Annotated in this window: 76 protein-coding genes, 1 tRNA gene and 1 pseudogene (1 of these 78 running past the window's edge); 47 read left to right on the plus strand and 31 right to left on the minus strand. The window is 40.9% G+C overall.

Annotation, left to right across the window (positions count from 1 at the left end):
* From I6E69_RS11995 to I6E69_RS12010, 4 genes are all read left to right on the plus strand, one after another.
* Nucleotides 1–589: the 3' portion of an OmpA family protein gene (locus I6E69_RS11995; protein ID WP_039488619.1), read on the plus strand. Its footprint begins 467 nt before the window's first position; the window shows 589 of its 1,056 coding nt (coding positions 468–1,056); its start codon lies off the left edge, out of view; it ends in the stop codon at nt 587–589.
* 291 nt (nt 590–880) lie between these two features.
* On the plus strand, nt 881–3,478 hold the full coding sequence (acnB, locus tag I6E69_RS12000; RefSeq protein ID WP_039488618.1) for a bifunctional aconitate hydratase 2/2-methylisocitrate dehydratase: 2,598 nt from the start codon (nt 881–883) through the stop codon (nt 3,476–3,478).
* A gap of 200 nt (nt 3,479–3,678) precedes the next feature.
* A complete protein-coding gene (locus tag I6E69_RS12005) occupies nt 3,679–4,311 on the plus strand; it encodes a 2OG-Fe dioxygenase family protein (protein WP_039488617.1) in 633 nt (210 codons plus the stop codon).
* Between the two features lie 11 nt (nt 4,312–4,322).
* Nucleotides 4,323–5,558 carry a cysteine desulfurase-like protein gene (locus tag I6E69_RS12010; RefSeq protein ID WP_024606516.1) on the plus strand — a complete coding sequence of 412 codons (1,236 nt, stop codon included), beginning with the start codon at nt 4,323–4,325 and terminating at the stop codon, nt 5,556–5,558.
* A 20-nt stretch (nt 5,559–5,578) separates the two neighbouring features.
* Here I6E69_RS12010 and I6E69_RS12015 read toward each other — a convergent pair whose 3' ends face one another.
* Nucleotides 5,579–6,283, minus strand: coding sequence for a 2OG-Fe(II) oxygenase (locus I6E69_RS12015; protein ID WP_197121328.1), 705 nt, complete (start codon nt 6,281–6,283; stop codon nt 5,579–5,581).
* Between the two features lie 33 nt (nt 6,284–6,316).
* Between I6E69_RS12015 and I6E69_RS12020 the strand changes: the two genes are divergently transcribed.
* The 7 genes from I6E69_RS12020 to I6E69_RS12050 all read left to right on the plus strand — a co-directional run bounded on the left by I6E69_RS12020 (nt 6,317) and on the right by I6E69_RS12050 (nt 17,304).
* On the plus strand, nt 6,317–6,715 hold the full coding sequence (locus tag I6E69_RS12020; RefSeq protein ID WP_197121329.1) for a thioesterase family protein: 399 nt from the start codon (nt 6,317–6,319) through the stop codon (nt 6,713–6,715).
* Nucleotides 6,716–6,915: 200 nt separating this feature from the next.
* Complete coding sequence (locus tag I6E69_RS12025) at nt 6,916–7,890, plus strand: aldose epimerase family protein (protein WP_002958812.1); 975 nt, start codon at nt 6,916–6,918, stop codon at nt 7,888–7,890.
* Nucleotides 7,891–8,077: 187 nt separating this feature from the next.
* Nucleotides 8,078–10,825 (plus strand): TonB-dependent receptor, encoded by a 2,748-nt coding sequence (locus I6E69_RS12030; RefSeq protein WP_002958813.1) that lies wholly within the window; start codon nt 8,078–8,080, stop codon nt 10,823–10,825.
* Nucleotides 10,826–11,017: 192 nt separating this feature from the next.
* On the plus strand, nt 11,018–12,544 hold the full coding sequence (locus tag I6E69_RS12035) for a tryptophan halogenase family protein (protein ID WP_197121330.1): 1,527 nt from the start codon (nt 11,018–11,020) through the stop codon (nt 12,542–12,544).
* 12 nt (nt 12,545–12,556) lie between these two features.
* Nucleotides 12,557–13,318 carry a SapC family protein gene (locus I6E69_RS12040; protein ID WP_197121331.1) on the plus strand — a complete coding sequence of 254 codons (762 nt, stop codon included), beginning with the start codon at nt 12,557–12,559 and terminating at the stop codon, nt 13,316–13,318.
* A 53-nt stretch (nt 13,319–13,371) separates the two neighbouring features.
* On the plus strand, nt 13,372–14,850 hold the full coding sequence (locus I6E69_RS12045) for an SLC5 family protein (RefSeq protein ID WP_197121332.1): 1,479 nt from the start codon (nt 13,372–13,374) through the stop codon (nt 14,848–14,850).
* A 321-nt stretch (nt 14,851–15,171) separates the two neighbouring features.
* A complete protein-coding gene (locus tag I6E69_RS12050; RefSeq protein ID WP_197121333.1) occupies nt 15,172–17,304 on the plus strand; it encodes an alpha-galactosidase in 2,133 nt (710 codons plus the stop codon).
* A 159-nt stretch (nt 17,305–17,463) separates the two neighbouring features.
* On the opposite strand, the gene recG is transcribed toward I6E69_RS12050, so the two are convergent.
* The 3 genes from recG to asnC are packed head-to-tail and all read right to left on the minus strand — an operon-like array spanning nt 17,464 to nt 20,790.
* On the minus strand, nt 17,464–19,545 hold the full coding sequence (gene recG / locus I6E69_RS12055; RefSeq protein ID WP_024606511.1) for an ATP-dependent DNA helicase RecG: 2,082 nt from the start codon (nt 19,543–19,545) through the stop codon (nt 17,464–17,466).
* Nucleotides 19,546–19,603: 58 nt separating this feature from the next.
* On the minus strand, nt 19,604–20,290 hold the full coding sequence (gene trmH, locus I6E69_RS12060; protein ID WP_007580009.1) for a tRNA (guanosine(18)-2'-O)-methyltransferase TrmH: 687 nt from the start codon (nt 20,288–20,290) through the stop codon (nt 19,604–19,606).
* Nucleotides 20,291–20,331: 41 nt separating this feature from the next.
* Complete coding sequence (gene asnC / locus I6E69_RS12065) at nt 20,332–20,790, minus strand: transcriptional regulator AsnC (RefSeq protein WP_002958822.1); 459 nt, start codon at nt 20,788–20,790, stop codon at nt 20,332–20,334.
* A gap of 197 nt (nt 20,791–20,987) precedes the next feature.
* Between asnC and asnA the strand changes: the two genes are divergently transcribed.
* Entirely contained in the window at nt 20,988–21,983 is a 996-nt protein-coding gene (asnA, locus tag I6E69_RS12070; protein ID WP_002958823.1) for an aspartate--ammonia ligase, read from the plus strand.
* Between the two features lie 39 nt (nt 21,984–22,022).
* On the opposite strand, the gene I6E69_RS12075 is transcribed toward asnA, so the two are convergent.
* The 5 genes from I6E69_RS12075 to gmk all read right to left on the minus strand — a co-directional run bounded on the left by I6E69_RS12075 (nt 22,023) and on the right by gmk (nt 27,708).
* Nucleotides 22,023–23,630 (minus strand): DUF342 domain-containing protein, encoded by a 1,608-nt coding sequence (locus I6E69_RS12075; RefSeq protein ID WP_197121334.1) that lies wholly within the window; start codon nt 23,628–23,630, stop codon nt 22,023–22,025.
* Between the two features lie 159 nt (nt 23,631–23,789).
* Nucleotides 23,790–24,182 (minus strand): RidA family protein, encoded by a 393-nt coding sequence (locus I6E69_RS12080; protein WP_039488601.1) that lies wholly within the window; start codon nt 24,180–24,182, stop codon nt 23,790–23,792.
* 12 nt (nt 24,183–24,194) lie between these two features.
* Nucleotides 24,195–26,300, minus strand: a complete 2,106-nt coding sequence (gene spoT / locus I6E69_RS12085) for a bifunctional GTP diphosphokinase/guanosine-3',5'-bis pyrophosphate 3'-pyrophosphohydrolase (protein WP_039488599.1) — start codon at nt 26,298–26,300, stop codon at nt 24,195–24,197.
* A gap of 387 nt (nt 26,301–26,687) precedes the next feature.
* The gene (gene rpoZ / locus I6E69_RS12090) at nt 26,688–26,963 is read right to left on the minus strand and encodes a DNA-directed RNA polymerase subunit omega (protein ID WP_002958829.1); all 276 of its coding nucleotides are present in this window, start codon (nt 26,961–26,963) and stop codon (nt 26,688–26,690) included.
* Between the two features lie 124 nt (nt 26,964–27,087).
* Nucleotides 27,088–27,708, minus strand: coding sequence for a guanylate kinase (gene gmk / locus I6E69_RS12095; protein WP_002958830.1), 621 nt, complete (start codon nt 27,706–27,708; stop codon nt 27,088–27,090).
* A 249-nt stretch (nt 27,709–27,957) separates the two neighbouring features.
* Between gmk and I6E69_RS12100 the strand changes: the two genes are divergently transcribed.
* Entirely contained in the window at nt 27,958–29,433 is a 1,476-nt protein-coding gene (locus I6E69_RS12100) for an NAD(P)H-hydrate dehydratase (RefSeq protein ID WP_197121335.1), read from the plus strand.
* A gap of 22 nt (nt 29,434–29,455) precedes the next feature.
* Here the strand turns inward: I6E69_RS12100 and I6E69_RS12105 are convergent, their stop codons facing one another.
* From I6E69_RS12105 to I6E69_RS12125, 5 genes are all read right to left on the minus strand, one after another.
* Entirely contained in the window at nt 29,456–29,872 is a 417-nt protein-coding gene (locus tag I6E69_RS12105) for a VOC family protein (RefSeq protein WP_197121336.1), read from the minus strand.
* Nucleotides 29,873–29,965: 93 nt separating this feature from the next.
* Nucleotides 29,966–30,130: a hypothetical protein gene (locus tag I6E69_RS12110; protein ID WP_007375928.1), complete on the minus strand. Its 165-nt coding sequence runs from the start codon at nt 30,128–30,130 to the stop codon at nt 29,966–29,968.
* A 253-nt stretch (nt 30,131–30,383) separates the two neighbouring features.
* Nucleotides 30,384–32,033, minus strand: coding sequence for a chaperonin GroEL (groL, locus tag I6E69_RS12115; RefSeq protein WP_002958835.1), 1,650 nt, complete (start codon nt 32,031–32,033; stop codon nt 30,384–30,386).
* A gap of 48 nt (nt 32,034–32,081) precedes the next feature.
* Nucleotides 32,082–32,369: a co-chaperone GroES gene (locus I6E69_RS12120; protein WP_002958836.1), complete on the minus strand. Its 288-nt coding sequence runs from the start codon at nt 32,367–32,369 to the stop codon at nt 32,082–32,084.
* A 110-nt stretch (nt 32,370–32,479) separates the two neighbouring features.
* Nucleotides 32,480–32,956 (minus strand): FxsA family protein, encoded by a 477-nt coding sequence (locus tag I6E69_RS12125; RefSeq protein ID WP_002958838.1) that lies wholly within the window; start codon nt 32,954–32,956, stop codon nt 32,480–32,482.
* A gap of 178 nt (nt 32,957–33,134) precedes the next feature.
* Here I6E69_RS12125 and cutA point away from each other — a divergent pair, with 178 nt between their 5' ends.
* The 5 genes from cutA (at nt 33,135) to accC (ending at nt 37,835) form a co-directional block, all read left to right on the plus strand.
* The gene (cutA, locus tag I6E69_RS12130; RefSeq protein WP_002958839.1) at nt 33,135–33,455 is read left to right on the plus strand and encodes a divalent-cation tolerance protein CutA; all 321 of its coding nucleotides are present in this window, start codon (nt 33,135–33,137) and stop codon (nt 33,453–33,455) included.
* Nucleotides 33,455–35,284 (plus strand): protein-disulfide reductase DsbD, encoded by a 1,830-nt coding sequence (locus tag I6E69_RS12135; protein ID WP_197121337.1) that lies wholly within the window; start codon nt 33,455–33,457, stop codon nt 35,282–35,284. Before cutA ends, I6E69_RS12135 begins: the two co-directional genes overlap by 1 nt.
* A 228-nt stretch (nt 35,285–35,512) precedes the next feature.
* Nucleotides 35,513–35,965 (plus strand): type II 3-dehydroquinate dehydratase, encoded by a 453-nt coding sequence (gene aroQ / locus I6E69_RS12140; protein WP_002958841.1) that lies wholly within the window; start codon nt 35,513–35,515, stop codon nt 35,963–35,965.
* A gap of 38 nt (nt 35,966–36,003) precedes the next feature.
* On the plus strand, nt 36,004–36,468 hold the full coding sequence (gene accB / locus I6E69_RS12145) for an acetyl-CoA carboxylase biotin carboxyl carrier protein (protein WP_002958842.1): 465 nt from the start codon (nt 36,004–36,006) through the stop codon (nt 36,466–36,468).
* A gap of 26 nt (nt 36,469–36,494) precedes the next feature.
* A complete protein-coding gene (gene accC / locus I6E69_RS12150) occupies nt 36,495–37,835 on the plus strand; it encodes an acetyl-CoA carboxylase biotin carboxylase subunit (protein ID WP_002958843.1) in 1,341 nt (446 codons plus the stop codon).
* A gap of 208 nt (nt 37,836–38,043) precedes the next feature.
* Here accC and I6E69_RS12155 read toward each other — a convergent pair whose 3' ends face one another.
* A complete protein-coding gene (locus tag I6E69_RS12155; RefSeq protein WP_024596672.1) occupies nt 38,044–38,745 on the minus strand; it encodes a FadR/GntR family transcriptional regulator in 702 nt (233 codons plus the stop codon).
* Between the two features lie 199 nt (nt 38,746–38,944).
* Here I6E69_RS12155 and I6E69_RS12160 point away from each other — a divergent pair, with 199 nt between their 5' ends.
* Together I6E69_RS12160 and I6E69_RS12165 are read left to right on the plus strand one after the other, a co-directional pair.
* A complete protein-coding gene (locus I6E69_RS12160) occupies nt 38,945–39,703 on the plus strand; it encodes an SDR family NAD(P)-dependent oxidoreductase (RefSeq protein WP_197121338.1) in 759 nt (252 codons plus the stop codon).
* A gap of 3 nt (nt 39,704–39,706) precedes the next feature.
* The gene (locus I6E69_RS12165; RefSeq protein WP_149601990.1) at nt 39,707–40,657 is read left to right on the plus strand and encodes a 2-dehydro-3-deoxygalactonokinase; all 951 of its coding nucleotides are present in this window, start codon (nt 39,707–39,709) and stop codon (nt 40,655–40,657) included.
* Between the two features lie 59 nt (nt 40,658–40,716).
* Here the strand turns inward: I6E69_RS12165 and glpD are convergent, their stop codons facing one another.
* From glpD to galE, 7 genes are all read right to left on the minus strand, one after another.
* Nucleotides 40,717–42,222, minus strand: a complete 1,506-nt coding sequence (glpD, locus tag I6E69_RS12170; RefSeq protein ID WP_002958847.1) for a glycerol-3-phosphate dehydrogenase — start codon at nt 42,220–42,222, stop codon at nt 40,717–40,719.
* A 211-nt stretch (nt 42,223–42,433) separates the two neighbouring features.
* Nucleotides 42,434–43,933 (minus strand): glycerol kinase GlpK, encoded by a 1,500-nt coding sequence (gene glpK / locus I6E69_RS12175; RefSeq protein WP_197121339.1) that lies wholly within the window; start codon nt 43,931–43,933, stop codon nt 42,434–42,436.
* 207 nt (nt 43,934–44,140) lie between these two features.
* The gene (locus I6E69_RS12180) at nt 44,141–45,463 is read right to left on the minus strand and encodes a dienelactone hydrolase family protein (protein WP_197121340.1); all 1,323 of its coding nucleotides are present in this window, start codon (nt 45,461–45,463) and stop codon (nt 44,141–44,143) included.
* Nucleotides 45,464–45,492: 29 nt separating this feature from the next.
* Nucleotides 45,493–46,497 carry a Gfo/Idh/MocA family protein gene (locus tag I6E69_RS12185; RefSeq protein ID WP_197121341.1) on the minus strand — a complete coding sequence of 335 codons (1,005 nt, stop codon included), beginning with the start codon at nt 46,495–46,497 and terminating at the stop codon, nt 45,493–45,495.
* Between the two features lie 19 nt (nt 46,498–46,516).
* Entirely contained in the window at nt 46,517–47,665 is a 1,149-nt protein-coding gene (galK, locus tag I6E69_RS12190; RefSeq protein ID WP_197121342.1) for a galactokinase, read from the minus strand.
* Nucleotides 47,655–48,719: a UDP-glucose--hexose-1-phosphate uridylyltransferase gene (locus I6E69_RS12195; protein ID WP_197121343.1), complete on the minus strand. Its 1,065-nt coding sequence runs from the start codon at nt 48,717–48,719 to the stop codon at nt 47,655–47,657. Before I6E69_RS12195 ends, galK begins: the two co-directional genes overlap by 11 nt.
* A 1-nt stretch (nt 48,720) precedes the next feature.
* Entirely contained in the window at nt 48,721–49,734 is a 1,014-nt protein-coding gene (gene galE, locus I6E69_RS12200; RefSeq protein WP_197121344.1) for a UDP-glucose 4-epimerase GalE, read from the minus strand.
* Nucleotides 49,735–50,001: 267 nt separating this feature from the next.
* On the opposite strand from galE, the gene I6E69_RS12205 reads away from it, so the two are divergent.
* Both I6E69_RS12205 and I6E69_RS12210 read left to right on the plus strand, forming a co-directional pair.
* Complete coding sequence (locus tag I6E69_RS12205) at nt 50,002–50,832, plus strand: SDR family NAD(P)-dependent oxidoreductase (RefSeq protein ID WP_197121345.1); 831 nt, start codon at nt 50,002–50,004, stop codon at nt 50,830–50,832.
* Nucleotides 50,832–51,188: a putative quinol monooxygenase gene (locus tag I6E69_RS12210; protein WP_138489976.1), complete on the plus strand. Its 357-nt coding sequence runs from the start codon at nt 50,832–50,834 to the stop codon at nt 51,186–51,188. Before I6E69_RS12205 ends, I6E69_RS12210 begins: the two co-directional genes overlap by 1 nt.
* A gap of 62 nt (nt 51,189–51,250) precedes the next feature.
* Here I6E69_RS12210 and I6E69_RS12215 read toward each other — a convergent pair whose 3' ends face one another.
* A complete protein-coding gene (locus I6E69_RS12215) occupies nt 51,251–51,493 on the minus strand; it encodes a YdcH family protein (RefSeq protein ID WP_002958856.1) in 243 nt (80 codons plus the stop codon).
* Nucleotides 51,494–52,061: 568 nt separating this feature from the next.
* On the opposite strand from I6E69_RS12215, the gene I6E69_RS12220 reads away from it, so the two are divergent.
* The 8 genes from I6E69_RS12220 to speD all read left to right on the plus strand — a co-directional run bounded on the left by I6E69_RS12220 (nt 52,062) and on the right by speD (nt 59,900).
* Complete coding sequence (locus I6E69_RS12220) at nt 52,062–52,643, plus strand: aminodeoxychorismate/anthranilate synthase component II (protein ID WP_024596662.1); 582 nt, start codon at nt 52,062–52,064, stop codon at nt 52,641–52,643.
* 43 nt (nt 52,644–52,686) lie between these two features.
* The gene (locus I6E69_RS12225) at nt 52,687–53,847 is read left to right on the plus strand and encodes an HDOD domain-containing protein (RefSeq protein WP_002958858.1); all 1,161 of its coding nucleotides are present in this window, start codon (nt 52,687–52,689) and stop codon (nt 53,845–53,847) included.
* A gap of 379 nt (nt 53,848–54,226) precedes the next feature.
* Complete coding sequence (locus tag I6E69_RS12230) at nt 54,227–55,432, plus strand: aspartate aminotransferase family protein (protein WP_002958859.1); 1,206 nt, start codon at nt 54,227–54,229, stop codon at nt 55,430–55,432.
* An 85-nt stretch (nt 55,433–55,517) separates the two neighbouring features.
* Nucleotides 55,518–56,534 (plus strand): arginine N-succinyltransferase, encoded by a 1,017-nt coding sequence (gene astA / locus I6E69_RS12235; protein WP_002958860.1) that lies wholly within the window; start codon nt 55,518–55,520, stop codon nt 56,532–56,534.
* A gap of 15 nt (nt 56,535–56,549) precedes the next feature.
* Entirely contained in the window at nt 56,550–58,019 is a 1,470-nt protein-coding gene (gene astD / locus I6E69_RS12240; protein WP_138489979.1) for a succinylglutamate-semialdehyde dehydrogenase, read from the plus strand.
* 132 nt (nt 58,020–58,151) lie between these two features.
* Nucleotides 58,152–58,499 (plus strand): DUF3802 family protein, encoded by a 348-nt coding sequence (locus tag I6E69_RS12245; protein ID WP_002958862.1) that lies wholly within the window; start codon nt 58,152–58,154, stop codon nt 58,497–58,499.
* Nucleotides 58,500–58,585: 86 nt separating this feature from the next.
* Nucleotides 58,586–58,999 carry an OsmC family protein gene (locus tag I6E69_RS12250; RefSeq protein ID WP_002958863.1) on the plus strand — a complete coding sequence of 138 codons (414 nt, stop codon included), beginning with the start codon at nt 58,586–58,588 and terminating at the stop codon, nt 58,997–58,999.
* A gap of 88 nt (nt 59,000–59,087) precedes the next feature.
* Nucleotides 59,088–59,900, plus strand: a complete 813-nt coding sequence (gene speD / locus I6E69_RS12255; RefSeq protein ID WP_024597058.1) for an adenosylmethionine decarboxylase — start codon at nt 59,088–59,090, stop codon at nt 59,898–59,900.
* Nucleotides 59,901–59,951: 51 nt separating this feature from the next.
* On the opposite strand, the gene I6E69_RS12260 is transcribed toward speD, so the two are convergent.
* Both I6E69_RS12260 and I6E69_RS12265 read right to left on the minus strand, forming a co-directional pair.
* A complete protein-coding gene (locus I6E69_RS12260; protein WP_197121346.1) occupies nt 59,952–61,295 on the minus strand; it encodes a M24 family metallopeptidase in 1,344 nt (447 codons plus the stop codon).
* A gap of 133 nt (nt 61,296–61,428) precedes the next feature.
* Complete coding sequence (locus I6E69_RS12265) at nt 61,429–62,712, minus strand: aromatic amino acid transport family protein (RefSeq protein WP_197121347.1); 1,284 nt, start codon at nt 62,710–62,712, stop codon at nt 61,429–61,431.
* Between the two features lie 445 nt (nt 62,713–63,157).
* On the opposite strand from I6E69_RS12265, the gene I6E69_RS12270 reads away from it, so the two are divergent.
* From I6E69_RS12270 to I6E69_RS12280, 3 genes are all read left to right on the plus strand, one after another.
* Nucleotides 63,158–63,955: an alpha/beta fold hydrolase gene (locus I6E69_RS12270; RefSeq protein WP_024597059.1), complete on the plus strand. Its 798-nt coding sequence runs from the start codon at nt 63,158–63,160 to the stop codon at nt 63,953–63,955.
* Between the two features lie 251 nt (nt 63,956–64,206).
* On the plus strand, nt 64,207–66,921 hold the full coding sequence (locus I6E69_RS12275; protein ID WP_197121348.1) for a P-loop NTPase fold protein: 2,715 nt from the start codon (nt 64,207–64,209) through the stop codon (nt 66,919–66,921).
* Nucleotides 66,922–67,075: 154 nt separating this feature from the next.
* Nucleotides 67,076–67,372, plus strand: a complete 297-nt coding sequence (locus tag I6E69_RS12280; RefSeq protein WP_002958868.1) for a hypothetical protein — start codon at nt 67,076–67,078, stop codon at nt 67,370–67,372.
* A 113-nt stretch (nt 67,373–67,485) separates the two neighbouring features.
* On the opposite strand, the gene cysQ is transcribed toward I6E69_RS12280, so the two are convergent.
* Genes cysQ through cysG form a run of 6 tightly spaced genes read right to left on the minus strand, consistent with a single transcriptional unit; the run spans nt 67,486 to nt 74,448 of the window.
* Nucleotides 67,486–68,256, minus strand: a complete 771-nt coding sequence (gene cysQ, locus I6E69_RS12285) for a 3'(2'),5'-bisphosphate nucleotidase CysQ (protein WP_197121349.1) — start codon at nt 68,254–68,256, stop codon at nt 67,486–67,488.
* 9 nt (nt 68,257–68,265) lie between these two features.
* On the minus strand, nt 68,266–68,859 hold the full coding sequence (cysC, locus tag I6E69_RS12290; RefSeq protein WP_007378439.1) for an adenylyl-sulfate kinase: 594 nt from the start codon (nt 68,857–68,859) through the stop codon (nt 68,266–68,268).
* 32 nt (nt 68,860–68,891) lie between these two features.
* Nucleotides 68,892–70,616, minus strand: a complete 1,725-nt coding sequence (locus tag I6E69_RS12295) for an SLC13 family permease (protein ID WP_197121350.1) — start codon at nt 70,614–70,616, stop codon at nt 68,892–68,894.
* Between the two features lie 31 nt (nt 70,617–70,647).
* On the minus strand, nt 70,648–72,072 hold the full coding sequence (gene cysN, locus I6E69_RS12300; protein WP_197121351.1) for a sulfate adenylyltransferase subunit CysN: 1,425 nt from the start codon (nt 72,070–72,072) through the stop codon (nt 70,648–70,650).
* A complete protein-coding gene (gene cysD, locus I6E69_RS12305; protein WP_002958873.1) occupies nt 72,072–72,971 on the minus strand; it encodes a sulfate adenylyltransferase subunit CysD in 900 nt (299 codons plus the stop codon). Before cysD ends, cysN begins: the two co-directional genes overlap by 1 nt.
* A 49-nt stretch (nt 72,972–73,020) precedes the next feature.
* Nucleotides 73,021–74,448 (minus strand): siroheme synthase CysG, encoded by a 1,428-nt coding sequence (cysG, locus tag I6E69_RS12310; protein ID WP_002958874.1) that lies wholly within the window; start codon nt 74,446–74,448, stop codon nt 73,021–73,023.
* A 450-nt stretch (nt 74,449–74,898) separates the two neighbouring features.
* Between cysG and deoC the strand changes: the two genes are divergently transcribed.
* The 14 genes and pseudogenes from deoC to I6E69_RS12380 all read left to right on the plus strand — a co-directional run.
* Nucleotides 74,899–75,642, plus strand: a complete 744-nt coding sequence (gene deoC, locus I6E69_RS12315; protein WP_197121352.1) for a deoxyribose-phosphate aldolase — start codon at nt 74,899–74,901, stop codon at nt 75,640–75,642.
* Nucleotides 75,643–75,790: 148 nt separating this feature from the next.
* Nucleotides 75,791–75,867 (plus strand) — tRNA-Trp (locus I6E69_RS12320).
* A gap of 132 nt (nt 75,868–75,999) precedes the next feature.
* Entirely contained in the window at nt 76,000–76,377 is a 378-nt protein-coding gene (gene secE / locus I6E69_RS12325; RefSeq protein ID WP_002958877.1) for a preprotein translocase subunit SecE, read from the plus strand.
* Between the two features lie 4 nt (nt 76,378–76,381).
* Entirely contained in the window at nt 76,382–76,945 is a 564-nt protein-coding gene (gene nusG, locus I6E69_RS12330) for a transcription termination/antitermination protein NusG (protein WP_002958878.1), read from the plus strand.
* A 214-nt stretch (nt 76,946–77,159) separates the two neighbouring features.
* Complete coding sequence (rplK, locus tag I6E69_RS12335; protein ID WP_002958879.1) at nt 77,160–77,588, plus strand: 50S ribosomal protein L11; 429 nt, start codon at nt 77,160–77,162, stop codon at nt 77,586–77,588.
* Nucleotides 77,589–77,591: 3 nt separating this feature from the next.
* Complete coding sequence (gene rplA, locus I6E69_RS12340) at nt 77,592–78,296, plus strand: 50S ribosomal protein L1 (protein WP_002958880.1); 705 nt, start codon at nt 77,592–77,594, stop codon at nt 78,294–78,296.
* A gap of 323 nt (nt 78,297–78,619) precedes the next feature.
* Nucleotides 78,620–79,114: a 50S ribosomal protein L10 gene (gene rplJ / locus I6E69_RS12345; RefSeq protein WP_002958881.1), complete on the plus strand. Its 495-nt coding sequence runs from the start codon at nt 78,620–78,622 to the stop codon at nt 79,112–79,114.
* Nucleotides 79,115–79,190: 76 nt separating this feature from the next.
* Entirely contained in the window at nt 79,191–79,553 is a 363-nt protein-coding gene (gene rplL / locus I6E69_RS12350) for a 50S ribosomal protein L7/L12 (RefSeq protein ID WP_002958882.1), read from the plus strand.
* Between the two features lie 271 nt (nt 79,554–79,824).
* Complete coding sequence (rpoB, locus tag I6E69_RS12355; RefSeq protein WP_138488388.1) at nt 79,825–83,850, plus strand: DNA-directed RNA polymerase subunit beta; 4,026 nt, start codon at nt 79,825–79,827, stop codon at nt 83,848–83,850.
* A gap of 104 nt (nt 83,851–83,954) precedes the next feature.
* Nucleotides 83,955–88,130 (plus strand): DNA-directed RNA polymerase subunit beta', encoded by a 4,176-nt coding sequence (gene rpoC, locus I6E69_RS12360; protein WP_002958884.1) that lies wholly within the window; start codon nt 83,955–83,957, stop codon nt 88,128–88,130.
* Between the two features lie 195 nt (nt 88,131–88,325).
* Entirely contained in the window at nt 88,326–88,700 is a 375-nt protein-coding gene (rpsL, locus tag I6E69_RS12365) for a 30S ribosomal protein S12 (protein ID WP_002958885.1), read from the plus strand.
* 97 nt (nt 88,701–88,797) lie between these two features.
* Nucleotides 88,798–89,268: a 30S ribosomal protein S7 gene (gene rpsG, locus I6E69_RS12370; protein WP_010555004.1), complete on the plus strand. Its 471-nt coding sequence runs from the start codon at nt 88,798–88,800 to the stop codon at nt 89,266–89,268.
* A gap of 27 nt (nt 89,269–89,295) precedes the next feature.
* Nucleotides 89,296–91,410 carry an elongation factor G gene (fusA, locus tag I6E69_RS12375; protein WP_002958887.1) on the plus strand — a complete coding sequence of 705 codons (2,115 nt, stop codon included), beginning with the start codon at nt 89,296–89,298 and terminating at the stop codon, nt 91,408–91,410.
* A 62-nt stretch (nt 91,411–91,472) separates the two neighbouring features.
* Nucleotides 91,473–91,549: pseudogene (locus I6E69_RS12380) on the plus strand (elongation factor Tu); the annotation flags it as partial.

The raw sequence follows: 91,549 nt of genomic DNA on the forward strand, positions 1-91,549 counted from the left end.
TGACCGTGGTTATACAGATGTTGGCGCTAAAATTGGTATTAACTACTTATTTGGCCAAAACTCTGCACCGGTTGAGCAAGTTAAACCTGCTCCTGAAGTTGTTGAAGTAGCTGTAGCCCCTGCAGACAGCGATAACGATAATATTGCTGATACAGATGATAAGTGTCCTAACACACCTATGACTGATGCTGTAGATGGTACTGGTTGTACTTTATATGAAGATAAAGAAGTAACAGTAAGCTTATTAGTGACTTTCCCTAACAATGCTTCTGCAGTATCTACTCAATACTTAAATGATATTGAAAAAGTATCTGCATTCTTAAAAGAGTACCCAGATACAACAGTACTATTAGAAGGTCACACTTCTGCTGTAGGTAAAGCAACTTACAACAAATGGTTATCTAAAAAACGTGCTGATGCTGTAGCTAAGCAACTTGTTGCTGATGGTATTGCTGAAGATCGTATTACTACAGTTGGTTTAGGTGAAGAGCGTCTTAAAAATGATGCAAACACTAAAGCTGCAAACGCAGAAAACCGTCGTGTAGAAGCGCATATCAAAACTATCAAAAACGTTAAAGTTTTACGTTAATTAAATAGTTTGTAATAAAAACCCAGCCAAGTGCTGGGTTTTTTATGCCTGTAATAAATTAATACTAGTTAATGGTAATGATTCTTACTTAACAAGTATTCATGAAAATAGTTTTTACCACAACCACTATTCATAGTATTTATAATCGGTATAATCAGTTGCGCAACTGGATGGATTTTCATCTATCCATAAAAGCTTTATAATTACGCGTTAGAATACTATAAGTATTGGGTAACTTATTTGCGCCCAAAGCGCTACCGGATACTTTCACGTCACCAAGAGGGCAATATTGTGCTACAAGAATATCGTAAACACGTAGAAGAACGTGCCGCGTTAGGTATCGTACCAGCGCCATTAGATGCTCAGCAAACTGCTGATCTTATTGAATTAATAAAAAACCCACCTGCAGGTGAAGAAGAATTCATTTTAGATTTGTTCATTCAGCGTATACCAGCTGGTGTTGATGATGCTGCTTATATTAAAGCGGGATTTTTAGCAGCTGTAGCTAAAGGTGAAGCTAATTCTCCACTTGTTTCTAAAGAAAAAGCGGCAGAATTATTAGGTACAATGCTGGGCGGTTACAATATCGCGCCAATGATTGACCTACTTGATGACGAAACACTTGCACCAATCGTAGTTAAAGGCCTTTCAAATACATTACTTATGTTTGATGCGTTCTACGATGTTGAAGAAAAAGCAAAAGCGGGTAATACATTCGCTAAGCAAATTATTGAGTCTTGGGCAAATGCAGAATGGTTTACTAATAAGCCAGCTGTTGCTGAAAAGATCTCAGTTACTGTATTTAAAGTGACTGGCGAGACAAATACTGATGACTTATCACCAGCACCAGATGCATGGTCTCGTCCAGATATCCCACTTCATGCTTTAGCAATGCTAAAAATTGAACGTGATGGAATTACACCAGACAAGCCAGGCGAAGTAGGTCCAATCTCTCAGCTTGAAGAATTAAAAACTAAAGGCTTACCACTTGCATATGTAGGTGATGTTGTTGGTACTGGTTCTTCTCGTAAGTCTGCAACTAACTCTGTACTTTGGTTCATGGGCGATGATATCCCATTCGTACCAAACAAGCGTGTTGGCGGTGTATGTCTAGGTAATAAAATTGCTCCAATCTTCTTCAATACAATGGAAGATTCAGGTGCATTACCAATCGAATTAAATGTTGATGAGCTTAACATGGGTGAGCAAATCGATATTTACCCGTACGAAGGTGTTGTTAAGAGCCACGGTACTGACAAAGTAATCTCAACTTTTGAACTTAAATCTGATGTAATTTTAGATGAAGTTCGTGCTGGTGGTCGTATACCACTTATCATTGGTCGTGGTTTAACTGACAAAGCACGTACATCACTTGGCCTAGGTCCAACTGATGTATTTAAAGTACCAACAGTGACAGAAGTTTCTGAAAAAGGCTTCACACTAGCGCAAAAAATGGTTGGTAAAGCGTGTAACGTTCCAGGTATTCGCCCAGGCCAATACTGTGAACCTAAAATGACAACTGTTGGCTCGCAAGATACAACAGGTCCTATGACACGTGACGAACTTAAAGACTTAGCATGTTTAGGTTTTTCTGCAGATTTAACAATGCAGTCTTTCTGTCATACGTCGGCTTACCCTAAACCAATCGATGTAAACACTCACCATACGCTTCCTGATTTCATCATGAACCGTGGCGGTGTGTCACTTCGCCCAGGTGATGGTGTAATTCACTCATGGTTAAACCGTATGTTATTACCAGATACTGTAGGTACTGGTGGTGATTCACATACACGTTTCCCATTAGGTATTTCATTCCCAGCAGGTTCGGGTGCAGTAGCATTCGCAGCAGCTACAGGTGTTATGCCTCTTGATATGCCTGAGTCAATTTTGGTTCGCTTTAAAGGTGAAATGCAACCAGGTATCACTTTACGTGACCTTGTACATGCAATCCCTTACTTCGGTATTAAAGAAGGTTTATTAACAGTTGAGAAAAAAGGTAAAATTAACGAATTCTCTGGTCGTGTACTAGAAATTGAAGGCGTTGAACACCTAACTGTTGAGCAAGCGTTCGAACTATCAGATGCATCTGCAGAGCGTTCTGCAGCAGGTTGTGCGGTTAAACTTTCTAAAGAGTCTATCGCAGAATACCTAGAATCAAACATTGTTATGCTTAAATGGATGATCTCTGAAGGTTACGGCGATGTACGTACTATTGAGCGTCGTATTACTGCAATGCAAGATTGGTTAGCTAACCCAGAACTAATGGAAGCTGACGCTGATGCAGAGTACAAACATGTACTTGAAATCGATTTAGCAGATATTAAAGAGCCAATCCTTTGTGCTCCAAATGACCCTGATGATGCACGTTTATTATCTGATGTTACTGGCGAGAAAATCGACGAAGTATTCATCGGTTCTTGTATGACTAACATCGGTCACTTCCGTGCAGCAGGTAAGTTACTAGATGGCTTTAAAGGTCGTATCCCAACTCAGCTTTGGGTTGCCCCGCCAACTAAGATGGATAAAGATCAGCTTACAGACGAAGGTTACTACGGTATCTTTGGTCGTGTAGGTGCACGTATCGAAACTCCAGGTTGTTCACTATGTATGGGTAACCAAGCACGCGTTGCAGACAAAGCAACGGTTGTGTCTACCTCTACACGTAACTTCCCTAACCGTTTAGGTAATGGCGCGAACGTATTCTTAGCTTCAGCAGAACTTGCTGCAGTAGCGGCTATTTTAGGTAAACTACCTACTCCAGCTGAGTACCAAGAATACGCAGCGAAGATTAATGCAACGGCTGCAGATACTTACCGTTACTTAAACTTCCACCGTATGCCTGCTTACACTAAAAAAGCAGACAACGTGATTATTCAACAAGCTGTATAACTTTTAGAGTTTGTTTAAAAACCCGCTTCGGCGGGTTTTTTATTGGCTAAAACAAATATTAGATAGTTCATGCTTCTTTTTTTGTATTATTGTATTAACTCTAGTCTTAAATTGCTTTTAAAGTAATTAATCGCGCAAAAATTCCTATCAAAATGCATTAAAATCCTTATCAATATTCTCATTATTTTAGGCGAGATTTTATGACAGCATTAAACAACCAGAATTTATTGCAACTACGTTTTGTTAACCAAGCAAATATTGATTTGGTTAAACCTTCTTTTGATAACCTTCCTGCAAACCTTTATGCAGATGGTGCCTTTCGTAAACGTCGTTATTCAGTAGTAAAAATGCAAAATGGTGAAATAAAGCTACAGCAAGCCAAAGCATTTGTTCAAGATGATTCAATTAATACTTTTCAAGGTAATGTAGAGCGTACTTACGAAAATTTAGAGCAAAGTTTACTTGAGTCAGAGGGCATGAAAAGCATTGTAAATGAGTTTCGCCAACTTACCGGTATTGATGAGCAGCGTAATATTGAAATTCATCAGTTCCGTATGCTTGCCATCGATAGCGATACACCTGCAGCGCCAGAAGGCGTGCATCAAGATGGTTTTGACCATGTATGTATATGCGGTGTTTCTCACGAGAACTTAGAAGGTGGCGAACTGCTTGTATACGAAAACAAGCAAGCTGAGCCTTGTTTTAAAATGGAAATAAAAGACGGCATGTTTGCATTAATAAACGACCGTCAAGTGTGGCATAACGCAACACCTATGAACAAAATTGATGCTAGCAAACCAGGTTACCTGGATTGTTTTGTATTAACGTCTTAAGGAAGTTAGGCATGAACATAACGCAATTACGTGAGCAGTTTCCAGCATTAATGCAGAACGTTGATGGTAAATCGCCAATATTTTTAGACGGACCAGGTGGCTCGCAGGTACCAACATCGGTGCTTACTGCGATGACAGCTTATTTAGGTCATTATAATTCGAACTTAGGTGGCGCGTTTTTTTCAAGTGATAAAACGGTTGAGTTGATGGCGAATGCGCGCCAAGCCGCCGCTGACTTACTTAATGCACCTAGCTCACAACAAATTGTGTTTGGTCCAAACATGACCAGCCTTACGTTTAGTTTTAGCCGTGCAATTTCACGCGACTGGCAGGCTGGCGATGAAATAATTGTAACCAATGCCGATCACTTCTCGAATGTATCGTCGTGGCAACAAGCTGCAGAAGATAAAGGCGTTAAAGTCAATACGGCTTTAATTAATGAAGCTGATTGCAGCTTAGATATGGTGCAATTTGAAAGCTTATTAAACAGCAACACTAAGCTTGTAGCGGTAACGTATGCGTCAAATACCACAGGTTCAATTAACAATATCAAACGTATTGTAGAGCTTGCTCACGCTGTAGGTGCACTTGTTTATGTTGATGCCGTACACTATGCACCGCATGAACTTGTTGACGTACAAGCACTTGATTGCGACTTTTTAGCGTGCTCTGCGTATAAGTTTTTTGGCCCGCATTTAGGTATGGTTTATGGTAAAAAAGAACATTTAGACGGGTTTACGCCTTACAAGGTTGAGCCAGCTAAAGACGTAGCACCAGGTCGCTGGGAAACCGGCACGCAAAGCTTTGAAGCAATGGCTGGTTTTATCGCAGCTGTTGATTACATTGCGGCGATTAGCGAACTTGACGATAGCCACTCACGTCGCGAAAAGTTAAGCGTTGCTTTTGCTAAAACTAAGCAGCACGAAATGGCGCTTAGCGAACACTTTTTAACGCGCTTAGTTAATTATCCACGTATTAAGTTATTTGGTATTGATGATTTTGATCGCCTTAATGAGCGTACACCTACTTTTGCTTTAATTTTTGAAGGGCTTGAGCCACGCGCCGTTTCAGAATTTCTAGGTAAGCAGCATATTTGCGTGTGGGATGGTAATTTTTACGCGCAAGGGTTGTGCAAGCAATTAGATGTGCTTGATAAAGGCGGCGTAGTGCGCATTGGTTGTATGCACTACAACACCATTGAAGAGCTAGATCAGTTGTTTAATTTATTTGATGAACTGCTCGGTTAAATAATACTGATTTTGGTGCGCTAACTCTTAGGCGCACCATATATTTGTTCTGCACGGTTAAACAATACCCACGAGGTTAAAATATACTTATCGTTTGATACTGGCTTATTGCCTCTATGAGTATGTGTAAAGTAGCCAGGTGCTATTACCATAGTGCCTTTTTTAGGGGCGATTTTACGGTTTTGATAATAAAACTCTGTTTCACCACCTTCTTCTACATCGTTTAAGTAAAACATAAATAACAACACGCGATGCAAAGCTTCATTGTGCTGTAGCTGCGGATAAACTTCACTGTGCCAGTAAGGGTAGCCACCTTTGTTTACTTCGTATTTTTGCGCTTGAATGTTACCGAGTCTAAAAATTTGCTGAACTAAAACGGGTAATTGCGGTTTACCCACTTCTTCAAAATTCTCTTGGGTTAAATCGACTACCTCACCTGTTTTTGGATGATAAACCTTTAAGCCAAATGCCCCAATCATCATAAAAATATGCTCTTCAACATACTTAAAAACATGCTGTGCAGTCGTTTGTTGTATATGTTTTAATTGTTGTGCATATTCGGGGTGATTATTTAAGTGCAGGTCGTGGCTGTCTTTTTTCTTTAAGTCGACACCGCCCGATGTTACCCCTTGTCTTACATGCGGGCTTTGCGCGAATGTGGAAATAAATTCATCGCAAAACTCATCGCTTAATGCGTTATCAATAACGCGTATAAAGTCCGTCATGGTTTACCTTTATATAATTATTATTGGATTTTTATGTTTATTGAAAAAGTGATGCCGCGCTTTAGCGAAACAGATGCACTCGGACACATCAACAATACCGTACTCCCTGTATGGTTTGAAGTCGCGCGTGGACCTATTTTTAAGTTTTTTACACCGGACTTAAATCCACATGATTGGAAATTGATTATCGCCAAAGTTGAGGTGTCGTTTGTAGGCGAATTATTTTATGGCCACGAAGTGACCGTAAAAACCTCTGTAGAGCATATAGGGACTAGTTCTTTTACGCTTAGGCAAGAAGCATGGCAACACGATAAATGCTGCGCAATAGGCAAAGCTGTGATGGTGAGGTACGACTTTATTGCTAAATCAAAGCAAGCGCTTAGCATTGACGAAAAAGCAGCGCTTAACGAGCATTTTTACCAAGGCAGTTAACCTTACAAAGCTTATATTTTATATAAGCTCATGCTGAGCTGGATTAGTGTAAATAAATAATGGCAGCTGTAAATTTTTGTCGTGATTTTTTAACGCATTTAGATTGAGTTGCAGGCTTCAATTATATACTATTTATATTATATATTGTTGCGCCGTTATAACACAAAATGTTAATTCGGTAATTTGATTGGAGTATGCGTGTGACATCTATTGCCAGTAACCAGCCTTTACAAGTTATTCAGCTCAGTGATGGTGAGAATTTAGCAGCTGAAATTTTGCCGTTTGGCGCAATAATAAAAAGCATTAAATTTAAAAAACAAGAAATGACGCTTAGCGTCGATGATCCTCAATACTATCTTGAAAACCCATTTTACTTAGGCGCTACAGTAGGTCGATACGCTAATCGTATTGCAAAGGGGCGTTTTAGCTTATCTGGTACGCAGTATCAACTAGAGGCAAATAACGGTCCTAATAGCCTACATGGCGGTGTTAAAGGTTTTAATAAAGTACTTTGGCAAGTAACTAAACAAACTGAAAGTGAAGTTGAGCTTTATTATTGCTCGCCCGACGGAGAACAAGGTTTCCCCGGTGAGTTGCAGGTTTGGCAAACTATTAGCGCTAAAAACGGCGAGCTTACTCTGCACTTTAAAGCGATAACCAATAAAGAAACGCTCGTTAACTTTACCAACCATTGCTACTTTAATCTTGATGGCAGTGAATCAATTAATGAGCATCTTGTTCAAATTAATACCGATCGTTACCTTCCTATTGATACAACTAGTATTCCACTTAATGAAGCCGCTTTAGTTTGCGGTACCTGCTTTGACTTTACTAAGCCAGCTCAAGTTGGTGAGGCCTTAAGCGCCGTTCATCCTCAGCTAGAAGCTGGAAATGGCTTTGATCACTGCTATATTTTTAATGATGACAGCAGTTTAAAGACGATGGCTACATTAACTTCGCCACACACGAACGTTAGTTTAACCCTTAAAAGTACGCAGCCAGGCATGCAGTTTTATACCGCAAACTTTGTTGGTTCGCCTTTTAAAGCACGGCAAGCTTTGTGTTTTGAAGCGCAAAATTGGCCAGATGCGCCAAATCGTGAAAATTTTCCAAAGGCTAATTTATTGCCAGCAGAGAAATACGAACAGGTTATTATTTACGCTTTTTCTGAGTGAATACAGCTCTTTAATGTTAATTAAAAGAAAATCAAAAGAAAATATACGGTAATTAAATGCTATCCATAATTAAGGAAAAGGTTGCACTTTTTGCCGGTTTAAAGTATTTATAATATAAATAGTATTTGAAACTATACGCACTACCACAACGACACAACGACTACACACAATCAGGAGTTTTTAAAAAATGATAATTAACAATAAGTTATCGTTCAACAAGAAAACCGCGCTCAGTATTGCTATCACTGGTATATTGGCAAGCGGAAGCGTTGCAGCTCAAGGCGCTGAAGGCAATACGCCTACAGTAGTAAATGAAGATGTTGAAGTTATCGCAGTAACGGGTATCCGCAGCAGCTTACGTTCATCAATGTTAGATAAAAAAGCATCTAATGTTGTTACAGACGGGATTAAAGCAGAAGATCTTGGTAAATTTCCTGATTTAAACGTAGCAGAGTCTCTGCAACGTATTACAGGTGTGGCAATTGACCGCAGTGGTGGTGAAGGCCAAGCGGTAACTATTCGTGGTTTTGGTCCACAATTTAATACTGTACTTGTTAATGGTCGTCAAATTGCGACAGACAGTGCAGGTCGTGAATTTAATTTTGATGTATTAGCGGCAGATCAAATCACCGGTGCTGATATTTATAAAAGTAATACAGCAACGCTTCAAGAAGGCGGCATTGGTGGTACGGTTAACGTAACTACAGCACGCCCTTTTGATTTTGGTGGGTTACATATTTTAGGTTCAGTTAAAGGTATGTACGAAAGCCTTTCTGAAGAAGTATCTCCATCAACATCATTTTTAATAAGTAATACGTTTAACGATGACAAGCTAGGTGTGCTTTTTGCCATAACTAATCAACAACGTAAACTTCAAAACAACCAAATTTTAACGGCAGGTTGGCGCGGTGGCCAAACAATATCTAACCCAACTGATGGTGTATTGTTTGAAAATGCCTACATTCCACGTAACTGGGACCAAGTAGTTGATGAGCAAGACCGTGAACGTACAAACGCAAGTTTAGTACTTCAATATGCGCCATCTGACGATGTTACGATTACGGTTGATGGAATGATTTCAAAATTTGAAGTTGATTCGTCAGTGCGTGATTTAGCATCTTGGTTTGAACCAGACCGTGTAGGCAGCGCAACAATTGATGCTGAAACGGGTACGCTTTTAACTTTCTCTCAAGAAGTTGGCTTAGGCGCGCCAAGTGGCGACCCTGCAAGTGATTTTGTATCACATACACGTAACTCACGTGATGTAACTAATAAAGCATTTGGTATTAATGTTGACTGGCAAGTAAACGAGTCACTAAAAGCAAAATTTGATGTATCTCGCTCAACAGCTGAAAACGACCGTGCAGGTAATGATCGTTTTAACGTAGTGGGTATTATTAACAGCTATACTTTTGATGGTACAGGCAGCATTCCTACCGTACAGCATGATGGCTTTGAAAATGGTTCATTGCCAGATCCTAGCCTAGCGCGTCTTCACTACAACGAAATTGGTAACCAATTTACTGATGAAGATGAAATCACTGAAGTAAAAGCCGATTTTGAATACGTGCCAGATAAAGGCCCGGTAGAGCGTATTAACTTTGGTGCTTATCGCCAAGAGCGTGAAAAATCTAGCTTCCAAATTTTTGGTAGCCAATGTCAATTTTGTGGTTACGGTACACAAGCACCGCTTGATGAAATTGATTTTGAAGCATACACAGCGAGTAATTACTTCCCTGGTTTAATCGATACATTTTATAGCTACGATGGCGATAAAATGCTTGATTACTTAGCCGATCAAGGTTTTCCAGTAGAGCCAACGCTACAAAATAACCGTTACACAATTAACGAAGACATCACCAGCCTATACATGGACTTTACGCTTGGTTTTGACTTAGCTGATATGCCAGTAACCGTTAATATGGGTGCTCGTTACTCTGAAACCGATATTGAAGTTGCTGCAATACAAAGCTTTATTAGCGATGTTATACCAACGTCAGATGCGACATTGTTTGCTAACGTATTTGGCCCTGCGACTAATATTGAACAAGGTACTAGCTACTCAAACTTACTACCGTCTTTCAACGTTAAGCTTGAGCTACAAGATAATATGATTTTACGTTTTGCCGCGTACGATAGTATTACTCGTCCAACTATGTCTCAGTTATCTCCAGCAACAAACTTTAACGAGCCACGTCGTCAAAACTTAACGGCAAGTGGTGGTAATCCAGCACTTAAACCATTCCAATCAGAAAACTGGGATATCTCTTACGAGTGGTACTACAACGATGCTAACTTATTTAGCTTTGCGGTATTTAGTAAAGAAGTTGACGACTTTATTGTTACGTTAACGGGTGCAGAAACATACGAAATGTCTGACCGTTCGGGCCCTGATTTTGCGTGTACTACATGTACAGACCAAACAGATGACGAACTTATTGGTAGCTCAGAAGTTTACACTGTAAGCCGTCCTCAAAATGGTGAGTCTGCAACTGTAACCGGCTTCGAAGTGGGTGTTACTCACATGTTTGAAAATGGCTTTGGTTTTATCGCTAATGCGACTGTTGTGAATAGCGACATTAGTGTAGGTGATGATACAACTCAAACATTTGCACTTGAAGGTTTGGGCGATTCACAAAACTTAGTATTGTTTTATGAGCAAGACAACTGGCAAGCACGTGTTGCATTTAACAACCGTGAAGGCTTTTTACGCTTAGTTGATAACGGCTTCAATGGTGAACCAGTGAACGTAGAAACTTACGGCCAGTGGGATATTAGTGCAAGCTACGATATTAACGAAAACTTCACTATTTTTGCAGAAGGCATCAATATCACTGAGGAAGAGTTAGTACAAACAGGTCGTTTTGCTAACCAAATTTATTCAGTGGAAGATAATGGCTCACGTTACGCGTTTGGTATTCGCGGATCGTTTTAATTAATGTTTGAGGCGAACTTCTCGCCTCTTGTTTCATTGCAGCACATTAGTGCTAATACCAATTAGGTTAATTTAACAGTAATGTATATTAGTTAACCTAATTGGCTAAAATGAAGCCACATTAAATCCAAATGCCCTACCGGGCATTTGTTGTATAAAACGTTATCAAAGATACTCAAAGAGTAGTCCATTATGAATAAAACAATAAAAACAATCGCAGTAATTGGTGGCGGCACAGCAGGATGGTTGAGCGCTGCAATTATAGCTTCGTATCACCAAGGTAAAAATGGTGATGGCTTAAAAGTGATGTTGGTTGAATCGTCAGATATTCCAACAATTGGTGTAGGTGAAGGTACCTGGCCCACTATGAAAAACACACTTCAGCAAATAGGTTTGCGTGAAGTTGATGTATTTAAAGCCTGTAACGCTACCTTTAAGCAAGGTGGTAAATTTGTAAATTGGACGCACGGCAACAACGACTTTTACTACCATCCATTTACTGTACCGTTAGGCTACGGCCGCATAGATTTAGCCCCTTATTTAGATAATGTTGAAGACTTTGCACAGCAAACTAATTTTCAACATGATATTTGCGAAGCAAGCTTAGCCCCAAGAGGTATAGCGCAAGGTGAATATCAAGGTAACTGTAATTACGCTTATCACTTAGATGCCGGCGCTTTTGCAGAAATGCTTAAACAGCATTGTAAAAGTAAGCTTGGCGTAGAGCATATTATTGGTACTGTTGATCAGGTAAAACTTGATGACGATGGTGCAATAAATGGGCTTACTCTAAAAGATCAAACCCGCATTATAAGCGCCGATTTATTTATAGACTGTACTGGTTTTTCATCATTGTTATTAGGCCAAGCGCTCAACGTACCGTTTAAAAAAATGGACCACGTGCTATTTAACGACAGCGCACTGGCGATGCAAGTCCCTTACGATGAAAACGATGACTCCTTAGCCAGCCATACCATAGCAACAGCGCAAAATGCTGGATGGATTTGGGATATAGGTTTAACGCATCGCCGTGGTGTAGGGCATGTTTATTCAAGCAAATTTTTATCAGACGACGAAGCAGAGCAAAACTTACGCAACTATTTAGGCGATGCAGCAAACGGTTTAACTGCCCGTAAAATTAGCTTTGAGTCGGGCTACCGTGAGAAGTTTTGGCATAAAAACTGTGTTGCAGTGGGTATGTCAGCAGGGTTTGTAGAGCCGCTTGAAGCAACCGCTATTATGCTTGTTGAAATTTCAGCACGCTTTGTAGCAGAGCATATGCCAGCAGATACACAAGTAATGCCTATTGTAGCTAAACGCTTTAACGAGCAAATGGACTACCGCTGGCAGCGCATTATCGACTTTTTAAAGCTCCATTACATGCTAACCAAGCGCCCAGAACCTTACTGGCAAGCACATGTACATCCGGACACTATTCCACAAACCCTGCAAGAAGATTTACTGCTTTGGGGAAGCCGTGGCCCGCTTATTCAAGATTTTCATGGCGCATTAGAGTTATTCCCAGCCGCCAGCTACCAGTACGTTTTATATGGTATGGGCTTCAAACCAGACTTTACTAAACAGGCTTATTTGTATTCACAAGACGCGCAAGCCAAACAAATAATTGAACGTAACAGCCAGCTTACACAGCAGATGTTGCAAACTTTGCCGCCACACCGCGCTTATATTGAGCAGTGGTTAGCGGCTAACCCAGTTTAAGGATGTGTAACTATGGCTATTAGTGAACTAGTAAACACCAAACACCAAACATTAAAAATTAACCCTAATGCAGGTGTTGAATATGCAAAAACGCAGCATTTAGTTAATTTAAGAGCTAACGAAGTGGCAAAAGCTGCATGCGACTTACCTATATTTTTAGCGCGAAATGCGCAAAACGGCAGTTATACCGTATCGGGTTTAACAAGCTTTAGTGTTGGGCAAAGTTTATTGGTTAATAACAACCAGTGGCAGGCGCTTTACACACCGGTATGTATACAAACTCACCCTTTTTATTTAATGACCCGTGAAGCAAATAGCAGCGACTACTTTATTGCGATTGATGATCAAAGCTCAGCCGTAAATACGCAGCAAGGCGAGGCACTATTTGATGCTAAAGGTAACCCAAGCTTATTTTTAAATTCACAGCAAAAGCTACTTGAGAGCGATTTAAAAAATGATTATCAAACGTATCAATTTACCCAAGAAGTAGCGCGCTTAGGGCTTATTAAAAACATAGATATTGTATTGCAGTTTGAACAAGGCGAAACCCAAACTATTCAAGGTTTGAGCACCGTTGATGAAGACAAACTGCAAACTTTAGATAGCGATACCGTTGCAAACTTACACAAGCAAGGTTACCTAAGTGTGCTTAACAGTATGCTTATTTCACTGTTTCAGTTAAATGCATTGGTAAAGCTGCACAACCAACGTCCCGAACTTATGCCTTTAAAGCAAATTAAGTTAGAACTAAGTCGAGATGCGCACGCGCTGTAGCGTGCACTTTTTTATTACACAGACATTGCGCGTAACGCGTAGGAGACACACACATGTCAGATAACATTTTACAGCTGGTGGTTTTTGTTTTTGTCACCGCTTTAATTGGTGGCCTTACTTATTGGAAATGCCGAGGCCAAAATCGTAATAACGGACAAAGCCAAACTAAAGAGTATTTTTTAGCGGGCGGTGGTCTTACTTGGATGTTTGTTGCAGGTTCAATAACACTTACTAACTTAAGCACCGACCAACTAGTAGGTATGAATGGTAACCAAATGGCTTTGCTTGTTTGGTGGGAGCTTGCGGCGATTATTGGCTTAATTATTTTAGCTAAAGTCTTCATTCCTGTTTATTACAAATACAACTGTACAACGACCACAGAGCTTTTAGAAAAGCGCTATAACAACAAACATATTCGCGCTGTTATTGGGGGATTATTCTTTTTAGGTAATGCACTTATTTACATGCCAGCGGTAATTTACTCAGGTGCGCTGTTTATGCAAACCATGTTTAAGGTTGATATTCCGCTAATGTATATTGCCACCGCATTTGCCATTGTAGGTGCTATTTATGCGTTTTTTGGTGGTCTACGTGCAGTTGCAGTGTCTGATACTTACAACGGTTTACTGGTACTGGGTATGGCTGTTTTAGTGGTGTTTTTAGCACTAAATGCGATTAATTATGACTTTACGGGTATTCCTGAGGAGCGCTTAACACTCATCGGCGATGCTGATTCACCTATTCCATGGCCAACACTTTTAACCGGTATGATCTTTATTCAAATGTACTACTGGGGTACTAACCAAACAATTACGCAACGAGCCATGGCAGCACCTAATGTTAAAGAAGCGCAAAAAGGTATATTTGCCGCAGCGGGAATTCGTTTTTTAATCGTCCCTGCAATTGTGGTATTACCGGGTATTATTTCATTTAAACTTTACGGCGATATTGGCGACGCTGCTTATGGTCGAATTGTAGGTGATGTAATGCCAGCATGGTTAACCGGTGTGTTTGCAGCGGCAATGGCAGCGGCAGTGCTGTCTACTTACAACAGCTTATTAAATTCAGCTACAGCACTATACGTGTGTGACATTCACGAAGCTTACTTTAATAAAGAGCCAAGTGTTGTAAAGCTAAGTGGTTACGTAACATTGCTACTAACAAGCTTAACACTGGTACTTGTACCAATTTACCAGCAAGCAGACAGTATTATTAACTTGCTACAGCAATTAAATGGCTTATTAAGTATGCCTATATTCTCAATTTTTGTAGTGGGCTTATTATTTAAAAATGTTGATGCACGTGCAGGTATTGCAGCAGTAATTTTAGGTGTTGTAATGTACGGCATGCTTACGTTTGCAAACTCACCACTACATACTGACATTCATTACATTCACTTAATGCCAATTACACTGATTGTATGTGTAGCTTTTGCATTGATAGTAAATAAAGTGGTATTTGGTTTGAATGCGCAGTGGGCTGGTAAAACACCGGCACTTGATGGCGCAGGACAAGTACAAGTACAAAAATAGATTATAAATAGTTTAAGCTGACAAAATCGGTCATGGGGCAACTCTGGCCGATTTTTTATATATATTAAAAGCAATAACAGAGCTTTAAAGTAAAGGTTAGTTTAATACCTTTTATTACAGTGGTACTTCCAGTGAGTTTATCTGACTATTTGCGATGTAAAGACTATCAAAACCTAATTTGTATGATATATACTATTATTATTGAGTGTCACCATCTGATAGATTGTGGCTCAAGCAAAGAGATACATTTAGTAAATAGTGTAGCTTACTAATTTTCGTTATATTTATAACTCACACAATGAACAAGAGGATAGGAAAATCATGGCCGACACTAAATCATTTTATCGATTAGACAGTGTAAACAGCACCGTTATTTTCGACTGCCAGAGCAAAACACCGGCGTTACTGTACTTTGGTAAACGCCTATCTGAGCAAACAACAGAAACAATGCTTACTCAGCTTGCTACCCGTCAAGAAGTAAAATGTGCCGTGGTTGAAGAAGCGCCTATTTCTCTATCTCCTTTATTAGGCGAAGGCTTTACTGGCGCGCCAGGGCTTGAGCTAGTAAATGATTCAATCGCATGGTCAGTTGGGCCAGAGCTTCAAGAAGTGCGTCAGCCTTCAAGTACGACTGTTGAGTTTGTAAGTGTAGATAAGCTTCGTGGTATTGAAGTCGTGCACAGCATTACGCTTGACAATAACAGTGACGTACTAAGTGCACATACTGTATTAACTAATTTAGGTGACTCACCACTGGGCGTTAATTTTTGCGCCGCGCCAACATTTCAATTGCCAGATAGCGTAAGCAAAATAGTGAGCTTTGAAGGTCGTTGGTCAAACGAATTCCAGCGTCAATCGGTTGATTTAGTGCTTGGTAGCTTTGTACGTGAAAACCGTAAAGGCAAAACATCACACGATGTGTTTCCTGGTTTATTAGTGCATAACGAAAATGCAGGCGAGCAACACGGCGAATGTTACGGCTTTCATTTAGGTTGGAGCGGCAACAATAAACTACGCGCAGAGCTTCTAGCTGAAGGTCGTCGTTATGTACAAATGGGTGAGCTATTACTTCCTGGTGAGCTTACGCTTGCTAAAGGTCAAACGTATCAAAGCCCGAGCATTTATGGCTCGTTTTCAAGTGAAGGTTTTAGCGCGCTTTCTCGTAATTTCCATCGTTTTGTTAAAGCTAATTTACTTAGCCAAGCGCAACGTGAAAAAGCGCGCCCTGTGCATTACAACACGTGGGAAGGTATTTACTTTGATCACGACGTAGACACGCTTAAGCAACTAGCCGACAAAGTAGCGCCGTTAGGTATTGAGCGTTTTGTACTTGATGATGGCTGGTTTAAAGGTCGCCGTGGCGACAATGCAGGCTTAGGTGATTGGACTGTAGATTACAAAATTTACCCAGATGGCTTATCGCCAGTCATTGATCATGTTAATAGCTTAGGTATGGAGTTTGGTATTTGGTTTGAACCAGAAATGGTCAACCCTGATAGCGATTTATACCGCGCGCATCCTGATTGGGTTTTAAGCTCAGAAAATAACGAGCAGTTAAGCTTTAGAAATCAGCTAGTACTTGATTTAACGCGCTCTGAGGTTGTTGAGTACCTATACAAAGCGATTGACGATATTTTAGTTGAATACCCAACTATTAAGTACATTAAATGGGACATGAACCGCGATATTAACCATGCGGGTAATTTTGATGGCAAGCCTGCTGTGCATCAGCAAACATTGGCACTTTATCGTTTAATTGATCGTATTAAAGCGGCGCACCCTGGTCTTGAAATAGAAAGCTGTTCGTCAGGTGGTGCACGTGTAGATTACGGCGTACTTGCACACACAGACCGTGTATGGACGTCAGATTCAAACGATGCGCTTGATCGCCTTGAAATACAGCGTGGATGTTCGTTCTTTTTCCCATCGTCGGTTATGGGTGCACACGTAGGCCCACGCGATTGTCATATCACAGGGCGTAATGTAAGTATTGAAATGCGTGCTGCGGTATCAATGTTTGGCCACATGGGAATCGAAATGGACCCACGTGAGCTGAACGATCACGAATACAATGCACTTAAAGCGGCAATAGCACTACACAAAGAGCATCGTGAGTTTATTCATGCTGCCGATTTATACCGCCTAGATAGCGATGATTTATCTATTAACTTTGGTTTAATCGATGCGCAAAAAACAAAAGCGTTATTTGCCTATAACAGCGTTCGCGAAACACCGCGTACAGCGCCTAATAAGCTCCGTTTTGTTGGCCTAGATGCCGATGCGCAGTACACACTTAATTTAGTGTGGCCGGTAAAATTTGAGGAGTATCGTCCATCTTCTATTGCTGCGGTAAATGGTCAAACATTTACCGGTGAAGCGTTAATGCAGTTTGGTTTACAAATGCCAATTTCATTCCCGCAAACATCGCTTATATTTGAGCTTAACAAAGCTTAAATATAACTAAGAGCAGTAAAGGGCGAAAATTGCTTTATGCTGCTCTATTGAGATATCAGTAGTCAGCTCTATATTGTTTAGGGCTGGCTTTTTTATATCCTTTGTAAGCTGATTTAGTAAATTAACTTAGTAAAATCAAAAGCATAGAAAATAAAGTGGTTACGCTTGCGCGTAATTTTGCTTGTTACCCAACCAACGTTGAATTAGTGGGTCAACAACCTCTGGATGTTGCTTAAGCATTTGCTGTGCAATTGGCCTTACTTGATTAAGTATGTGCTTATCACGAGTAAGATCGGCAATTTTAAACTCGGCTAACCCTGTTTGTTTTGTACCGAGTACTTCACCAGGGCCACGAATTTCTAAATCGCGCTCTGCTATCACAAAGCCATCGTTACTATCGCGTAGTACACCTAATCGCTTTTGAGCAGTATGAGACAGTGGTGCGTGGTATAAAAGCACGCAATGCGATGCCGTAGCGCCACGGCCAACTCGCCCACGTAACTGATGCAGCTGTGCTAAGCCTAAGCGCTCAGGGTTTTCTATAATGATTAAGCTCGCATTAGGGACGTCTACACCAACTTCAATAACCGTAGTGGCTACTAATACGTGTATGTTTCCTGCCTTAAACTCGCTCATAATGGCTTGTTTTTCAGCTGATTTCATTCGCCCATGTACTAAGCCTACGTTTAGCTCTGGTAGCGCTTCTTTTAACTGCAGTGCGCTGTCTTCGGCGGCTTGGCATTGCAGTACTTCAGATTCATCAATAAGTGTACACACCCAATAAACTTGGCGGCCTTGCTCGTTACAGGCTAATTTAACGCGGGCAATAATATCGTCTCTGCGAGTATCAGGAAGTGCCACTGTTGTGATTGGCGTACGCCCAGGTGGCAGCTCATCAATCACAGAGGTTTCTAAGTCGGCATAGGCGGTCATGGCGAGTGTACGTGGAATGGGTGTTGCGGTCATAACTAGTTGATGAGGGTAACAATCACCAAACTTACCTTTTTCACGCAGTGATAAACGCTGGTGGACACCAAAGCGGTGTTGTTCATCAATAACTATAAGCACTAAGTTATTAAACTTAACTTCATCTTGAAATAAAGCGTGAGTACCTACAATCATTTGCGCCTCACCGGAGGCTATTTTTTCAAGTGTTGCTACGCGCTCTTTGCCTTTTGTTTTACCGCCAAGCCAAGCAACGGTTATACCTAGTTGATTAAACCACGTTGTAAAATTAACGCCATGTTGCTCTGATAAAATTTCAGTAGGAGCCATTAAAGCGACTTGAAAGCCCTGCGCAATGGCTGTTAGTGCACTAAGTGCTGCTACTAGGGTTTTACCTGAACCTACATCGCCTTGTACTAAACGCATCATGGGGTACGCGTGCTGCATGTCACCTTTAATTTCAGCAACTACGCGGCTTTGCGCATTTGTGGGGGCAAAAGGAAGTTGCTCTAAAAATTGGCTTTCTAATGTGTTTACCGGATTTAATGCCACGGCTTTAACTTGTTGCCCTTGCTCTCGTACTTTTAATAAGCTGAGGTTTTGAGCAAGTAACTCCTCAAATACAAGGCGCTGTTGAGCAGGGTGAGTACCTTGCTCTAATGCAGTTACATCAACATCATTTGGTGGGCGGTGCAGTAATAATAGTGCGTCACTTAGCGGCATATTTGATGGCTGCCACTGTGAAGGCAATAGTTCTTCTACTGAGTATTTATTTAGTAAATCAATAGCCTGTTCGCTTAAAGCTCTAATCGATAGTTGCTTTAAGCCTTCGGTTGTTGAATAAACGGGCGTTAATGTTGTCGCTACCGGCTGCTCGTTAGAGGTATCGCTGATGCTGTATTCAGGATGACTCATTTCAAAGCCAACACGGCCACGGCGCACTTCACCAAAACAACGTATTATTTTACCAGCGCTAAATGCGTTTTTTTGTGCGGCGGTAAAATTAAAAAATCGTAATGTTAGTCTGCCAGTACCATCATTGATTTGGCAAACAAGCATACGCCTTTTACCAAACGTAATTTGGCTTGTTTCAATTGTTGCTTCAACACTCACGTGGCTGTGCAGTGACAACTCATTAATCGCGTATAAGCGAGTGCGATCTTCGTAGCGAAGTGGCAAATGAAAAAGCATATCTTGCACAGTTAAAATACCTAGCTTTAACAAACGCTCAGCCATTTTTGGGCCGACCCCTTTGAGCTCTGTAATTGGGTATTGATTTAAGCTAGGTTTAGACAAATTATATCAATCTTATTATTTGTGAATAAGTTAAGTGTACTTACAGAGCTTTAGTCCATCAAGTATGTTTTAAAGCTTGCCAAAATTGCTCGTCAGCGACTATTTCGCCGTTTTCATCAAGTGCAGGATAAGGTAATTTTTTTTGTTTACACTGCCTTGCGATAATAGGGTGGCAGCCTTCAAAGTAGAGAGGATGTTTAACTTCGGCGCTCAACATATCTCTATTATATAAACCAGCCAGCTCGCGTTGGCGCTGTGCTTCAAACAATATTAGCGCAGCAGCAACTGAAACATTTAGTGATTGCACCATGCCTTGCATTGGAATAATAATATTTTGATCGGCATATTCTAGGGCTTTTTCTGATATCCCTGTTTTTTCTTGTCCAACAATAATAGCCGTTGGCTTGGTGTAATCTACTTCTCTAAAATCAACTGCATCTTCTGATAAGTGAGTCGCTAATATTTGTATTTCTGGATTGCGTTCACGCATTGCAGTAACGGCATCATCAATATTTCTATGTAAATGCGTCTCTAGCCAGTTTTTACTGCCGCCTGAGGTATTGTTTGTTAGCCATTTTTGCTTTTCAGGCCATACAGCATGTACGTGATGGCAACCAACCGCATCAGCACTTCGTACTATTGCAGATAAGTTATGGTGTTTGTGAACGTCTTCTAAACACACGGTTAAGTCTGTTTGACGGCGCGAAAGTACGTCTTCGATTCTTTGATAGCGAGTTTGCTGCATGGTTATCCTCTTTTTTCGGCAATTATACGAGATTTTTACAGTTAAGGCATTACCGTGCGGCTAATTGGGTTTTGTAGAGAAATTAGTGTTTCTGTTGATTGAATGGCTTCTATTGCCTGTATTTTATTAATCAGCACATCTTGTAAGTGATCAATGGACTTTGTCATTACCTTTATAAATATACTGTAGTTACCTGTTGTGTAATAAGCCTCTACCACTTCCTCCAATGCTTCTAGCTTTATAAGTGTTTGTGGGTAGTCACGTGCGTTATTTAAATTAATACCTATAAAGCAACACACATCGTAGCCTAGCTGTTTAGTATTAATCGTTAATTGGGTGCCTGTAATGATTCCTGCTTGCTTCATTTTTTCAATTCTTACGTGAATTGTCCCAGCGCTTACATTAAATCTTTTTGCTAATTCGGCGTACGCAGTACGGGCATTTGCCATTAATGCATGAAGTATCTGTTTATCGAGATTATCGATTAAATAATTTTCCATTATATTTTTCTCATAAAATTATCGAATATATGGTTTTTATACCACTTAATTGATGGTTTTAATATGTTAAAGCTATTTTTGTTATGAGATATTGAATTAATACATCAAATCGTTACATTAACCTCATTAAAGGCGCTCATTAGGGCGCTTTTTATCAATTAAGCAAGTAACAATAACTGGGAATGAGGCCAATTATTATGAGTTCACACTATGTGCAGCAACAGCAGCAAATAAGTAAAGTTAAGCAATTTTTTTCACAGCAACTAGAAACCCAACTTGGGCTGGTTGAGGTTCAAGCCCCTATTTTGGCTAAAGTAGGTGACGGCACGCAAGATAACTTAAGCGGCCATGAAAACGCAGTTGCTGTAAATGTGAAAGCGATTACAGATAGCCGCTACGAAGTGGTGCATTCACTGGCTAAGTGGAAACGTAAAACACTCGCAACTTATGGCTTTGGTGTTGGTGAGGGTATTTATACTCAAATGAAGGCTTTGCGCCCAGATGAAGATTCATTAAGTCCTATTCATTCTGTATATGTTGATCAATGGGATTGGGAAAAAGTAATTAACGAAACCACAGAGCGTTCGCTGGCGACACTAAAGCAAACTGTTCAATCTATTTATAAAGGGATAAAAGAGACGGAAGCTTTTGTAAGTGAGTCTTATGGTTTGACGCCTTTTTTACCGGGCGATATTAAGTTTGTGCACAGTGAAGAGCTACGTAAAATGTACCCTGACTTTAGCGCTAAACAACGCGAAAAAGCCATTGCACAAGAATATGGTGCTGTATTTTTAATTGGTATTGGTGGCGCGCTTGGTGATGGCAAAATCCATGATGTAAGAGCCCCAGATTACGATGATTGGTCTACGCCAACATGCGATCAATACATGGGTTTAAATGGTGATATTTTAGTATGGAACCCAGTACTTGAAGACGCCTTTGAAATTTCATCAATGGGTATACGCGTAAGTCCTGAAGTTTTAAAAGCGCAGTTAAGGGTTACTGGAGATGAAGACCGCTTAGAGTTTGATTGGCATAAAGCGCTACTACAAAGTAAATTTCCGCAAACAATTGGCGGTGGAATAGGGCAGTCGCGCTTGGCTATGCTCTTGCTACAAAAGCAGCATATTGGTCAAGTACAAGTGGGTGTATGGCCGCAGCAAACACATGCTGAGGTAAGCGGTTTACTTTAAATGTGAATAAATTTGAGTGCTCAATAGAGCACTCAGTTATTAGCTTGTTTTAAACTCTATTTCAATTTTGTTATTCAAAAGTTTAACGTTGCACGGAGGGTAATTGCGGATTGTTTTAAGTACTTTATCAAAAATATGAATCTCTACACCTGAATGCAAAACAGAATTTACCGCTAAATTAGCGTCGTTAAGTAAATCGTGTAAGTCGTGATCTAAGTTTGAAAGACGTTTTTCTAATTGCTCTGCCTGCTCACAATAATGCTTTTGAGTAGCACCAATTTTAGTAATTAATAGTTTTTTCTTTTCGACATCTTTCACTAAATCAGTTTTTTCTAGCGCTGCTTGCAACGTGTCTAGCTGTGCATCTGTTTTAGCTAAGTCTTTAAAGCAATTATCAGTATCAGCGGTTATTTCGGCGCCAGAAGCCGCTAGGTTAATAATCATTTTAGCGCCTGATTCATTCCCTATTTCGCCAGCAATGAGAGTTGTTGCATCAAGTATTTCGCCACCAAATATTTTACCCTTAGGTAAGTCGGATTGACCAACTTGCAGTAAGCGTTTAGCTTTCATTACACAGTGGCTTGTTTGGCGATCAATAAAAATATTATTTGCTTCGAGGTAGCAATACTGTGAATGAGATACGTGAATATCACCTCGTGCAATAAGCTTACAAGACAGGGATTGTTCGTCGGCTTTTTGATGGCCAATAATGCCTTGTTTAACGGTGATGTTTCCGCCTGCGGTAAGCTCTCCTGATTCAACCGTGCCAAATATAGTAATATCGCCTTTGGCTGTTACTTTCATTCCAGGGTCTATATTGCGGGTAACAATAACACTGCCTTGAAAGTCAATGTGGCCGCTTTTTACGTTTACATCTGAAATGGTAAAAATATCGTCGACACGCATACCATTATTAATTTCAACCGGAACACCTGCAATAGTAGAGACTAGTTCAAGCGGATTCAGCTTTGATATTTCGGTGCCTTCGCCTGCCACTAATTGTTTATTTTCTCCGGGTTTTGCGGGCAGTATGTCACCTATTACGGTGAAGCCTTCTTTACCAGGGGTTGCTGGTTGTTGGCGAATAAGCACAGAGCCTGGCTCTACGCTTGCAAGCTTGCCAAAGTCGCGCATGTCCACGCTGCCATCTTCTTTGAGCTTGGGAGTTTTTAAACGGTCTTTTAAAGTCTCTACGGTTGTTATTAGTTTAGTGGCCAAACCATCACTTGGTAGTCTGCCTTTAGCTAATACTCCCTTAACAACAGAACCCGCTATATGCTCAAACTGTTTTTGTAGTAGCAACTCTAAAAATACTTGCTTATAGCCACGCACAATTCCTGCTTTAACGAGTTGTTTTTTTGCATCTTCTAAACTTAATAATTTTCCGCCTTGGGCAAGGGTTAGCTCGCCAATGGCCAGCATTTTATCGTCGCTAATTGTTACATTTAAAGTGGCATTGTGTTTTGTTGCTACAACCAGAGTGTGTTGTGTGTTTTCGTTTTTAAAAAAATCATTAATAGCGTCATGATCTATTTTGCAGTCGCAAAAAGCTGACTTTTCGAGAGCCTCTAAAATAAATGCAGCGCTGGGAGGAATATGTTCTTTTACATCAAGTAAAACATTTCCATTGTTAGCAAGCTTAAACACGAGTTAATCCTTTTTTACTACTTAAGTTAAGTTTGTTTTGTAAAACACAACTACAGATTCACAGATTGCTAGAAATTCACTTATGAGTCAAGAAGTCACAGAGAACGAAGCGCTAAGAGGGAAAGAAAGGCTATAGAGAGGCTCTATAGCCTGTAATACTTAATTGGTAGAAGGAAGTTCCATTATTCCATCTATTTCAACTTGTGCACCTTTTGGTAGTGCACGAACACCTAATGCAGCTCTCGCTGGGTAAGGTTGCTTAAAGTATTGGCTCATCACTTCATTTACAGTAGCGAAGTTAGATAAATCAGTTAGATAAATATTTATTTTCACTAAATCTTGAATTTGCCCGCCTGCTTTTTCACATACCGCAGTGATATTTTTAAATACCTGATGCGTTTGCTCACTAAAGTCTTCTGAAATCATTTCCATCGTTTCTGGCACTAATGGAATTTGACCAGATAAATAAACAGCGGTGCCTACTTTAACTGCTTGGCTGTAAGTGCCAATGGCAGCAGGTGCTTTGTCGGTAGAGATAAATGCTTTATTCATGTGTTTCCTATTTTACTTTTTACGATAGACTTTTTGTACATCAGGCATAACGCGAATGCGGCGCATAATGTTAGCAACGTGGATACGGTTTTTAACGGTAACCCCTAAATCTATCACGTATAAATTACTTTCTTTTTCATCGGTGGTAATTTCTACAATATTGGCTTGGGTTGTAGTAACAACATTGGTTAATTTAGCCAGAGCCCCCTGATGATTAATAATTTCAACTCTCAGAGCTGCAATATATTCTTTCTCTGGGTTATCGTCCCATTTTACAACTAAGTATTTAGAGCGCTCATTTTCCCAGCCACGGATGTTTTTACATTCTTGGCGGTGAACGGTCAGGCCCTTACCTTGGCTTACATGAGCTGTAATAGCATCGCCAGGTACAGGTCGGCAACACTTAGAGTAGTTAACTAGCATGCCCTCAGTACCAATAATGGTCGCTTTGGCTTGGCTGGTAATATCAGTTAAGTCGTCACTGTCATTTTGTAATAGGCGTTTGGCAATTAACATGCTCATTAGGTTACCAGAGCCAATTTCTACAAGTAATTCAAGAAGCGTTGTTAGTTCTTGCTCCTCAAGTACTCTTGCTATATTTTCATCAGCAATGCTATCTAGTTTGTTTTCACCTAATGCTGAATCAAGTAAGCGGCGCCCTAAAAGCATAGCTTCTTCATGATGCTGACTTCTAAGGTAATTACGAACGCCCAAACGCGCTTTACCAGTAACAATAAAGTTTAGCCATGTTGCATTAGGGTGGGCACCTGAGCTTGTTATTATCTCTATAGTTTGCCCTGTATCTAAGGGCCTACTTAAAGGGTGCGGCTTGCGATTAACGCGCGCGCCTACACAGGTGTTGCCTACATCTGTATGCACGGCATAAGCAAAATCGACTGCGGTAGCACCCATCGGTAGCTCAACAATGCGCCCATCTGGTGTAAATACGTAAATTTCTTCTGGGAATAGCTCGGTTTTTACATTTTCAATAAATTCAAATGATGAACCCGCACTTTGCTGAAGCTCTAATAAGCTCTGCATCCACTGGCGAGCACGTTGCTGCGAAGTATTACCTGCGCCATCACCTGCTTTTTTATACATCCAATGCGCCGCTACACCTTTGTCGGCCATATGATCCATATCGTGAGTACGAATTTGAATTTCAACAGGTATACCGTGAGGACCAACTAATGAAGTATGAAGCGATTGGTAACCGTTTGTTTTTGGTACTGCAATATAATCTTTAAAGCGTGTTTCAATAGGTTTATAAAGGCTATGAGCTACACCTAATACACGATAACACGTATCCATAGAGTCAACTGCAATTCTAAACGCGTAAATATCCATAACTTCGTTAAATAGCAGTTCTTTATTAAGCATTTTTTTATAAATACTATATAAATGTTTTTCACGGCCTGACACAGTTGCTTTAATGCCTGACTCTTCAAGACGTGCTTCTATTTCATGCTGGATATTAGTAATAACTTCTTTGCGATTACCGCGTGCTTTAGCAACTTCCGATTTAAGTGCGCGATGACGCATAGGATATAAAGCTTGAAAACCTAAGTCTTCAAGTTCATTTTTAATATCGTGAATACCTAAGCGGTTTGCAATTGGTGCGTAAATTTCTAGTGTTTCACGCGCTATTCTGCGGCGCTTATCTGGGCGCAATGCGCCTAAAGTACGCATGTTATGTGTTCTATCAGCAAGCTTGATTAAAATGACTCGAATATCCTGAGTCATTGCCATAATCATTTTGCGGTAGTTTTCAGCTTGGAATTCTTTTTTATCTTTAAAGCTAAGCTTATCGAGCTTACTCACACCTTCAACTAGCTCTGCAACAGTTTCGCCAAATATCTCGGCTAAATCTTGTTGACTAAAATCAGTATCTTCAATTACATCATGCATTAGCGCGGCCATGAGCGTTTCATGGTCAAGATGCATGCCTGCAAGAATTTGGGTTACTTCTACTGGGTGCGTTATGTAAGGTTCGCCACTCGAGCGAGTTTGTCCTTCATGGGCCTCTCGGGCTACCACGTAAGATTTTTGAACCAGCTCTACATCAGCAGCGGGCAAGTATTCTGAGATTTTCTTTTTAAGACCTTCAAAAAGATACATTCACACTCCAATGTTCTAGGGCCTGTTGACCTTTCAGGATTAAAATTTGTTCAATCTAGGGGCGATTTAATTGCGGCGCGAGGTTTTTAGCCTAGCGGGCTAAGCAAAGATCGAGCAACAAAGAGTAAAGTGCCCCTAGGCAGAACCCTTTAGGCAGCGCATGTTTTGCATTTATGCTGCGTTATCGCCTATTTATGGGGAATAACCACACTACATAGGCTCTGCCTTGCCTAAATACCAAACATACTACTGCAAATTTAACCTCGAAAGATAAACAGCCCTAGTGAAGCAAATTAGGTAAGCTACGAATATACGATGAAAAGAGAGGATTGCCAACGGCTATAGTAGAAATACTGCGCCGTTGGCTAAATCAGACCGGGAGGTCGATTATTGGTTGCCACCAACAATAGCAGCAACAGCAGCTAATTCAGCTGCTTCTTGGTGTTGTTGTTCTTCACGGTCAATTAAGTCCATTGAAGAGCTATCAACTAAACCTAGTTCAATTTCACGTAAAGCAACTACCGTTGGCTTATCGTTTTCAGGGTCTACTAGTGGAGTTTTACCACCAACAGCAATTTGGCGGGCACGACGAGCCGCAACTAAAATTAAGTCAAAACGATTACCAACTGCATCTACTGCATCTTCAACTGTTACGCGGGCCATCACAGCACTCCAAAAATAATTTAAATCAAAGACGTAGTTTACTGCAAGCAGCCACTTTCGCCAATAGCCAGTGTTCAATTTTTATCAGTTTTACTTGTCTAAGCCTGATTTAAATAGACTTAAATTATTTAAGCAGGCTATTTAGTAAAACTTGATGGCGTTCTTCTTGCGCTTTTAGGGTTAAGCGCTGAGCCATTACAATCATTTCTATGTCGCCAAGCGCAGTCTCAAAGTCATCATTAACAATTACATAGTCGTATTCGTTATAATGTGATGTTTCAGATTGTGCTTTTGCCATACGAGAGGCAATAACCTCGGCCGAATCTTGGCCGCGATTATTTAAGCGTTGCTCTAACTCTTCTTTTGAAGGAGGTAGTATAAAAATTGTTTTCACGCTTGGCATTATTTCGCGCACTTGTTGCGCGCCTTGCCAATCAATATCTAAAAACACATCAATACCCGCATCAAGTTGCGACTCAATAGCCTGCTTTGATGTGCCGTAGTAATTGTCAAACACTTGGGCCCATTCAAAAAAGTCATCTTTGGCAATAAGCGCTTTAAACTCATCTGTAGATGCAAAGTGATAATGCACACCATTTTCTTCGCCTGGGCGAGGGGCGCGAGTTGTATGTGATACAGATACTTTCATATCAGCGTGCTTTTTTAATAACGCATTGATTAAGCTTGATTTACCAGCACCTGAAGGGGCTGATAAAATAAATAAGTTACCGCGAGTTTGTGCCATGCTTTTCTCTACCTAAAAATAAACAGGCTTGGATTACAAGTAAACCAAGCCTTTAATTAACTGCATTGTACTTTAATTAGCTCACCTTGCTCAAGTTAGACGTGCTCAAGTGAGCCATGCTCAGATTGAAGTGGCAGTGTTTTACTAAGTTAGACTTTAAATAAAATTACAGTTTAAAATTGCCTACAGAACTAGCCGCTAGATATAAGTATTTGATAAGGTGAAGTATCACCTATTGAAGGAGCCTTTATGCTTAATAAAACCTTATTTACCGCACAACAAGTAAGAGATAATGAAGCTTTAGCGGCTAAAAATAGTCATTGCGATTTATTTATCTTAATGCAGCGGGCAGGAGAGGCTGTATATAAGCAATGGCAGTTATTTGATGCACAGCATACATTAGTCATTGTGGGCCATGGTAACAACGCTGGAGACGGTTACGTTGTAGCTAGGCTTATTATGCAATCAGGTAAAAAGGTAACAGTATGCGCTGCTGAACCTGATAAGACATTAAACGGTGATGCTGCAAAAGCGCAGCAGCTATGGATAGAAGCGGGTGGGGTGGTTTCTCATTTTACAAAAGATGCTCTTAATGAGTGCGATATCGTTATTGATGCGCTCCTTGGTACTGGGCTTAATAGCGCCGTGCGCGATAATTTTGCGAATATAATTAACGCTGTAAATAACAGTGGTAAGCCCGTAATAAGCATTGATATTCCATCAGGTATTGAAGCAAATACAGGACAGCCTTTAGGGTGCGCAGTACAAGCTACTTCAACCGTTACTTTTGTAGGTATAAAGCAAGGGCTCACAACGACGGCAGGTAAACAATATAGCGGTAAGTTAGTTTTTGATGATTTAGCAATTGGCGATGCGTTTACTTGTATAGCTCAATCATCAGGAACCTTGATAAATATTAATAGCTTTAAAGGAATAGCCACGCGGGCAATCAATAGTCACAAAGGCAGCCATGGCAAGCTTTTATGTGTGGGTGGCAATCAAGGTACTGCAGGTGCAATTAGGTTAAGTAGTGAAGCAGCTCTTAGAACGGGTGCTGGCATGGTAAGGGTGTATACACACGAAAGCTCAATAACGCCTATTAGTATTGGCAGACCAGAGCTTATGGTAAGCAGTAATAACTTACATCAAGCGCTAGAGTGGGCAAGCTGCGTTGTTATTGGCCCAGGGCTTGGGCAAGACGAGTGGGCACAACAAACATTCGATGAAGTAATGCAATATTGCCAAAACAATAAAATGCCATTGGTTATAGATGCAGACGCCCTTAATTTACTCGCTAAGCAAGCCTCATCGTATATGTTAGAGCAATGCGTACTTACGCCACATCCAGGCGAAGCTTCGCGACTGCTAAGTGTTAGTACCAGCGACATAGAATCAGACCGCTTTAATTATGCCCGCCTTTGCGCCAAGCGCTATAACGCGACTTGTGTATTAAAAGGCGCTGGAACATTAATAGCTAATGCCCAGCACACGTGGGTGTGTGAAGATGGCAACCCAGCACTGGCAGTTGGCGGCAGTGGCGATGTACTCACTGGTATTATTGGGGCATTACTTGCTCAAGGTTTAACTATTGATGAAGCAGCACGCTATGGCGTAACACTGCACGCTAAAGCCGGTGATATCGCAAGTGAGCGAGACGGGCAAAGGGGAATGCTACCCAGTGATTTATTCCCAATTGTAAGAGAGTTAGTGAATAAAGTGACGTGAGTTAAAGCGTCACTTTACATAACTAATTATTAGGCTGCAGTAAATCCCATTTTGTACCATATAGGTCTTCAAAAACCACTACGGTGCCATAGGGTTCTACTCTAGGCTCTTCGTTAAATGTAACGCCTTTAGAAAGCATTAAATTATAATCTCGCCAGAAATCATTAGTATGCAAAAATAAAAACACGCGACCACCCGTTTGATTACCAATAGCACTGATCTGTTCGGGTGTTGTGGCTTTAGCAAGTAGTAGATTAGTCCTGCTCGAATTAGCCCTGTTTGAATTTGGAGGTGAAATTAACACCCAGCGTTTACCATCACCTAAATCAGTATCTTCGACTAACTCAAAATTAAGCTTTTGAGTATAAAACTCAATTGCCTCGTCGTAGTCTTTAACAACTAATGCAATGGTGCCGATATGCTGTTGAGCGTTAGTCATGTTTGGTTTACTCCGTACTATTAAATAAATGTGCTTTTTATTATATTTAGTAAGCGATCAAGTAGGGTATATGCCCGCAGTATGTAATATGAATTAACTTACGAGTTCGTCTTCATCATCGGGTGGATCACCTGAGTCTTCTTTGCGTTTTCTTTGTTCTTGTTTTGCTTTTTGTACATTTTCGTATGTAGGCGGTGGGATAGGAATAATAGAAATAAGCGGAAAGAATGCTAAAAATAAATAAGCCCCCTTAGACATACTTTTACCCCACGTGACCATTTTGAGCATAGCCCAAACTACGAATGAAAATAACCCAGTCACAAGAGCAACAAAAACAAAGAAGATGAATATTTCGTTATTATTTAATAAATCCATTTAATATAAATCTTAGTTATACGTAACTTAGGTATGGGTATAAATTAAACAATATCAATGATTTTTATACTAAAAAGCAAAAAACCAGCCGAAGCTGGTTTTTTATATAAGCGAGGTGCTTAAACGGTGATGTTTATCACATCATTCCGCCCATACCACCCATTCCGCCCATGCCACCCATATCAGGTGCACCAGCAGATTCGTCTTTAGGGATTTCAGCTACCATTGCTTCAGTAGTGATCATTAGACCCGCAATAGACCCTGCAAACTGTAGCGCAGAGCGTGTTACTTTAGTAGGATCTAGGATACCCATTTCAATCATGTCGTTGTATTCGCCAGTTGCTGCGTTGTAACCGTAGTTACCATCGCCGCCTTTAACTGCGTTAATTACAACTGATGCTTCGTCGCCTGCGTTTGTTACGATTTGACGAAGTGGCGCTTCCATCGCACGAAGTGCAACTTTAATACCGTGGTTTTGATCTTCGTTGTCGCCAACTAAATCAACTAGCTTGCTAGCAGCACGTACTAGTGCAACACCGCCGCCAGGTACTACGCCTTCTTCAACCGCTGCACGAGTTGCATTTAATGCATCTTCAACGCGGTCTTTTTTCTCTTTCATTTCGATTTCAGTAGCAGCACCTACTTTGATTACTGCAACACCGCCAGCTAGTTTAGCCATGCGCTCTTGAAGTTTTTCTTTATCGTAGTCAGATGTAGCTTCTTCAATTTGTGCTTTAATTTGAGAAACACGACCAGTAATACCCGCTTCTTCGCCAGCACCGTCAATGATAGTTGTATCATCTTTAGTGATAATTACGCGTTTAGCTGTACCTAGGTCTTCAACTGTTGCTTTTTCAAGCTCTAAGCCGATTTCTTCAGAAATAACAGTACCGCCAGTTAATACAGCGATATCTTGTAGCATTGCTTTACGACGATCGCCAAAGCCAGGTGCTTTAACCGCTGATACTTTAACAATACCGCGCATGTTATTAACTACTAATGTAGCTAGTGCTTCGCCTTCAAGGTCTTCTGCAATGATTAGTAGTGGTTTACTTGCTTTAGCAACCGCTTCTAATGTTGGTAATAATTCGCGGATGTTAGATATTTTTTTATCTACAAGTAGAATAAATGGGTTATCTAGTTCAACAGTGCCTTTTTCTGGGCTGTTGATAAAGTAAGGAGATAAGTAACCACGGTCAAACTGCATGCCTTCAACAACATCTAGTTCGTTTTCAAGTGATTGACCTTCTTCTACAGTAATAACACCACTGTTGCGACCTACTTTTTCCATTGCTTGAGCAATGATATTACCAATCTCTTGATCAGAGTTAGCAGAAATAGTACCTACTTGTGCAATTGCTTTAGTATCAGAACAAGGAACAGATAACGCTTTAAGCTCTGCAACAGCAGCAATAACTGCTTTGTCGATGCCGCGCTTAAGATCCATTGGATTCATGCCTGCTGCAACAGCTTTAAGGCCTTCATTAACAATAGACTGTGCAAGTACTGTAGCGGTAGTTGTACCATCGCCGGCTGCATCATTTGCTTTAGATGCAACTTCTTTAACCATTTGTGCGCCCATGTTTTCAAACTTGTCTTCAAGTTCGATTTCTTTTGCTACAGATACACCATCTTTAGTGATAACTGGAGAGCCAAATGATTTGTCTAGTACAACGTTACGGCCTTTAGGACCTAATGTAACTTTTACTGCGTTTGCCAGGATGTTTACGCCAGTTAGCATTTTAGCGCGTGCGTCACCTGCAAAAAGTACTTCTTTTGCTGCCATGTTTTAAATTCCTCTAAATTCTTAAATGTTTATAAACGAAAAGTAGGTTTAGCCTACAATGCCTAAAATATTATCTTCACGCATGATCAGGTACTCTTGACCTTCGATCTTTTCAACTTTTTCAACATATGAGCCAAATAACACAGTGTCACCGGCTTTAACTTCTAACGCTCTCACGTCACCGTTATCTAAAACGCGACCATTACCTACGGCTACAACTTCTCCGCGAGTTGATTTTTCAGCTGCAGAGCCAGTTAATACAATACCGCCAGCAGATTTTGTTTCTTCTTCTAGACGTTTAACGATTACGCGATCTTGTAAAGGACGAATGTTCATGTTTTTTAGTTCTCCTAACAGTTTCTGAACAGTACAGAAAAAAGCTTTTCTAATTTGCATTCATTAATGGGGGTAGAGTGTAAAATTCCAAGAGAAAAAATGATAAATTTTTAATCTTTTCGCTCATATTCGCCATCAATAGTCGTTGGTCGTTCCATTTGCCCTTGCTCTCGTTCAGCATGTTGCTGCCCAGCAAACGGCGATGGCCCTTGTTGCCTACCTGCGCTCATTCTAACAGTTGCTTGGCTAGCAAGGCCTGCGGCCAGTTTGTTACGAATTGCAGGCGTTAATAATAGTAACCCAAACACGTCGGTCATAATGCCAGGAGTAAGTAATAATACCCCTGCAATTACAACGCATATTCCGGTAAATAATTCTTTGGCTGGCATTTGCCCTTGCGCCATTTGCGCTTGTACGTTTTGCAGCGCACCCATACCTTGTGTTTTAACCATTTTGGCACCTAAAATCGCGGTAATAACAACAAGTGCAATTGTTGCAAATCCGCCAATCACATCGCTTACTTGAATCAGTAAGGCGATTTCGATAATAGGGATGATGATAAACAACACAAATAAAAATCTAAACATAGCGCTCTCTAAATAATGACACTCAAAAGAGTTGATGAAATATAAATGAGGGTGACTAGGTCTCTTTTCAAGGTTAGGGCATAGGTATAGTCATTTTACTGATATTTAAGCGTCTACACATTGTATCGGCTATCAGATACTATGAAGCTAGACACTGTCCAATAAGTATAGGTTCATAATGACTACGCATTTTAAAATGATTTTTACGACCTGCAAAGACGAAGCAGAAGCACGCAGCCTAGCAAGGGCGTTGGTAGAAAAAAAGCTAGCAGCTTGTGTAAATATTTTACCTAACATGGGCTCTATTTATATGTGGGAGGGCGAAGTAGCAGAAGCAACTGAAGCCAAGCTACTTATAAAAACAAAAGCAGATAAAATGAACGATGTGTTTTTAACAATAAAAGAGCTACATAGCTACGAAGTGCCGGAGATTCAGGTTGTAGAAGTTTCAACCGGTAATTTGGCGTATTTTAATTGGATGGACGAGGTACTGAATTAATGCGTTTTTTCTTTTTATTGTTGGTTACATTATTAACTGTACCCGTAAAGGCTGCGACTAATAATGTGCTTGGTGATCTACTTGGGCCTCCGCAACAGACTTTTTTACCTGTAGACCAAGCGTTTGTTTTTGATTTTGACCAACAAGGCAGTACCTTGTTTGTAGGTTGGGATATAGCGCCAGACTATTATTTATATAAAAAGAAAATAGAAATTATCGCCAAAGGTGCAAACATTCAGGTAGGCGACTCCGGCAGTGGCGAAATTATTGAAGATGAATTTTTTGGTAAAACAGAGGTTTTTTTTAATTCCGCGAGTGTTATTAGTAAGCTAAGTAATGTAACCGAAGGCGCTGTGGTTAAAGTTCGTTACCAAGGCTGTGCAAAAGCAGGGCTTTGCTATCCACCAGAAGTAATCAGCATCCCACTTAGTGTTATTAGTGGTGCACAGGTTAAAAATGTAGACCAAAATAACACTACAGATGAAGCTGCAACTGCGCAAAGTACATTTGCGGCACTCAACGAGCCAGCTACTGAACCTACAACAAATTCGGATGATACCGAAAAAGACCTTACTTTTACTGAGCAATTAGCAAGTCAGGGCTTAATAACTAATTTACTTATATTTTTTGTTGTTGGTGTAGGCCTTGCTTTTACGCCTTGCGTATTTCCAATGTTTCCTATTTTGTCGAGCTTAATTGCGGGTCAGCAAAACCTTTCAACTAAAAAAGCGTTTGCGTTGTCGTTTGTATATATACAAGGCATGGCAGTTACCTATGCAGCGCTTGGTTTAGTTGTTGCGGCGCTTGGTGGGCAAGTGCAGGGGTATTTACAGCATCCATTTGTATTAGTTAGCTTTAGTTTACTATTTGTATTACTGGCTATGTCGATGTTTGGTTGGTACGAAATTAAATTGCCAAGCAGTATGATGAGCAAGCTAACTCAAGTAAGTAACAATCAAAAAGGCGGCAACTACGTTGGCGTATTTTTAATGGGCGTACTGTCGGGGTTAATTGCATCACCGTGTACTACTGCGCCACTGTCGGCGGCGCTCTTATTTGTAGCGCAAAGTGGTGATTACTTAGTAGGTGGTTTAACACTATACGTGCTTAGTTTAGGTATGGGGTTACCACTTTTATTACTTGGTACATCTGGCGGTAAGTTGCTTCCTAAAGCAGGTGGTTGGATGGAGCAAGTTAAAACTTTGTTTGGCTTTGTAATGCTCGTTGTGCCGCTTATATTACTTGAGCGCCTAATCAGCGCCGACATTATATTATTAATGGCAGGTGTGCTTGCATTAGCAACAGCACTTTACCTACATCACTGGCAAAGTAGCCAAACACAAAGCAAGTTAAAAACTGCATTATGGTTTGCTGCAACGCTATTAGTTATGACAGGGTTTACGTTAACTAAAAACTACTTTTGGCCAGTACAAGCTGTGCAAGTTAGCTCACAAAGTAATGAGTTTAAAAAGGTGGCGGATTTAGCTGAGCTAAAAGAGGCCGTAGCGCAAGCGAGTAATGAAGGTCGAATGGTTATGGTCGACTTATATGCTGACTGGTGTGTGGCGTGTAAAGAGTTTGAGCATTACACGTTTCCAGATGCCAAAGTGCAAAGTGAATTTAGCCATTATCAGCTAATTCAAGTTGATTTAACTAACAGTGACAATAAAACAATTGAGCTAATGGAAGAGTACACCGTGTTTGGTTTACCTAGTATTTTGTTTTTTAACACCCAAGGTAAAGAGCTAACTACACAACGTGTAACCGGTTTTTTAAACGCAGAAGATTTTGCTAAACACCTTGCTACAGTGCGCGCCAGCGCACAATAATAGTGCAATAGAGCCACTTGGATATACCAAGTGGCTTACGACTCCCTCCTAGTTTTTTGTTCCCAAAATAGAGATTGGACCAGTATTTTGCTGCTATTTACATCGAAATCACTATAATAGTTGGTTAACGTGAGAATTTGTTGCTACATTACTTTTTTCTGCTTACTTAAAAGCGAAAAACTACTTAGCAACCGCTTAACTCATTACTTATAGGATATATCGCGTATTATGGCTGCAAAATTTAACCTTTTAGTTATAAATGGTCCAAATTTGAACATGCTTGGCAAGCGTGAACCGGATAAATACGGTTTTCAAACGCTAAGTGAAATTATGAGCGAACTAACCAGTGCCGCTGATAGTCTAGATGTTGAGTTAGCACATTTTCAAAGTAATAGTGAGCAAGCCCTCATTGAGCGAATACACAGTGCTTGGCAAGCGGTTGATTACATAATAATTAACCCTGCTGCATTTACGCATACAAGCGTTGCATTACGTGATGCATTGCTAAGTGTTGATATTCCGTTTTTTGAAGTGCACTTAAGTAATGTGCACGCACGTGAAGCCTTTCGTCATCATTCGTATTTTTCTGATGTGGCACAAGGCGTGATATGTGGATTAGGTGCAATGGGTTACCACGCAGCATTAAATGCCGCTGTGAGCCGGTTGAAAAACTCGATTTAATTTTAAATTAACACACAAACAAACAGGCGGGTCGTGTAATGGATATTCGCAAGATAAAGAAGCTTATCGAATTAGTAGAAGAATCAGGTATTGCTGAGCTAGAAATCACTGAAGGTGAAGAGTCAGTACGTATTAACCGTAACAACATGAGCGCAGGCCCTGGTTACCCGCAATTTGCTCCACAGCAATATGCACCAGCGCCAGCAGCCCCAGCTCCAGTTGCAGCAGCTCCTGTAGCAGTTGAAGCAGCAGCTCCAGCAGAACCTACTGGCCATCAAGTTAAATCACCAATGGTTGGCTCTTTCTATGCAGCAGCGTCTCCTGAAGCTCCAGCGTATGTAGAAGTTGGTCAGCAAGTTAAAGTTGGCGATACGCTTTGTATTATCGAAGCTATGAAAATGATGAACCAAATTGAGTCAGATAAAGCCGGTACAGTAAGAGCTATCTTAGCTGAAAATGGCGAGCCAATAGAATTTGATCAACCTCTATTCATCATTGAATAATAGCGTAACCTAAAAGGCCAACTCTAATGTTAGATAAAGTAGTCATTGCAAACCGAGGTGAAATTGCACTTCGTATATTGCGCGCCTGCAAAGAGCTTGGGATCAAAACGGTTGCTGTGCATTCAACGGCGGATCGCGATCTTAAGCATGTATTGCTTGCAGATGAAACCATCTGTATTGGTAGACCATCAGCAACTGAAAGTTATTTAGATATCCCGCGCATTATTGCTGCGGCCGAAATAACTGACGCTGTAGCGATTCATCCAGGTTACGGTTTCCTTGCAGAAAACGCTGATTTTGCCGACCAAGTTGAGCAAAGTGGTTTTGTATTTATTGGTCCAAAAGGTGACACTATTCGCCTTATGGGTGATAAAGTTTCTGCTATTTCAGCAATGCGTAAAGCAGGCGTTCCATGTGTACCAGGGTCTGATGGTCCGGTATCAGATGATAAAGAACGTAACATGCAAATCGCTAAACGAATCGGTTACCCGGTAATCATCAAAGCCGCTGGTGGCGGTGGTGGTCGTGGTATGCGTGTTGTTCGTAGCGAATCTGAACTTATTGATTCAATTGCATTAACACAGCAAGAAGCTAAGCAGTTCTTTGGTAATAGCATGGTGTACATGGAGAAATTCCTTGAAAACCCACGCCATATCGAAGTTCAAGTATTAGCAGATGGCCAAGGTAATGCAGTACATTTAGGTGAACGTGATTGTTCTATGCAACGTCGTCACCAAAAAGTAGTTGAAGAAGCACCAGCGCCAGGTATTACTGCAGAAACACGTAAATTTATTGGTGAACGCTGTACACGTGCATGTATCGAAATCGGTTACCGCGGTGCAGGTACGTTTGAGTTTTTATACGAAAACGGCGAGTTTTACTTCATCGAAATGAATACACGTATTCAGGTTGAACACCCTGTAACTGAAATGGTTACTGGTATTGATTTAATCAAAGAGCAGTTAAAAATTGCTGCGGGTCAACCATTATCATTCACGCAAGACGACGTTGTTATTCGTGGTCATGCTATTGAGTGTCGTATTAATGCTGAAGACCCTGAAACGTTTATCCCTTCACCGGGTAAAATTACACGTTTCCATCCTGCTGGTGGCTTAGGTATTCGTTGGGACAGCCATATTTACGCTGACTATACGGTTCCACCACATTACGATTCAATGATTGGTAAGTTAATCACTTACGGTGAAAACCGTGACGTAGCTATTGCCCGCGCGCGCAATGCACTTAACGAGCTAGTAATTGACGGAATTAAAACTAATACTCCTTTGCATAAGAGAATTCTTGCAGATGAAAACTTCCAAAATGGTGGTACTAACATCCACTATCTTGAGAAGAAATTAGGATTGTAATTCTAGCCTGTAAAAAGGCGTTTTATCTTAGTTAATAACCCGAGTTATTAAGCTGATTTAAATAATTAAAAATCCGATATCAGGAGACTGATATCGGATTTTTTAATGCCTGTAATTTAAGTTTTATAGGCAATAAAAAAGTCCATAAAATATACTGCAAAGAGTAAATTCTATGGACTCAATATTTATATAATATGTTGAACTAACATTACACTAATTTAGATTCAATTAACTGTAGTGCTTCTTCTAAAATTGTTTCTACTGCTTTTTTAGCGCGCTCAGGGTCGCGTGACTTTATGGTCTCTAAAATATCAGCGTGCTTAGCAACATCTGCGCCCGGTACACCTTTAATGTGGTTTGTATAACGAATACTTACTCTAAGAGCTGTACTAATAAACTCAGTTAACTGCACAAAAAAGCGATTATTACTGGCAACTAATATGCTGGTATGAAAAGCAATGTCGGCTTCTAGTGGGTCGTCTAAGCCTTCGTCTGCTTCAGCCATACGGGCTAAGGCACTATCTATATCAGCGAGTTGTTCAGCAGTTGCATTTAGCGCAGCAAGAGCGGCCGCTTGTGGTTCAAGGGCTACGCGTACTTGAGTAAACTCTTTTAATAACGACAGTGATGGCTTACTGCTTAAAATCCAACGTAGTACGTCGGTATCAAACATGTTCCAGCTACTTTCAGGTAATACACGAATACCTTGCTTAGGACGCGATGAAATTAACCCTTTAGCAGAGAGCATTTTTACCGCTTCGCGGGTAGCGCTGCGACTTACATCATACTTTATACATAAATCGGCTTCAGAAGGCAGGCCTTCGCTTACAGGGTAAACACCACGCACAATAGCAAAACCCAAATCGTGGGTTAGTTGTTGTGTTAAATTTTGACGGGGTTGGCTTTTCATTGCGCAGGATTCCGAGTTGATATATTGCTTTATTATATATCATATATCATATTAATGTACTTAAGGATATGATATAAACTTTTAATTAGTTAAATATTTTAGCACAGCAATAACAACTTAGTTTGGCTCTTTATACTGTAAATGTAAGTTTATAAAGGGTTTAATTAAAATTGAAAATGCGCTGTATGGAGAGTTGAATTTGAACACCCTAGCTCAATATCATAGTCTTTCTGGTAAAGTTATTTTTATTACAGGCGGTGCATCAGGCATTGGTAGAGCAATGGTTAAATCCTTTGTAAACCAAAATGCAAAAGTAGCATTTATAGATATTGATGATAAGGCAGCGCAATCGCTTATTCGTGATTTACCCAATGCAAAACTATGGTATAGGCAAGTTGATGTAACTGACTCTCATGCACTTCAGCAATCACTTGTGGATGCATGCGCCGTTTTTGGTGCCATTAATGTACTAGTTAATAATGTAGCGAACGATCGCCGTCAAGCAAGCGAAGACGTTACAGTGCAAGACTGGGATCAGTGCTTACAAATAAACTTAAACCCTGCATTTTTTGCCTCTCAAGTTGCTATGTCTTTTATGAAGGGCGATGGAGCGGGCAGTATCATTAACTTTAGTTCTATTAACGCTATTATGGGGCAACCTCAAATGGCAGGCTATGTAACCGCAAAAGCAGGCCTAATAGGTATGACTAAGGCACTGGCTCGCGATTACGGCGAGTTTGGTATTCGCGTTAACGCTATTTTACCAGGGTGGGTGGCTACCGACCGTCAACTAGCAAGCTGGTTTACCGAAGAAGAGCAAGTTAAGTGGATGGAAGCCATGGCACTTAAAAAATTAGTAACTCCTGAAGATGTTGCTAATTTGGCACTCTTTTTAGCCGCCGATGAAAGCAGTATGATCACCGGGCAAAGTATTAAAATTGACGGTGGGAGGCTTTAAAGCTTGGCTACTTCATCTCTTTTTATTGCTGTTGACTGGGGCACGAGCCATTTACGCGCTTATTTGTGCGAAGTACGAGCGCAATCAACACTTAAACTATTAGCACAACGTGATGGCCCTGGTGTTGTTAAGGCAAATCAAAATTTTGAGCAAACCCTAATCGACACCATTGCAGTGTGGAAGCAAGAGTATGGCAGCTTACCTATATATATTGCTGGGCAAATTACCTCAAGCATCGGCTGGCACGAAACACCTTATTTAGAATGCCCAATTAATCCCGAAGGGTTACTTAATGCTGCTGTTAGCTTTGATTGCGATGGGCATATTATTAAAGCGTTACCTGGCACAAAGTGTACGCTGCAAAATGGCTTGTTTGATGTAATGCGCGGCGAAGAGCTGCAAATTTTAGGGTTTTTAAAGCAAAATCCACAGTATCAACAAGGTAAAATATTACTCTGTTTGCCTGGCACACATACCAAATGGGTGCTTATAAACAATGGCGAAATCATTTGCTTTAAAACAGCCATGACCGGTGAGTTATATGATTTGTTATGTCATCAAAGTGTTTTAATTCCTAATGACTGCGCAGAAGGTGAGTTTGACTTTAAAGCATTTGAGCAAGGCTGTGAGCTAACTTTAGGTAGTGATAGCGGTAACTTGGCACATGGTATTTTTAGTGTGCGTACCCGCCAGCTTTCAAAGGAGTTAACGCCAGTACAAGCTAAAGCCTATCTGTCGGGTGTATTAATTGGCAGCGATGTACGAGCAGCTCGCCACGCTAGCGAATGGCAATTATTAAGTGATACACAAGTTGTGGTGATTGGCACAAAGCAGCTCAATAAGTGTTTTACTACGGCGCTTAACCAAATAGGTGTGAAGTGTGTTGAGTTTGATATTAAAACAGCGACGCTTAGTGGCTTTAATTATTTATTTAATTTAGAGTCAAAAAAATAAACCCCTTTATAACGGTTAAATTATAAAGGGGTTAACAGGAAGCTATTATAACTTGATAGTTAAGCGCTTTTAGCTGCTTGGTTATGCTCAATATAATCATTAAGCGCAGCAACTTGCGCCTCATTAAAACGTAGTCCTAATTTACTGCGGCGCCATAAAATATTGTATGCGTTTTCTGCCCACTCTTCATTTAGCAAGTAATCTACTTCTGCTGCAAATAAACCATGGCCAAAATCTTGGCCTAAATCACTCAGCCCAGTTGCACTACCTAAAATATGTTTAGCACGAGTACCATAAGTGCGTACAAAGCGTTTAAGTGTTATTTCAGGTAGCCATTCGTATTTTGCTTTTAGCTCTGATTTAAGTGCTTCTACAGAGCTAAAATCACCACCAGGGAGCGGACTATGTTTGGTCCACGCATTGCTCATTTGCGGATAAAAATCTTCAAGCTTATTAACCGCAGCTTCGGCAAGTTTGCGATAAGTTGTAATTTTTCCGCCAAACACACTCAGTAGAGGTGTTTGTTTAGCATCACTCGAAAGCTCTAATTTATAATCGCGAGTAACGGCTTGTGCATTAACTGATTCGTCATCAAGTAATGGGCGTACACCAGAAAAGGTATGTACTATGTCTTCGCGTTTAATCGGTTGTTTAAAGTAGGTATTAGTAATATCAATTAAGTAATCAATTTCTTCATCACTAATTTTAACGTCTTGTGCTTCACCTTTGTGTTCTACATCGGTTGTGCCAATAAGTGAGAAGTCATCTTCAAACGGAATAACAAACACAATACGCTGATCTTTATTTTGTAAAATATAAGCTTGTTTTTCATCGTGAATACGAGGCACTACAATGTGGCTACCTTTTACAAGGCGAATATTTTGTGGTGATTTTTCTGTTAGTGCTTCGTCAAATAATTTAGCTACCCAAGGACCCGCAGCATTAACAATCCCTTTGGCAGAAATGGTGTATTTAGCTTTACTCTTTTGCTGCTCAAGCGTTACCTGCCATTTACCTTGCTCACGTTTAGCATTTACACACTTAGTTTGCGTGGTAATAACGGCGCCTTTTTGCTGCGCTGCTAGGGCGTTTAAAACGACTAGGCGAGAGTCATCAACCCAGCCATCTGAGTATTCAAAACCTTTAGTAATAGAGGGTTCTAAAACGCTATTTTCACCAAATTTAATGCTTCGAGAACCCGCTAGTGTTTCGCGTTTTGCTAGGTTGTCATACATGAACAAGCCAATACGAATCATCCAAGCAGGGCGCAGGTGTTTTTGATGCGGCAATCTAAAGGTTAGCGGCCACATAATATGAGGTGCGTTTTTAAGTAGCACTTCACGCTCTGCTAAGGCCTCTTTTACTAATCTAAATTCGTAGTGCTCAAGGTAGCGCAGACCGCCGTGGATCAGCTTAGAACTGTTTGAAGAAGTTGCACAGGCAAGGTCTGATTGTTCGCACAATAGAACCTTTAACCCTCTGCCAGCTGCATCAGCTGCTATTCCAGTGCCGTTTACACCGCCACCGATGACTAGTAAGTCATATTCGTTATCTGCTAATTCCACCGAGCTAACCTTTTTATTTGTAATATAAATAAGACATAAGCATCATAAAGCTGCTGTTTTCATTTGACAATAGAAAACCCAGATTTTTATTCGTTAATTTTGACGCCAATCCATTTTCAATTTTAAGCAGTAAAGCATGCCTTTTAAATCTAGCATTTAGCTAAGTTAAAAAAGCAAAGTGGCTAAAGTATTAGCCTTAGCCACTTAGTATTTACTGCGGGCAGTTTTTATTCGTTAAGCAGACTTGAGCTACGCAGTGCTGCCATTTTGCGTATAGATCGTTACGCAAAATGGCACTCATGGTGGGCTCAAAGCGACGGTCGCATGTCCACATTTTAGATAACTGTTCAGTCGACTCGTACACACCTGCTTGCAAGCCCGCTAAATAAGCGACCCCTAAAGAAGTGGTTTCGGTCACTGTTGGTCGCTCAACTGTTGCACCTAAAATGTTTGATAAAAAGGTCATAACCCAATTATTTTTTACCATACCGCCATCTACACGAAGCACACTTGGGCGAAGGCCATCACGCTCCATCGCTTTTTGTAAATCTTTGGTCTGGTAACCAACTGATTGCAAAGCAGCCGCAACAATAGTGCTAATACCAGAGTCGCGTGTTAGCCCTAAAATAGCGCCACGCGCATTAGGGTCCCAGTAAGGAGCGCCTAAACCCGTAAACGAAGGCACTAAAAATACACCATGATCGAGCGGTACATCTTTAACCATCGACTCACTTTCGCCAGCATGGCTAAGTAGCTTTAAGCCTTCAACAATCCACTGCATAGTTGCGCCAGCCATAAATATACTGCCTTCAATGGCGTAAGTTGGCTTGCCGTTTAATCTGTAGGCAACAGTGGTCAATAAGCGGTTTTCTGAGGTCAGTGCTTTTTCGCCAGTGTTAAGCATTAAAAAACAGCCAGTACCGTAAGTACTTTTAGCCATGCCTTGTTCAAAACATGCGTGTCCTACAAGCGCAGCTTGTTGATCGCCTGCAATACCACAAACACGAATTGGCGCGCCAAAAATATCAGCGCTGGTTGAACCAAACTCGTCAGCTGAATCCATTACTTCTGGCAGCATAGATTCTGGAATATCGAATAACTCTAAAAGCTCTTGATCCCACTGCTGGGTGTGAATATTAAATAACATGGTGCGCGATGCATTGGTTGCATCGGTGCGGTGCTCTTTGCCGCCTGTTAGCTGCCAAAGTAGGTAAGTGTCAACCGTACCAAAGGCGAGTTCGCCTGCAAGGGCTTGTTCGCGTGCGCCTTCAACGTTATCTAAAATCCAACGAACTTTAGTGGCCGAAAAATAAGGGTCGAGCAGTAAGCCTGTTTTATCGCTTATTGTTTGGCAAAGCTCATCAGTTGTTAGGCTTTCGCAATAGTCACTGGTGCGACGGTCTTGCCATACAATAGCGTTATAAATTGTTTTGCCTGTTTTTTTGTTCCACACCAAAGTGGTTTCGCGCTGATTGGTGATACCAATGGCAATAATTTCTTCAGGCTTTACATCGTTTTTAGTTAACACTTCGCGACTAGTGCTAAGCACTGTTTGCCAAATATCGTTAGGGTCGTGTTCTACCCAACCATTTTGTGGAAAATGCTGCGAAAATTCTTGTTGTGCTGTACCAAAAACGTCTGCATCTTTTGTAAACAAGATGGCCCGAGAGCTTGTGGTTCCTTGATCAATTGAGAGTATGTATTTGGACATGATATTTGTGTTATTTATCTTATCTTATATATGACTAGATTGCCTTTAACCGAAGTTAATGGCAATGGTTTTTTCTTAAAATAGCAGATTAAAAAATAAACACGCTAATATTTGCTAGTAACTCTTTTATATAAAAGGCGTTTTATTTTTGCATTATTTTAAGGGCGTACGCGGCTATTGATTAAAACAACCGCTTAAAGCTTATTATTACTTGGTGTGAGGTTTAGCTTGTTGCCAATCCATACCGGTAGAAAAGCGATTATCAAACCCGCGCCACTGTGGCAGCGGCTTACCATCAACAACAGCTTGGTCGCCGTTTTGTGGTAAATCTAAGTATTTACACTCGCTGGCTATGCCTTTTACGTGGCAATCCATCATGGCAAGTACAAAGTGTTTGTTGGTCTCGTTTAGTGTGCGCATAGACCACGAAGGCTCGTAGTAATGGCCTATATCTAGCTCACTGCTGCTTTGTGCAATAGCAGGGGCTGGGTGTGGTGCAATATTATGGCGTGCATTTTTGTAAGTAAGCATGTACTTATCTTTGCTGCCTGTTTGGTTATAAAGACTTTTAATGCCTTCATAGCCTGAAATGTCATCTAAGTTACCGGCTACATAAAGCGAAGGTACTTTAATATTTGCCATTGCTTTGGCGTCAAATATAGCGTGCTGTCCGCCCCATGGTGCAAAGGCCACCATCGCTTTTATACGAGGGTCTACTTTTGGGTTTTGGTATTGCCCACCAGCGCAGCTGTTTAGTAATTGCTGTACTTGTTTAATTTGAGCTGGGTCTTTCATACCCGTAAACATAGCCGTAGTTTGCTCATTAAAAGCGAAACAACCACCTATTGTATTTACCGCGCCATAGCCACCCATTGAGTAACCAATTACACCTGCGCTTTTGTTATCTACCTGCTTGCTGGCAAAGTTGTTTTGCTCATTAAAGTAATTAATAACAAACTGCTGATCGCGTGAGCGATTTATAAGCGTGCTAAAAAAGCCAGAGAACGGTGCGTTTTCAAAATCAACATCGGCATTGGTTGAGTCAGTATGATCAATAGCTACCACAATGTAACCGTGCGACGCTAAATGCTCGCCAAGGTAGTACATAATTGTACGGTAACCGGTATAACCGTGCGAAAGCACAATGACAGGGTAGTGCTCTTTATTATTAATGGCGACATCACGCATTGCATCGGCTTGCAGAGTAAACTCTTTACCTGAGCGAGTTTCATCTTTGTAGCTGGTAAGTGGCGCTTTTGCTGTATTTGCAGCCGGATACCACACTTCTACTTTTAAAGGACGATCTTTTTGACCTTGTGTAGCGGGGTCAAATTGCGCAGGGTTAACTAAATCAAGTGTTTGCACACCTACATTGTAGCTACCTTTAGCTGCAAGCTCTGGCAGTACTTCGCTAGTGATTGGCGGGTATAGCTGCTCTGGTTTATTAGATTCAGCAACAGCTACACTGGCAGATAAACTGCACGTTGCAAGTAATATGGCTTTTGAAAGCGCCTTGAGTGTGTGTGTCATTGTGTGTCCTTGTTGTGTATTTTTATTTTTTAATTAGTCAGTTCAGCCGACTCGACGACATTGCTATATTGCAGCAGCCACTGTGCTCGCAAGGTATCCATTATGTTCATAACTCGTAAGCTAGTACCGAGGGGCAACACGCTGCTTTGGGTTTGTTTTTGTAATATACACTGCGTGACATGTGCAATTTCAAACTTAAAGTTTTCATCGTCACTAAAGTCGTATTCAAAGTACTGCGGGTCTTGACCGTTTATGTGTAGCTCTAGCGTTTTTGCACCTACAAACTGAGGGATTCGAATATAGCCAAGCTCACCATTAATACATGCTTCTGTTGGGCCATTTTGCTGCAGTGCGCAGGCAAGAGATGCAAATTGCCCGTTACCGTAATCAACTATAACCGTGCTTCGCTCATCAACACCGGTTGTGCTTTTATGTACAAAGGATTTGATGTGTTCAGGGGCTTTATTAAATACCACATCAGCAATCGAAATAGGATAAATACCTAAATCGAGTAGGGCGCCACCCGCTGTTACAGGGTTCATTAATCGGTGAGTGTCGGCAAAGCTGCCTGGTAAACTAAAGTTGGCATTAACACTGTGCACATTACCAATAACACCTTCACTTAGGAGCTGTTGTAATTTTACTATGGCTGGTAAAAACCGCATCCAAACGCCTTCCATTAAAAAGCAGTTTTGTTGTTTTGCAAGCTCAGTGAGACTTTGCAACTGCTTAGCATTAACGGTAATTGGTTTTTCGCTTAACACGTGCTTATTGTGTTTTAAGCATTGGGTTATCGTTTTAAAGTGTTGATCGTGCGTATTGGCAATATAAATAGCATCTATATTTGGGGATTGCATAAGAGCTTGATAGCTCTCATAGCCTTGAATATTGTACGGTGTGGCAAATTCTTTAGCGCGCTGCATACTCGTTGATGCCGCGCCAATAAGCTGTGCATCACTGCAATACGCAATGCTTTTAGCAAAGGTGTGAGCTATATTGCCACACCCAATAATTCCCCAATTAACCTTTGCCATGCTTATTCCTTAAGTTTATTTAAAAAGACGTAATTTGTAATCCTGAACCCGCTGAACATACGTAAATATCAGCATTTAAGCTAAAGCGTTCAAAGTAATGCTTTTCTACCGCTGCTTTAATTAATGGTACTTCCGCATCACGACATAAACACACAATTGCGCCACCAAAACCACCCCCTGTCATACGTACTGCGCCACGCTCGCCCATCGCTTCTTTACAAATTTCTACTAAGCCATCGGTTGCAGGTACGGTTACTTCAAAGTCGTGTTTAAGGGATTGATGCGATGCTGCCATTAGCGTGCGAAGTGCATCCATATCGTTATTTTGTAGTGCAGTAGTTGCTGCAATTACACGGTCGTTTTCGCTAATTACGTGATGTGCACGTTTATATTCGTTTTCGCTTAATGTCGCTTTTACTGCTTGCAGGCCAGCCATGGTGGCTTGGCGAAGTGTTTCTGCACCCATTTTTACAGCAGCTTGTTCGCAGTCAATACGGCGCTGGTTATATTCGCTATCAACCAACTTACGCGGGTAGTTTGAATTAACAATAACAATATTTAAATCATCAGGAACTTTAACTGATTTAGTTGCTAAGTTTTCACAGTCGATTAATAGTGCATGACCGTTCTCGCCTTTAGCTGAAATAAGCTGATCCATAATGCCGCATTGGCAATGCATAAAGTCGTTTTCGGCTTCTTGACCAAATAGCGCAATTTGCTCTGGCGGTAAACCAAGCTGTGCAATATGGTTAAACATACCGCCTACAGCAACTTCTAGTGCGGCCGATGACGACAAGCCACTACCTTGCGGTAAGTTGCTGTCAATTAGTAGGTCGGCGCCACGCAGTGTGTAGCCCGCTCTTTTAAGAACATAAGTAACAGCACGAATGTAGTTACCCCATTGCGACTGGCCTTCAGTGATTTCTTCATCAACACTAAAGCTGTCTTTTTCGCCTGGGTAATTTAAAGAATGCACAGTAATAATATTGTCGTCGCGCTCTTTAAACATTACTTGGGTGCGAAACTCTAACGAACACGGTAAAACAAAACCGTCGTTGTAGTCGGTAAATTCGCCAATGAGGTTTACACGCCCCGGTGCTGCTGCAATACCTTGAGCAGGCGCGCCATACAGTGACAAAAATTGTTGTTGGAATTCGTTAAGCTTCATCTGTGTGTCCTGCTGTATCTTTATAATGTGTTGTACTGGCTGCTTTTAAAATAGAAGCAGCGGTTTCTGCGCTTAAATCGCGTTGGCTTTCGCCTAGCATTTCGTAGCCTACCATGTGTTTTTTAACAGTAGCAGAGCGAAGTAGCGGCGGATAAAAGTGTGCATGCAAACGCCAATGTTGCTCATCAGAGCCTCTGTTAGCCGGTGCATTGTGCCATCCCATTGAGTATGGGAAGCTGCAATTAAATACGTTGTCGTACTTAGTGGTTAATACTTTAAGTGCCTGTGCTAGGGCATCTGTTTGCACATCGTTTAGCTGGCTAAAGTTTTGAATGTTATCTTTAGTTACTAGCATTGTTTCAAACGGCCATGCTGCCCAAAATGGCACCACTACAAGCCAATGTTCGTTTTCAAATACTACACGTGTTTGATCTGCTTGCTCTTTTTGTGCGTAATCGGCAAGCATAGCTGTGCCATGCTTTTTATAATAGGCGAGCTGCTGGGTATCTTCGGCTTCTATTTCGGTTGATAAATGCGAGTGAGCCCATACTTGGCCGTGAGGATGAGGTTGCGAACAACCCATGATCTCGCCTTTATTTTCAAAAACTTGTACACATTCGTACTGCTGTGCAAGCTCTGTGTAATTTTGTTTCCAGGTTTTCACTACTTCGTGCAATGCGTTTTGGCTAAGCTCTGGTAGTGTTTTGTTGTGCTCTGGAGAAAAACAAATTACGCGGCATTCGCCACTGGCTTCGTCGGCAATGAATAAATCGCTGTCTGATTCTAAGCTTTGTAATTGCTCGCTGGCATTAGGTGTTAATGCGCCAAAGTCATTTCTAAATACGTGTGTGTATTTGTAATCTGGATTGCTGTCGCCATTTGCACGGGTGTTGCCTGGGCAAAGTGGGCAGTTTTCATCGTGTTTTGGTAATACGTTTTCGTTAACGGCTTCTGTTGCGCCTAACCATGGGCGGTTATTACGATGTGGTGACACTAATACCCAACGACCCGTTAGCGGATTTTTACGTCTGTGAGTACTTTCTAATAAAGCCATGTTAACTCTCCAACCCACTTGGGTAATTAGTTTGCCAGCGCCATGTGTCGTTTGTCATGTCGCTAAGTGTTAGTTCTGCGTGCCAGTTAAGTGTGTTTTGCGCTTTTGTAGCATCGGCGTAGTTACAGGCAATATCACCTGCTCGACGCGGTGCAACCTTATACGGAATATCTTTATTGGCTGATGCGCTAAATGCGTTGATCATATCAAGCACAGAATAACCTTGCCCTGTGCCTAAGTTGTAAGCATGAAATGCGGTATCTGTTTTATGCTGCATAAATGCCGCAACATGACCTTTAGCTAAATCTAAAACATGAATATAGTCGCGTACGCCTGTGCCATCTTCGGTGTCGTAGTCGTCACCAAAAATATTTACCACGTCACGTTTACCTACTGCAGTTTGAGCAATAAAGGGCATTAAGTTATTAGGAATACCATTAGGGCTTTCACCTAATAAACCACTTGGGTGTGCACCTACTGGGTTAAAGTAACGAAGCGCAATACCCATAAATTGACTGTTGGCATTACATACGTCTTGCATGGCTTGTTCAACCATGACTTTAGTCCAACCATAAGGATTAGTTGCGCGTATAGGATGCTTTTCGTCAATAGGGAGGTAGTCTGGCTCACCGTATACTGTAGCCGATGAGCTAAATATAATATGGTTAACGCCTTCATCTTGCATGTTTTGTAGCATGCTTAATGTGCCCGACACGTTATTTTGATAATAACGCAGCGGTTGCTCGGTAGATTCGCCAACGGCTTTTAAAGCTGCAAAGTGAAAGACAGCTTCGGCTTTAGTATGTTTTAGAGCGAGCTTAAACTGTTGCTCGTCTTGTATGTCGCCCAAAATAAACTCAAACCGAGTACCCGTAATCTTTTCGAGTTGGTCAAGTACCCGCGCACTTGCATTAGACAAGTTATCATAAATAACAGGTGTAATACCTGCTTCATGCAATGCAATACATGTGTGGCTACCTATGTAACCCATGCCGCCAGTAACTAAAACTTTCATGTTATTTCTCGAAAAGTGTATTTATATGATAAATACTACTATTAAGGTGGTTTAAAAACAATAGTTATGATTGCTGAGTAATTCAAATAAAAGCATAAAAAATATTCAGCTTAAACACTCATCTGCCTTTTAAAGGAATGCTTTTATATTAACTAACATAGGCTTAGCTTTATCAATTAATTCTATAAACTGATTCAACTATTGGCCTAATTATCAGCAGTAAGTCGGGGTGCTAATATAGCGAAAATAAAGTAAGGAGAGATCAACATGAACAAAACAATTTTACTTACCGGTGCTACCGATGGCATTGGGCTAGAAACTGCAAAGATGTTATTAGCACAAGGTCACACCGTATTATTACATGGCCGCAGCCAAGCAAAGCTCAGCGCGCTACAAGTAGCTTTAACCGAGCAATACCCAAAGGCAAGTACACATACTTATATTGCTGATTTAAGCGATATGAGCCAAGTTCAAACTTTGGCAAAAAATGTATTAGCCGATTTGGCCGAAAATAATAACCAGCTTGACGTACTTATTAATAATGCAGGCGTTTATCAATTAGTTGATGCTACAACAATTGATGGCCTTGATGCTCGCTTTGTTGTAAACACGATTGCGCCATATCTTCTTACAAAACTATTATTACCTGTCCTTGGTCATGATTCGCGAGTGGTTAATGTGTCATCAGCTGCGCAATCAAGCGTTAACTTAAATGCACTTATGGGTAACACTGAACTTTCTGATAGTGCGGCTTATGCACAAAGTAAATTGGCTATTACTATGTGGTCGCGTCATCTAGGGCTTGAGCTTAAAGATACTGGACCAATAGTTGTATCGGTAAACCCTAAATCTTTACTGGGAAGCAAAATGGTAAAAGACGCTTACGGTATAGATGGTGGGGATTTAAAAATTGGCGCAGATATTTTTTGTCGCGCAGCGCTTAGTGATGAATTTAAAGATGCCGCAGGCCTGTATTTTGATAACGATACAGGACGCTTTGCGCTTCCTCATGTTGATGCACTTGATAATGCTAAAAATCAACAACTAGTAGATACGTTAGACAGTATTTTAGCACAGCTTAAATTAGGTAAAGCATAATGAAAAATCATGTTACCTGGACAGTACAAGGCCAAATTAAAGAAGGTAAATACGATGAGTTTTTACTGGTAATGGCACGATTAGTTACTTTGGCTAAAAGTGAAGCGGGCACTTTAGTGTATGAGTGGACAGTAAGTGAAGACAAGCACAATGTACATATTTACGAGCGTTACCAAGATGAAGATGCTGCTAAAGCGCATCTTGCTGGTTGGGGCGAAAGTGGCCCACTATTTTTAAGCGTAGTTGATATGGATAAAGTAACGGTATTTAGTCAATTATCAGAAGAGTTTGCACAAACCTTTGCAGGCCCAAGCAGTGTATTTATGAAACCTGTGGGTGGCTTTGTAAAGTTTTAGAGAAAATACCCATTGTTGATCTAAAGAGCTCACCTCATCAGTGAGCTCTTTTTTTAGTTGCATTACTGCTCTTGCTGCAAGCGCTCGTATAGCCAATCTTTTAGTTCTGTACGTTCGTGTTTTAATAGATGCATTTGTTCATCGCTTATGGGCGCATCTTTGAGCTCTAACACTCTAATCTCTTTATCTAGCTTGTCGTACTTATCTGCTTTTTTTGCAAATTCAGTATCGCTTTCATTTAACTCGGCAATGGTCTTTAAGTATTCTGGAAAGTCATTTGTTAATGAGTGGTCTTCGCCTAACATATTCGCCCCTTAGTAGGATATAAATGAGCTCACAAGTAAGTGAGTTGTATAAGTGAATTACTGCCTTTCATATAATACACTGGGGCTTACATAGATATAATTCAACCATCGAGCCGCTAATTTGATGTAGCACAAACAACCGTTTTTACTTTTTAGCGGTTACTGTTTTTCCCAATAAGGGACTTCACCAAAGTAGGTAATAAAATGATCGATAAACGCACGTACTTTAGAGGTCAATAATTTATTGTTGGGGTATACAGCCTACATAGGTGTATTAACTGCTCGTGAAAAACTTAGGATTCGATATTATTGCTCAAGGTGCAAGGAATCTCTGGCTAGAGAAAATAAATTTAAATATCATCATGATTCAATACGTTAGTAAATCTCTTAACCAGAGTTCAACTTAAGTAAACCAATACCCGCTAAAGGCTTTTAAGCATTTTAGCTAAAAGAGTTAATTTTTAACGCTTTTTGCTAATTTATGTTGGTTAATTAATAGTGGTAGAATGCAGCGCTTAGTACCACTTGTGTAAAGTAGTGGTCAATAATTTATAAGGTCTGTTGTGTAATGCTGTTGATGATCGACAACTACGATTCGTTTACTTACAACTTAGTGCAATATTTTCAGCGTTTAGATCAAGACGTTTTAGTAAAACGTAATGATGAGCTAAGTATTGCACAAATAAAACAGTTAAACCCGCAGCACATCGTGTTATCGCCAGGGCCATGCACCCCTAACGAAGCGGGTATTTCACTAAATGTTGTTGAGCAACTAAAAGGGCAATATCCTATTTTAGGGATTTGCTTGGGGCATCAAACTATCGCACAAGCTTTAGGTGGAGATGTAATTCGTGCTAAAAAAGTAATGCACGGTAAAACATCACCCATAGTTCATACTAATAAAGGGGTGTTTAAAGGCTTAGCTAATCCGTTAACGGTATGTCGTTATCATTCTTTAGTGGTTAAAGCGCAAACTCTGCCTAAAGAGCTTGAAGTAACCGCATGGACTCAAACTGAGCAAGGCGAGTTTGACGAAATTATGGGGTTGTTACACAATGAACTTGCTATCGAAGGTGTGCAGTTTCACCCCGAAGCTATTTTAACTGCTCAAGGCTTAGAACTGCTTGATAACTTTTTAACTCGCTTCTAATGTTATAATACACATAGCATTTTATACTTTATTAATGGATGTCATGACTGAACTTGTAGCCCAGCAGCGTACTGCCAAAATACTAAGCCAACGAGCTCATGACTTATTGCTTGGGCATAGCTTTGCGCATCAGCAAATTGGTTTCATTCATACATTAGATATAGATTACGGCGAACCCATGAAGCAGCGTACCTTGCTGCAGGTTGAAGTGGCCGCACAGAATAAACGCCAGCAAAGCAGTACTGCACATCATAAGTACCGCGCTCAAGCCAGTGAGCAACTGCACAAAACAATTGAAACAGCTATATATAAGCAGCTCGAAGATATAGATGGCGTAATCCATAGCACCATAGGTATTGAAGATGGCATTGCCAATATACTCGATATATTAGCGGTAAAGTCAGCGTCGGTAGGGCGTTTAGAGCCATTGGTTAATGATATAAGTTGGTTGGGTAGGGAGTTAGTAACGCTCGTTAATTTACCTTACTATCGTAATCAACGTAGTAAAAACACGTCTGTAAAAGTAGATAAGCCATCGCTCGCCCTTCGTTATATTGGCCTTGATAACTTACAGCTAGTTATTCCTACATTTGCTGCCCGCCATTGGATGCCACATAGCACCGAACCATTTTCGTTATTAAAACGTCGTTTACGTGACAGTGCCATGGCAAACGCCATTGCTGCGCAAAAAATTGCACAAATTAATAATGTAAATGACGTTCATGCATTTACCCTAGGTATGCTTTTAGATGTAGGGCGAATTGCATTAGTGCGCTTGTACTTAAAAACGTTTGAGCAAATATGGCAACGTAAAGTACAGCTAGCCCGAAATGAAAACCAAAAAGATTTACACACCGCTTTATTAGAGCTTCAGCCCGACCCGCTGTTTTTAACCACTCTACTTAGCAATAAATCGATAGAAGTAAGCGCTAAGGTAATAGACAAAATGGCTTTTAAATATTTACCGTTTAAAGGGGTAATGCAGCAGCTAGTAAATGGGGTAGATAAGGGCGATACATTACTGCCATTAACAGAAGTAATGCTAAAGGCACGGTGCTATTCTCAATATCTTAATTTAAAAGAACATCAACTTATTGAACCTGATGAAGCTCTAAGCTGGTTTTCGCACTTTAAGTTCACTAAAACGGAACTAAAAACCCTCCAATCGAGTAATTTTACCAATTTAGCTATTCAAATTGACTAAAAATCTGAATTTTTTGTTAATTTTTTTGCGACTAACCATTCATTCTCATCTTATTGTTATATTACATATTTGCCGATTAAAGCGTGTGCGCCTCTGTACTCATGCGGTTAGTTGCCTAAAAATAAGCATAAATAGCTATGCAAATAGTTATTCACTATCTATGAAATAATATCTTTAGCCCTTTATTTTCAAGGGATACATGAAAGTTTTTAACGAGACAGATATAAGTAATTCTGAAATAATGTGCGTCTGAAAATTGAACCACAAAGCAATTTTGCGCAATTATCAGGTTACTGATCTTGCCTATAAAGTTGGTTACAAATATTAACCAAACACCTATTTTGATGTTTTGTGTTGCTCACAATTAAGAGGAAATAAAATGACAGTCAATCGCGAATTATTTGATCACGTAATGGTTCCTAACTACGCACCTTCAAGCGTAATTCCTGTTCGAGGCGAAGGCTCTCGCGTATGGGATCAACAAGGTCGAGAGTTTATCGACTTTGCTGGTGGTATTGCAGTTAACTGTCTTGGCCATTGCCACCCTGCATTAGTAGGCGCATTAAAAGAGCAAGGCGAAAAAATCTGGCATCTATCTAACGTAATGACCAATGAGCCGGCACTTCGCCTAGCTAAAAAAATGGTTGATGCGACATTTGCTGAAAAAGTTTACTTTGCCAACTCTGGCGCAGAAGCAAACGAAGCCGCGCTTAAATTAGCGCGTCGTTTTGCACTTGATAAATTTGGCGCAGAAAAATCACAAATCATCGCGTTCAACAAAGGTTTCCACGGTCGTACATTCTTTACCGTAACTGTTGGCGGCCAAGCTGCATATTCAGATGGTTTTGGTCCTAAGCCTGGCGACATTGTACATTGCGATTACAATGACCTTGCTGCTTTTGAAGCACTTATCAGCGATAAAACATGTGCCGTAATGATGGAACCTCTACAAGGTGAAGGCGGTATTGTTTCACCAACTGATGAGTTTGCTCAAGGCGTTCGCGATTTATGTACTAAACATAACGCACTGCTTATTTTTGATGAAGTTCAAACAGGTGTTGGTCGTACTGGCGATTTATACGCATACCAAGGCTTAAACGTAGTACCTGATATTTTAACTTCAGCTAAAGCACTTGGCGGCGGTTTCCCTATTGGCGCTATGATCACAACAACTGAAATTGCACAGCACCTTAAAGTAGGTACACATGGTTCTACTTATGGCGGTAACCCGCTTGCGTGTGCTGTTGCAGAAGCTGCATTTGATACAGTAAATACCCCTGAAGTACTGGCTGGCGTAAAAGAAAAAGCCGCATTATTTAATGAACTACTTAGCGCGGTTAACGAAAAATACAACGTATTTAGCGAAATCCGTGGCCAAGGTTTATTAATTGGTGCAGTAGTGAACGAGCAATACAAAGGTCGTGCAAAAGAGTTTTTAGTGGCAGGTACTGAGCAAGGCCTTATGTCACTAGTTGCCGGTGCAGACGTAGTACGTTTCACTCCATCTTTAGTAATTCCTGAAGCGGACATTCGCGAAGGTATGGCACGCTTTGAAAAAGCAGTAGCAAGCGTAGTAAACGCATAAGCGACTTAAGCCAACCAATTAAGGGCAAGCACCGCTTGCCCTGCAATTCCTATTTACCGTTATTTATAAGGGAGCAAGCGGACTCATGATGATCCTTCGCCCAATCCAGCAAAATGATTACTCAGCATTACTGAAAATTGCCCACGAATCTGGGCATGGTTTTACGTCTTTGCCATTAAACGAAGAACTATTGCAAAAGAAAATAGACCATTCTGTAAGTTCATTTGCTAAGCAAACGTCACAACCCGGTGACGAAGGCTACCTGTTTGTTCTTGAAGATAGCGAAACCGGTGATGTTGTAGGTACGTCTGCAATTGAAGCTGCGGTAGGGCTTGATGATGCATTTTATCATTATCACTTAAGTAAAGTGATTCACTCTTCGCGCACATTAGACGTATACAAAGCGGTTGATATTTTAACGCTATGTAACGACTACACAGGCGCTACAGAGCTTTGCACATTGTTTTTAAAAGATGGCTATCGTAAAAATTGTAACGGTAAGCTACTTTCAAAAGCGCGCTTTATGTTTATAAAGCAGCATCAAGAGCGTTTTGCACAAACAGTGATTGCAGAAATGCGCGGTGTGTCTGACGAAAACGGCAGTAGCCCTTTTTGGCAGTGGCTTGAAGAGCACTTTTTCTCAATGGATTTTCCAACAGCCGACTACCTAACAGGTATTGGCCAAAAGGTTTTCATTGCTGAACTAATGCCTAAATACCCAATTTATGTAAATTTGCTAAGTAAAGATGCGCAAGCCGTAATAGGTAAAGTACACGACAACACACGCCCAGCAATCGAGTTATTAAAAAGCGAAGGCTTTACGTTTAATGGCTACGTAGACATTTTTGACGGCGGCCCAACGGTTGAAGCAAAAGTAGATAACATTGCGACGATTCGTAATGCAAATAACTTTAACGTTGAAATTGGCGAAATGACTGGCGATACCATGGTGTTACTAGCTAACGAAAAGCTTGAAGATTTTAGAGCAACTGTTGCACCAATGACATTTGACGAGCGCGCAAAAAGCCTTATTTTATCGCAAGAAGTAGCAGATGCATTGCATTTGCAAACTGGCGATATTGTTAGTGCAACCACGATTTAATTTAGGAGAAAGTATATGACTCATCCTGCACAATTTATTAATGGTCAATGGTCACAAGGCCAAGGCACAGAATTTAATTCAGTAAATCCTGCAAATAACGACGTTATTTGGCAGGCATCATCAGCAACTGCGGCGCAAGTAGACACCGCAGTAAATGCAGCGCGCGAAGCGTTTTATGTATGGGCTGATAAAAGCTTTACTGAGCGTTTAGAAATAATTAAAGCATTCGCAGCGCAATTAAAAGAAAACAGCGAAGAGCTCGCTATTACTATCGCACAAGAAACAGGTAAGCCACTGTGGGAAACTCGCACAGAAGCGGGTGCTATGGTTGGTAAAATTGCCATTTCTGAAAAAGCATTTTTAGAGCGCACTGGCGACGTAGAAAACGCAATGCCACTTGGCCGTGCGATGATTCGTCATAAGCCACATGGGGTTGTAGCCGTATTTGGTCCGTATAACTTTCCGGGCCACTTACCTAATGGCCACATTGTGCCAGCGCTTTTAGCAGGTAACACGGTTGTATTTAAACCGTCTGAACTGACTCCTAAAGTTGCCGAGCTTACGCTTAAACTGTGGGAAAAAGCAGGCTTACCAGCCGGTGTAATCAACCTCGTTCAAGGTGAAGTAGAAACGGGTAAAGCCCTTGCTGCTCACAAAGGGATTGATGGCTTGTTCTTTACGGGCTCTTCGCGTACTGGTCATATTTTACATGAACAGTTTGCGGGTCAACCGGGTAAAATTTTAGCGCTAGAAATGGGTGGTAATAACCCACTTATTATTACTGACGTTGAAGACACTAAAGCGGTTGTTCACGATATTATTCAATCAGCGTTTATCTCAAGCGGCCAGCGTTGTACATGTGCACGTAAATTGTTTTTACCTAAAGGTAGCAAAGGCGATGCAATTTTAGAGCGCCTTATCACTGCAACTAAAGCGATTAAAGTAGGTAACTACGATGATGCAGACCAGCCATTTATGGGCTCTATGATCTCATCAGCGGCAGCAGCGGGCATGGTTAAAGCGCAAAACGAGCTTGTTGAGCTTGGCGCTCAAGTATTAGTAGAGCTTGAGCACACAGCCAATACCGGTTTTGTAACACCAGGTATTATTGAGTGTACAAATATTAGTGACTTCCCAGATGAAGAACATTTTGGACCACTTTTAAAAGTATTCCGCTTTGACGACTTTGACCAAGCCATTGATAAAGCAAACGATACAACCTTTGGTTTATCGGCTGGTTTATTGAGTGATAGTGCAGCAGATTACGACCATTTTTTACGTCGTATTCGCGCTGGTATTGTTAACTGGAACCGCCCAATTACTGGCGCATCAAGCGCAGCACCGTTTGGTGGTATTGGCGCATCGGGCAATCACAGAGCAAGCGCGTATTACGCAGCTGATTACTGTGCATACCCAGTTGCTTCAGTAGAGCTTGAAAAAGTAGCGATGCCAGCAACACTAAGCCCAGGCTTAAAAATAGATTAAGTAGTAATACTACTTAATTATTATAAAAGCAGCTTCGGCTGCTTTTTTTGTATTGCTATCGTACAAGGCTAGTAATTATCGACTCTTTCTGCTTAAATCAGCATAATTAAATATATTTAGGTGGTTCGCATAATGGTTTTAGATAGGCAAGGGTACGATGATTTGATCATGTATCTAACTCAAAATTTAGCATTGTTTGAGAAGCCAGGCGAAATAAAACCAGGCGCTCCAACAGTAATGGAATTAATCGAAGACGTTATTGCACAAAATGTGATGCTTATTTGCGAGCAGCACACAGACCTCAACACAGAGCAGCGTAGTCAAATTGTACGTGAAGTTGATGGCATAGTTTACGATTTAGAAGAAGTCCTCAGCAGCATCACCTCACAGCCTGTCACGGTTGAACAGCATGCCTTTATAGATGAATTTGCAGGTTTAGTAAAAAACCTCTTTGATAGCGCATTAGCACAACAATCTTAGCCATTTTATAGCCCTGCGTTGCATTTTCATTTGCAACTACGGCTAAGTTGCTTACAATCAAGAAAATATTTTTTTGAGATATAACAATGCAAGCAAATGTAAAATGGGTTGAAGGCGATACGTTTATTGGCCGTTCTAATTCTAACCACAATGTTGTGTTTGATGGCGGCAGCGATAGCGCAGCACCAAGCCCAATGGAAATGGTTTTAATGTCAGTTGGCTGTTGCTCATCAGTTGATGTGGTTAGTATTTTAAAAAAAGCTAAACAAGATTTTTCAGACGTACAAGTGCAACTCAGTGCAGAACGCGCCGAAACAGCACCGCGCGTGTTTACCAAAATCAACTTACACTTTGTTGTTAAAGGTAATAATGTGTCTGAAAAGCACCTTGCACGTGCAGTTTCACTCTCTGCTGAAAAGTATTGCTCGGTTGCATTAATGCTTGATAAAACAGTAGAAATTACGCATAGCCACGAAGTTGTGCAAGATCAAGCAAAATAACGCTTTTTCCACGAGGAAAATTCGTATAAAATCCGCGAACTTTTCATTCTGCAGGTGCAGAACCCACTAATTTATAGGTTGGTTTATTATGAACAAACCCTTCGATAAACTTAAACTTCATGGCTTTAACAATTTAACCAAAAGTTTAAGCTTTAGTATTTATGATATTTGTTACGCAAAGACCGAGCAACAACGTAAAGAATATATTGAATATATCGATGAGCAGTACAGTGCAGATAGACTAACCGATATTTTAGGTGAAGTTGTTGATATTATTGGTGCTAACATTTTAAATGTAGCGCGCCAAGATTATGAACCGCAAGGCGCAAGTGTAACTATTTTGGTTTCAGAAGAACCAGTAGAAGAGCAGCAAAATTACGATGCTGACGAAGCACCAGGCCCATTACCTGATTCAGTTGTTGCACACCTAGATAAAAGCCATATTTGTGTACACACATACCCAGAAGCTCACCCTGATGATGGTATTTGTACATTCCGTGCTGATATTGAAGTGTCTACTTGTGGCATTATTTCGCCACTTAAAGCGTTAAACTTCTTAATTCATAGCCTTGAGTCAGACGTAGTAACAATAGACTACCGCGTTCGTGGTTTTACCCGCGACATAAACGGTGTTAAGCACTACATTGATCATGCTATTAGCTCGATTCAAAACTTCATGACAGAAGATACAAAAGAAGCGTACCAAATGATGGACGTGAACGTGTATCAAGAAAACCTGTTCCATACCAAAATGATGTTAAAAGAAACCGACTTAAATACCTATTTATTCGGCCTTTCTACTGATGAGTTATCGGACGAAGAAGAAGACGAAATTCGCTCTAAGCTGACTCGCGAAATGCAAGAAATATTCTATGGCCGTAACCTGCCAGATACAGAATAATAGCAACGAATTAAATTAAAAATGGCGCTCAGTGAGCGCCATTTTTTTGCTTTATTTTATAAGCAATAATTGTGTTTGTCGGCCATTTAAATACCAGACACCGCTTTTATCAAAAATAGCATCTTCCTCTAGCATTATTCTTATTTCTTTATTCCACTGCTTTATAAACACCGCATTGTTAAGCTCAATTGAGTAAGCCGTATTTAAATGTAGCGGATAGTCCCCATCTCCCGGTACACCTTGCTGAGAATCCCACATACCTAATGTAGTACCAGCAGCATGACCATGAAAGCCAAGAGGATGAGTATAAATAGTGGGTTTTAATCCCTGAGCAATAGCGGCTTTTCGTGCTGCAGCTAAAACTTCATTACCGGTTTTTCCTACCGCAAATTGATTGGTAAATATATCTTGGAGTTTATTACCGCTTTTTAGTGCTTCAACTAAGTAACTAGGCGCACTCGTTTCGTTTTCTTTGAGCACATACGCATGCTGCTGCGTGTCGGTATTTAAACGTAAATAAGTAATACCAAAATCGACATGAAGTAAATCACCGGCTTGTATAACGTTATCATCGTAGCCATTAGTGAAGCTTTCTTCATGATTAAACGACTTCGCATCGGCGCGTTGAATAGCAACGCTTGGATGAAACCATGTTTGTAGTTTTAGCTCTTTTACGCGCTCTCTAAACCACCATACCAAGTCATCGCTAGTTGTTTCACCCACCGTAATTGTTTTACCCGAAAACCCCTCTGCAATAATATGATGAGCAATAGCCACAATATGTTTATACATTTCAACTTCTTCAGGAATGCGTTGTTCTAACCACGCAACACCAAGCGGCTCTGCAGAAATTATTTTATTGTGATAAGTGGCGGGTAAGTTAGCCATTAAGGTTTTGTAATCGCCTAGCACAAGGCCATCGGCATGTGCCCAGTCGGTAGAAGTATTAAGCGCAATGTTGCGAGGTTTGTATTGCTCAATAAGCGTATTGAGTGCCTGCCACTGGCTAGGTTGTGTTTGCTTATCCCAGCCTTTTTTAAATACATTACCTATTTTATAAGGCGCAATAGCGTAAGCATCAACCCCACCTTGCTTATTAAGTGCAAATAGCAAAATAGTGGTGCGTCTGGCTGAAAGCCATGTTGCAGGCAGCATTGTTTTTAATATTGGATCTTCGTTATATTCACGACTTATAAGTAGCCACATATCAGTGTTGTGCTGCTTCATTAACGAGGGCATTAAGCTATTGATTCTAAGCTCAGTTATTTTATCTATAAACGCTGCGCGCTCTTTCATTGATAAAATTATTGGAGGTTCTGAGGCTTTAACTAAAGGGCTTACAAATAGTGTTGCGAGCAAACATGCGCTTATTAGTAATAATTTATTGTATTGCATAGTTGGGCTATTTTTAGGCTAATTTGTACTTAACATGCCAGAACCCACACTATAAAAAAATAATTTGAGACAAAGCGTACAAACAAAAAAGCCCAGCTAATTAACTTAGCTGGGCTTTTGAATATATAGCGTATTAATTAATCATGCTGTAAATAAGTGCAAATACAGCAAGTGAGCCAACCGCTAATATAAATAGCGTGCTTAAACGGTTGCGGTATTTATGAAGTGCAGGCACTTTATAAACTGCAATCATTGGCATGATGAATAAAATCATTGCGATGATAGGGCCCGATAACTGATCCATCATGTCTAAAATACTTGGGTTTTTAACAGCGCAAAACCAAATAGCTAAAAACATAATTAGCACACCAATTTTATCGGCCGCTTTTGCGCTTAAGCTTGTTTGCTTAGTTACTAAACCCGTAAAGCTTTCACGTGCCCCTAAAAAGTGACCCAAAAACGACGATGTAATAGCAATAAAGGCCACAAGCGGCCCAAGTGTGGCAATAAACGAGTTATCAGTAATATTAGCAAGGTAGGATAAAACCGATACGTTAGCGGCTTTAGCAGCGGCCATTTGCTCGCCTGTAAGCGACAGCACGCAAGAGAACACAAATAACAGTACAAAGGTAATAAGTAGTAAGCTAGTGCGCTTTAAAATCGCCTCAGACTTATGTGTAGCTTGTTCACCGTAGTGACCGCGTTGCACGTTTACAAAGCTTGAGATAGCCGCTGCGTGGCTAAACGAAAACACAATAATAGGAATCGATAACCACAACGTTTTACCAAAGCTGCCCATTTCAGGCACCGTCATATCTGGCATTTGCCAGCTTGGGATTAAATAAAGTGATAAAAAGAACAATATACCCACAAGCGGATAAACTAAAATAGCAAAGGCACGCAGCATTAAGCGCTCGCCGCCCATCATTAAGCTAATCATACCTGCAACTAATACACCCGAAAGCAACACGCGAGAAGGTGATTCCATCCCCATTTGATTAACCATAAAGCTATCAACGGTATTAGTTAAGCCCACACCGTAAATAAGCAAAATTGGGAATATAGATAAAAAGTATAATAAAGAAATTAACCGCCCCGCAGTCACACCAAAGTGCTCTTCAACTACATCGGTAAAATCGGCATCTTTATTTTTTGATGAAAGTACAAAACGCGCTAATCCACGGTGTGCACAAAAGGTCATTGGAAATGCTAAGCATGCCAAAATAATTAACGGCCAAAAACCGCCAATACCAATGTTAATAGGTAAAAATAAAATACCCGCACCAACGGCGGTACCAAAAAGGCTTAAAGTCCACTGCGTATCGTGCAGATTCCATTTAGAAGTGGGTGTGTTTGAAGGTGTGTGTGCACCTGTTGTTGATGCATTTGAAAGCGTTGCATCTTGAGATGTTGTCATGTGTGTGTTTATCCATTATTTAAATAATAATCGCGCGCAAGAATATAGTTTTTAGCTAAAAATTTCATGTTTTGAGAGGATTTGTAGACTAATTAATTAGACCAAATTGAAGGGTAAGTGTCATGAATACGAAACAGCGGTGTAAAAGTGAGCAAACCCTTAAGCGGCAGCACCACATTATAATTTTAAAGTAGGTTGGTTTGAGCGCAGCGAAACCCAACACGCTATAGTGTCACGCGAGCAGCAAAGCCGAGGTAGGCGGTTTTCATAACGTAAAAATAGGGACTAGTCATTTTTATTGGTTTTCATTTAAAAATCAGAATCTGCACCGAAAAGCTGTTAAGTAGAAGCCATTGATCTGAACTTCATAAGAGATTTTTATTAAACTCCGTTATACTTCCTGCAATTGAATATGCCAAACGAAGTAAATAGGCCACTAACTGTAATGAGCAAAGAGATTCTCTTCCATACTACTTTTGCGCACGAAACCAGTAAAACATGGGTTGTATTTGTCCATGGAGCAGGTGGTAGTTCGGCAATTTGGTTTCGTCAGCTTAAAGCCTATAAAAAAGAATATAATGTGTTGTTGCTAGATCTTCGTGGTCACGGTAAATCGAATAACTTAGTACAAAACTTTGTTGATAATAATTATTCATTTAATAATGTCTCTAGAGACATTATCGATGTGTTAGATCATAACAATATCACCAGCGCACACTTTGTTGGTATTTCATTGGGCACAATACTCATTCGAAATATTGCTGAAATTGCGCCGCAATATGTTTCTAGCATGGTGCTAGGTGGAGCGGTTACTCGTTTTAATACCCGCAGTAATACATTGGTTTATTTAGGCAATACTTTTAAACACTTCTTGCCTTATATGTGGCTGTATCGCTTATTTGCTTTTATTATGATGCCGAAAAAGCGTCATAAAGAATCTCGACTTTTGTTTGTTCGTGAAGCAAAACGCTTGTGCCAAAAAGAGTTTATAAAATGGTTTAAATTAGCCATGGACGTAAATCCTTTAATGCAATACTTCAAAGAAAAAGACATTGATATTCCCATTCTTTACATTATGGGTAAGGAAGATCATATGTTCCTTGGCCCTGTTAAAGAAATGGTAAAGCGTCATAAAAACAGCGTACTGCAAACCATTCACCATTGTGGCCATGTCTGTAATGTGGAACGTCCTGACTTATTCAATCAGCACTCGCTTGCTTTTATCGCCCAGCAAAATCGTTAAGGGTTGTAGATAAAATAGGATCGGTACATTCTTTTTTGATTTTCGCCCTAAACTCAAAACAAGACCTACCCCTGAAGGAATAAAGCCCAACTTATGAAGCGTAGGTTGGGTAGAGCGAAGCGAAACCCAACATGTCATAGCGCCATCCGAGTGTGAAGCCAAGATAGCCGGTTTTATTTATTAAACTTGCTTATCCAACAATGTTCAATTGATATACACTGGCAAGGTAACGTATTGATAAGGATATTAAGTTGTCGCAAGTTAAAACTCTCCCTATTACAGCCACACGCTGGCTCTCTCTTTTATTGTGCGCAATTACTGCTGCAACAATTACTGTATTTTTAAGTAAAGTCGGTTTTGTACAAAAGACATATTCAAGTTGGTGCGCTATTTTAAATGCGAATCCGGTTTTGCATTACAGCAGCGCATTTTTAGCGGGTATTGGCATAAAACTCCTGCTTGATAAGTTTTATATATCGCATACTAAACGCAGTATTGGGTTTAACTGGCGATATCCGCCTGTGACAATCGCTGTATTAGTTTCATTGTTTATAACTGCTTTTTATATGCTAAGCACAGCCCCAAAATTTGATGAAGCTGCATTATATGCGCAAAGTTTTATGAGCTTAAAATACCTAGCACTTACGTTTATTGGCATGATCATAACTGTCATTTATCAGACAAAGCTCTATACCCAAAAGCCAATTTTTACGTCTGTATTAGTTGCCATTAGTTTAATTTATATAGTTTTTGCCGTCAGCTTAGCTGATATAACACCTGCCTTTAATGTCTTTATGTACCTAGCTGCTAGTTATTTAATTTTAGCGATTTACTTATTGTGTAATGAATATAAGCAGAGTAAACAGCAGGGTTTCATGTCTGAAGGTGAACCGTCTGAAGCTAAAGAAATGCCTGAACTAAAAACTTTAGAGCACTTTAGAGAATGGTTCAAAGATGATTCGACTATTAAAAGCATAGAGGAATTAGAACCCGATTTACAGGTTTACGCCATGCGCATTACCGAACGGCTACAAAAAGGCGGTGATAAAGAGTTAGCACAACATATAGCCCTTTGCGGACCTTATGGTTGCGGGAAAAGCAGTATCGTCGAAAGTATTGTGAATGGTTTAGCAAAAAACTCTCAAAAAGAGAGTATTTGGATACATAGTGATATATCAACATGGGGCGCTGCAAGCGGCAGTGTTGCGCATGTGGTGCTCAGTAACATTATTGATGATATAAGCCAGTATATTGATATGTGTGCTTTCCGTGCGCTTCCTAAACACTATACCGAAGCCCTAAAATCAGGTGGTAGTGCATTTCAGTTTGTATCTACCTTGCTCGCAGGCCCTGTTGATATCGAAGAAAGCTTTAAAAAACTCAATGGAGTATTAGAGGAAACTAATCATAAATTATTGATCACCCTGCAAGACGTTGACCGTGGTACTGATGAAGAAAGTGAAAAGCGGCTAAACGATATCGCTGCGCTTTTAGATAGATTGAAAAATGAAGCTTTAAGTAATATCAACTTTATCGTCGCTATGGGAAATGAAAAAGACGTTGCTGCTGAAGTGATTTCAAAAGCGACTGATTATAGAGATGATATTCACAAATCGTCCATTATGGATGTTTTATTGAAATTTACAGAAAAGAGTGTTTTAGATGCTATTGAAGAGCAACGGGTTTTCATAATTGAAAATAGTGAAATACTTAATAAAGAAAAGTTAATCAGTATTTTGTACGGAAATAAAAAGTGGTATGGGGTAAATAGCAAACTTATCGAGATCGAAAATCAAATATCTTCCATCAGACAATTGAAAAAGATACTTTGCAGGGTTAATCAAGTTTGGCAAAAAGAAAAACTGATGGGCGAGGTTAACCTTTTTAATTTAATGATGGTTATAACTCTGAAGGAAACTAATATTAAATCCTTTGAAAAGTATAAGAAATTAGAAAAAGATAATATAAAAAGTTTAGTTACCAGAGGTGATTACGATTTAAAGCCATTTATACATGAGTGCGCTAAAAACAAAACAGAAGAAAGCTTAATTACATTTTATATAGAGATGCTTGATATAACCGCAGATAGTGTTTTAAATCCAGCCATAAATCATGTGTTAGATAACCCCAGTGCTAAATGGCAGCAACATGGAAGTACTAAAAATCAAAGCGTTGGTTTTAACAATGGCTACAGTGATTATTTATCAAGAATCTTATCTGAGGAAGTACCGAAAGATCAGGTGTCAGATCAAGTTAGTATTGCAAATGTTCTTGAGTTATACAAATTAAAGCCAAGCGATACAAAAGGGATACTTTTATTTATAAATCAATTCCTTAGTTTCAGTGATAAGGAGGTAGTAAACTTTGAGCGATTCTTTGGATTAATTGATAATAAACTTGATATTAAAGACTGTATTGGTAAACACTTTATTAAGCGAGGGTTCTTCGTGGATTATGCTGTTAATAATGGTGTGGAAGAAATATTCAAAAAACTACTGGCAGAAAGTTTAACTATAAATAAGTTGCATTTAATATTCGATTCATTTTTATCTAATAATAAAATTTATAGTGAGAATATAGGCAATAATATTGTCACTGAGTTTTTATATGAATTTTTAACTTTCCTAGGGGTTACTACTAGCAGCAAAGAGACTTTTAGTCCTCAATCTTTAATTGATGCTATTCGAAGTTTAAATACTACTGAAAATCCACTTGGATATACATTTTTTTATACGTTATTAATTTCCTATAAAAATAATTTTGGAGTAATTACTGGTAAAGTATCTTTGTTAGACAAGATCAATAAAGTACAAGTTGGAGACCATACGCTAGGCAAGCTTTTGGTAGGTGGGAGTTTACAATCTCTACCACAATTAGACAAAAAACAGTTTTTGACTTTTAAACATGCTGAGCAGTTAAATAAAGAGATTGAGCAACTAACAGGTAAAGAGTTGATAGAAGGTTGATACAGAGATTATCCACTTTTAGACTAAACATTATCTTATATGCTAAAAATAAAAAATTGACATGAAGTGTGCTATACGTTGGATTTCGTATCACTCAACCCAACCTACTGCACTAATTATCAATTTTGAATGGAAAACAAAAGGAATTTAATATATGGCAATTTTATCGATTTCAGTAGGCGTTGCGTTTTTTGCAGTTGCTATTATTTTGTTTGGGTTTAGCGCTATATTCGGCCAAATGGAAAATTCAGGTTTTGCATATAACTTTATATTGGGTATGTTCCCTGCGTTTATTGGCTTGGTTTTAATAGTGCCTAGTACGCTTTACCGAACTGCTTTTGTATTTGCCCAAAAGCCTGAGCAAACCCTAAAGGAAAAGGTTATTTTATCGCTTGGTTTGTTTATAACTTTGCTGTGCTTTAGTACGCTTATTAAGTTAATTTATACATAACAAATAACTGAAGCATTCCTAAGTATTTGCCTTTATGCTCACTGAGCAACTTTCATAGTAAAAGCTATCAATTGTCTTTTTAACAACCGATAGCTAACCACTTAAAACAGGGCTTACTCTTCTATCGCACTCACAATAAAATACGGGTTTAAGTATTCATCTTTGGTGTTATAAATAAGCGGGCTGCCATCAAGCTTAGTGACTTTAGCACCGGCTATTTCGGCGATGGCATGGCCTGCGCCTGTATCCCATTCGCAAGTTGGACCTAAGCGCGGGTAAATATCGGCGCTGCCCTCAGCGACTAAACACAGCTTTAGTGAGCTGCCTTTAGACACCATTTCAACCTCATCAAAGTGTTTCACAAACTCGGCTAAATCGGGTGATGGGTGCGAGCGGCTGCCTACAACTCGAATTAACCCTTTGTTAGGTTTGGTAGTTACCTTAAGCTCAATTCGCTCATCGCCTTTATCTTTAAATGCGCCAATGGCTTCGGCAGCTAAGTACGATACACCAAGGGCAGGTGCATCAACTACGGCCAAAATAGGAATGCCGTTTTTAATTAGGGCGATGTTTACGGTAAATTCACCGTTCTTTTTAATAAATTCTTTAGTGCCGTCGATTGGATCAACTAACCAGTAGCTTTTCCACGTTTGGCGTACATCCCAACTTATGTCGGCGTTTTCTTCACTGAGTATTGGAATATCAGGTGTGAGCTGTTGAAGCCCTGCCACAATCAGTTTATGAGCTGCTAAATCGGCGTCGGTTACGGGGCTTTCATCGGCTTTGTACTCAACGTTAAAATCCTTTTCGTAAATTCCCATTATCGCTTGGCCTGCTTTGCGGGCAAGGATGAGGGTTTCTTCTAGCAGTTCGGTTTGATTCATGGGGTTAACCTATATTATGTGCTTTTGTTTTAGATACGTTATCAGTTGTGTAACCGATTGGTCTAGGGTGTTTTTACTTGTATCTAAAATTATTTCTGGATTGTTTGGCACTTCGTAGCTTGAATCGATACCAGTGAAGTGTTTTATCTCCCCTGCGCGGGCTTTTTTGTATAAGCCTTTAGGATCGCGGCTTTCGCATACATCCAGTGGGGTATCGATAAATACTTCGATAAATTCGCCTTCGTCTACTAAGCTGCGCACCATGTCGCGTTCCGCTCTAAAAGGCGATATAAACGCAGTAAGTACTAACAAGCCAGCGTCGGTCATTAGTTTTGCGGTTTCGCCTACGCGGCGTATGTTTTCAATGCGGTCTTCGTCGCTAAAGCCTAGATCTTTACACAAACCGTGGCGTACGTTGTCGCCATCGAGCAGGTAAGTGTGCGTACCTTGCTGATTAAGCGCCGCTTCTAGTGCGTTTGCTACGGTGCTTTTGCCAGAGCCTGAAAAGCCGGTAAACCATAAAATAGCGGGCTTATGTTTTTTTTGCTCACTACGCTGTGCTTTTGTCGTTGCGTAGTTATGCCAAACTATATTTTCATCCATAGTGAGAGTCTCTTATGCTGTGAGCGCAGGTATTAAAACGGAAATACCAGCGGGATCAAGGTTAATACCGTGATTGAATAAATAATAGAAAGGGGTAAGCCCATCACTATGTAATCTTTTAAGCGATAGTTACCCGCGCTATAAACCATTAGGTTAGTTTGATACCCAAATGGCGATATAAAGCTGGCTGATGCGCCAAAGGCAACCGCCATAATAAACGGTAGTGGGTCTACATTAAAACCAACCGCGAGCGAGTAAGCAACAGGGAACGACAAGGCAGCTGCTGCGTTATTAGTAATAAGCTCGGTAAATAATACGGTCATTAAAAATATAGCTATAAACGCGCCGTACGGGCCAAAATCCCCAAGTACCATAAACATGGCGTCGGATATTTGCCCGGCAAGTCCGGTGCCTATCATTAATTTAGCAAGGCCAATGGCGCTACCTACAACCACCAATAACTCGATAGGGAAACGGCGTTTTACTTCGTTAAGTTTTATGGTGCCGCTGAGCATTAAGCCAATCAGTAATACTAATAAGCCTTTAACCAGCGGCACTATGCCAATAATGCTTAAACCCAGTACTGCGGCAAAGCTTAGTAGCACAATATTTGATTGCTTAGGTGCAAGGTGGGCTTGTAAGTCAAACCCTGAAATATACACAAATTCGCGCTTTAAATTAGGCAAGGTGTAAAAGTTTTTGCCTGGTGCGAGTATAAGTGAGTCGCCGGCTTGTAATTGCACTTGCCCAAGGCCACCTTGTAAGCGGTCGTGTCCACGGCGAATGGCAATAACGGCTGCATGAAACTGCTCTCTAAAGCGGGCTTCTTTTACGGTTTTGCCAATAAATTTTGAAGATTGACTTACGACTACTTCTACTAAGTGTTCTATGTCTTTTTGATGATTCTCGTGCACTACTTTTAAACCGTCAAAACGGGTAAGTAATGGCACCGATTTTATGTCACCTACAAACAGCAGCACGTCGTCTTTTTGAATAATTTGCTGTGGAGTGACTGCGCAAATGCGGCTCCCATCGCGAATGATTTCAGCAAGGAATAAGTCTTTTAAATCACGTAGGCCGTTTTCTTCTACGGTTTGGCCTATTAATTTTGAGCTTGCTTGTACTTTACCTTCTAGGTAAAAAGGCACGACTTCTTGGTCGCTTTTACCGTTGTCGGGTAAGTATTTAAGCATTACTAAAATGGTAATTAGGCCTACGCTTAGCGCGCCCAAACCCACTAAGGTAAAGTCAAAAAAGCCCAGCGGTTCCATGCCCGCATCTACTGCAAAGCCATTGACGATTAAGTTGGTTGATGTACCAATAAGCGTAATAGTGCCGCCCAAAATAGCAGTGTACGACAGCGGTAATAATAGCTTTGAAGGGGAGTGATTAGGATTGTCTTTTATCGCGGTAATAAGCGATGCAACAACGGCGGTATTGTTAGTGAACGACGATAAAAAGGCGGTTGATAACCCCAATTTTGTTACCGATTTTACTAAACTACCTTTAGATAGCGATTGCGCTAACTTTTGAATTAGGGTGGTTTTTTCTATTGCAGTCGACACTAACACCAATAGTACTAAAGTGATAAGCGACGGGTTAGCGTAGTTAACTAACATATTTTCAAGATCGATTAGCCCTGCTAAGTAGCTGGTGCCAATAGCGCTTACAAATAACCATGCTGGATTAATACGGGTGCCAAAAAGGCACCCGACTAAGGTAAGCATAATGCCTGTTAAAACGAGCTGTTCTACCATGCTTTTAATTTCCTAACAGGCTAAAGTTAACTTATAACTTAGAAATATCAAGCGCTTGCCAATGCGGGAAGTGCTTGCGTACTAAGCTGTTAAATTCAACTTCAAATTCGCTAAAGTTACTTTGCTTTGTTTGGCTTTGCAGTACTTGCTCAATCATACCGGCAGCAACCGTTAGGTTTGATAAGCGATCGATTAGGATAAACGAGCCTGTTTCGTGATTGCTGTGGTACTCGTCTGCCAAAATAGTTTCGGTTAGTTCAAGCGTTACAATCGCAATTTCGTTTAGCTGTAATGAGTCGCTAGTGCCGTGCTCAAGCGTGTTCACATCAATTGTGTAATCAATCTTTTTAACAATAGCTGAGGTGTTTTTGCTGCCTAGTTTTAGGTTATAGCTTTTACCTAACACTAATGGCGACTCATGCATCCACACAATTTTAGCTTGCAACTGGTTAGTTACAGCGGCCGTTGAGTTTGCAGGTACTATTACATCCCCTCGGCTAATATCAATTTCGTTATTTAGGGTAACGGTAATTGCTTGGCCTGCTTCTGCGCTATCTAGGTTGCCATCAAAGGTAACAATTTCTTTAATGCTTGATGTTTTACCCGACGGTAATACTTTTATTGCATCGCCTACATGTATCTTGCCCGATGTAAGTGTGCCCTGAAAACCACGGAAGTTTAAGTTAGGGCGCACGACATATTGCACAGGTAGGCGCGCTTCAAAGCCTGTATCTGTTTCGGCTGCTGGCGAATCTTCTAGTAATTCTAGTAGCGGCTTGTCGGTGTAATACGGTGTATGAGCAGAACGCGTTACTACGTTGTCGCCTTTAAGCGCCGACATAGGCACAAACTTAATGTTTGATACGTTAAGTTGCTCAGCAAATTTAAGGTAATCGGCCTTAATTTTTTCATACACGGTTTCGTCAAAATCAACGATATCCATTTTATTAACGGCAACAACAAACTGCTTAATGCCCAGCGAGTCACAAATAAAGCTATGGCGCTTAGTTTGTACTTGTACGCCGTAACGCGCATCAACCAAAATAATGGCGACATCACTTGTTGATGCGCCCGTTACCATGTTGCGCGTGTATTGCTCGTGTCCAGGTGTGTCGGCAATAATAAATTTACGCTTAGCCGTTGAAAAGTAACGGTACGCTACGTCAATGGTAATGCCTTGTTCACGCTCAGCTTGTAGGCCATCAACTAATAATGCAAGGTCAAGATCTTCACCTGCGTTACCTACTTTTTCGTTATCTTTATGAAGGGCTGCTAGCTGATCTTCATAAATTTGGTGGCTGTCGTGCAGTAGGCGACCAATCAATGTTGATTTACCGTCATCTACGCTGCCACAAGTAAGCATGCGTAATAAGCTTTTGTCTTGTTGGCGTGCTAGGTAGGCGTCTATGCCTATTTCTTTTACTTCGTTAAATGTATCGTTATTTTGGCTAGACATTAAAAATACCCCTCACGTTTTTTCTTCTCCATTGAGCCGGCTGAATCATGGTCAATAACACGACCTTCACGTTCAGATGACGTAGATAGCAGCATTTCTTCGATGATTTCGGTTAAAGTACTTGCTGTTGATTCAACTGCACCGGTAAGTGGGTAGCAGCCTAATGTACGAAAACGAACAGATTTCATTTGCGGTACTTCACCTTCATTAAGAGGCATACGCTCATCGTCAACCATAATTAAAGTACCGTCGCGCTCAACTACTGGGCGATCTTTAGCTAGGTACAATGGCACCATTTCGATGTTTTCTTGATAAATGTATTGCCAAATATCAAGCTCAGTCCAGTTAGATAATGGGAAAACACGAATGCTCTCACCCGGATTAACTTGGCTGTTGTAGGTATTCCAAAGCTCTGGGCGTTGGTTTTTAGGGTCCCAACGGTGGTGTTTGTCGCGGAACGAGTAAACACGCTCTTTTGCGCGTGACTTTTCTTCGTCGCGGCGTGCGCCACCAAATGCAGCATCAAAGCCGTATTTATCTAGCGCTTGTTTTAAGCCTTGGGTTTTCATTATGTCGGTATGTTTACCCGAGCCATGCGTAAACGGGCCTACACCCATTTCAATGCCTTCTGGATTTTTGTGTACCAGTAGGTCAAAGCCGTATTCTTTAGCTATACGGTCGCGAAACTCAATCATTTCACGAAACTTCCAGTTGGTGTCTACGTGTAATAACGGAAACGGTATTTTTGCAGGGTAAAATGCTTTACGCGCTAAGTGCAAAAGTACCGACGAATCTTTACCAATAGAGTAAAGCATTACTGGGTTCTCAAACTCAGCGGCGACTTCGCGCATGATTTTGATACTTTCAGCTTCAAGTTGCTGAAGGTGAGTTAAAGCCATTGTTAGTCGTCCTACTAAAATGATTAAAAGTTACAAATTTAAAATTCGGTTATGTATTTGATACATCTGTTAGCGGCTGTGCAAAGCTGCTTGTTTGCTCGTTTTTCCCAAACCACGCTAGTTGCGAGTGCAGGGCGGCTACTTCACCAATAATGAGTAGCGCAGGCGATATAATGCTGTTGCGTTCAATTAAGTCGGCAAGTTCGCCTAATTGGCCTGTTACTACACGCTGATTTTTACGTGTACCGTTTTCGATAATGGCAACAGGGGTGTCGGCTTTGCGGCCATGTTTTAAAAGCTCGCCTTGTATGTGCGGCGATTTAATTACGCCCATGTAAATAGCCAGCGTTTGATTTGCTTTTGCCAGCGATTGCCAATCAAGTTCTTGACCGTCTTTTTTACAGTGGCCAGTTACAAATTGAATGGCTTGTGCATGGTCGCGATGCGTAAGCGGAATACCCGCGTAAGCACTACAACCTGCAGCGGCTGTAATACCTGGTACAATTTGATAATTTACGTTGTTAGCAGCCAGTACTTGTACTTCTTCGCCACCACGGCCATAAATAAACGGGTCACCACCTTTAATGCGGCATACTTTTTTGCCTTGTTTAGCAAGGTCGACCAGCATTTGGTTGGTATCTTCTTGAACAACACTATGATCGCCTAAACGTTTGCCTACACAAATAAGGTCAGCATCACGGCGCACTAGTTCCATAATTTCGTCAGAGACTAAAAAGTCATAAACGACGACGTCGGCTTGTTGCATAAGTTGCAGTGCTTTAAGAGTTAAAAGCTCTGGATCGCCAGGGCCTGCACCTACTACATATACTTCGCCTTCAGGTTCTGCTTTCGCATCTAGCATTTGCTCTAGTTGCTGCTGTGCGGCTTGGGTATCGCCGGTTTGTACTTTACTCACGACAGATGAGTCGAACACGCCTTCCCAAAATTGGCGGCGGTCTGAAAAATGCTTAAAGCGTTTTTTTACTTTGTCTCTAAAGCCACCGACAAGTGTTGCAAGTGGGCCAATATGATGTGGAATAAGAGTTTCGAGCTTTTCGCGTAAGCGACGTGCAAGTACGGGCGCTGTGCCAGCACTTGATATAGCAATCGTAATTGGGTCACGGTCAACAATGGATGGGAATATAAACGTACATTTAGGTTGGTCATCAACCACGTTTACAAACACATTGCGGGCATTGGCAAGTTCAAATACGTTGTTGTTTACTTCATCGCGGTCGGTTGCTGCAATAACAAGCATTTTGCCATCAAGGTGCGATTCATCAAAATAAGCATCAATAAGCGTTACTTCATTATTATGTGCATGCTCTTTTAGTTCGTCGCAAAACCAAGGTGCTACTAAAGTAACGCTTGCTCTCGCTTTTAAAAACGCGCGACATTTGCGTAATGCGACCTCTCCACCGCCAACAACCAATACTGGTTTGTTGTCGAGTTTGGTAAAGATAGGTAAATACTGCACGTTTATAACACCCCTAAACAAATTCAAATATAAGAAAACGCTTTATTCTGATAAGCAGAATATAGCGGCTATCAATAAGTAAAAAATAATTAAAACCAAGTTGATATAACCAAAAGTTATAATAGGTGGGCTTTTTAGGCCTAAGAGCTAGTTAACAAGGGATTGCGCCGAGTTACAAGTAAAATAACCAGCTTATAGTGTTTGGTTATGAGCTATAGCGAGTTTGGTTAAATTTGTTAATATGGAGGCATATCAAATTTTGTACTTATACCAATTGCATTAAATTAGTGATCTATTATAGCGACGAGAAAATAGCTCAATAACAAGGCTAAAATTATGATACATAGTTGTTCTATATAAATAGTTTTTAACCTAGTTAGTGCGTTATTTAATACACTAAAATGATCATGTTTTTAATAAAATTGGTATTACATAAGCAACGGAGCTCTAATGACACAACACCAAAAAGATGCCGCATTAGCAGTCGCACTGATGGATTTAACAAGCTTAAACACCAGCGATACCACCAAAAGCATTCAAGCACTTGTTGATAGCATAAATCCTACCTTAGGTACGCCTGCCGCAGTATGTGTTTATAGCGACTTTGTTGATGATGCAAAAATAGCACTCGCAGCGCGTGAGCTTAACCACGTAAAAGTCGCAACAGTCACTAACTTCCCAACGGGTGATGCACCACTGAGTGATGTAATTAACGAAACACTTATTTCAATAGAGCGCGGCGCAGACGAAATTGATTTGGTTATTCCTTATAAAAAACTCATAGCAGGCGATGCTCAAACTGTACTTAGTTATGTAAGCGAAAGTAAAAAAGCGTGTGGGTCGCGCGCGCAACTTAAAGTAATAATAGAAAGCGGCGAGCTAAAAACCGACGCGCTTATTACTCAAGCCACGGAGCTTGCAATTGAAGGCGGTGCTGATTTTGTAAAAACCAGTACGGGTAAAGTGGCTGTAAATGCCACGCTTGAATCAACAAAAATTATGCTAACAGCCATTAAAAAATCAAACAAACGTGTGGGCTTTAAAGCGGCCGGCGGTGTTAAAACTGTTGCCGATGCTAGTGATTATTTAGCACTAGCACGCGCAATAATGGGTGATGATTATTTGCAAGCAAATACATTTAGGTTTGGTACTTCAAGCTTGTTGAGTGACGTTTATAAAACCATAGGGAAATAATCAATATCTTTGGATTGTAGGTTTATCTAACCGATTAAATTATTAGCAGTTTAAACAATAATGTAATTAATTAATTAGATTTTCCAATGTGGGTATCTTTTAGGCTTGTGTTAATGAACTGCGTAAGTATAATAGGCATCCACTTTGCAGGGGCGTAGTTCCAATTGGTAGAACAGCGGTCTCCAAAACCGATGGTTGGGAGTTCGAATCTCTCCGCCCCTGCCAGTTTTACTTGTTATTTGAGTAGTCTGAGATTAAAAACCGGTTTAAATTAAGTCTGTTTTTAAGTTTAGATTTTAATGGATTAACCCTGCCGTAGTGTAGGGTTGTTGTGTCTGTAGTTAAGGTAATAATATTATGAGCACGAATGTAGAAACACCATCAAGTGCGATGGAGTCAGTAAAGTGGTTAGTAGCAATCGCGCTACTTGCAGGCGCAGTTGTTGGTAATCACATGTATGCAGATCAATCTGTATTACTACGTGCTATTGGCGTTGTTGTTGCAATAGCGGCCGGATTAGCAATTGCCTCGCAAACATTTAAGGGACGTAACTTTCTTGCTTTCGCTAAAGAAGCTCGAATTGAAGTACGCAAAGTTATTTGGCCAACGCGCCAAGAAACTACCCACACGACATTAATTGTAATGGTTGCAACAGTGATTATGGCACTTATCCTTTGGGGATTAGATGGCATTTTATTCCGCGCTGTAGGCTTTTTAACTGGATTGGAGATCTGATCCCATGTCGGATGAGAACGAGAACAAAGAAATTAAGTTACGTTGGTATGTAGTACAGGCCTTTTCTGGTTACGAAAAGCGTGTAGCTCAAACGTTAATTGAACATATTAAAATCGAAGGTCTAGAATCGAGCTTTGGTGAGATATTAGTACCAACTGAAGAAGTTGTTGAGATGCGCGCTGGCCAAAAGCGTAAATCTGAGCGTAAATTCTTCCCAGGTTATGTATTAGTACAAATGGATATGAATGACGCAAGCTGGCACTTAGTGAACAGCACAGAGCGCGTTATGGGCTTTATTGGTGGTACGTCTGATCGTCCTGCTCCTATCAGCCCTAAAGAAGCTGAGCGCATTCTTAATCGCCTACAAGAAAATGCTGAAGCACCTAAACCTGCTACATTATTTGAACCAGGTGAAGTTGTACGCGTTACAGATGGTCCATTTGCAGATTTCAGTGGTGTAGTTGAAGAAGTTGACTACGAAAAGAGCCGCGTAAAAGTATCTGTACTTATTTTTGGTCGTTCTACGCCAGTTGAGCTTGAATTCGGTCAAGTTGAACAAGATAAGTAATTGATTAAAAAAGCTTCGCTAATTTTTATTTAAATTTTGGCATGAAGCTTGAAAAAGGCCGCTGATTAACTTATAATCAGCGGCCTTTTTGTATTAAGGTAAAATTTATTTTTTACTGTGCAAAAAGTACGAAACCAATTTTTAAACTGGGAAGCCGTTAGAGTACGCGTCCTCGCGCGCACAAGGCTGAGACCCACCAAATGAGGTATTTATAATGGCTAAAAAAGTTGAAGCTCTAATCAAGCTACAAGTTGCCGCTGGTATGGCTAATCCTAGTCCTCCAGTAGGTCCTGCACTAGGTCAACACGGTGTAAACATCATGGAATTCTGTAAAGCGTTTAACGCACGTACAGAGTCTATCGAAAAAGGCGCTCCAGTTCCTGTAGTGATCTCTGTTTACGGTGACCGTTCATTTACGTTCGACATGAAAACGCCACCTGCTGCTTACTTACTTAAGAAAGCTGCTGGTATCAAGTCAGGCTCAGGCCGTCCTAACACTGATAAAGTAGGCACAGTAACTCGTGCTCAACTTGAAGAAATTGTTGAGACAAAACGAACTGACCTTACAGCTGCCGATATGGACGCAGCGGTTCGCACTATCGCAGGTTCTGCGCGTGCGATGGGCTTGAACGTAGAGGACTAAGAAATGGCTAAATTAACTAAACGTATGCGTACTATCCGCGAAAAAGTGGAAGTAACTAAAGATTACGAAATCAATGAAGCAGTTGCTCTTTTAAAAGAGTTAGCGACAGCTAAATTCGTAGAAAGTGTTGACGTTGCCGTTAACCTTGGTATCGATGCTCGTAAATCTGATCAAAACGTTCGTGGTGCTACTGTACTACCTAACGGTACTGGTCGTGACGTTCGTGTTGCTGTATTCACACAAGGCGCTAATGCAGAAGCTGCAAAAGAAGCCGGTGCTGAATTAGTAGGTATGGAAGATCTTGCTGAACTAGTTAAAAAAGGCGAGATGAACTTTGACGTTGTTGTTGCATCACCAGACGCTATGCGTGTTGTTGGTCAACTAGGTCAAATCTTAGGCCCACGTGGTCTAATGCCAAACCCTAAAACTGGTACTGTAACGCCTAACGTTGCAGAAGCAGTTAAAAATGCTAAAGCAGGTCAAGTACGTTACCGTAATGACAAAAATGGCATCATCCATACTACTATTGGTAAGGTTGATTTCACTGCAGAGCAGTTACAACAAAACCTTGAAGCTCTAATTGTTGCGCTTAAGAAGGCTAAACCTTCTCAAGCTAAAGGTGTTTACTTGAAGAAAGTAACTATCTCTACAACAATGGGCGCAGGTGTTTCTGTTGACCAAAACACTTTAAGCACTATTGTTGCTTAATTGAGTGTTTACATGGCGTGAAATTTGTACTATAATTTCGCGCCATTTTGTTGATTAATTTATTAATTTGCAAAGTAAAGAATTCGGGTTGAAGTCCATAATTTCGTTAAGCCTTTGGGGTTAACGATAAATTGGGCTTCCGTCCAAGACCGTAGGTGGCTTCGGCCTTAATATTCACCTACGTAGACGGTGTAGACCCCAGATAGATTTTTCCTAATCCTTCTGGCTCTCGCCGTAAAAAGCATCTCTACCTTGTTTGGTAGGGAAGAGTAGAACAGGGGAATCCGATAATCGGTACCCCCATTAAACCAGGAGTAACACCCATGGCTTTAAATCTTCAAGGCAAAAAAGCAATAGTTGCTGAAGTCAACGAAGCAGCCAATGGTGCTCTATCTGCAGTTGTTGCAGATTCTCGTGGTGTAACAGTTGGCGCAATCACTGCCCTTCGTAAAGAAGCTCGTGCAAATGGTGTTTGGATGAAAGTTGTCCGTAACACTTTAGCAAAACGTGCTCTTGAAGGAACAGATTTTGAGTGTCTTTCTGATTCATTTGTTGGTCCAAGCTTAATCGCTTTCTCATCAGAGCACCCAGGTGCTGCTGCGCGTATCTTTTCAGATTTCGCGAAAAAGAATGAGAAATTCGAGCTTAAAACGGCCGCTTTTGAAGGAAATGTTGTTGATGCAGCAATGCTTGCTACATTACCTACATACGATGAAGCTGTTGCACGCTTAATGAGTGCTATGAAAGAAGCGTCTGCTGGCAAATTGTGTAAAACAATTGAAGCAGTACGTGTACAGAAAGAAGAGCAAGCTGCTTAATTTTAAGCTGTTTAATCTCACTTTCGGTGTAAAATTTATTTGGACTTAATGTCCGTTAATTATTAGGAAATTTGTAATGTCTGTATCTAAAGACCAAATCCTTGACGCAATTGCTGAAATGTCAGTAATGGACGTTGTTGCTCTTATCGAAGCAATGGAAGAAAAATTCGGCGTAACTGCTGCAGCTGCAATGGTAGCTGGTCCAGCTGCTGAAGCTGCTGAAGAGAAAACAGAATTTGACGTAATCCTTACTGGCGCTGGCGCTAACAAGGTTTCTGCAATCAAAGCTGTTCGTAGCGCAACTGGCCTTGGCCTTAAAGAAGCGAAAGCTCTTGTTGAAGCTGCTCCTACACCTGTTAAAGAAGGTGTATCTAAAGAAGAAGCTGAAGCACTTGCAAAAGATCTTACTGAAGCTGGTGCTGAAGTTGAGGTTAAGTAATTTAGCTTTTGCTAAGTTCGCTGCCTGAGAAATCAGGCAAGGGCTGGTGATTATTTAATCACCGGCCTTTTTGCGCTATAGAGTGATGCACTCTTTTAGTTCAAATAAAATCTGATTTTTTCTTTACTTTCAACGCTTTATAGTTTGCTAGTGTTAAAGTGGGATCTAATTAGAACAACAGTTAAATGTTGTAAAATCTTGGCATAGCTGCCAGTTAAGTCTGTTCTTACAAGAACAGGTCGGGTCAAAGATCAGCAAGCTGAGGAACCCCATGGCTTACTCTTATTCTGAAAAGAAACGTATCCGTAAGGATTTTGGTAAACGTCCACAAGTTTTGGATATACCTTTTTTACTGTCTACACAGTTAGAATCGTTTAAAAAATTCTTAGTGCCGGACGCTGATGGCGATCATGGTTTGGAAGCTGCCTTCCGTTCTGTGTTCCCTATTAAAAGCTACTCGGGAAATTCTGAGCTTCAATACGTAAGTTACCGTATTGGTGAGCCAGTTTTCGATGTAAAAGAATGTCAAATTCGCGGTGTGACTTATTCTGCTCCACTTCGCGTGAAACTGCGTCTTGTTGTTATGGACAAAGAAGCACCAGGCACAGTTAAAGACATTAAAGAGCAAGAAGTTTACATGGGCGAAATTCCGCTCATGACAGATACCGGTACTTTTGTAATCAATGGTACAGAGCGTGTTATCGTTTCTCAGCTACACCGTAGCCCTGGTGTATTCTTTGATAACGACCGCGGTAAAACCCATTCATCGGGTAAAGTATTATATAACGCACGCGTTATACCTTACCGTGGTTCATGGTTAGACTTCGAATTTGATGCAAAAGATAACTTATATGTACGTATTGACCGCCGTCGTAAATTACCGGCGTCTATCATCCTACGTGCACTAGAGTATTCTAGCGAAGAAATCCTAGATATGTTCTTCGATAACACTACGTTTGAAGTAACGAATGGTAAAGTTCTTATGGAACTTGTACCTTCGCGTTTACGTGGTGAAACTGCCGCTTTTGATATCAAGAGCGAAGACGGTGAAGTATTTGTTGAAAGCGGTCGTCGTGTTACGGCTCGCCACATCAAGAGCATCGAGAAGAAAGGCATTAAGCAATTAGAAGTACCACATGAGTACATCATTGGCCGTATTGTAGCTAAAAACTATGTTGATGAGTCAACTGGTGAAGTTATTGCAAATGCAAATGACGAGCTAACTCTAGAGCTAATGGCTGAATTGGTTAAAGCCGGTCACACTAAAATTGATACGTTATATATCAATGAAGTGGACAGCGGTGCTTACATGTCAAATACATTGAACATTGACTCTTCAAGCAGCCGTTTAGAAGCACTAGTAGAAATTTACCGCATGATGCGCCCAGGCGAGCCACCGACGAAAGACGCGGCTGAAGCCTTATTCCAGAACTTGTTCTTCTCTGAAGAGCGTTATGACTTATCTACTGTAGGTCGTATGAAGTTCAATAGCCGTGTTGGTTACGATACAGACACAGGCCCAGGCACATTAAGCAAAGAAGACATCGTGTCTGTTATGAAAGTATTAATTGCTATTCGTAACGGTCAAGGCGATGTTGATGATATCGATCACTTAGGCAACCGTCGTATACGTAGTGTTGGCGAAATGGCTGAGAACCAATTCCGTGTTGGTCTAGTACGTGTTGAACGTGCTGTACGTGAGCGTTTAAGCTTAGGTGACCTTGACGCGATAATGCCACAAGATCTTATTAACGCTAAGCCTATTTCGGCAGCGGTTAAAGAGTTCTTCGGCTCGTCTCAGTTATCACAGTTTATGGACCAAAATAACCCACTATCAGAAGTTACGCATAAACGTCGTATCTCTGCATTAGGTCCGGGCGGTCTAACTCGTGAACGCGCAGGCTTTGAAGTACGTGACGTTCACGTAACTCACTATGGTCGCGTATGTCCAATCGAGACTCCTGAGGGTCCAAACATCGGTCTAATTAACTCGTTGTCTACGTACGCACGTACAAATGACTACGGTTTCTTAGAAACACCTTACCGCAAAGTGGTAGATGGTGTTGTAACTGATGAAGTTGATTACTTATCAGCCATTGAAGAAGGTCAGTTTGTTATCGCACAGGCGAACTCAAACTTAACTGAAACCAATGAGTTTGTTGATGAACTTATTCCATGTCGTCACAAAGGTGAATCTACCTTTATGGGTCGCATGGACCAGCAGTATATGGATGTATCACCACAACAGGTGATCTCTGTAGCGGCAGCACTTATCCCGTTCCTAGAACACGATGATGCTAACCGTGCATTGATGGGTTCAAACATGCAACGTCAAGCAGTACCAACATTGAAAGCGGATAAACCGTTAGTAGGTACTGGTATTGAGTTAACACTAGCGAAAGACTCTGGTGTAACTATCGTTGCTAAACGTGGTGGTGAAGTAATGTATGCTGACGCAAGTCGCATCGTTGTAAATGTACATGAAGAAGAACGCATCCCTGGTGAAGCGGGCATCGACATCTACAACTTAACCAAATACACACGTTCTAACCAAAATACATGTATTAACCAAAAACCAACTTGTATGGTTGGCGAACCGGTTACTCGTGGTGACGTGTTAGCAGATGGTCCTTCGACTGACTTAGGTGACTTAGCCCTTGGTCAAAACCTTCGCGTGGCATTCATGCCATGGAACGGTTACAACTTCGAAGATTCAATCTTGTTATCAGAGCGCGTAGTTGAAGAAGATCGTCTAACGACTATCCATATTCAAGAACTACAGTGTGTTGCCCGTGATACTAAATTAGGTCCTGAAGAGATCACTGCAGATATCCCGAATGTGGGTGAATCTGCGCTAGGCAAGCTTGATGAATCAGGCGTTGTATATATTGGTGCTGAAGTTAAAGGCGGCGATATCCTAGTAGGTAAAGTGACTCCTAAAGGCGAGACACAGCTTACACCTGAAGAGAAGCTACTACGTGCTATCTTCGGTGAAAAAGCGTCTGACGTTAAAGACAGCTCTTTACGCGTACCAAACTCTGTAACTGGTACTGTAATTGACGTGCAAGTTTTCACCCGTGATGGTGTTGAAAAAGATAAACGTGCGTTAGAAGTTGAAGACATGCAGCTTCGCGAAGCGAAGAAAGACTTCAACGAAGAGTTCCGTATTTTAGAAGCAGGCGTTTTAGACCGTGCACGCAAGCTACTTATAGCTGCTGGTTTTGATGAAGATAAACTTGCATCTCTTAATGCTGAAAAAGTACTTACGCAAAGCCTTGCTGAAGAAGACAAGCAAGCTGAGCTTGAGCAACTAGCTGCACAGTACGATGAGCTTAAAGCTGAATACGATAAAAAGTTTGAAAACAAACGTCGTAAAATTACCCAAGGTGATGATTTAGCACCAGGCGTACTTAAGATTGTTAAAGTATACCTAGCTGTTAAACGTCGCATCCAACCGGGTGATAAAATGGCGGGTCGTCACGGTAACAAAGGTGTTATCTCGACTATCGTACCAGTAGAAGATATGCCTTACGATGACAAAGGTCGTACGGTAGATATCGTATTGAATCCACTAGGTGTACCATCGCGTATGAACATCGGTCAGATCCTTGAAACACATATGGGTCTTGCTGCACGTGGTATCGGTGAACGTATTGAAGAGATGATGAAAGAACAACGTGAGCTTCATGAGCTACGTGAATTCATCAAGCAAGCTTACGAAATTGGTGAATCTCGCCAAGTTGTAGACATTGCTAGCTTCACTGATGACGAAATTCGTCGTCTAGCTGAAAACTTAAAAGGTGGTTTACCAATAGCTACTCCTGCATTTGATGGCGCGAAAGAAAGCGAAATCAAAGACATGCTTGAGCTTGGTGGATATCCTCGAAGTGGTCAGGTTACACTTTATGATGGCCGTACTGGCGATCAGTTTGAACGTCAAGTAACTGTTGGTTACATGTACATGCTTAAACTTAACCACTTGGTTGACGATAAGATGCACGCACGTTCTACTGGTTCTTACAGCCTTGTTACTCAGCAGCCGCTGGGTGGTAAAGCACAGTTCGGTGGCCAGCGTTTTGGTGAGATGGAAGTATGGGCACTTGAAGCTTACGGTGCTGCTTACACTCTACAAGAAATGCTAACAGTGAAATCGGATGACGTGAACGGTCGTACTAAGATGTATAAAAACATCGTTGATGGTAACCATAAAATGGAACCAGGTATGCCAGAATCGTTCAACGTATTGTTGAAAGAAATCCGCTCACTGGGTATCAACATCGAGTTGGAAGAAAATTAAGCCAATTAGATGCTGCAGTTAACGCTGCAGCATCTGTTACGGCTGAATAGAATGTAGGGACGAGACTATCCGTCCTCAAGATTAACTCCGACAGGAGAGCTAAGGTGAAAGACTTACTTAAGTTTCTGAAGCAACAAAATAAGACCGAAGAATTCGATGCAATTCGCATTGGTCTTGCTTCACCAGACATGGTTCGTTCATGGTCATACGGTGAAGTAAAGAAACCTGAGACTATTAACTACCGTACTTTCAAGCCTGAGCGCGACGGCTTATTCTGTGCCCGTATTTTCGGTCCAGTGAAAGATTATGAGTGTTTATGTGGTAAATATAAACGCCTTAAACACCGTGGTGTGATCTGTGAAAAGTGTGGCGTTGAAGTAACACTCACTAAAGTGCGACGCGATCGTATGGGTCATATCGACCTTGCGAGCCCAGTTGCACATATATGGTTTTTAAAATCATTACCGTCACGTATTGGCTTAATGCTAGATATGACGCTTCGTGATATTGAACGTGTTCTTTACTTCGAATCATTCGTAGTAACTGAGCCTGGTATGACAACGCTTGAGCGTGGTCAGCTATTAGGTGAAGAAGAATACTTAGATTCACTAGAAGAGCACGGTGATGAATTTGAAGCGAAGATGGGTGCTGAAGCAGTTTTAGACTTGCTTCGTGAACTTGATCTTGCTCAATTAATTGCTGAGATGCGTGAAGAGTTACCAACAATTAACTCTGAAACTAAGCGTAAAAAAATCACTAAACGTCTTAAGTTAATGGAATCGTTCCACCAATCAGGTAATAACCCTGAGTGGATGATCATGACAGTACTTCCAGTATTGCCACCTGATCTACGCCCATTAGTACCATTAGACGGTGGTCGTTTTGCGACATCTGATCTAAACGACCTTTACCGTCGTGTTATTAACCGTAATAACCGTCTTAAACGTCTACTAGATTTAGCAGCACCAGACATTATTGTACGCAACGAAAAACGTATGTTACAAGAAGCGGTAGATGCGCTACTTGATAACGGTCGTCGTGGTCGTGCAATTACAGGTTCTAACAAACGTCCTCTTAAATCTCTTGCTGATATGATCAAGGGTAAGCAAGGTCGTTTCCGTCAGAACTTACTTGGTAAGCGTGTAGATTATTCAGGCCGTTCTGTAATCACAGTAGGTCCTACACTTAAGCTTCACCAATGTGGTCTTCCTAAGAAGATGGCACTAGAGTTATTCAAACCATTCATCTATGGCAAATTAGAGCGTCGCGGCATGGCTACGACAATCAAAGCAGCTAAGAAGATGGTTGAACGTGAAGTTCCGGAAGTATGGGATGTACTTGATGAAGTAATTCGTGAACATCCAGTATTACTTAACCGTGCACCAACACTTCACCGTTTGGGTATCCAAGCGTTTGAACCTGTGCTTATCGAAGGTAAAGCGATTCATTTGCATCCATTAGTATGTGCGGCCTACAACGCCGATTTCGATGGTGACCAAATGGCGGTACACGTACCGTTAACAATCGAAGCACAGCTTGAAGCTCGTGCCTTAATGATGTCAACAAACAACATTCTATCTCCTGCGAATGGTGAGCCAATCATCGTTCCTTCACAGGATGTTGTATTGGGTCTTTATTACATGACTCGTGACCGCATTAACGCTAAAGGCGAAGGCGCGATATTTAAAGATCCAAAAGAAGCAGAAAAAGCATACCGCAGCGGCAATGCAGACCTTCACGCAATCGTGAAAGTACGTATTAGCCAATCAGTTAAAAACGAAGACGGCATAGTAGAAGACACTGTTACTGTTATCGATACAACTGTTGGTCGTGCAATTCTGTCTCTAATTTTACCTAAAGGCATGCCGTTTGCGTCAATCAACCAGCCGCTAGGTAAAAAGCAGATTTCTGGCTTATTGAATGAGTGTTACCGTCGTCTAGGTCTTAAAGATACAGTTATCTTTGCTGACCAAGTTATGTACACCGGTTTCCATTATGCAATGAAGTCAGGTGTTTCTATCGGTATTGATGACTTAGTTATCCCACCGATTAAAGCACAGATAATTGAATCAGCTGAAGCTGAAGTGACTGAAATCAACCAACAATTCCAATCAGGTCTTGTAACGGCTGGTGAAAAGTACAATAAAGTTATCGATATCTGGTCACGTGTAAACGAAAACTTATCACGTGAGATGATGGCTAACTTGTCAAAAGATACAGTTATCAATGCAAAAGGTGAAGAAGTAGAGCAACCGTCATTTAACTCAGTGTTTATGATGGCCGACTCAGGTGCTCGTGGTAGTGCTGCACAGATTCGTCAGTTGGCGGGTATGCGTGGTCTAATGGCACGTCCAGATGGTTCAATCATCGAGACGCCAATCACAGCTAACTTCCGTGAAGGTCTAAACGTACTTCAGTACTTCATCTCAACGCATGGTGCGCGTAAAGGTCTTGCCGATACAGCACTTAAAACAGCAAACTCGGGTTACCTAACGCGTCGTCTAGTAGACGTTGCACAAGATTTGGTAATCAATGAAGATGACTGTGGCACAGAAGATGGCTTAACAATGAAACCGCTTATTGAAGGTGGTGATGTTGTAGAAGCACTTCGCGAACGTGTTCTAGGTCGTGTTGTTGCTGAAGATATTGTAATTCCAGGTACTAATACTGTACTTGTTGAACGTAATGTTATGCTTGACGAAAAACTGTGTGACCTTTTAGAAGAGCACTCAGTAGATGAAGTTCGCGTACGTTCTGTTATCACATGTGATAATGACTTTGGTGTTTGTGCTAACTGTTACGGTCGTGACCTAGCACGTGGTCACATCATTAACGCTGGTGAATCAGTGGGTGTTATCGCGGCTCAATCAATCGGTGAGCCGGGTACACAGTTAACAATGCGTACCTTCCACATCGGTGGTGCGGCATCTAGAGCATCTGCAGAAAATAATGTACAAGTTAAAACTAACGGTACATTAAAACTTCATAACTCTAAGTACGTATTAAACACAGACGGTAAGATTGTTATTACCTCTCGTTCTACGGAAATTACTATCATCGATAGTCATGGTCGTGAGAAAGAGCGTTATAAAGTACCTTACGGTGCGGTACTAACAGTGCAAGACAATGCAGAAGTTCAAGGTAACGACATCGTTGCTACTTGGGACCCGCATAGTCACCCAATCGTTCTTGAGCATAAGTCAAAAGTATCGTTCAGCGATATCGATGATTCAAATACTGAAGCACAGACAGATGAACTAACCGGTTTAACCCGTGTAGTTGTAAAAGATCTTGCTAAAGTAAATACGAAAGAACCAAAGCTTATCATTGAAAGTGAAGAGCGCGGTCTGCAAGAAACACGTCTTCCTTCATTCACTACGATTGAAGTTATTGACGGCGTTACAGCAAACCCAGGTGACGTGTTAGCACGTATTCCGCAAGAAGGTTCGAAAACTCGTGATATCACGGGTGGTCTACCACGCGTAGCCGACTTATTTGAAGCTCGTAAGCCAAAAGATCCAGCTATATTAGCTGAAGTAACTGGTACAATTAGCTTCGGTAAAGAGACTAAAGGTAAGAAGCGTTTAGTTATTACTCCAGCTGAAGGTGATCATTACGAAGAGATGATTCCTAAGTGGCGTCAACTTAACGTGTTTGAAGGTGAGCAAGTGTCTAAAGGTGAAGTTATTGCCGATGGTCCTGAATCACCACATGACATCTTACGCCTACGTGGTGTGACTCATGTTGCTAACTATATCGTTAACGAAGTGCAAGAGGTTTACCGTTTGCAAGGCGTTAAGATCAATGACAAGCACATTGAAACAATTATCCGTCAAATGTTACGTAAATGTACCATTATGCACGGCGGTGATACTGACTTCTTAGCTGGTGAACAAATCGAAGTGGCGCGCGTTAATATCGCAAACCGTGACCTTGAAAAACAAGGTAAGATACCAGCTAAGTTTGAAATCCAGTTAATGGGTATCACAAAAGCATCACTAGCAACAGAATCTTTCATCTCTGCAGCGTCTTTCCAAGAGACAACACGTGTTCTTACAGATGCGGCAGTGAATGGTAAGAGCGATGAGCTTCGCGGTCTTAAAGAAAACGTAATTGTGGGTCGTTTGATCCCAGCCGGTACCGGTTTTGCGTATCATCAAGAGCGTATGGCTCGCCGTAAACAAAGCAAAGTAGTAGTAGAAGAGCAAACAGTAAGTGCAGAAGAGGCGACTCAAGCACTTACAGACGCTCTAAATGCTGATTTGTCTGGAAATCAATAAACTGTTCTTAATCAATAGATTAAGTGATCGTAAGGCAGTTATATGCTGTCTTACGATTAGTTTAGGTTGACAGGTTAAACTTTGCTCATTAAAATTCCGCCACCCATTTACTTGTGTGCTTAATGCAGGCTCGTAAATAAAGGGCGGATTTTTTTATTTTTTTCAGTAGTAATTTTAATTTCAGGAGCTATTTAAATGGCAACTATTAACCAGCTAGTGCGTAAGCCACGCCGTAGCAAGGTTACGAAAAGTAACTCAGCTGCACTAAAAGCGTGTCCGCAAAAGCGCGGTGTATGTACTCGCGTATATACAACTACACCTAAGAAACCAAACTCGGCGTTACGTAAAGTAGCACGTGTACGTTTAACTAACGGTTTCGAAGTAACTTCATACATTGGCGGTGAAGGTCATAACCTTCAAGAGCATAGTGTAATCCTAATCCGTGGTGGTCGTGTTAAAGATTTACCAGGTGTGCGTTTTCACACTGTTCGTGGTGCACTTGACTGTGCAGGCGTTAGCGATCGTCGTCAAGCTCGTTCTAAATACGGTGCAAAACGCCCTAAAGGGTAATTGTATTCCGTTAGTAAGGCCAAGCACTAAATATTTATAATTATTGTTTTGGGTGATTGACTCGAAAGAGCAAACCTGAATAAACCGGAGATACAAAATGCCTAGAAGACGCGTAATCGGTCAACGTAAAATTCTTCCAGATCCTAAGTTCGGATCGGAACTTCTTGCTAAATTCGTTAACATCGTGATGTTAGACGGCAAGAAATCTACTGCTGAAAAAATTGTTTATGGTGCGCTAGACGTGGCTGCTGAGAAATCAGGCAAGTCGCACCTAGAAATCTTTGAAACTGCACTTGATAACATCCGTCCACAGGTAGAGGTTAAATCTCGCCGTGTTGGTGGTTCAACTTATCAAGTACCAGTTGAAGTACGTCCAGTTCGTCGTAACGCATTAGGTATGCGTTGGTTAGTAGACGCTGCACGTAAGCGTGGCGAAAAATCTATGGGCTTACGTCTAGCTCAAGAAATCGTTGACGCTTCTGATAATAAAGGCACTGCGGTTAAGAAACGTGAAGACGTTCACCGTATGGCTGAAGCGAATAAAGCATTCGCTCATTACCGTTGGTAATCTGTCTTTAACCTTTAAGAGGATCATATGGCACGTACAACTCCACTTGAGCGCTATCGTAATATAGGTATTGTTGCTCACGTAGATGCAGGCAAAACCACCACAACAGAACGTGTTCTGTTCTACACAGGTCTTTCTCATAAGATCGGTGAAGTACATGATGGCGCTGCAACTATGGATTGGATGGAGCAGGAACAAGAGCGTGGTATCACAATCACTTCTGCTGCAACAACGTGTTTTTGGAAAGGGATGGACGCTCAATTTGACGCCCATCGTATCAATATTATTGATACTCCAGGACACGTAGATTTCACTATCGAAGTAGAGCGTTCTTTACGCGTACTAGATGGTGCGGTAGTTGTTCTTTGTGCTTCATCTGGTGTACAGCCGCAAACTGAGACAGTTTGGCGTCAAGCGAACAAATACGAAGTTCCGAGAATGATCTTCGTAAATAAAATGGATCGCACGGGCGCAGACTTCTTAGCAGTGGTCAGCCAGGTGAAATCTCGTCTTGGAGCAACGCCTGTTCCAATTCAGTTGCCTGTAGGCGCTGAGGACGACTTTAAAGGTGTTATTGACCTTATAAAAATGAAAGTGATTAACTGGAACGAAGCGGACCAGGGTATGACTTTTTCTTATGAGGCAATACCGGCAGAACTTCTGGAATTAGCTGAAGAATGGCGCGCTCATTTAGTTGAAAGCGCTGCTGAAGCAACAGAAGAACTAATGGATAAATACTTAGAAGGTGAAGAGTTAAGTGAAGCAGAAATTAAAAATGCTTTACGCCAACGAACGTTAGCAAATGAGATTGTTCCAGTTACTTGTGGTAGCGCATTTAAAAACAAAGGCGTTCAAGCTGTGCTTGATGGCGTTGTTGAATATATGCCGTCACCAGAGCAAGTGAAACAAATCCAAGGTATCTTAGAAAATGGTACTGAGGAAGAACGTCCAGCTAATGATAAAGCGCCGTTTGCTGCACTCGCATTTAAGATTGCAACAGACCCGTTCGTTGGAACCTTGACCTTTTTCCGTGTTTACTCTGGTACTGTTAAACAGGGTGACACGGTATATAATCCAGTAAAAAGTAAGCGTGAGCGACTTGGCCGTATCGTACAGATGCATTCAAACTCTCGTGAAGAGATCAAAGAAGTTTTCGCAGGCGACATCGCGGCAGCTATTGGTCTTAAAGACGTAACAACAGGTGAAACACTGTGTGATCCGAATTCTATTATTACGCTTGAGCGTATGGAATTCCCAGAACCAGTAATCTCTATTGCGGTTGAGCCCCGCACTATAGCTGACCAAGACAAGATGGGTATCGCACTAGGTAAACTAGCTGCTGAAGATCCTTCTTTTCGCGTACAAACTGACGAAGAATCAGGCCAGGTTATAATCTCTGGCATGGGTGAACTTCACCTAGATATCATCGTCGACCGTATGAAACGTGAATTCAGTGTTGAATGTAACGTTGGTAAGCCGCAGGTCTCATACCGAGAAGCTATTCGTTCAACTGTTAAGGTTGAAGGGAAGTTTATACGTCAGTCAGGTGGTCGTGGCCAATATGGACACGTTTGGATTAAACTTGAACCGATGGATATTACGGATGATGAGTCACCAATTTACGAGTTCGTTAACGAAACCGTAGGTGGTTCAGTTCCTAAAGAATTCGTTCCTGCGGTAGACAAAGGTATCCAAGAGCAAATGTCTCAAGGTGTACTGGCAGGCTACCCATTACTTGGCGTTAAAGCGACTTTATATGATGGTTCATTCCATGATGTAGATTCGAATGAAATGGCATTTAAAATAGCAGGTTCACTGGCAATGAAAAACGGGGCGCTTGAAGCTAACCCTGTACTTTTAGAGCCAGTAATGAAGGTTGAAGTACTCACTCCTGATTCAAATATGGGTGATGTAGTTGGCGACTTAAACCGTCGCCGCGGCATAATCGAAGGCATGGAAGATGCATTAGGTGGACTTAAGCAAATTAATGCGCAAGTTCCTCTTTCTGAAATGTTTGGTTATGCAACTGCTTTACGATCTGCAACACAGGGCCGTGCCTCATACTCTATGGAGTTTGTGAAGTACGCTGAAGCCTCTAAAAATGTCGCAGATACAATAATTTCAGCTCGCGCTGTTATATAATTTTAGCTTGTCTGGCTCAATAGTGAGTCAGGCTTTAATTTCTTTATTAGGAATTTTTTAAGATGGCAAAAGAAAAGTTTGAACGCGTAAAACCGCACGTAAACGTTGGTACAATCGGCCACGTTGACCACGGTAAAAC

Source organism: Pseudoalteromonas sp. NZS100 (assembly GCF_015864815.1).
GTDB lineage: Bacteria > Pseudomonadota > Gammaproteobacteria > Enterobacterales > Alteromonadaceae > Pseudoalteromonas > Pseudoalteromonas distincta.

Coding starts and splice junctions, on each gene's coding strand:
- I6E69_RS12005 (WP_039488617.1), top strand. CDS start 3,679: ATGACAGCATTAAACAACCAGAATTTATTGCAACTACGTTTTGTTAAC.
- I6E69_RS12010 (WP_024606516.1), top strand. CDS start 4,323: ATGAACATAACGCAATTACGTGAGCAGTTTCCAGCATTAATGCAGAAC.
- I6E69_RS12015 (WP_197121328.1), bottom strand. CDS start 6,283: ATGACGGACTTTATACGCGTTATTGATAACGCATTAAGCGATGAGTTT.
- I6E69_RS12020 (WP_197121329.1), top strand. CDS start 6,317: ATGTTTATTGAAAAAGTGATGCCGCGCTTTAGCGAAACAGATGCACTC.
- I6E69_RS12030 (WP_002958813.1), top strand. CDS start 8,078: ATGATAATTAACAATAAGTTATCGTTCAACAAGAAAACCGCGCTCAGT.
- I6E69_RS12035 (WP_197121330.1), top strand. CDS start 11,018: ATGAATAAAACAATAAAAACAATCGCAGTAATTGGTGGCGGCACAGCA.
- I6E69_RS12040 (WP_197121331.1), top strand. CDS start 12,557: ATGGCTATTAGTGAACTAGTAAACACCAAACACCAAACATTAAAAATT.
- I6E69_RS12045 (WP_197121332.1), top strand. CDS start 13,372: ATGTCAGATAACATTTTACAGCTGGTGGTTTTTGTTTTTGTCACCGCT.
- I6E69_RS12050 (WP_197121333.1), top strand. CDS start 15,172: ATGGCCGACACTAAATCATTTTATCGATTAGACAGTGTAAACAGCACC.
- trmH (WP_007580009.1), bottom strand. CDS start 20,290: ATGCAGCAAACTCGCTATCAAAGAATCGAAGACGTACTTTCGCGCCGT.
- asnC (WP_002958822.1), bottom strand. CDS start 20,790: ATGGAAAATTATTTAATCGATAATCTCGATAAACAGATACTTCATGCA.
- asnA (WP_002958823.1), top strand. CDS start 20,988: ATGAGTTCACACTATGTGCAGCAACAGCAGCAAATAAGTAAAGTTAAG.
- I6E69_RS12080 (WP_039488601.1), bottom strand. CDS start 24,182: ATGAATAAAGCATTTATCTCTACCGACAAAGCACCTGCTGCCATTGGC.
- spoT (WP_039488599.1), bottom strand. CDS start 26,300: ATGTATCTTTTTGAAGGTCTTAAAAAGAAAATCTCAGAATACTTGCCC.
- rpoZ (WP_002958829.1), bottom strand. CDS start 26,963: ATGGCCCGCGTAACAGTTGAAGATGCAGTAGATGCAGTTGGTAATCGT.
- gmk (WP_002958830.1), bottom strand. CDS start 27,708: ATGGCACAAACTCGCGGTAACTTATTTATTTTATCAGCCCCTTCAGGT.
- I6E69_RS12100 (WP_197121335.1), top strand. CDS start 27,958: ATGCTTAATAAAACCTTATTTACCGCACAACAAGTAAGAGATAATGAA.
- I6E69_RS12105 (WP_197121336.1), bottom strand. CDS start 29,872: ATGACTAACGCTCAACAGCATATCGGCACCATTGCATTAGTTGTTAAA.
- I6E69_RS12110 (WP_007375928.1), bottom strand. CDS start 30,130: ATGTCTAAGGGGGCTTATTTATTTTTAGCATTCTTTCCGCTTATTTCT.
- groL (WP_002958835.1), bottom strand. CDS start 32,033: ATGGCAGCAAAAGAAGTACTTTTTGCAGGTGACGCACGCGCTAAAATG.
- I6E69_RS12120 (WP_002958836.1), bottom strand. CDS start 32,369: ATGAACATTCGTCCTTTACAAGATCGCGTAATCGTTAAACGTCTAGAA.
- I6E69_RS12125 (WP_002958838.1), bottom strand. CDS start 32,956: ATGTTTAGATTTTTATTTGTGTTGTTTATCATCATCCCTATTATCGAA.
- cutA (WP_002958839.1), top strand. CDS start 33,135: ATGACTACGCATTTTAAAATGATTTTTACGACCTGCAAAGACGAAGCA.
- I6E69_RS12135 (WP_197121337.1), top strand. CDS start 33,455: ATGCGTTTTTTCTTTTTATTGTTGGTTACATTATTAACTGTACCCGTA.
- aroQ (WP_002958841.1), top strand. CDS start 35,513: ATGGCTGCAAAATTTAACCTTTTAGTTATAAATGGTCCAAATTTGAAC.
- accB (WP_002958842.1), top strand. CDS start 36,004: ATGGATATTCGCAAGATAAAGAAGCTTATCGAATTAGTAGAAGAATCA.
- accC (WP_002958843.1), top strand. CDS start 36,495: ATGTTAGATAAAGTAGTCATTGCAAACCGAGGTGAAATTGCACTTCGT.
- I6E69_RS12155 (WP_024596672.1), bottom strand. CDS start 38,745: ATGAAAAGCCAACCCCGTCAAAATTTAACACAACAACTAACCCACGAT.
- glpK (WP_197121339.1), bottom strand. CDS start 43,933: ATGTCCAAATACATACTCTCAATTGATCAAGGAACCACAAGCTCTCGG.
- I6E69_RS12180 (WP_197121340.1), bottom strand. CDS start 45,463: ATGACACACACACTCAAGGCGCTTTCAAAAGCCATATTACTTGCAACG.
- I6E69_RS12185 (WP_197121341.1), bottom strand. CDS start 46,497: ATGGCAAAGGTTAATTGGGGAATTATTGGGTGTGGCAATATAGCTCAC.
- galK (WP_197121342.1), bottom strand. CDS start 47,665: ATGAAGCTTAACGAATTCCAACAACAATTTTTGTCACTGTATGGCGCG.
- I6E69_RS12195 (WP_197121343.1), bottom strand. CDS start 48,719: ATGGCTTTATTAGAAAGTACTCACAGACGTAAAAATCCGCTAACGGGT.
- galE (WP_197121344.1), bottom strand. CDS start 49,734: ATGAAAGTTTTAGTTACTGGCGGCATGGGTTACATAGGTAGCCACACA.
- I6E69_RS12205 (WP_197121345.1), top strand. CDS start 50,002: ATGAACAAAACAATTTTACTTACCGGTGCTACCGATGGCATTGGGCTA.
- I6E69_RS12210 (WP_138489976.1), top strand. CDS start 50,832: ATGAAAAATCATGTTACCTGGACAGTACAAGGCCAAATTAAAGAAGGT.
- I6E69_RS12215 (WP_002958856.1), bottom strand. CDS start 51,493: ATGTTAGGCGAAGACCACTCATTAACAAATGACTTTCCAGAATACTTA.
- I6E69_RS12220 (WP_024596662.1), top strand. CDS start 52,062: ATGCTGTTGATGATCGACAACTACGATTCGTTTACTTACAACTTAGTG.
- I6E69_RS12225 (WP_002958858.1), top strand. CDS start 52,687: ATGACTGAACTTGTAGCCCAGCAGCGTACTGCCAAAATACTAAGCCAA.
- I6E69_RS12230 (WP_002958859.1), top strand. CDS start 54,227: ATGACAGTCAATCGCGAATTATTTGATCACGTAATGGTTCCTAACTAC.
- astA (WP_002958860.1), top strand. CDS start 55,518: ATGATGATCCTTCGCCCAATCCAGCAAAATGATTACTCAGCATTACTG.
- astD (WP_138489979.1), top strand. CDS start 56,550: ATGACTCATCCTGCACAATTTATTAATGGTCAATGGTCACAAGGCCAA.
- I6E69_RS12245 (WP_002958862.1), top strand. CDS start 58,152: ATGGTTTTAGATAGGCAAGGGTACGATGATTTGATCATGTATCTAACT.
- I6E69_RS12250 (WP_002958863.1), top strand. CDS start 58,586: ATGCAAGCAAATGTAAAATGGGTTGAAGGCGATACGTTTATTGGCCGT.
- speD (WP_024597058.1), top strand. CDS start 59,088: ATGAACAAACCCTTCGATAAACTTAAACTTCATGGCTTTAACAATTTA.
- I6E69_RS12260 (WP_197121346.1), bottom strand. CDS start 61,295: ATGCAATACAATAAATTATTACTAATAAGCGCATGTTTGCTCGCAACA.
- I6E69_RS12265 (WP_197121347.1), bottom strand. CDS start 62,712: ATGACAACATCTCAAGATGCAACGCTTTCAAATGCATCAACAACAGGT.
- I6E69_RS12270 (WP_024597059.1), top strand. CDS start 63,158: ATGAGCAAAGAGATTCTCTTCCATACTACTTTTGCGCACGAAACCAGT.
- I6E69_RS12280 (WP_002958868.1), top strand. CDS start 67,076: ATGGCAATTTTATCGATTTCAGTAGGCGTTGCGTTTTTTGCAGTTGCT.
- cysQ (WP_197121349.1), bottom strand. CDS start 68,256: ATGAATCAAACCGAACTGCTAGAAGAAACCCTCATCCTTGCCCGCAAA.
- cysC (WP_007378439.1), bottom strand. CDS start 68,859: ATGGATGAAAATATAGTTTGGCATAACTACGCAACGACAAAAGCACAG.
- I6E69_RS12295 (WP_197121350.1), bottom strand. CDS start 70,616: ATGGTAGAACAGCTCGTTTTAACAGGCATTATGCTTACCTTAGTCGGG.
- cysN (WP_197121351.1), bottom strand. CDS start 72,072: ATGTCTAGCCAAAATAACGATACATTTAACGAAGTAAAAGAAATAGGC.
- cysD (WP_002958873.1), bottom strand. CDS start 72,971: ATGGCTTTAACTCACCTTCAGCAACTTGAAGCTGAAAGTATCAAAATC.
- deoC (WP_197121352.1), top strand. CDS start 74,899: ATGACACAACACCAAAAAGATGCCGCATTAGCAGTCGCACTGATGGAT.
- secE (WP_002958877.1), top strand. CDS start 76,000: ATGAGCACGAATGTAGAAACACCATCAAGTGCGATGGAGTCAGTAAAG.
- nusG (WP_002958878.1), top strand. CDS start 76,382: ATGTCGGATGAGAACGAGAACAAAGAAATTAAGTTACGTTGGTATGTA.
- rplK (WP_002958879.1), top strand. CDS start 77,160: ATGGCTAAAAAAGTTGAAGCTCTAATCAAGCTACAAGTTGCCGCTGGT.
- rplA (WP_002958880.1), top strand. CDS start 77,592: ATGGCTAAATTAACTAAACGTATGCGTACTATCCGCGAAAAAGTGGAA.
- rplJ (WP_002958881.1), top strand. CDS start 78,620: ATGGCTTTAAATCTTCAAGGCAAAAAAGCAATAGTTGCTGAAGTCAAC.
- rplL (WP_002958882.1), top strand. CDS start 79,191: ATGTCTGTATCTAAAGACCAAATCCTTGACGCAATTGCTGAAATGTCA.
- rpoB (WP_138488388.1), top strand. CDS start 79,825: ATGGCTTACTCTTATTCTGAAAAGAAACGTATCCGTAAGGATTTTGGT.
- rpsL (WP_002958885.1), top strand. CDS start 88,326: ATGGCAACTATTAACCAGCTAGTGCGTAAGCCACGCCGTAGCAAGGTT.
- rpsG (WP_010555004.1), top strand. CDS start 88,798: ATGCCTAGAAGACGCGTAATCGGTCAACGTAAAATTCTTCCAGATCCT.
- fusA (WP_002958887.1), top strand. CDS start 89,296: ATGGCACGTACAACTCCACTTGAGCGCTATCGTAATATAGGTATTGTT.